Origin of the sequence: Bacillus sp. AFS029637 (assembly GCF_002584985.1) — a bacterium.
In the GTDB taxonomy this organism is placed as follows: domain Bacteria; phylum Bacillota; class Bacilli; order Bacillales; family Bacillaceae_G; genus Bacillus_A.
On sequence record NZ_NUPZ01000023.1, the window covers coordinates 286,527 to 367,577 of the forward strand.

90 protein-coding genes, 2 pseudogenes and 3 riboswitches (1 of these 95 cut by a window edge) are annotated in these 81,051 nt (G+C 35.2%); of the genes and pseudogenes, 59 read left to right on the forward strand and 33 right to left on the reverse strand.

Translation table 11 applies throughout. From position 1 onward, the window contains the following. A protein-coding gene (corA, locus tag COE49_RS12715; RefSeq protein ID WP_140417382.1) for a magnesium/cobalt transporter CorA crosses the window boundary here: on the forward strand, positions 1-725 show its 3' portion. It extends 238 nt beyond the left edge of the window; 725 of the gene's 963 nt are visible here — the last part of the coding sequence; the start codon falls outside the window, past its left edge; it ends in the stop codon at positions 723-725. Positions 726-759: 34 nt separating this feature from the next. On the opposite strand, the gene COE49_RS12720 is transcribed toward corA, so the two are convergent. Together COE49_RS12720 and COE49_RS12725 are read right to left on the reverse strand one after the other, a co-directional pair. Continuing rightward, positions 760-2,049 (reverse strand): NCS2 family permease, encoded by a 1,290-nt coding sequence (locus COE49_RS12720; RefSeq protein WP_098253391.1) that lies wholly within the window; start codon positions 2,047-2,049, stop codon positions 760-762. 134 nt (positions 2,050-2,183) lie between these two features. Then, positions 2,184-2,858 carry an SIMPL domain-containing protein gene (locus COE49_RS12725; RefSeq protein ID WP_088231067.1) on the reverse strand — a complete coding sequence of 225 codons (675 nt, stop codon included), beginning with the start codon at positions 2,856-2,858 and terminating at the stop codon, positions 2,184-2,186. Between the two features lie 158 nt (positions 2,859-3,016). Between COE49_RS12725 and COE49_RS12730 the strand changes: the two genes are divergently transcribed. Both COE49_RS12730 and COE49_RS12740 read left to right on the forward strand, forming a co-directional pair. After that, positions 3,017-3,436, forward strand: a complete 420-nt coding sequence (locus tag COE49_RS12730) for a MarR family winged helix-turn-helix transcriptional regulator (RefSeq protein ID WP_140417383.1) — start codon at positions 3,017-3,019, stop codon at positions 3,434-3,436. A gap of 102 nt (positions 3,437-3,538) precedes the next feature. Further along, positions 3,539-4,084 carry a hypothetical protein gene (locus tag COE49_RS12740; RefSeq protein WP_088231069.1) on the forward strand — a complete coding sequence of 182 codons (546 nt, stop codon included), beginning with the start codon at positions 3,539-3,541 and terminating at the stop codon, positions 4,082-4,084. Between the two features lie 24 nt (positions 4,085-4,108). Here COE49_RS12740 and COE49_RS12745 read toward each other — a convergent pair whose 3' ends face one another. The 4 genes from COE49_RS12745 to COE49_RS12760 are packed head-to-tail and all read right to left on the reverse strand — an operon-like array spanning position 4,109 to position 7,506. After that, positions 4,109-5,173, reverse strand: coding sequence for an ABC transporter permease subunit (locus COE49_RS12745; RefSeq protein WP_088231070.1), 1,065 nt, complete (start codon positions 5,171-5,173; stop codon positions 4,109-4,111). A gap of 12 nt (positions 5,174-5,185) precedes the next feature. Beyond that, complete coding sequence (locus tag COE49_RS12750) at positions 5,186-6,250, reverse strand: ABC transporter permease subunit (protein WP_088231071.1); 1,065 nt, start codon at positions 6,248-6,250, stop codon at positions 5,186-5,188. Further along, entirely contained in the window at positions 6,240-7,121 is an 882-nt protein-coding gene (locus tag COE49_RS12755; protein ID WP_088231072.1) for an ABC transporter ATP-binding protein, read from the reverse strand. The genes COE49_RS12750 and COE49_RS12755 overlap by 11 nt, the downstream gene beginning before the upstream one ends. Further along, a complete protein-coding gene (locus COE49_RS12760; protein WP_088231073.1) occupies positions 7,087-7,506 on the reverse strand; it encodes a GntR family transcriptional regulator in 420 nt (139 codons plus the stop codon). The genes COE49_RS12755 and COE49_RS12760 overlap by 35 nt, the downstream gene beginning before the upstream one ends. A gap of 165 nt (positions 7,507-7,671) precedes the next feature. Here COE49_RS12760 and dacF point away from each other — a divergent pair, with 165 nt between their 5' ends. The 14 genes from dacF (at position 7,672) to COE49_RS12835 (ending at position 18,293) form a co-directional block, all read left to right on the forward strand. Then, entirely contained in the window at positions 7,672-8,862 is a 1,191-nt protein-coding gene (gene dacF / locus COE49_RS12770) for a serine-type D-Ala-D-Ala carboxypeptidase DacF (RefSeq protein WP_088231074.1), read from the forward strand. A 169-nt stretch (positions 8,863-9,031) separates the two neighbouring features. Further along, complete coding sequence (gene spoIIAA, locus COE49_RS12775) at positions 9,032-9,382, forward strand: anti-sigma F factor antagonist (RefSeq protein ID WP_000059135.1); 351 nt, start codon at positions 9,032-9,034, stop codon at positions 9,380-9,382. After that, a complete protein-coding gene (gene spoIIAB, locus COE49_RS12780) occupies positions 9,383-9,823 on the forward strand; it encodes an anti-sigma F factor (RefSeq protein ID WP_001243400.1) in 441 nt (146 codons plus the stop codon). Between the two features lie 12 nt (positions 9,824-9,835). After that, entirely contained in the window at positions 9,836-10,594 is a 759-nt protein-coding gene (gene sigF, locus COE49_RS12785; protein WP_088231075.1) for an RNA polymerase sporulation sigma factor SigF, read from the forward strand. A 136-nt stretch (positions 10,595-10,730) separates the two neighbouring features. Then, a complete protein-coding gene (locus COE49_RS12790; RefSeq protein WP_088231076.1) occupies positions 10,731-12,257 on the forward strand; it encodes a sodium-dependent transporter in 1,527 nt (508 codons plus the stop codon). Next, positions 12,257-12,355 carry a methionine/alanine import family NSS transporter small subunit gene (locus tag COE49_RS12795; RefSeq protein ID WP_000016829.1) on the forward strand — a complete coding sequence of 33 codons (99 nt, stop codon included), beginning with the start codon at positions 12,257-12,259 and terminating at the stop codon, positions 12,353-12,355. The genes COE49_RS12790 and COE49_RS12795 overlap by 1 nt, the downstream gene beginning before the upstream one ends. Before the next feature lie 116 nt (positions 12,356-12,471). Beyond that, positions 12,472-13,092: a stage V sporulation protein AA gene (locus COE49_RS12800; RefSeq protein ID WP_098882454.1), complete on the forward strand. Its 621-nt coding sequence runs from the start codon at positions 12,472-12,474 to the stop codon at positions 13,090-13,092. Next, positions 13,085-13,501: a stage V sporulation protein SpoVAB gene (gene spoVAB, locus COE49_RS12805; RefSeq protein WP_070144741.1), complete on the forward strand. Its 417-nt coding sequence runs from the start codon at positions 13,085-13,087 to the stop codon at positions 13,499-13,501. The genes COE49_RS12800 and spoVAB overlap by 8 nt, the downstream gene beginning before the upstream one ends. 14 nt (positions 13,502-13,515) lie before the next feature. Beyond that, positions 13,516-13,974, forward strand: coding sequence for a stage V sporulation protein AC (gene spoVAC, locus COE49_RS12810; RefSeq protein ID WP_088231078.1), 459 nt, complete (start codon positions 13,516-13,518; stop codon positions 13,972-13,974). A 13-nt stretch (positions 13,975-13,987) separates the two neighbouring features. Further along, positions 13,988-15,004 (forward strand): stage V sporulation protein AD, encoded by a 1,017-nt coding sequence (gene spoVAD / locus COE49_RS12815; RefSeq protein ID WP_088231079.1) that lies wholly within the window; start codon positions 13,988-13,990, stop codon positions 15,002-15,004. A gap of 3 nt (positions 15,005-15,007) precedes the next feature. Continuing rightward, the gene (spoVAE, locus tag COE49_RS12820; RefSeq protein ID WP_088231080.1) at positions 15,008-15,358 is read left to right on the forward strand and encodes a stage V sporulation protein AE; all 351 of its coding nucleotides are present in this window, start codon (positions 15,008-15,010) and stop codon (positions 15,356-15,358) included. A 5-nt stretch (positions 15,359-15,363) separates the two neighbouring features. Then, positions 15,364-15,933, forward strand: a complete 570-nt coding sequence (gene spoVAEA, locus COE49_RS12825; protein WP_088231081.1) for a stage V sporulation protein SpoVABEA — start codon at positions 15,364-15,366, stop codon at positions 15,931-15,933. Then, entirely contained in the window at positions 15,920-17,392 is a 1,473-nt protein-coding gene (gene spoVAF / locus COE49_RS12830) for a spore germination protein SpoVAF (protein ID WP_088231082.1), read from the forward strand. The genes spoVAEA and spoVAF overlap by 14 nt, the downstream gene beginning before the upstream one ends. A 97-nt stretch (positions 17,393-17,489) precedes the next feature. Further along, positions 17,490-18,293: an HAD family hydrolase gene (locus COE49_RS12835; protein WP_140417324.1), complete on the forward strand. Its 804-nt coding sequence runs from the start codon at positions 17,490-17,492 to the stop codon at positions 18,291-18,293. Between the two features lie 30 nt (positions 18,294-18,323). Here COE49_RS12835 and COE49_RS12840 read toward each other — a convergent pair whose 3' ends face one another. Beyond that, positions 18,324-19,190, reverse strand: coding sequence for a DUF1002 domain-containing protein (locus COE49_RS12840; RefSeq protein ID WP_098945913.1), 867 nt, complete (start codon positions 19,188-19,190; stop codon positions 18,324-18,326). 187 nt (positions 19,191-19,377) lie between these two features. Here COE49_RS12840 and COE49_RS12845 point away from each other — a divergent pair, with 187 nt between their 5' ends. Continuing rightward, positions 19,378-19,815: a peptidylprolyl isomerase gene (locus tag COE49_RS12845; protein ID WP_088230290.1), complete on the forward strand. Its 438-nt coding sequence runs from the start codon at positions 19,378-19,380 to the stop codon at positions 19,813-19,815. Positions 19,816-20,212: 397 nt separating this feature from the next. Next, a complete protein-coding gene (gene ribT / locus COE49_RS12850) occupies positions 20,213-20,581 on the forward strand; it encodes a GNAT family N-acetyltransferase RibT (RefSeq protein ID WP_016718416.1) in 369 nt (122 codons plus the stop codon). A gap of 20 nt (positions 20,582-20,601) precedes the next feature. On the opposite strand, the gene COE49_RS12855 is transcribed toward ribT, so the two are convergent. Further along, positions 20,602-21,120, reverse strand: coding sequence for a DUF309 domain-containing protein (locus COE49_RS12855; protein ID WP_088230289.1), 519 nt, complete (start codon positions 21,118-21,120; stop codon positions 20,602-20,604). Positions 21,121-21,216: 96 nt separating this feature from the next. Next, entirely contained in the window at positions 21,217-21,312 is a 96-nt protein-coding gene (locus COE49_RS12860; protein WP_000510194.1) for a YjcZ family sporulation protein, read from the reverse strand. Positions 21,313-21,481: 169 nt separating this feature from the next. On the opposite strand from COE49_RS12860, the gene scpA reads away from it, so the two are divergent. The 6 genes from scpA (at position 21,482) to COE49_RS12895 (ending at position 26,743) form a co-directional block, all read left to right on the forward strand. Continuing rightward, a complete protein-coding gene (scpA, locus tag COE49_RS12865) occupies positions 21,482-22,225 on the forward strand; it encodes a segregation/condensation protein A (RefSeq protein ID WP_088230288.1) in 744 nt (247 codons plus the stop codon). A 157-nt stretch (positions 22,226-22,382) separates the two neighbouring features. Further along, positions 22,383-22,955 (forward strand): SMC-Scp complex subunit ScpB, encoded by a 573-nt coding sequence (gene scpB, locus COE49_RS12875; RefSeq protein ID WP_088230287.1) that lies wholly within the window; start codon positions 22,383-22,385, stop codon positions 22,953-22,955. A gap of 77 nt (positions 22,956-23,032) precedes the next feature. After that, positions 23,033-23,935 carry a ComEC/Rec2 family competence protein gene (locus COE49_RS12880; RefSeq protein WP_088230286.1) on the forward strand — a complete coding sequence of 301 codons (903 nt, stop codon included), beginning with the start codon at positions 23,033-23,035 and terminating at the stop codon, positions 23,933-23,935. 211 nt (positions 23,936-24,146) lie between these two features. Next, positions 24,147-25,289: an N-acetylglucosamine-6-phosphate deacetylase gene (gene nagA, locus COE49_RS12885; protein ID WP_088230302.1), complete on the forward strand. Its 1,143-nt coding sequence runs from the start codon at positions 24,147-24,149 to the stop codon at positions 25,287-25,289. Positions 25,290-25,293: 4 nt separating this feature from the next. Next, positions 25,294-26,082, forward strand: coding sequence for a glucosamine-6-phosphate deaminase (gene nagB, locus COE49_RS12890; protein WP_088230285.1), 789 nt, complete (start codon positions 25,294-25,296; stop codon positions 26,080-26,082). Beyond that, on the forward strand, positions 26,012-26,743 hold the full coding sequence (locus tag COE49_RS12895; RefSeq protein ID WP_088230284.1) for a GntR family transcriptional regulator: 732 nt from the start codon (positions 26,012-26,014) through the stop codon (positions 26,741-26,743). Before nagB ends, COE49_RS12895 begins: the two co-directional genes overlap by 71 nt. Before the next feature lie 73 nt (positions 26,744-26,816). Here COE49_RS12895 and COE49_RS12900 read toward each other — a convergent pair whose 3' ends face one another. Continuing rightward, positions 26,817-27,623: an HAD family hydrolase gene (locus COE49_RS12900; protein ID WP_098253395.1), complete on the reverse strand. Its 807-nt coding sequence runs from the start codon at positions 27,621-27,623 to the stop codon at positions 26,817-26,819. 165 nt (positions 27,624-27,788) lie between these two features. Here COE49_RS12900 and glcT point away from each other — a divergent pair, with 165 nt between their 5' ends. The 4 genes from glcT (at position 27,789) to ptsP (ending at position 33,151) form a co-directional block, all read left to right on the forward strand. Further along, on the forward strand, positions 27,789-28,637 hold the full coding sequence (gene glcT / locus COE49_RS12905; RefSeq protein WP_088230282.1) for a glucose PTS transporter transcription antiterminator GlcT: 849 nt from the start codon (positions 27,789-27,791) through the stop codon (positions 28,635-28,637). Positions 28,638-28,976: 339 nt separating this feature from the next. Continuing rightward, the gene (gene ptsG, locus COE49_RS12910) at positions 28,977-31,040 is read left to right on the forward strand and encodes a PTS glucose transporter subunit IIABC (RefSeq protein WP_088230281.1); all 2,064 of its coding nucleotides are present in this window, start codon (positions 28,977-28,979) and stop codon (positions 31,038-31,040) included. A 135-nt stretch (positions 31,041-31,175) separates the two neighbouring features. Continuing rightward, complete coding sequence (ptsH, locus tag COE49_RS12915) at positions 31,176-31,439, forward strand: phosphocarrier protein HPr (protein ID WP_000411079.1); 264 nt, start codon at positions 31,176-31,178, stop codon at positions 31,437-31,439. Further along, entirely contained in the window at positions 31,439-33,151 is a 1,713-nt protein-coding gene (ptsP, locus tag COE49_RS12920) for a phosphoenolpyruvate--protein phosphotransferase (RefSeq protein ID WP_088230280.1), read from the forward strand. Before ptsH ends, ptsP begins: the two co-directional genes overlap by 1 nt. A gap of 96 nt (positions 33,152-33,247) precedes the next feature. Here ptsP and COE49_RS12925 read toward each other — a convergent pair whose 3' ends face one another. From COE49_RS12925 to COE49_RS12935, 3 genes are all read right to left on the reverse strand, one after another. Further along, positions 33,248-33,601, reverse strand: coding sequence for a DUF3915 domain-containing protein (locus COE49_RS12925; protein WP_088230279.1), 354 nt, complete (start codon positions 33,599-33,601; stop codon positions 33,248-33,250). Positions 33,602-33,793: 192 nt separating this feature from the next. Beyond that, positions 33,794-34,012: a hypothetical protein gene (locus COE49_RS12930; protein WP_088230278.1), complete on the reverse strand. Its 219-nt coding sequence runs from the start codon at positions 34,010-34,012 to the stop codon at positions 33,794-33,796. Positions 34,013-34,400: 388 nt separating this feature from the next. Further along, positions 34,401-35,018 carry a nitroreductase family protein gene (locus COE49_RS12935; protein WP_071713123.1) on the reverse strand — a complete coding sequence of 206 codons (618 nt, stop codon included), beginning with the start codon at positions 35,016-35,018 and terminating at the stop codon, positions 34,401-34,403. Between the two features lie 302 nt (positions 35,019-35,320). Between COE49_RS12935 and COE49_RS12940 the strand changes: the two genes are divergently transcribed. The 4 genes from COE49_RS12940 to COE49_RS12955 all read left to right on the forward strand — a co-directional run bounded on the left by COE49_RS12940 (position 35,321) and on the right by COE49_RS12955 (position 39,061). Beyond that, positions 35,321-36,613 carry a GGDEF domain-containing protein gene (locus COE49_RS12940; protein WP_140417323.1) on the forward strand — a complete coding sequence of 431 codons (1,293 nt, stop codon included), beginning with the start codon at positions 35,321-35,323 and terminating at the stop codon, positions 36,611-36,613. Positions 36,614-36,703: 90 nt separating this feature from the next. Beyond that, positions 36,704-37,840, forward strand: coding sequence for a serine hydrolase (locus COE49_RS12945; protein WP_098945914.1), 1,137 nt, complete (start codon positions 36,704-36,706; stop codon positions 37,838-37,840). A gap of 4 nt (positions 37,841-37,844) precedes the next feature. Next, the gene (locus COE49_RS12950) at positions 37,845-38,723 is read left to right on the forward strand and encodes an NAD(P)-dependent oxidoreductase (protein WP_088230276.1); all 879 of its coding nucleotides are present in this window, start codon (positions 37,845-37,847) and stop codon (positions 38,721-38,723) included. A 5-nt stretch (positions 38,724-38,728) separates the two neighbouring features. Beyond that, entirely contained in the window at positions 38,729-39,061 is a 333-nt protein-coding gene (locus COE49_RS12955) for a DUF3909 family protein (RefSeq protein ID WP_088230275.1), read from the forward strand. A gap of 51 nt (positions 39,062-39,112) precedes the next feature. On the opposite strand, the gene COE49_RS12960 is transcribed toward COE49_RS12955, so the two are convergent. From COE49_RS12960 to COE49_RS12985, 6 genes are all read right to left on the reverse strand, one after another. After that, positions 39,113-39,388, reverse strand: a complete 276-nt coding sequence (locus COE49_RS12960; RefSeq protein ID WP_088230274.1) for a hypothetical protein — start codon at positions 39,386-39,388, stop codon at positions 39,113-39,115. Between the two features lie 295 nt (positions 39,389-39,683). Further along, a complete protein-coding gene (locus COE49_RS12965; protein WP_088230273.1) occupies positions 39,684-40,196 on the reverse strand; it encodes a 1,2-dihydroxy-3-keto-5-methylthiopentene dioxygenase in 513 nt (170 codons plus the stop codon). Next, positions 40,174-40,812, reverse strand: coding sequence for a methylthioribulose 1-phosphate dehydratase (locus COE49_RS12970; RefSeq protein ID WP_088230272.1), 639 nt, complete (start codon positions 40,810-40,812; stop codon positions 40,174-40,176). Before COE49_RS12970 ends, COE49_RS12965 begins: the two co-directional genes overlap by 23 nt. After that, a complete protein-coding gene (mtnX, locus tag COE49_RS12975) occupies positions 40,809-41,468 on the reverse strand; it encodes a 2-hydroxy-3-keto-5-methylthiopentenyl-1-phosphate phosphatase (RefSeq protein WP_098356850.1) in 660 nt (219 codons plus the stop codon). The genes COE49_RS12970 and mtnX overlap by 4 nt, the downstream gene beginning before the upstream one ends. Beyond that, on the reverse strand, positions 41,465-42,709 hold the full coding sequence (mtnW, locus tag COE49_RS12980) for a 2,3-diketo-5-methylthiopentyl-1-phosphate enolase (protein ID WP_098945915.1): 1,245 nt from the start codon (positions 42,707-42,709) through the stop codon (positions 41,465-41,467). The genes mtnX and mtnW overlap by 4 nt, the downstream gene beginning before the upstream one ends. A gap of 64 nt (positions 42,710-42,773) precedes the next feature. Further along, positions 42,774-42,879: riboswitch (SAM riboswitch) on the reverse strand. Positions 42,880-42,931: 52 nt separating this feature from the next. Further along, positions 42,932-44,122, reverse strand: a complete 1,191-nt coding sequence (locus tag COE49_RS12985) for a pyridoxal phosphate-dependent aminotransferase (protein WP_098841275.1) — start codon at positions 44,120-44,122, stop codon at positions 42,932-42,934. A 14-nt stretch (positions 44,123-44,136) separates the two neighbouring features. Between COE49_RS12985 and COE49_RS12990 the strand changes: the two genes are divergently transcribed. The 4 genes from COE49_RS12990 (at position 44,137) to COE49_RS13005 (ending at position 47,772) form a co-directional block, all read left to right on the forward strand. Then, positions 44,137-45,000 (forward strand): carbon-nitrogen family hydrolase, encoded by an 864-nt coding sequence (locus COE49_RS12990; RefSeq protein WP_141556629.1) that lies wholly within the window; start codon positions 44,137-44,139, stop codon positions 44,998-45,000. A 71-nt stretch (positions 45,001-45,071) separates the two neighbouring features. Then, positions 45,072-45,212: riboswitch (SAM riboswitch) on the forward strand. Between the two features lie 91 nt (positions 45,213-45,303). After that, positions 45,304-46,485: an S-methyl-5-thioribose kinase gene (gene mtnK, locus COE49_RS12995; RefSeq protein ID WP_098945916.1), complete on the forward strand. Its 1,182-nt coding sequence runs from the start codon at positions 45,304-45,306 to the stop codon at positions 46,483-46,485. After that, positions 46,482-47,543, forward strand: a complete 1,062-nt coding sequence (gene mtnA / locus COE49_RS13000; protein WP_098945917.1) for an S-methyl-5-thioribose-1-phosphate isomerase — start codon at positions 46,482-46,484, stop codon at positions 47,541-47,543. The genes mtnK and mtnA overlap by 4 nt, the downstream gene beginning before the upstream one ends. Positions 47,544-47,610: 67 nt before the next feature. Then, positions 47,611-47,772, forward strand: a complete 162-nt coding sequence (locus tag COE49_RS13005) for a YvrJ family protein (protein WP_000393325.1) — start codon at positions 47,611-47,613, stop codon at positions 47,770-47,772. Between the two features lie 68 nt (positions 47,773-47,840). Here COE49_RS13005 and COE49_RS13010 read toward each other — a convergent pair whose 3' ends face one another. Next, on the reverse strand, positions 47,841-48,617 hold the full coding sequence (locus COE49_RS13010; protein WP_088230266.1) for a 3-hydroxybutyrate dehydrogenase: 777 nt from the start codon (positions 48,615-48,617) through the stop codon (positions 47,841-47,843). 195 nt (positions 48,618-48,812) lie between these two features. Here COE49_RS13010 and COE49_RS13015 point away from each other — a divergent pair, with 195 nt between their 5' ends. The 3 genes and pseudogenes from COE49_RS13015 to COE49_RS13030 all read left to right on the forward strand — a co-directional run bounded on the left by COE49_RS13015 (position 48,813) and on the right by COE49_RS13030 (position 50,160). Continuing rightward, a complete protein-coding gene (locus COE49_RS13015; protein WP_088230265.1) occupies positions 48,813-49,145 on the forward strand; it encodes a PadR family transcriptional regulator in 333 nt (110 codons plus the stop codon). A 69-nt stretch (positions 49,146-49,214) separates the two neighbouring features. Beyond that, positions 49,215-49,385 (forward strand): annotated as a pseudogene (locus COE49_RS13025) (DUF1129 domain-containing protein); the annotation flags it as partial. Positions 49,386-49,398: 13 nt separating this feature from the next. Continuing rightward, positions 49,399-50,160 (forward strand): DUF1129 domain-containing protein, encoded by a 762-nt coding sequence (locus COE49_RS13030; protein ID WP_098945918.1) that lies wholly within the window; start codon positions 49,399-49,401, stop codon positions 50,158-50,160. 165 nt (positions 50,161-50,325) lie between these two features. Here COE49_RS13030 and COE49_RS13035 read toward each other — a convergent pair whose 3' ends face one another. Next, positions 50,326-50,943, reverse strand: coding sequence for an ImmA/IrrE family metallo-endopeptidase (locus COE49_RS13035; RefSeq protein ID WP_088230263.1), 618 nt, complete (start codon positions 50,941-50,943; stop codon positions 50,326-50,328). Positions 50,944-51,120: 177 nt separating this feature from the next. On the opposite strand from COE49_RS13035, the gene COE49_RS13040 reads away from it, so the two are divergent. The 3 genes from COE49_RS13040 to COE49_RS13050 all read left to right on the forward strand — a co-directional run bounded on the left by COE49_RS13040 (position 51,121) and on the right by COE49_RS13050 (position 53,289). Continuing rightward, entirely contained in the window at positions 51,121-51,414 is a 294-nt protein-coding gene (locus COE49_RS13040) for a DUF3928 family protein (RefSeq protein WP_000288330.1), read from the forward strand. 110 nt (positions 51,415-51,524) lie between these two features. Next, entirely contained in the window at positions 51,525-51,974 is a 450-nt protein-coding gene (locus tag COE49_RS13045) for an NUDIX hydrolase (RefSeq protein ID WP_071713138.1), read from the forward strand. A gap of 139 nt (positions 51,975-52,113) precedes the next feature. Then, positions 52,114-53,289: an acetyl-CoA C-acetyltransferase gene (locus COE49_RS13050; protein ID WP_088230260.1), complete on the forward strand. Its 1,176-nt coding sequence runs from the start codon at positions 52,114-52,116 to the stop codon at positions 53,287-53,289. A gap of 29 nt (positions 53,290-53,318) precedes the next feature. Here the strand turns inward: COE49_RS13050 and COE49_RS13055 are convergent, their stop codons facing one another. Further along, complete coding sequence (locus COE49_RS13055; RefSeq protein ID WP_000567975.1) at positions 53,319-54,071, reverse strand: AAA family ATPase; 753 nt, start codon at positions 54,069-54,071, stop codon at positions 53,319-53,321. A gap of 10 nt (positions 54,072-54,081) precedes the next feature. Beyond that, positions 54,082-54,351: a hypothetical protein gene (locus tag COE49_RS28345; RefSeq protein ID WP_088230259.1), complete on the reverse strand. Its 270-nt coding sequence runs from the start codon at positions 54,349-54,351 to the stop codon at positions 54,082-54,084. A gap of 148 nt (positions 54,352-54,499) precedes the next feature. Here COE49_RS28345 and COE49_RS13065 point away from each other — a divergent pair, with 148 nt between their 5' ends. Then, a complete protein-coding gene (locus COE49_RS13065) occupies positions 54,500-55,228 on the forward strand; it encodes a DUF4184 family protein (RefSeq protein WP_098356854.1) in 729 nt (242 codons plus the stop codon). A 36-nt stretch (positions 55,229-55,264) separates the two neighbouring features. Then, positions 55,265-56,029, forward strand: coding sequence for a hypothetical protein (locus COE49_RS13070; protein WP_088230257.1), 765 nt, complete (start codon positions 55,265-55,267; stop codon positions 56,027-56,029). Positions 56,030-56,074: 45 nt separating this feature from the next. Here the strand turns inward: COE49_RS13070 and COE49_RS13075 are convergent, their stop codons facing one another. Beyond that, the gene (locus COE49_RS13075) at positions 56,075-56,506 is read right to left on the reverse strand and encodes a DUF3997 domain-containing protein (RefSeq protein ID WP_088230256.1); all 432 of its coding nucleotides are present in this window, start codon (positions 56,504-56,506) and stop codon (positions 56,075-56,077) included. A gap of 131 nt (positions 56,507-56,637) precedes the next feature. Here COE49_RS13075 and COE49_RS13080 point away from each other — a divergent pair, with 131 nt between their 5' ends. From COE49_RS13080 to COE49_RS13090, 3 genes and pseudogenes are all read left to right on the forward strand, one after another. Further along, a complete protein-coding gene (locus COE49_RS13080) occupies positions 56,638-57,093 on the forward strand; it encodes an RDD family protein (RefSeq protein ID WP_088230255.1) in 456 nt (151 codons plus the stop codon). A 208-nt stretch (positions 57,094-57,301) separates the two neighbouring features. Next, positions 57,302-57,400, forward strand: coding sequence for a flagellar motor protein (locus tag COE49_RS13085; RefSeq protein ID WP_088230254.1), 99 nt, complete (start codon positions 57,302-57,304; stop codon positions 57,398-57,400). 2 nt (positions 57,401-57,402) lie between these two features. Beyond that, a pseudogene (locus COE49_RS13090) lies at positions 57,403-57,564 on the forward strand (SDR family NAD(P)-dependent oxidoreductase); the annotation flags it as partial. A gap of 68 nt (positions 57,565-57,632) precedes the next feature. Here COE49_RS13090 and COE49_RS13095 read toward each other — a convergent pair. Beyond that, on the reverse strand, positions 57,633-58,733 hold the full coding sequence (locus COE49_RS13095) for an ABC transporter ATP-binding protein (protein WP_088230253.1): 1,101 nt from the start codon (positions 58,731-58,733) through the stop codon (positions 57,633-57,635). A gap of 263 nt (positions 58,734-58,996) precedes the next feature. On the opposite strand from COE49_RS13095, the gene COE49_RS13100 reads away from it, so the two are divergent. Further along, positions 58,997-60,673 (forward strand): glycoside hydrolase family 13 protein, encoded by a 1,677-nt coding sequence (locus COE49_RS13100; protein ID WP_088230252.1) that lies wholly within the window; start codon positions 58,997-58,999, stop codon positions 60,671-60,673. A gap of 40 nt (positions 60,674-60,713) precedes the next feature. On the opposite strand, the gene COE49_RS13105 is transcribed toward COE49_RS13100, so the two are convergent. Next, complete coding sequence (locus COE49_RS13105) at positions 60,714-62,474, reverse strand: alpha-glycosidase (RefSeq protein WP_088230251.1); 1,761 nt, start codon at positions 62,472-62,474, stop codon at positions 60,714-60,716. A gap of 325 nt (positions 62,475-62,799) precedes the next feature. Here COE49_RS13105 and COE49_RS13110 point away from each other — a divergent pair, with 325 nt between their 5' ends. From COE49_RS13110 to malR, 4 genes are all read left to right on the forward strand, one after another. Further along, entirely contained in the window at positions 62,800-64,059 is a 1,260-nt protein-coding gene (locus COE49_RS13110; protein WP_088230250.1) for an extracellular solute-binding protein, read from the forward strand. 77 nt (positions 64,060-64,136) lie between these two features. Then, positions 64,137-65,438, forward strand: a complete 1,302-nt coding sequence (malC, locus tag COE49_RS13115) for a maltosaccharide ABC transporter permease MalC (protein WP_088230249.1) — start codon at positions 64,137-64,139, stop codon at positions 65,436-65,438. Further along, on the forward strand, positions 65,439-66,281 hold the full coding sequence (malD, locus tag COE49_RS13120; protein ID WP_088230248.1) for a maltosaccharide ABC transporter permease MalD: 843 nt from the start codon (positions 65,439-65,441) through the stop codon (positions 66,279-66,281). A 282-nt stretch (positions 66,282-66,563) separates the two neighbouring features. Then, positions 66,564-67,586, forward strand: coding sequence for a maltose operon transcriptional repressor MalR (gene malR, locus COE49_RS13125; protein WP_088230247.1), 1,023 nt, complete (start codon positions 66,564-66,566; stop codon positions 67,584-67,586). A 70-nt stretch (positions 67,587-67,656) separates the two neighbouring features. Here malR and COE49_RS13130 read toward each other — a convergent pair whose 3' ends face one another. Beyond that, positions 67,657-68,814, reverse strand: a complete 1,158-nt coding sequence (locus tag COE49_RS13130; RefSeq protein ID WP_088230246.1) for an aminotransferase A — start codon at positions 68,812-68,814, stop codon at positions 67,657-67,659. A 118-nt stretch (positions 68,815-68,932) separates the two neighbouring features. Beyond that, entirely contained in the window at positions 68,933-69,133 is a 201-nt protein-coding gene (locus COE49_RS13135) for a hypothetical protein (RefSeq protein ID WP_000929277.1), read from the reverse strand. 310 nt (positions 69,134-69,443) lie between these two features. Here COE49_RS13135 and kinB point away from each other — a divergent pair, with 310 nt between their 5' ends. Continuing rightward, complete coding sequence (gene kinB / locus COE49_RS13140; protein ID WP_088230245.1) at positions 69,444-70,718, forward strand: sporulation sensor histidine kinase KinB; 1,275 nt, start codon at positions 69,444-69,446, stop codon at positions 70,716-70,718. 43 nt (positions 70,719-70,761) lie between these two features. Here the strand turns inward: kinB and COE49_RS13145 are convergent, their stop codons facing one another. Beyond that, positions 70,762-71,511, reverse strand: coding sequence for a DUF3967 domain-containing protein (locus tag COE49_RS13145; protein WP_088230244.1), 750 nt, complete (start codon positions 71,509-71,511; stop codon positions 70,762-70,764). A 236-nt stretch (positions 71,512-71,747) separates the two neighbouring features. On the opposite strand from COE49_RS13145, the gene nucA reads away from it, so the two are divergent. Together nucA and comJ are read left to right on the forward strand one after the other, a co-directional pair. Next, entirely contained in the window at positions 71,748-72,182 is a 435-nt protein-coding gene (nucA, locus tag COE49_RS13155; RefSeq protein WP_088230242.1) for a DNA-entry nuclease, read from the forward strand. Between the two features lie 36 nt (positions 72,183-72,218). Beyond that, complete coding sequence (comJ, locus tag COE49_RS13160; RefSeq protein WP_098945919.1) at positions 72,219-72,608, forward strand: competence protein ComJ; 390 nt, start codon at positions 72,219-72,221, stop codon at positions 72,606-72,608. Positions 72,609-72,646: 38 nt separating this feature from the next. Here comJ and metE read toward each other — a convergent pair whose 3' ends face one another. From metE to COE49_RS13175, 3 genes are all read right to left on the reverse strand, one after another. Beyond that, positions 72,647-74,935 carry a 5-methyltetrahydropteroyltriglutamate--homocysteine S-methyltransferase gene (gene metE / locus COE49_RS13165; protein ID WP_088230240.1) on the reverse strand — a complete coding sequence of 763 codons (2,289 nt, stop codon included), beginning with the start codon at positions 74,933-74,935 and terminating at the stop codon, positions 72,647-72,649. Between the two features lie 128 nt (positions 74,936-75,063). Then, positions 75,064-75,251: riboswitch (cobalamin riboswitch) on the reverse strand. Positions 75,252-75,459: 208 nt separating this feature from the next. Beyond that, positions 75,460-76,011, reverse strand: a complete 552-nt coding sequence (locus COE49_RS13170) for a PadR family transcriptional regulator (protein ID WP_088230239.1) — start codon at positions 76,009-76,011, stop codon at positions 75,460-75,462. A 156-nt stretch (positions 76,012-76,167) separates the two neighbouring features. Continuing rightward, entirely contained in the window at positions 76,168-77,709 is a 1,542-nt protein-coding gene (locus COE49_RS13175) for an MDR family MFS transporter (protein ID WP_088230238.1), read from the reverse strand. A 433-nt stretch (positions 77,710-78,142) separates the two neighbouring features. Here COE49_RS13175 and COE49_RS13180 point away from each other — a divergent pair, with 433 nt between their 5' ends. Beyond that, positions 78,143-78,643 carry a hypothetical protein gene (locus tag COE49_RS13180; RefSeq protein WP_088230237.1) on the forward strand — a complete coding sequence of 167 codons (501 nt, stop codon included), beginning with the start codon at positions 78,143-78,145 and terminating at the stop codon, positions 78,641-78,643. 30 nt (positions 78,644-78,673) lie between these two features. Here the strand turns inward: COE49_RS13180 and COE49_RS13185 are convergent, their stop codons facing one another. Then, on the reverse strand, positions 78,674-78,907 hold the full coding sequence (locus tag COE49_RS13185; RefSeq protein ID WP_088230299.1) for an SPP1 phage holin family protein: 234 nt from the start codon (positions 78,905-78,907) through the stop codon (positions 78,674-78,676). Positions 78,908-79,071: 164 nt separating this feature from the next. Here COE49_RS13185 and COE49_RS13190 point away from each other — a divergent pair, with 164 nt between their 5' ends. Both COE49_RS13190 and COE49_RS13195 read left to right on the forward strand, forming a co-directional pair. Then, positions 79,072-79,725 (forward strand): diguanylate cyclase domain-containing protein, encoded by a 654-nt coding sequence (locus COE49_RS13190; RefSeq protein ID WP_088230236.1) that lies wholly within the window; start codon positions 79,072-79,074, stop codon positions 79,723-79,725. A gap of 652 nt (positions 79,726-80,377) precedes the next feature. Beyond that, a complete protein-coding gene (locus tag COE49_RS13195; protein ID WP_088230235.1) occupies positions 80,378-81,040 on the forward strand; it encodes a YkyA family protein in 663 nt (220 codons plus the stop codon). Positions 81,041-81,051 lie beyond the last annotated feature (11 nt).

The window sequence follows — 81,051 nt, forward strand, 5'->3', positions numbered from 1 at the left end:
ACTTTTTAGTTCTTCACGGATTTGGTGAGGATGGGCTTGAACCACATGAAATCGATTTATTTGTTAGTGATCGCTATATTGTTTCTTTCCATTTTTCTCATAACAATGCGATTGAAAGAGTATGGAAAACGCTTGGTGAAAAGAAACGGATTAAGAAGGGGCCTTTACATGTAGCGCATACGATTATAGACCAAATTGTAGATGACTATTTTGCACCTGTTTACTACATTGAAGATCATTTAAATGCAATTGATGATAATTTAACAGGTGAGACAGCAGGAAGTGTGCTAGAAGAGGTATTTGATATACGTGCAGATTTATCTAAACTAAGGCGTACAATTATTCCAATGCGTGATTTATTATATCGTATTTTAAATTCAACTCGATTTTACGGTATAAGTGATCATGAAATTTATTTTAAAGATATACATGATCATTTACTTAAACTGACTGAAATGATTGAAGCGAGCCGAGAGTTAACGGCAGATATTAGAGATAGCTATTTTTCATTAAACTCGCACCATATGAATAATATTATGAAAACATTAACTGTTTTCTCAACTATTTTTATGCCATTAACATTTATTGCAGGAGTATACGGAATGAATTTTTCGCATATGCCGGAGTTAGGCGGACAGTATAGTTATTTTATTTGCCTACTTATCATGGCGCTAATTGGTGGCGGAATGATGGCTTGGTTTTATAAAAAAGGATGGTTTAAGTAAAAAAACACCGAGGGAAATCCTCGGTGTTTTCTACTTAACCAATGGCATGTAATACAAACATGGCTAAAAATAAGCATGTAATGATATACATAGATGGTGCAACTTCTTTACGCTTTCCAAGAGCAACCTTTAAGATAGGATAAGCAATAAATCCGAATGCAATGCCATCAGCGATACTATATGTGAGCGGGATCATAACGATAATTAAGAAAGCTGGAAATCCTTCTGAAAAGTCGTTCAGAGGAATTTGTTGAATGCTTGTAATCATCAGACCGCCAATAATAATTAAGATAGGTGCAATGGCACTATCAGGAATTAATTTGACAAACGGAAGCGCAAACAGTGATGCGAAGAATAGCATTCCTGTAATGATAGACGTCAGACCTGTCTTACCGCCTGCAGTAATACCTGCAGCACTCTCTACAGTTGAAACAGTAGGGCTTGTGCCAAATAGACCACATGTCATTGCTGAAATTGCATTGGCTTGGTAAGCACGTGGGAATTTACGATCATCTTCTAATAAACCGTGCAATAGTCCCATGTTCTCAAAAATAAGTACCATGCTTAAGGAGAATGTTGCAATCCAAAACGGTAAGGAAGAAAGTTTCTCAAATGACATAGCTCCAAATACATCGCCGTAATTAGCGAATGAAAATGAACTATTTCCCATTTGACTCGTATCAACAAGGCCAAATGCCCATGCGATACAAGTTCCTATTGCAATCGTCCATAAAAAGTTTCCACGTACGTTACGAATAAATAATACAAGTGCAACGATAAGGGTCAGTAATGTCGCAAGAACGACAGGATTACTTAATTTCCCCATTGCAACAGCAGTATTTGGATTCGAAACGACTAAACCACCTTTTTGCAATCCGATAAATGCTAGAAACAATCCGATGCCGACAGTGATAGCTTCCTTTAATGACTTTGGAATCGATACTGAAAGCGTGCGGGCGATTGGTGTAAAAGCGGCAATTGTAAAAATAATACCAGAGATAAAGACAGCTGCTAATGCTTCCTGCCAAGTTAACCCAAGCGTATGCACAGCGGTGTACGTGAAGAATGCATTTACACCCATACCAGGAACAAGAATAACAGGTGCGTTTGCCCAAAATGCCATGAGCAGACATCCGACGAATGAACTGAAAACAGTTGCCAAAATTCCAGCTTCAAGAGGAATGCCAGCATCTGATAAGATTGACGCATTTACAATCATAATATATACAATTGTGAAAAATGACGTAACGCCAGCTAAAACTTCTTGTTTTGGTGATGTTTCGTGTAAACCTAATTTAAATGTTCTTTCAAGTATTCCTTTCATGTTAAACCTTCTTTTTCATATCCCTCTCCCACCCGTGAAATCTCTTTTGTAAGAGTTCACCGACCTTTATTATATCAGAACATCATGTTTTTACAACAACAAAAATGATAACGGTTACTTATAAGTGAATTTCCTTATAAATACGTAAAAATAGCCCGGATAGAAGATATAATTTCTAATTCTCCTGATTGAATGGGCGGAGCTGCTTGTGCATGTAAAGTAGTAGCATAAGATGTAATTTCTCTCGGTAATTGGGCGGATTCTTCAACGAATGAGAGTGGAACAGGATTAATGTTTAAATTGTATGTACTCGCAATAGCACGAGCTTTTTCTACTGCTTGTTGCAGGGCTTGAATGAGAGCTTGCTCATAATATTTATTTGGATGAGATATTCGAAAACGCAATCCTTTTGCTACATTCGCACCATTTGAAACAGCTATATCATATACTTCCCCTGCTTTTTGTACATTTAAAACGGTAATTTCATACAAATGCTCCACACGGTAGCCTTGTAGTAATGCTTTATCATTTATATATTCGTATTGAGGCGTAATCGTATAAGAAATCGTTTCTATATCTTTATCAGCAATACCGAGCTGTTTAAGTGCATCAAGCAATTGTTTTGATTGCACTGCATTTTCTTCTTGCGCTTGTTTTACATTTTTATTATCTGTTCGAATGCCGAGTGTTAATATGACAACATTTGGTTTTGCTTTTACGATTCCTTCTCCTTGTACAGTAATCGTTGCTTCTTTGCCGGTATTTGCCGTGCGCATATTATGTAAGTACGGATTCATTCCACCTTGCATTTCCATCACCATCCTTTTTTATATGTATATGTGTGAACAAAAAAGAAATTTGTATGAAAAAGTTACATAAATGAGAATGTTAAAGAAAGAAAGCATATACAACATGGGTATTTATAGATTATAATATGTATAAATATGATAAAAAAGGGACGAGGCTAGTGAACGAAAAAAGAGAAACACTGATTTTAGAGTTATCCGGATCATTTCGAAAGATGATACGTTTATTACAAAATGATATTAATACACGCTTTGCAGAACATATGCCATATAATGAATTCTCTGTATTACGCGCGTTATTTTTAAAAAGTCCACAAATGGCTTCGCAAATTGCGAGTGAAGTAAACGTAACCTCCAGTCATATTACAGCTGTTACAGATCGTCTCGTACGAAAAGGGTTTGTAGAAAGAAAACGTTCAAATTCAGATCGTCGTATCGTGTACTTAGAAATTACAGAACACGGAAGAGAAGTAACTGAAAAACTAGAAGCTGTGCGTAAAGAATATTATAAAGAGAGATTTAAAGATTGGAGCGATCAAGAAGTAGAAATGGTGTTAGAGCTATTTGGTCGCGTATTATAATAAATGAGGATAGGAAGCGAAAGCTTTCCTATCCTTTTTCTTTTGAATAAAAACATTTTGAAACTCCAATACTTTAATTAAAAAGAATCGGAGTGAAAATTTATGAAACGTATGTTTACGATTCTCATTATGATTGGAAGCATTTTCTGCTTTAATCAATTCGTGGATGCTGCAACGCCTCTTCAAGTCGTTCAAAAAGAATTACAACATATTTCAAATAAACAACCTGTTTTATATTCGAAACTATGGATTCGCTCTATGCAGAATACGATTTTATTTCATCATAGCGACAACGTTCGGCATGAAGATACGATAAGCAATGTGACAAAGTCTTCTCTTGTAAAAGTAAAACAACTTCCGCTTCAGAAAGCATCACAGTATATCCCGAGGTTATCACAGTATATTTCTAAGTTTGAAGCTGAAAATGTGCAAGTGTATTATGTGGCAGCTCGTTATGAAGTGAAAAAAGAGAACCCGTACCAATTAAATGGAATGAATTATTTTATGCAAGTATTTATTCAACAAGGGGGAGAATGGAGAATTGCTGAAAGTATAGTTGCTCCGACAGATCAAATCGTAGCAAATGGAGACGGATTTGGAACGAAGCAAGAAAAAGAGTATGGGAAAAGAAGAGAGAATGTGAAATAACCTCCTCACGAAGAGGAGGTTATTTCATTTGAAATTCCAAGAGACTTTCCATTTTAATATTTTAGCTAGGAAGAAATACGTAATGAAACTAGTTATCAAAAATCCGATGTAAAAGCTGGACAATGACTGCGCTCGACTTAGCATTAAACCTCCAGCGATCCCACCAAAGAAAATCGCACAAGCCATAACTAACTTTTGTAATCTTGGATATAATAGGTGGTTACCATTTCGTTCATTCACTGAACGAACATATAAATATATACCAAGCGGTAATAAAATGATGATATGTGCAATAGGTCCAATCAATGTTTTTGCTGGAGGGATTTTTGTAAAGTTCGGTTCGTTATGCCTCACTCCATTTCGATCGGTATAAGCGCTTTGTGGATCATAATTAAAGTGAATATAAAACTCTTCTGCTGGACCAGAAATACGTATGTTTTCCATAAGACGTTGTATATTGCCATTGTCTTTATGAAATTCAGTATTCGAGTGAACAGCAATGATTCCTGCAATAAGTGATGGGAGTAACATTGGGAATATTAATATAGCTGCCGTGAGAAATCCTTGCGATATAACATTCCCTGCAATTGTTCCTATACATAAGGCAAGTGTATAAATAGCGATTAATACAATTAACATGTATATAAAGTAACTATGAAATGGGGAAAATACTTGATATTTATTATGAAAAGTCAACTTTTTCATAATAGCAAATAGTCCCCAGTTTATACTAACAGCTACTACAATGTTACAAATACCAAATAACCATTTTGTTATATAAAGGTGTGAACGTTTAAAGGGCATAGACCATAACAAGTCACTAGAGTTATTTTGTCTTTCCAAGCCGATTAATGTGCAGGCCAGAACGATAAGTACACCACCTTGAAATATGACAGAGTCCATAAGTGATAAATCAAAGTTGTAATGATATATAGATTTCCATTTTTTATTCATATTTAGAAAGTGTTGTTGTTCAATAGAAGTCATATAGTATTTATACGACAAAGTATAGAAGCTGACGAGCCAAAATAACCATACAACATATTTACTTTGTTGATACGTTCTTAGCCATAGTGCTTTTTGAAACATAGGATCTCTCCTTTAAAAAACTTTATAATTTGTTAGGCGTGATAATACAACATAAGTAATGATTCCGGCGAGAAACAAACCGATATAGTAGTTTAATAGGAAACTAAATTGAGTTATTTTATAGCCACCTAGTAATGCAAAGTAGATGGTTGCCCCCCATATCCACATCCGTAAATGATTTTGGAAAATAAATATCTTTTGATTGTTTTCATTAGGTGATCGTGTATATAAGTATGTGCCAAGGAGTAAGTAAAATATTGTATACAAAATAGGGACTAACATTGATTTAGCTGAATAATACGTATAAGATGATGGATCTCTTAAAGTAGTTGGGGCATTTTCTTTTTTACGTAATTCAGGATCATACTCGTAATAAAGCGTGAAATTATATATTGGTGCGACCACATTTGTTTTTTGATTGATTTCATAAAGTTGTTCATATAGCTTATAATTTTTAGTATCGGTAGCCTCTAAATGATTTATCGTAAAAGTGTACACTAGTGGAATAAATGTAAGTCCCATTAGTAGCCAAGGAATACAAAAGGCAACTTGCGACACAATGCTGCCAGTAAAAGTACCGATACATAAAGCAGCTGTATAGACTGCGACATAAGAAACAATTGCATAGAGAAAGTATCGGTGAAATGGACTAAATGATTGATAATCAAAATGAATGGTTGTTCTATAAATAGAGTACATAAGAATCCAGTTTATAAGTAATGAACCTACAATACAAAATGAACCAAAAGCCCATTTAGTTAAGAAAATATCTTTTCTATTAAAAGGCATTGCCATAAGTGTGCTATTAGACTGGTTACTACGCTCCCATCCTATCAATAAGCAGGCTAAAGCAATGATAAGACCTGTTAACCAAAAACTATTACCTTCTCCTGAAGAAAAGGAATAAAAATAATAATACTGTTTCCCTTTCTCTTGTAATTCGTAATATTCAGCAAGTTCCATCTGAGCACTTCTATAGTAGCCAAAAGATAGCAAGTAAAGCGAACTAAAGAAAAACAGTAACACAGCATATTTCCCGCGTTTCCAATTCCACATCCATAACGCCTTATGAAACATACTCATCCTCCTCAAGTGTCGTAACGAAGACATCTTCAAGTGACATCGTCAATTCTTCAATGAGTATTGGTTGTTCTTTATAAAATTTCTCCAGTGTTGTAGCCACATTTCCCTCAATTAAGATCGTATATACTTTTCCTGTTTGATTTAATATTTTAATATTGTTTAAGTTTTCTAGTTTTTGAGGTAGTGAACGTTCATAAGCTACTTGGATTTTAGCAAATCGTGATTTTGCATCGTCTAGTGATGTAATAGAAGATATAGTATGGCCTTTTAATATAATGATTGTATCTGCAATTTGTTCCACTTCATCTAAATGGTGAGTGGAGATGAAAATGGTAATTTCTTTTTCTGCAACTTCTCCAACGAGAAACTGTAAAATCTGCCTTTTAACGATAGGATCAAGTCCATTTGTCGGTTCATCTAAAATAATATATTCTGCTTTTGCAGCAACAGCTAAAATGATCGCAAGTAGTGCTTTCATTCCTTTTGAGTAACTGCGAATGCGTTTGTTTGGTAAATTAAAGCGTTCTAACAGTTCGTAGAAATACTGTTCATCAAATGCCGTATAAACGGATTTATAAAACTTTACAATTTCTTTTACTGTATATCCATTCAATATGTTAGTAGAATCCGGAACATATACGATTTTTTGCTTCATTTCAGGATGCTGATGAATGTCTGTATCTTCATATGTAACAGTTCCTGCATCAGGGTCTAAAATGCCGACCATCGTTCGTAATAAAGTTGTTTTCCCCGCACCGTTTCTTCCGAGTAATCCGACGATACTACCTTTTTGTAATGTGAAAGAAATACCGTCTAAAATCGTTTGATTATCAATTGTTTTCTTCAGATTTGTTACTTTCAACATCTGTACTTCCTCCAATCTCTTTATAGTATGAATCTATCCAATCGTGAATTTTATCTTTCGTAATTCCGAGATAAGAGGCTTCTAGTAGTAATTGATGAAACTGCTTTTCAACCATAGCGATTTTCCTTTCGTCTAATGTTGGGGTAATCGATTGGGATACAAATGTTCCTTTTCCTCGTAATGTTTCAATAATCCCCTGTCGCTCTAATTCTTGATACGCTTTACTAACTGTATTTGGATTTATAACGAGTAAAGAAGCGAGCTCACGTACAGAAGGAAGCTTATCACTTGGAGCTAACATGTTTTTTAATACGAGTTCTTTTATATTTTGAACAATTTGTTCCCATATCGGAGTGTTGCTTCTTGGATCAAGTTGAATATGCAAGAGCAATGTCTCCTTCCTGATATGTATTAAGTGTACTACTGTGTGTAATACACTTAATACAATATAGGCAACAAATGTATTTGTCAATGAAAGGGATAGAAAAATATGGTATTAAAAATGTATAAATTGGAAAAAATAAGTTTGATATAGAATGGAGGGTTAGTCATGAAGCGAGTTTTTGGAATACTTGTTTGTTTCATGTTATTGCTTTCTGGTACCTCAGTGAGTTTCGCACAATCTGAGAAGACGAAGCGGGAAAAAACAGAAGAAACAACGCCGAAGTTAGCGGAACAAGCGTCGTCAGCAATCGTAATTGAACAAGATACAGGTAAAGTTTTGTTTGAAAAAAATCCGAATGAAAAGTTACCACCTGCTAGTATGACGAAGATTATGACAATGCTATTAATTATGGAACAAGTTGAAAAAGGAAAACTAAAACTGACCGATAAAGTTAGAGCGAGTGAGCATGCAGCTTCAATGGGTGGATCACAAATCTTTTTAGAGCCTGGGGAAGAGATGACTGTAAATGAAATGTTAAAGGGTATTGCAATCGCATCTGGAAATGATGCGTCTGTTGCAGTGGCGGAGCATATCGCTGGTTCAGAAGAAGGTTTTGTAAATATGATGAACAAAAAAGCGAAAGATTTAGGGCTGAAAAATACTCATTTTCAAAATCCGACAGGTCTCCCGGCGAAAGATCATTATTCCACAGCAAATGATATGGCGACAATGGCGAAAGAGTTGATGAAGTATCCACTTATTCGCAAATACACAGGTAAATACGAAGACTATTTACGTGAAAATACGGATAAGAAGTTTTGGCTCGTTAATACGAATAAGTTAGTACGTTTTTATCCTGGAGTAGATGGAGTGAAAACAGGTTTTACGACGGAAGCGAAATATTGTTTAACTGCATCAGCTGAAAAAAATGGAATGCGTGTTATTTCAGTTGTTATGGGAGCACCTACATCTAAAGAGCGAAACAATCAAGTGACGAAGCTTCTTGATTATGCATTTGGTCAATATATGACAAAGAAAATGTATACGCGTGGTGAAAAAATTAAGACTGTACAAGTAGGAAAAGGGAAAAAAGAAAAAGTAGATTTAGTTGCGTCAGATAATGTGTCTCTTCTTATGAAGAAGGGCGAAAATATGGACAAAGTAAAACAAGAAGTAATCGCTGAAAAGAAAGTAAAGGCACCAATTAAAAAAGGGGATGCGCTTGGTACACTTGTTATTAAAAAAGATAAAGAAGTTTTATTAAAACAAACAATCGTAGCAAAAGAAGATGTTGCTGCAGCAAGCTGGTGGGAGTTATTTAAGAGAAGTTTTGGGATGTTTTCAACATCAAAATAGCGGCGGGAAATTTGCCGCTTTTCTGCTTGTTTGTACAGGAATAATTGCTGAAAGGTTTCACATTATGGCGAAATAGTACTTCTTTTGTCAGTAGGAAGGATTCTTATTCTCTGTCACGAAAATCTTATGTATGCTAATGAGTAAAGTTTGAGCATAAGGAGGAAATCGTGTGAGTCTTTCCATGCAATTAGAGGTAAAACGTGACGTCTTATGTGTGAGGTTAGAGGGTGAATTAGATCATCATACTGCTGAAGAGTTGCGAACGAAAGTAACAGATATGATTGAGACGCATGGTGTTCATCATATTGTTTTGAGCCTAGAGAATTTATCATTTATGGATAGTTCTGGTTTAGGTGTTATATTAGGCCGATATAAACATGTAAAGGGATTAGGTGGAGAAATGGTTGTTTGTGCAATTTCCCCGCCTGTTAAACGTTTATTTGAAATGTCAGGTCTATTCAAAATTGTTCGTTTAGAAGAAAGTGAAGCGCATGCGCTCGCGACGTTGGGGGTGGCATAAATGAGAAATGAAATGAACCTTCAATTTTCAGCGTTAAGTCAGAATGAATCATTCGCTCGTGTTACAGTAGCTGCTTTTATTGCACAACTTGACCCGACGATGGAAGAACTAACAGAAATTAAAACGGTGGTGTCAGAAGCAGTTACAAATGCAATTATTCATGGGTACGAAGGAAATGCAGAAGGTGTTGTTTATATTTCAGTGATTTTGGAAGAAGCAATGGTGAAACTCACGATTCGAGATGAAGGGATTGGTATCTTTAACTTAGATGAAGCGAGACAACCCCTTTTTACAACTAAACCTGAATTAGAGCGTTCCGGAATGGGATTTACTATCATGGAAAATTTTATGGATGAAGTAGAAGTTATTTCAAACGAATCTTTCGGGACAACAATCCATTTGACAAAATACTTATCAAATAGTAACGCTCTATGCAATTAAGGAGAATAGCCTATGGACACAGAGGTCAAAAATGAGAAGAAGAAACCTCAGTTAAAGGACCACGAGCTAAAAGCGTTAATTCAAAAAAGTCAAGATGGAGATCAACAAGCAAGAGATACAATCGTTCAAAGTAATATGCGTCTCGTATGGTCGGTTGTGCAGCGGTTTCTGAACCGAGGATACGAACCAGACGACTTATTTCAAATTGGATGTATTGGACTCTTAAAATCGGTAGATAAATTTGATTTATCTTTCGACGTGAAATTTTCAACATATGCAGTTCCCATGATTATTGGAGAAATTCAACGATTTTTACGTGACGATGGATCAGTGAAAGTGAGTAGATCTTTAAAAGAAACAGGAAACAAAATTCGAAAGATGAGAGACGAGCTTTCGAAAGAATTCGGAAGGGCTCCAACGATTAATGAAGTAGCGGAGGCTCTGGAACTAACGCCAGAAGAAGTCGTTTTGGCACAAGAAGCAAGTCGTGCTCCTTCATCAATACATGAAACCGTGTATGAAAACGATGGGGATCCAATTACTATTTTGGATCAAATCGCAGATCAATCTGAGACGAAATGGTTTGATAAAATTGCTTTAAAAGAAGCGATTAGAGAACTGGATGAACGCGAACGTTTAATTGTGTATTTGCGCTATTATAAAGACCAAACACAATCAGAAGTAGCGGAGCGCATAGGCATTTCTCAAGTGCAAGTTTCAAGACTTGAAAAGAAAATATTAAAACAGATGAAAGATCGAATAGATGAATAGCTATCTATTCGATTTTTTCATTGTAATGAAAATAGAAGATTACACCTATTGTCGAAAAGTTTACAGAATTTATTGATAATTTAGTTAATTTAAAATATAATCCAAGTATGAACTTGTCACAAAGGGGGAAGGAAACATGGAAACGAGGCAACAATGGGGAACGAGGGCCGGATTTATTTTCGCAGCGGTCGGCTCTGCAGTTGGTTTAGGAAACATATGGCGTTTTCCTTATACAGCGTATGAAAATGGAGGAGGCGCATTCTTTTTACCGTACTTATTCGCATTATTAACGACTGGTATTTCATTGTTAGCATTCGAATTTGCTCTTGGACATCGCCATCGTGGTTCAGCACCACTTACGTTCTTCCGTATTCATCCACGTGCTGAGTTTATTGGATGGTGGCAAATGTGTGTAACATTTATCGTTTCAACATATTATGCAGTAATTATTGCTTGGTCTATTTCGTATACGTACTTTGCAATTACTGGAGCATGGGGGAAAGACACGCAATCATTCTTATTTAAAGAATATTTACATGTTGCAGATAAGCCAGGGCAGTTTGGAGGGCTCGTGCCAGAAGTATTAATCCCACTAGCGCTCGTTTGGATTATTGTGCTGGGTGTTGCATTTAAAGGCGTTAAGAAAGGAATCGAAGTTGTTAACCGCATTTTTATTCCGTTATTAGTTGTTATGTTCCTAATTATCGTTGTTCGTGCAGTGACAATGGAAGGTGCGATGCAAGGATTAGATGCATTCTTTAAACCAGATTGGAGTCGTATTTTTGATGGGAAAGTATGGCTTGCTGCTTACGGTCAAATCTTCTTTAGTTTATCTTTAGCATTCGGAATTATGATTACGTATTCTAGTTATTTACCGAAAAACTCAGATACAACAAATAATGCTTTTATTACTGGATTTGCGAATTCAGGATTTGAATTATTAGCAGGGATTGGGGTCTTTGCAGCTCTTGGATTTATGGCAAATAACATGGGGGTACCGGTTGATAAAGTAGCTAGTGCTGGTGTAGGACTTGCGTTTGTAGTATTCCCGCAAATTATTAATGAACTGCCGATGTCACCGTTGTTTGGTGTATTATTCTTCTTATCGTTAACGGTCGCTGGAATTACATCACTTATTTCACTTGCGGAAGTATGTTTTGCGGCTGTATCTGAAAAATTTAGCTTAAGTCGTCAAAAAACGATTGGAATTATGGGAACGCTTCTTGTGTTAGTTTCTCTTGTTTTTGCAACACGTGGTGGGCTTATGTTCCTAGATGTTGTTGATTATTTCGCTAACAATTTTGGATTAATTTCAATAGCGCTTGTTGAAGTAGTGACAATAGGACTTATCTTGCGTCGTTTACCAGTTTATCAAAATCATGCAAACTTTGTATCTGATATAAAGTTAGGGACATTTTGGAGAGTGAGTTTACTTGTTATTACCCCTCTTATGTTAGGGTATATGTTAATTGATGGCACAATCCAAAATATTAAAAAGAACTACGGAGACTATCCAACTGAGTTTGTTGTAACATATGGTTGGTCAATTGCAGCGGCGTTCCTAATTGTTGCAATAATCATGAGTCTGAAAAAATGGAATGCGCAAATACATTCAGATTCTGCTAAGCTTGAAAAAGAATGGAAAGATCGAGGTGTTTCATAATGAGTGGATCAGCGATTATGATGATGGTTATTGGAATGGTGGTCATTTGGGGAGGGCTTGCATTAAGTATCGCAAATTTATTTAAGAAAAAGGCATAATTTAAAAACATCTGCACCGAAACGGTGCAGATGTTTTTTTTATGAAAAAATTGTATTAGAAAAAAATTCAATAACCATACTACAACTACGAGGAAGAGTGAAGAGGTGAATGTAAATTGGAACGAACTATATATATTAAAATGCGCAACCGCTTAAAAGTGTCTCCTTCGTATGAAGTGAAATTGAGAGATATTGCTCAGCTTGCTGGAGATGCTCTTATAGTTGAAGCGTTACAAAATGAGATTGTTTACAAAATAACAGCACATGATAAAACACATGTTGTAATTGATGTTATGAAGATAATTGAGATCATTGAGAAAAAAGCGGCTCACATACAAATTAATTTACTCGGTTCTGGACAAACTCTTGTTGAAATTATTTATGAAAAAAAGAAAGTTCATCCAGTGTTCTTTGGACTTGTATGGTTATTACTTTTTATTGGAGCAGCTCTTGCAATCATTTATTTCCATGAGGATGTAAGTATGCAACAAGTGCATCAACGGTTATATTACATGATTACTGGAGAGTTTAAGGAGCAACCACTATTATTTCAAGTTCCATATTCAGTAGGTCTTGGATTAGGTATGGTTTTATTTTTTAATCATGTATTTCAAAAGCGAATTAATGAAGAGCCGAGTCCGTTAGAAGTCGAGATGTTCCAATATCAACAGTCGCTTGATCAATATGTAATTGTGAATGAAAACAAGGATAACACGAAACAGCTTGCCGATGATTGAATGTGGGTTTGTTATATTAATTGGTTTAGCTGGCGGGATTGCAGTAGGTAGCGGATATGTTGCCTTTTTAGCTGTACTTGGTATAATCCCTCGTTTAGCTCAATTAACGAGAAGTGGAAAGCATATTCAATATTTTGAGTGGGCTGTCATTGCAGGTACTTTAACAGGGGCTTGGTGTAGTTTGAAAAACATTACATTTCAAACATCACAATATTGGCTTGTAATATTAGGGTTATTTTGTGGCACATTCATTGGAATGCTCGCTGCAGCATTAACAGAAGTATTAAATGTTTTACCTATTTTAGCGAAACGAGTCGGGGTAGAGGGGAAAATTGTTATTTTACTCGTTGCTCTTGTACTTGGAAAAGTAATAGGCTCATTGTTTCACTGGATTTATTTCGTAAAGTAGGAGGCAATATATTAATGACAAGGCGAAAATTGAAAGATGATTACATAAATAAAGTGAAAGAGTATCATCCAAAACCACCTTATTTGCTAAATTGTGTGAAGGCATTTCTTGTAGGTGGGCTCGTTTGTACAATTGGAGAAGTACTGACGAAATTTTATATACATTATTTTCACTTTAGTGAACAAGAGGCAGGAAATCCGACAGTTGCAACTCTTGTTTTATTATCGGCGATTTTAACAGGGTGTGGTGTATATGATAAAATCGGTCAATTCGCTGGAGCAGGATCGGCAGTACCAGTTACGGGATTCGCGAATTCTATGGCGAGTGCTGCGCTAGAACATAAAAGTGAAGGGATTGTTCTAGGGATTGCTACCAACATGTTTAAACTTGCAGGAAGTGTTATCGTGTTTGGTGTTGTTGGAGCATATATTATCGGATTAATAAGGTATACTTTTAAAATTTTTATGTCTTAAAGGAGGGGCGAGTATGAGGTTGACCGGAAAACAAACGTGGGTATTTCAAAATGATATTTACGTGAATGCAACGGGTACTGCTGTCGGTCCAAAAGAAGCTGAAGGCCCTCTTGGAAAGGATTTTGACATTTCATATGATGATTTACATTGTGGAGAGGAAAACTGGGAACTTGCTGAACGAAGATTGATGTCCGATTCAATTCAACAAGCGGTGCAAAAAGGGAATATAAAAACATCACAAATTGATTTCTTTTTAGCGGGCGATTTATTAAATCAAACAGTGACAGCAAATTATGTTGCTAGGGAGTTTGGTATTCCATTTCTAGGAATGTTTAGTGCTTGTGCGACGTCGATGGAAACTTTAGCGGTGGGATCAGCTTTTATAGATGGTGGATTTGCCAATCGTGTCTTAGCTACAGTAAGCAGTCATAATGCAACGGCGGAAAGGCAATTTCGTTATCCGACAGAGTACGGGGGACAAAAGCCTGGAACAGCGAATTCAACTGTTACAGGTGCGGGATCCATATTAATTAGCAAAGAAAAAAGTGCAATTAAAATTACAGCAGCTACGATTGGGAAAGTGCAGGATTTAGGAATTACGAATCCTTTAGATATGGGATCGGCGATGGCGCCAGCAGCTGCTCATACAATCCAACAGCATTTTGAAGATTTGAGGAGAAGTGCAGCTGACTATGATTTGATTGTTACGGGTGATTTATCAGGTGTTGGGACACCACTCGCGAAGCAACTATTATTGGAAGAAGGTTACGAACTTGGGCATACATACACTGATTGTGGATTAATGATTTATGATTCCGGTCAAGAAGAAGTATTTGCTGGTGGTAGTGGCTGCGCTTGTTCAGCTGTTGTCACATATGGTCATTTATTACGAGAGATGCAAAAAGGGAATTTACAACGAATTTTTGTCGTTGCTACCGGTGCGTTATTAAGCCCGATGATGATGCAGCAGAAAGAAACGATTCCGACGATTGCACATGGTGTCGTATTTGAGAGAGTGAAAGGAGAGTGAAATGTGGATTTTGTATATGCATTTCTTGTAGGTGGTGCTATTTGTGTGATTGGGCAAATATTGTTAGATTTCGCAAAGTTAACCCCAGCACATTTAATGGCAACTTTTGTAGTTATCGGAGCGATTTTAGATGGATTTGGATTGTACGATAAGCTTATAAAGTTTGCAGGTGCTGGGGCAACAGTTCCTATTACAAGCTTTGGTCATTCACTATTGCACGGAGCGATGCATGCGGCAGAGAAACATGGTTATTTAGGAATTGGTATTGGTATGTTTAGTTTAACGTCTGCGGGCATTTCCGCAGCGATATTATTTTCATTTTTTGTAGCACTTATATGTAAACCGAAAGGATAAATCAAATGAGACGAAGGGTTGTTTTGGTTACAGATGGAGATGAATATGCAAAGCGAACAATTGAGCTGTTAACAAAGGAATTTGGGGGAAGGTGTATTTCAGCATCGCAAAGCAATCCAACCAAATTGACAGGGAAGAAAGTTGTTGAGCTTATTATGCAAACGCCATATGACCCTGTATTTGTCATGTTTGATGACAGTGGATTTATTGGAGAAGGCTCTGGAGAAAAGGCTTTAAAATATGTAGCAACGCATAAACAAATTGATGTACTTGGTATTTTAGCGGTTGCATCTAATACACATCACTGGGAATGGGCGCGTGTAGATGTAAGTGTAGATCGGAATGGGAATTTGACAGAATACGGTGTCGACAAATTTGGACTTCCAGATGGTGAAGTTGGCAGGATTAGTGGAGATACGATTTATTGTTTAGATGATTTGAATGTGCCTGTCATTGTTGGTGTTGGTGATATTGGAAAGATGTGTGGCAATGATGAATGTGAGAGAGGGTCACCTATTACCAAAAAAGCAATTCAATTAATTTTGGAAAGGAGTGGGTTTTATGACGAAGCCTAAAAAAGTGAATATCCCTATTTCAACTTTTATAAGTGACAACGAAAATTATTTAAAGCAAACAGTTGGATTGGGTGTCACATACGATGTTGGTATTCGTAAATTTCAAATTTTAAACAAAGAAATTGGTGTGTTATTTGTAAATGGACTTTGTGATACGAATTATATTATCCCTATTTTAGAAGAAGCAGTAGATACAAATGAAATAAGGGATGTAGAAGAAGATACAGTAAAGCTTTTAGAGAATCGTTTAATTCATCAACAAGTAAGTAAAGTGAAAACGATGGATGAGGTAATGCTCCAAGTATTATCAGGACTTATCGTTATATTTGTGGAAGGTGAAACGGAAGCGTTCGCAATTGATGTTCGTAGTTATCCAGGACGAACGCCGACAGAACCAGATACTGAAAAAGTAGTACGTGGTGCGAGAGATGGATTTGTTGAAAATATCGTTGTAAATACAGCATTAATTCGTAGAAGAATTCGCGACCCACGTCTTCGAAATGAAATGATTCGAGTAGGGGATAGATCGCAAACGGATATTTGTATTACATACGTTCAAGATGTTGCAAATCCGGATTTAGTGAAGATTATAAAACAAGAATTAAGTAGCATTGAAGTAGATGGGATTACGATGGCGGATAAAACGGTAGAAGAATTTGTAGTCAAACAAGGTTATAATCCCTTCCCGCTTATTCGGTACACAGAAAGGCCAGATGTAGCAGCAAATCATTTGTTAGAAGGACATGTGTTAGTACTTGTTGATACATCACCAAGTGCTATGATTACTCCAACAACATATTTCCACCATTTACAGCATGCAGAAGAGTTTAGACAAAATCCAGCTGTAGGTACATTTTTACGTTGGGTACGTTTTCTAGGTGTTATATTTTCTCTATTCTTACTGCCATTTTGGCTAGCTTTTGTATTTGATCCAACTCTTTTACCGGAAAACCTGGCTTTCATTGGGCCAAATAAGATGACACATTTACCGGTTTTATTACAAGTTTTGATGGCGGAAATCGGACTCGAATTTTTAAGGATGGCTGCCATTCATACACCGACATCATTGTCGTCAGCAGCAGGATTAATTTCTGCCATATTAATTGGTCAAATTGCAATTGATGTAGGTTTGTTTGTACCAGAAGTTATTTTGTATGTAGCGGTTTCTATGATTGGATCATTTGCAACGCCGAGTTATGAACTAGGGCTTGGGAATAAGGTTGGGAAATTGTTTGTCATTATTTTGACAGGTATTTTTCATGAAATGGGATTTGTAATAGGAATGACGATATTGATTCTATTTTTAACGTCTATAAAAAGCTTACAAACACCGTATTTATGGCCGTTTTTACCGTTTGATTGGGGCGCGTTAACGAAAATTTTACTCCGTCCAACTATGTCTAGTTTAAAAGTGCGTCCTAGTATTGTGCGACCTCAAAATGTAAGAAGACAAAAATAAACGGGATTATACTCCCGTTTATTTTTTTATTGAAAATTTATTATTTTTTTAACAAAAACCAAACATTTTTTGTGTACACTTAGAGTAGATATTGTGTATGGAAGGGGAAGAGGACATGATTAAATTATTTGTAAGTGATTTAGACGATACGCTCGTTTACAATGTGAATCATATGCAAAAAGAAGATGAACGGGCACTTTGCTGGTTAGCTGAAAAAGGGACAAATATTTGTTTTGCCTCTGGACGTTTTACGCACCGAATTGATGAAGTCGTAAAAAGGTTTGCATTTCCATACTACACAACGGGTTTAAATGGAGCAACAATGTTACTACCGGATGGAAACGTATTTTATGAATCGAGTTTTGAAGAACAGGTTGCCCAGGAAATATATCGATATATACATAAAAAAGGACTAGCAGATATTGTTTGTGCAAATGAGCAGCGATATACAAAAAAGAAGAATGAGCATCATCATACTTTTGAAGAGTATATGGGGGTGCATATTGCTGAGATAGAAAAGTTAGAAGAGGAATTTGGGAAAACGGTACATCCTGCGAAATTATTTGTATTTGGGGAAGAAGAAAAAATTGTAGCTTTAGATCGAGAGTTACGGGATACGTTTCATGGTGAAGCGGAAGTCTTTATATCAGGTAAACGCTATGTTGATATTATGCCAAGGGGCGTGAGTAAGGGAACTGCTCTAAAGCAACTAATGGAATATTTACAAATTGAAGCAAGAGAAGTGGCATGTATTGGAGATTCTTTTAATGACATTTCTATGTTTGAAGTAACCCCACATTCATTTACTCTTCATCATGCTCATCCTTATGTGAAGGAGAAAGCGAATCATGTTGTTCGTTCTGTTGAAGAAGCTGTTATGAAATTACCATTACTTGTATAAAAAGAAGCTCGTCAGTGACGAGCTTCTTTTTTACTGGAATAAAGATTTAACAAAATCAATGATACTAGAGAAGAAATCTTTAACTTTATCTAAGAAACCTTGACCTTCTTCAGATCCTAAAAAGGCAGAAACATGTTCTTTTGCTTTATCTAATTGACTACCAACTTGATTCCAATCGATATTAAGATTTTTCATTTTATCAAATAAAGCCACTAAGTTATCTAGCTGTTCATCTGTTAATGTAATACCGAGTTGATCAGCAATTTTTTTAATTAATGAACGTAAATCTTCTGTTGTTTGTGGCTGTTCTTTTGCAATTTCTTCTTTAATTTTTGCAACAAGTTGAACTGCTTTTTCTTCACCGATTTTATCGCCGAGCTGAGCTGTTTGCACCATTTCCTCATTGGCTACTTTTTTTACTTCTTCAGGAATTTCTTTGTTCGATGTTGTTTCATAGGCCTTCATTAACCCTGTTAAAGCAGCAGTTCCTGAAACTTTAAATGGCGCAGTAATTTGAATCTCTGCATCTTTCACACCTGCTGTAATAAGTGCATTTGTGTACATTGCATCTGTTATGGAATTAATGTTTTTTGAACGTACAATAAGACCAGATCCTGGCTTTGTGTATGTAATCATAGAAGAGGAAATTGTTCGCGTACCAATTTGTGCTTTTGGAACAATTCCGTCTAGAAATTTATGTTCTTCCGCATTAGACACAGTAATAATTGTAGCATCTTTTGGTGCTTTCATTTCTTTTAACAGATCTTGTTTTTGTTGTTCAGATAAGTTTTCTCCTAGTGTAACAATTGATTCTCCCTCAATAATGTCTGCAAATGAAGCTGTTGGCATCATAAATATCGTAACAGCTAATAGCAGAGCTAGTAATTTCGTTTTCACGAAAAATCGCTCCCTTTCTCTTTCTGAAATTTTCGGGCAACACAGTTATTATAGTATATATTTCTTATTTGTCACCTAGCTTTTGCCACATTTCAAAAAAGAACGGTGTAGATTGTCGGATTCTTTTTGTTTCTAGTCATGAATGTGGTAATATAGTGCTGAGATAGTTGAAAGGAGACATATACGTATGAAAACTTTAGGATACATATTAATGGAAAATGGTGAAAAAATCGATTTAGAATTCTTCCCGGAGGAAGCGCCAAAAACTGTAGAAAACTTTAAAAAATTAGCAGAGCAAGGATTTTATGACGGTGTAACATTCCACCGCGTTATTCCTGGTTTCGTGAGCCAGGGTGGAGACCCAACAGGTACAGGTGCAGGTGGCCCAGGCTACTCTATTCCATGTGAAACTGATGCGAACCCTCATAGACACCTTGTAGGATCACTTTCTATGGCTCATGCTGGCCGTAATACAGGTGGTAGCCAATTCTTTATCGTTCATGAGCCACAACCGCATTTAGATGGTGTACATACTGTATTCGGTAAAGCAACAAGCGGTATTGAAACAGTATTAAACATGCGTCAAGGTGATGTAATGAAAGAAGTTAAAGTTTGGGAAGAATAAGTTATGAGAAAAGAGAGCTTTTGCTCTCTTTTTTATTTTTAAATATATTGCTTATGAGAACAAACTCTTAACAAATTACATAGAATACATTAGATTGTATGTTCCAACAAATATTTTTGTTATATGAATTTTGCTAGAATTACGTTGCTCTAAGGTGAACAATAATGAAGCGATAATGAGTAGTGGATGTTGCTTTTAACTATCATAGAGCATTGTCTCTTTTTTATTTATATTAGAAAGAAATAGTGCTGAAACATATATTTGACTTTCTTCTTTTCACTTTGTATGATTATCAAGTTGTTTTAGGCTCTTCTCACTCTGTTGAAAATATTGTAAAATGAAGAGAGTGATCGAGGGGATTAATAGTTTGTAACTTTTGTAAGAAGGGATAAGGGTTATGTTAATTCGTTTTAAAAAAAGTTATGAAAAAATTGCAATGGGGCTTCTTTCATTTATGCCAACTGAAAAAGATGTGAAAACATTACAATTGACTATGAAAGACTATGAAGCAAAGGATGATTGGCAATTGTATTTGTGGAAACAAAATGAAGATTTTGTTGGGATAATGGGGATTGTAAAAAAAGAGAATCAAGTACTAGAAATTCAGCATTTGAGTGTGAACCCGTCTCACCGTCATATGGGTATTGGGACGAAGATGGTTCAAGAGTTAAAGAGTAAATTTCTTGAGTTTACAATTTGCGGAAATGAGCAAACAGCAAGTTTTTGCGAAAAGTGTAAAGGGCTTGAACAAAATATACATTCGTGAAAGCAGAGATAAGTATTTTATTATCTCTGCTTTCTTTTTTGTAATTGTTCGTTTCGTTCAGTAATGACTTCTGTTCGGTCACGTAATGTATGCTTATGAATGATATATTCACTAGGAGTAGCGTTCACATCTTTCCAAGGAAGGTTTTGTTTCTGACATAATTGCATGCATATCTTTTCCAATGATGTGTCCGATAATGGTAAGAATAGCGGTGCAAAGCTTTCTTTATTTTGTATAGATTGCATTCTGTCGTTGAGTAAGGAAAGAAGTTGTGTCTGATTGATTCCTAAACGTTGTAAAGGTTCACTGTTTTTTTCTAAAATTTTGATTGCACTTTTCATCATCTTTGTGGAACCATTCCAGTTAGAGCGTCTTTGATGATATAAGGAGACTGCAATTTGAATGAGACCAACTAAGTAATGATCGCGATTTCCTCTAGGTTTTATTTTCCAATATTCTTCCAATATTTCATGACATTCAAAATAATCATAATCTCCATGGAAATGAATTAAAAATTGTATGTATTCGGTAGGATACATTTTTTTCGCCCCTGTCTAACGGTTATAAATACAAGTGTATCATAGAAATACTCACAATAAACGGCTAGGGGATTTCCCTAGCCGTTATTGTTCATATTAGCAGAAGCAAGCTGCTCCTACAATAATTAGTAAAATAAACAATACAACAAGTAATGCGAACCCACCGCTAAAACCGCAATCAACGTGACCCATAGTTTTTTGACCTCCTACATTGTTCTTACTACACTGTTATCATATGAAGCGATGGGCATGATGACATAGGCATAGGTCTATTTTTAATTAAATTTCTTAAAAAGGTTGGATAGAACATGAGTATGCTCTATACTTATGTTGTTATAGAAAAAATGTGGTGGGATGCTTTGTGCAGTATAATTTTAAAGTGGAGGCTTTTGAAGGGCCTTTAGATTTATTGTTACATTTAATACATCGCTATGAAATTGATATATATAATATTCCTGTAGCGGAAATTACAGAGCAATATTTATCATATGTTCATACGATGAAGGAACTACAATTAGATGTTGCAAGTGAGTATTTAGTAATGGCTGCAACGTTATTACAAATTAAAAGTAAAATGTTGTTGCCAAAACATGAAGAAGATGTACTTGATAACGGTGATGACTTTATAGATGATCCTCGTCAAGAATTGATGGAGAGGTTAATTGAATATAAGAAATATAAGCAAGTTGCTACTGAATTAAAAGAAAGAGAACAAGAAAGAGCACAGCTATATACACGTCCGCCAATTGATTTTACATCGTTGCAACAAGAAGAGGAGACAAGCTTGCCTCTTGATGTTACGTTATATGATATGCTAGCGGCATTTCAAAAACTAATGCGCCGTAAAAAAGCAAAAAAACCTGTAACAACACGTATTACTCGTCAAGAAATACCAATTGAAAAGCGAATGACTGATATTTTAAAGCAGTTAGAAATACAAGGTGGTCGTCAAAGTTTTTATGATTTGTTTGCTGATGATGAACGTGAAATAATGGTTGTAACATTTTTAGCGGTTCTTGAGCTTATGAAAAATCAACAAATTATCATTGAGCAAGAACATAATTTTGATGAAATTTTCGTATCAAGCTCTAATAAATCCGTATAGAGTTGGTATAGGGACATGGGGTAGAAATATGTTATCTCATGTTACGTTTTAATGTATCGTTTGGAACAAGAGAAGAAATATTGAACCGAACGCATTGACTGTGATTCGGTTTTTTGATGTGTATTTTTATGGAAACCAGGAGAAAGGAGCTTGTGAAATGGATAGAAAAGAACAAAAATCAATTATTGAAGGGCTTTTATTTGTTTCAGGTGATGAAGGAATTTATCCAGAACAAATAGCGAAAGTTCTCGAGATTGAAATGAAAGACGTAATTGAAACTTTAGAAGAAATGCAAAAGGACTGTGAAGAGTCACATCGTGGTTTACAAATTGTACAGTATGCAAAAGTATATCGTTTTGCAACAAAGAAAGAACATGCTTCGTACTATCAAAAATTAATAGATATTCCAACAGCTGCTTCACTCTCTCAAGCTGCACTTGAAACGTTAGCGATTGTTGCATATCGCCAACCGATTACAAGGACTGAAATGGAAGAGATTAGAGGGGTAAAAACTGATAAGGCGTTACAAACGTTAGTCTCACACTTACTTATAAAAGAAACAGGAAGAGCGGAAGGTCCTGGGCGCCCTATTTTATATGGAACGACGAAAGAATTTTTGGACACATTTGGATTGAAAACATTAGATGATTTACCGTCGCTTTCTGAAGAAAACGAACAAATGAATGAAGCAGATTTATTCTTCGGTTCTTTACAAGAAATATCAAAATAAAAGCTTAGCATTTTGCTAAGCTTTTTTTGTATATCAATTATATACCGTGCCATACTAAGTGAAAAAGGAGACGGGTTATGAGAGGTATGCGAAGTATTTTAATATTAGTTTCAGTCTTGTTATGCTTTTCTTTAAATAGTGCATCGGCTAAAAGATATATGATGTCTATTCAAGCGACGTCTCCTTTACATATGCATCGGCAGCATCTTAGTAAAATGAAAGTGAGTTTTTTAAAAGTTGGGCAAGGGGATGCAACCCTTATCATTTTGCCGAATGGACAAACGATGTTAATAGATGGTGGACCTTATGAAGCCGGAGAGGTCATTATTCAAAAATTAATTGAGAAAGGGATTAACCATTTAGATGTTATTGTCAGTACGCACCCTGATATGGACCATATAGGAGGGTTGATTCCGATTGTAGAACAAATGCCGGTCTCACTCATATTAGATAGTGGAAAAACATATAGCTCTTTTACATATCATACGTACCGGAATCATATTAAAAAAAGAGGAATACCATTTGTATCAGTAAAAGAAGGGCAATACATACCACTAGATCCACATGTTTCTATACAAGTATTAAACAATGGGACATCAAAAGATGAAAATAATGAGTCTTCAATCGTGTTAAAGGTTCGATATGGAAAAGCAGATTTCTTATTAATGGGTGATGCAGATGTGCGGACGGAACATGAAATATTAAAGCAATTTGATGTACATGCGGATGTGTTAAAAGTGGGACATCATGGCTCATATACTTCAACAAGTGAAACGTTTATAAAAAAAGTAGAGCCACAGTTCGCTATTCTTTCATATGGGAGCAAAAATCCGTATGGACATCCGCACCAAAGTGTAGTAAAACGATTAAGACAGCGTGGTATAATGCTATATGGAACAAATAAACGTACAGTAGAAATGGAAACTGACGGGGAACATATTACAATAGGGTCTAGTGGATTCATGCCTTTACTTAAGTAATTAAATAGTAACGGTGCATATTGTCCTTTTTTGGAAAAAATGAATAACATATATTATAATTGTGAGAGACGAAAGAAGTTTCCTTTTTTGGTAAACAAAGAGGAAATTTCATTAGAATGTATAGACAACTACTCGTGCATATATTAAGATGGAATTAGGCGAATAAGGTAATAATAACAAGTAGGTATTTCATGGGAAAGGATCGATGAAAATGAAAACGCAAGTTGTCATCAATGCCAAAATTTATACAGGTCAAGAAGTAGTGGAAAACGGATTTATTCGTTACGCAGAAACAATTAAAGAAATTGGTTTGATGGCTCAATATGTACCACAAGAAAATGAAACTATTTTTGATGCTACAGGGAAGATTGTCATTCCAGGTATGATTGATGTTCATATTCATGGTGGATACGATATTGATGCGATGGATGCAAATAGCGATGGGTTAGTAACTCTAGGTAAAGAAATGTTAAAAGAAGGAGTTACAACTTACTTCCCAACAACAATGACACAAGCTCCAGAAGCGATTGAAGCGGCGCTAAGTGCTGCGAAGGAAGCGAAAGAAAAAGGAGCACATTTCGAATATATTCACTTAGAAGGACCGTATGTTTCAAAAAAACGTGCAGGTGCACAGCCACTTGAACATATTGTTCCTGCGAATATTGAACAATTTAAACAATGGCAGGAAGCAAGCGGGAATCTAATTAAATTAGTAACATATGCACCAGAAGAAGAGGGTGCATTAGAATTTGAACAGTATCTTGCTGAAACTGGTGTTGTTGGCACAATGGGGCATACAGATGCAATTGATGCACAACTAAAAAATAGAAAAATTACACATGCAACACATTTGTACAATCAAATGCGTGGATTGCATCACCGTGAACCAGGAGTTGTTGGTCATGTGTTATTGAATCCAGATGTAATGGTTGAAGTAATTACAGATGGTATTCATATTCACCCTGATATGGTGAAATTAGCATATAAATTAAAAGGACCGAAAAAAGTAAGTGTCATTACTGATGCAATGCGTGCAAAAGGTCTTGAAGATGGATTATATGAGCTTGGCGGACAGCCAGTACATGTAAAAGATGGTAGTGCTCGATTAGAGGATGGAACGTTAGCTGGTAGTATTCTAAAAATGGATCAAGCTTTCCGAAATGTAATTGAGTTTACAGGATGTTCAATCGAGGATGCAGTACTCATGACATCAGTTAACCAGGCAGAAGAGTTTGGATTAAATAATAAAGGTGCATTAGCGGTAGGAAAAGATGCAGACTTTGTTGTCATGACTGAAAATTTACATGTATATGATACGGTTCGTTTAGGAATTCATATGAAAGAGGGGAAGTAATTAAATGAATATTCTTGTTGTGAAAACTCCAGAAGAACTAGCAGAAGCAGGTTATAAATTAATTGAAGAAGTTGTAAAAACAAAAGAAAATCCAACATTAGGAATGGCTACAGGAAGCTCTCCATTAGGTATTTATGCAGAAATGCGAAAAAATAAACTTGATACAAGCCATACAACCACTGTAAACTTAGATGAGTACGTAAATTTACCACACGAAGATAAAAACAGCTATCACTATTTCATGCAAGAACAGTTGTTTAATCATCTTCCATTTAAACAAACTTATGTACCAAACGGGATGGCAAGTGATTTAGAGGAAGAGTGCAAACGTTACGAGAGCATTCTAGCTGCTAACCCAGTTGACCTACAGATTCTTGGAATCGGTGAAAACGGTCACATCGGATTTAACGAGCCAGGAACATCGTTTAATTCTCCAACGAATATTGTTGAATTAACAGAATCTACACGCCAAGCAAACCTTCGTTTCTTTGAAAAAGAAGAAGATGTGCCAACTCATGCGATTACGATGGGAATCGGAAGTATTATGAAAGCGAAACAAATTCTACTTGTTGCTATGGGTTCTAAAAAGGCAGAAGCTGTTAAAGAGTTATTACAAGGCGAATATAATGAAGCGTGTCCTGCTACAGTTTTACAACGTCATCCGAATGTAACCGTAATTGCTGATCAAGAAGCTCTATCTTTATGCAGTGAGGCGATTGCTGATGAACATCGACAAGTATTCACCATTTCCGATCTATTATCAGATTCAAGAGTGGGTGAAACAGCTAATTGAGAGCGGCGAATGGAAGCCGGGAGATAAAATCCCATCTGAGAATGAACTTTGCGATAAGTTCGAAGTAAGTCGTATGACAATCAGACAGGCGATTAATAATTTAGTGGAACAAGGCTATTTATATCGGAAACGTGGAATTGGAACATTTGTCCAACTTCCGAAAGTGGAGCAAAAATTGCAAGGAATGACGGGATTCACAGAAGATATGATTTCTCGCGGAATGAACCCAAGTAGTCAATTACTTAGTTTCCGCCTAGTTCCAGCCACTGCAAAAATAGCAGACCGGTTAAGAATACAGGAGGGAGAGTCGGTTTATGAAGTAAGGCGTATTCGCTTAGCTGATGATGAACCGATTGCTTTTGAGACGACATATTTGTCGCCAACTCTTGTAAAGGATATTAACGAAGAAATATTGCAACAATCTTTATATGAACATTTAGAGAAAAAACTGGGCTTTAAGCTTGTTAGCGCTACTCAATCAATTGAAGCTTCGATTGCAACGGATAGTGAAGCTGAACATCTGCATATTCCTAAAAAGGCGCCTGTACTTGTAATGCGTCAATGGTCATATTCAGAAGGTGAGATGCCGTTAGAGTATGTGAAATGTATTTATCGTGGGGATCGTTATAAATTTATTACGAACATCGCACGTAACAAATAATATATTTCAGTTTGTGAAGTACAGTAAATTTAAAATTGTTCAATATGTAAAGAAATAAAAATACGACTCATCCTTATAAGGAATGAGTCGTATTTTTATTATGAGCAATCACTTGGTTAACGGCATCTTTAACCGTATCTACTACATAGTGAGCGTGTTTTTTTACTGCGTCATCTGCTTGGGACATAGCAAAACTGTGAGGAGTTAAAGAAAACATTGGAATATCATTGTAAGAATCCCCTATGCAAGCAACTTCCTCTGGTTGTAATTGAAATTCTTTTAATAAAACAGAAATAGCAGAGCCTTTACTAATATTTGGTGGCATTACATCTAAACATTGTTCTGCGGAAATGAACGTACTAACTTTTCCGTGGAATGTTTCATCAATCTTTTTCTGAAGGAGTTGTAAGCTTTCTTTTGTTCCGCCAACAGAAATTTTATTTGGAAAAATTGTATCATCTATTTTCTGTAATAAATTAGGTTCTTCAACAGAAGTCATAGTTACTTGTTGTTCAAGTTCATGAATAAACGGTGTTTTCTCTTCAATGTAATAATTATGCTCATCACTTACATAACGGAAATAAGGATCTTCATTTGTCATTGCTAACAAATCGGGTAGAATACTCGAATCGAATGTTGCAGATAATAGTTGCTTATTTTCGTGCGTATATACGAAAACACCATTTACACTAATGCGGTGGAAATTTGTATTTACAGCTTGCATTAAATTTGCAATTTCATTATCAAGTCGGCCAGAAGCGAAACAAAGAATCACATTTTGCTCAGCCAGACTACGAAGTGCGACGATATCCTGTTCGTCAATTAGACCTCCGTGTTGCATCATTGTACCATCGATATCACTCACAAACATTTTTATCATATTGCGGTCTCCTTTCTATGTACAGTTGCCCTTACATTATACGCATCATATACAAACATGTCTAAAAAATGAATTTTTACTAAATGGTAGATGTTTTACATTGACGACAAATAAGGATGTTCTGTAACATAAAAGTAGGCTATTTAAGTACGAGGGTGGTGTTATATGAGTAATTATCTAGAAATTAAAAAAGTTTTAAATAATAATGTCATCATTGCTAGCCATCCGGAACACGAGGAAGTAGTAGTGATTGGTAAAGGAATTGGCTTTGGAAAAAAAGCGAGAGATGTATTGGAGCAAGAACAAATTGAAAAAATGTTTGTTTTAAAAAATGAACGTGATCGTGAGCAATACAAATTGTTAGTACCGCATGTGAGTGAAAAATTAATTGAACTAATGAACGACATTATGTTTTACATTCAAGAAAAGGCAAAATCACCATTAAATGAACATATTCACATCGCTTTAACAGATCATATTTCTTTTGCGATTAAGCGGTTAAAACAAGGGCTAACAATTGATAATCCTTTTTTAGTTGAAACGAAAATGCTATATCCAGAGGAATATGAAATTGCTGAAGGTGTTGTAGAACTTTTAAATTCGCGTTTGCAAATTACATTGCCAGAAGGAGAAATAGGTTTTATTGCACTCCATATTTACAGCTCACTTACAAATTCAGATTTATCTTCAGTTAATCAAAACTCCCGTCTCATTGCACAGCTTGTATCTTTAATTGAGACAAACTTACAAATTACATTAGATCAAGAAAGTATTCATTATTTACGCCTTATTCGTCATTTGCAATATGCTATTGAACGAGTGAAAGAAGGAGAAAAAGTAGAGGAGTCACAAAGCTTTGCGGATTTATTAAAGACAGAATATCCAGTCTGTTATAATTTAGCTTGGAAGCTAGTTAAGGTCATGCAAAAAGAATTGCAACTTCCTGTATATGAGGCGGAGAGTATATACTTAACGATGCACTTGCAACGACTAGTGAAAGCGGAGCATGTGTAAAAAGACATATATTATTGTCTAAAATGAAAACGTTAGAAAAAATCATTGAATCGCTTACAATAGTTATGTATAATAACTATTGCAAAGTTATACAATTTTCGACAAACACATTAGGGTGATTAACGAAAACGTTTGCCTTAATTATAGTGAACTTATACGTAAACTTATTTTTGACACGTGTTACTGATTCGATCAGGCATGAGTGGAGAAAAGCAAGGAATGTAAGCTACAGAAAGGGATATACTACCCTTTGTATAGCTATCGTTCTATCTTTTTTTCCTCATGCCTTTTTGGCGTTTGTCGAAAAGTATCAATATAGATAAGAGAGGAAGGGTTTCCATGTTTAAGAAGATCTTTGGTGTTCTTCAAAAAGTCGGAAAAGCGCTAATGCTTCCAGTAGCGATTTTACCGGCAGCAGGTATTTTACTTGGATTTGGTAATGCGTTTCAAAATCCACAGTTAACAAATGTTATTCCTGCTTTAAAAGCAGATTGGTTCGTAATGGTTGCTAAAATTATGGAACAATCTGGTGATATTATTTTCGCTAACCTTGCATTATTATTCGCAGTTGGGGTAGCAATCGGTTTAGCTGGTGGAGACGGAGTAGCTGGTTTAGCAGCGTTCGTCGGTTACTTAATTATGAACAAAACGATGAGTGTGTTCTTAGAAGTAGATAAGCTAGTGAAAGTAACAAGTTCTGGAGCAGATCCAGTGAAAATTGGATTTGCAGATCCTGCATATGCCAATGTATTAGGAATTCCAACACTACAAACGGGAGTATTTGGTGGTATTATCATCGGTATAGTAGCGGCGTACTGCTATAATAAATATTTCAATATTGAATTACCATCATACTTAGGTTTCTTTGCAGGTAAGCGTTTCGTACCGATCGCAACTGCAACATTCTCATTAGTAGTCGGTATTATCATGTGTTTCGTTTGGCCATACATTCAAGGTGGCTTAAATACGTTCTCACATCAAATGATTGATGCAAATAGAACGTTAGCAGCATTTATTTTCGGTTTAATTGAACGTTCATTAATTCCATTCGGACTACACCACATTTTCTATTCACCATTCTGGTTCGAATTCGGTCAGTATACAAATGCAGCTGGCGAATTAATCCGTGGTGACCAAAAAATCTTTATGGCTCAATTAAAAGACGGTGTAGAATTAACAGCAGGTACATTTACAACTGGTAAGTATCCGTTCATGATGTTCGGTCTTCCAGCGGCAGCATTAGCGATGTACCATGAAGCACGTCCAGAAAATAAAAAATTAGCAGCTGGTATTTTAGGATCTGCTGCATTAACATCTTTCTTAACAGGTATTACAGAACCACTTGAATTTTCATTCTTATTCGTAGCGCCAGTATTATTCGGAATTCACGCTGTATTTGCTGGTCTATCATTTATGACAATGCAAATTTTAGGTGTTAAAATTGGTATGACATTCTCTGGTGGTTTAATTGACTTTATGTTATTCGGTGTATTACCAGGCCGTACAGCATGGTGGTGGGTAATTATTGTTGGTCTTGTACTAGCAGTGATTTACTACTTCGGATTCCGTTTTGCAATCCGTAAATGGGATTTAAAAACACCTGGTCGTGAAGTTGCAAGTGCGAATGACGGCGGGGGAAAAGCAGAAGCAGGTGAACTTCCTCGTGAAGTATTAGTAGCACTTGGTGGTAAAGAAAACATTGCATCATTAGATGCTTGTATTACTCGTTTACGTGTTCAAGTTAACGAACAAAAAAATGTAAACAAAGATCGTTTAAAAGAACTTGGTGCAGCTGGTGTACTTGAAGTTGGAAATAACATTCAAGCAATCTTCGGACCGAAATCTGACACATTAAAATCACAAATTCATGATATTATGTCAGGACGTACGCCTCACGTAGAAAAAGAAGCGCCTGTAAAGGTAGAAGAAACTCCTCAAAAAGTTGATGAAAATGAAACAATCGTTTCACCAATTGAAGGAAAAATCTTACCAATTACAGAAGTACCTGACCAAGTATTCTCAGGAAAAATGATGGGAGACGGATTTGCAATTGAGCCAACTGAAGGAACAGTAGTTTCTCCAGTTAACGGTGAGATTGTCAATGTATTCCCTACAAAGCATGCGATTGGCATTCAATCTGAAGGCGGAAAAGAAATTTTAATCCACTTCGGTATTGATACTGTAAAATTAAATGGTGAAGGATTTGATGCACTTGTAGCACAAGGCGACAAGGTGAAACAAGGACAACCATTATTAAAAGTAGATCTTGCATTTGTAAAAGAAAATGCACCATCTATCATTACACCAATTGTATTTACAAACTTACAACAAGGACAACAAGTCGAATTGAAAAAAGATGGAAATGTTAAGAAGGGCGAAAACGCTATTATTGACATTCAGTAGGAATTTGACGCAAAATGTTTATAATTATAATAGGCGATGTGGTTGACCGAACATCGCCTATTATATACAATAGATGGTGTAGTACTAACGTCTATACAACTAAAAAATACTGTAATTTAAAGGAGATAAATTATCATGGAAAAAATCTTTAAAGTAACTAGCGACTCAGGAATTCATGCTCGTCCAGCAACTCTACTTGTAAACACTGCAAGCAAATTTGGTTCTGACATTAACTTAGAGTATAACGGAAAAAACGTTAACTTAAAATCAATCATGGGCGTTATGTCTTTAGGTATTCAACAAGGCGCAGAAATTAAAATCACTGCAAATGGTGATGATGCAGCTCAAGCACTAGCAGCTATCGAAGAAACTATGAAAAACGAAGGATTAGGAGAATAATGACTCTTAACATTCAAGGGATCGCTGCATCAAGTGGGATTGCGATTGCAAAGGCTTTCAGACTTGAGAATCCTGAATTTAACATTGAAAAAAAATCAATTACAAACGAAGCGGCAGAAATTGCACGCTTAGACGCTGCGCTTGAGAAAGCAAAAACTGAATTAGAAGCTATTAAAGACCACGCTTTTGCTGAGCTAGGTGCTGATAAAGCTGCGATCTTTGAAGCACATTTATTAGTGTTAAATGATCCAGAACTAGTAAACCCAGTGAAAGATAAAGTAAATAGTGAAAAAGTAAATGCTGAATTTGCAATGGATGAAGTTGCATCAATGTTTATTTCTATGTTTGAAAACATGGATAATGAATATATGAAAGAACGTGCTGCGGATATTCGTGACGTAACGAAACGCGTTCTTGCACATTTACTAGGAATTAACTTCTCAAATCCTGGTACAATTTCTGAAGAAGTAATCATCATTGCTGAAGATTTAACACCATCTGATACAGCTCAGTTAAACCGTAAGTATGCAAAAGGTTTCACTACTGATATCGGCGGACGTACATCTCACTCTGCAATTATGGCTCGTTCTATGGAAATTCCAGCTGTTGTTGGTACGAAAGTTGTTATGGAAAAAATCCAAAACGGTGATATCGTTATCATTGATGGTTTAGATGGAGAAGTAATTGTAAACCCATCTGAAGAAACTCTTCGTTCTTTTGAAGAAAAGAAAGCGAAATTTGAAGAGCAAAAAGCTGAATGGGCAAAATTAAAAGACCAAGCTACTGTAACAAGTGACGGACATCACGTTGAGCTTGTTGCTAACATCGGAACACCAAATGATGTACAAGGTATTATCGATAATGGCGGAGAAGGCGTTGGTTTATACCGTACAGAATTCTTATACATGGGCCGTGACAATCTTCCAACAGAAGAAGAGCAGTTCGAAGCGTATAAAGCAGTTCTTGAAGGTGTAAAAGAAGGTCAACCAGTCGTTGTTCGTACACTTGACATCGGTGGAGATAAAGAGCTTCCATACTTACATTTACCAAAAGAAATGAACCCATTCTTAGGATACCGTGCAATTCGCCTATGTCTTGATGAGCAAGATGTGTTCCGTACACAACTTCGTGCATTACTTCGTGCCAGCGTATACGGTAACTTAAAAATTATGTTCCCAATGATTGCAACTCTTGATGAGTTCCGTCAAGCAAAAGCAATCTTATTAGAAGAGAAAGCAAAACTTGTAGAAGCGGGTACTACTGTTTCTGATTCTATAGAAGTTGGTATGATGGTTGAAATCCCAGCTTCAGCAGTATTAGCAGATCAATTCGCAAAAGAAGTTGATTTCTTCTCTATCGGAACGAATGACTTAATCCAATACACAATGGCTGCAGACCGTATGAACGAACAAGTATCTTACTTATACCAACCATATAACCCATCTATTTTACGTCTTGTAAAAATGGTTATCGATGCTGCTCATAATGAGGGCAAATGGGCTGGTATGTGTGGAGAGATGGCGGGAGATTCACTTGCTATCCCATTATTATTAGGATTAGGTTTAGATGAGTTCAGTATGAGTGCAACATCTATCCTTCCTGCAAGAACACAACTAAGCAAGTTGTCAAAAGCAGAAATGGAAACATTAGCAGAAAAAGCATTAACAATGTCAACTGCTGAAGAAGTTGTTGAACTAGTTAAAAGTATATAATCATAAAAAAACCTGAGTCGATTTGAAATCGGTCTCAGGTTTTTTCTATGAGAAAAGTAAATCTTATTTTCTTACTATAGAGGATAAGGAACAGAATTAGATAGCGATAGCAACGATATCAGTTGGGCATACACGTAAAATACCAGTAAAAGTATTTTGGTTTTGATTGTTCTTATCGTCTTTATTGTTATCTTTGTTATTGTTATTACGAGCTAAAGCAGAGAAAAGAGCAACACCGTTAGCGAAACCTTCAAAAATAACATTATTGAAAGTACCGTTACCTCTAATGCTTAAAAGAGAAAGCTCTGTTCCAACTGAAATGCTAGCAAGTACGTTACATACAGCTGGTTGTTGTGGTTTAACCTCTTTTTCTTTCTCACGATGGTCGCGCTCTCTTTCATGATGATGACATTCTCTAAAGTTATCACAGCATCCAAATGATCCAAACATAATCCTCATCACCCCCTTCACACTTATAATCTATGTAAGTTCGGTAGTTAGTGACTGGACAGCGAGTGGAATTTTTTCTGGGGTATTTTCTCATTTTAAAAGACTAGCTGGGTATTTAGTACGGAATGATGTTTAAAATAGGGGAAATATCACAAAAAAGTGTAAAGACCACCGAAATGAATGAATTAGTCTTTACACTTTTTTGCTTTTATATAAAACGATGATATATACAGGAAGAGCTAACAGTAGTGGTGCAATGGATCGTACAGTATGTTTTTCTGCTTCGAATTGGAATGCTTGTTCTTTTGGGAATTGTAACACTGATATGTTTGCAGCATCGCCAATGAAATAAAGAAGTAGTACAGTCACTATGTAACTTAAAAGTGCGATAAAGCTTCCGTATGAACTCAATGAAAATCCCTCTCTTGTTATCTATTTGTTATCATTGTATCACAATTGTAACAAAAACACACGGTTATATTTCGATGATTTAACAAATTTCGACACGAAACGTCATGTTTGTTTATGAGGATAGTGTAAACTTTACTATTTTACGATGTATAGATGTCGAATAATACATTGTAATATTACGGATGTGTAACAGAATATAAAAAACGAAGGTAATTTCATTACCTTCGTTTTTTATTCCGCTATTTGCCGGGCAGTAAGATCCCAACTTTAAAATTCGGTGAATGTAAAGGAGTTAGGTGGGGGATAAATGCCCGTAAAATCTCGATTGGTGAAGTCTAATAATCAGTGGGGATGGACAAACCTCTCCACTGATTAAAGTTTTATTTTATTATTTCGCCCATTCACTCACTTGTTCTACGCTCATTCGTGGTGCAGGATGGCCTTTTAAAGTGGATTCACCAATTGTAATAAGCATAATTGGTACGTATCGAGATGAAACATTGAATTCTTCTGTAAGTGCTTGAGGATTGAAACCACCAATAGCACAAGTATCCCAGCCAGTTGCTTTAGCTGCAAGCATAAGTTGCATTGCTGCTAAAGATGCGTTTGAAAAGGCAGCATCTCTTGGGAATTGTTCACGAGCATATGCAGATTCAATATTATTAGCTAAACGTTCTTTTGCTTCTTCTTTCATAAATCCTTGTTCTACAATTGGACCATATACTGGTTCAACATTTTTATAAGCTTCTAAATCACCTAAAATGGCAACTACTGCAGAAGCATCAAGAATTTGTTGTTGGTTATAAGCAACTGGGTGCAATCGTTTTTGTACATCTTCGCCTTGGAAAACGAGGAATTTCCAGTGTTGTAAATTCCAAGCAGAAGGTGCTTGGGCAGCTGCTTTTAAAATTTCGTGTAACTCTGAAGATGAAATTTCTTTTTCAGGGTTGAATGCACGTGTAGATGTGCGTTCATATAGAACGTTAAAAAAGTTGTCGTTTGTCATTATATATCCTCCGAATTATATATCAAATATATTCTACTTACATTTTGTAAGTTATCGAACTTAAGAATATAATATCTGTATTTTAATTGTCAAGTTTTAAAGAGTAAGCTAGGGCATTCATACAAACGATACAATTCCAATAATCATACACTAAAAAAGGAATTTGTAGAGCCAAAAAAGAAAAGAGAACATTCTCAATTAGCTTGTTAACGTGTATCCCTCATTAATTAATATTTTGGTATTATAAAATGTTTGTGAGGAATGCAGTAGAACAAGATATATGAAGTGAGTGAAGACTAGTGATGAACATACTACATTTTTTATTAGAGAATACGGTTTTCCAAAATGTATTACAAGATCTTCAGTTAAATGTCCTTTATATAGAAAATGGGTGCACACATCAACAAACGATAGAAAATATCCATCCAAAATGTATGTTTATAGCAAATAGTTTTGAAGAAGGAGAACAATTGTTTCATAAGACTAAGCCGCATATTGTAATTATGTATGTAACAGATTTTTCTCAAATAAAATATATAAAGAATATGTATAATCCACATAGTACATTCATTGTCATTTGGGATCAACAGATAACAAGTGAGTTTGCAGAGGTTCTTACGTTAGGAATACGTAACATTGTGATAGCTCCCGTAACTCCACAAGGGGTGCTAGAGGAAGTAAATAAGAGTTTGTATCAACTTTCTTTAGTACGGCAAGTAAGTTTGCAACAAGAACTACTTCAAACGATGTTTGATTTTCAAAATGACCTATTATTTATAGTAGAAGATGATGAGATTGTTGATTGTAATACGAATTTTTTAGCGTTTTTCGGATATGAAAATTTGTTTGCTTATCGTGAGCAACATTTAGTATTTGCTGAACATTTTATTAGAGAAAATGGATACTATTCGACGACTCATGATATAACATGGTTAGATGATACATTATCATATGATAGAAGAATTAAGATGTCCAATTATGAAGGAAGTGTATCAACTTTTTTATTGCGTGCGACACCATTGCCAGAAGATTTATCGAGATTTATTGTAAAGTGTACAGAGATTACAGAATTAGATGAAATCTATCAAGAGCAAGAGAGGCTTGCTATGATAGATTCATTGACAGAGATTTATAATCGTTTGAAGTTCCAACAAATACTAGAGGTAGAGTGGGACAATGTAATACGAAACGATGAAAAAATAGCACTTATTTTATTTGATATAGATAATTTTAAAAAAGTAAATGACACGTATGGCCATGATTTTGGTGACTTAGCGCTAGTGCAACTCGCCGAGCTTATGAAATCTAAAGTGGAACAGCAACATGTATTTGCAAGGTGGGGTGGCGAAGAATTTATTATATTAGTGACAAATACAGTAGAGAAAGAAGCATTTCAAGTTGCGGAGTCACTACGATTTTTTATTGAAACAAAGCAATTCTCTGGAATTTCGAAATTAACAGCGAGTTTTGGAGTTGCGTTATATGAAAAAGGGATTACAAAAGAAGAGTTAATGCAAAGAGCAGATATTGCATTATATGAAGCGAAAAAAAATGGGAAAAATCAAGTATGCGTGTATAGAAAAGAAAAAATGTAATTTTTCGCAACAAATTGTTGCGATTTTTTTTTATTCTTTGATAATAGAATATGGGGGGCACTTTGAACGAAGGAATTATGGAGGAACAATATGATAAAAAAAATAATAATAATGGCTGCACTGTTTGCTGTAGTATGCGGTGGAGTATACTATTTTCTCTATAATCCTAATATAAAGGAAAGAACTGTATTAACAACTAAGGCGAATCCTACTATTGAATCAGAAGTACAAGAGAATATAGAAGAAAAAAAAGAGCAACAAATTGATTATGCTAGTATATCTCAAAAATTAGATCAATATTTAATAGGAAAGCAATTTAATGGAACAGTTTTAGTAACTGATAAAGAGCATGTTATATTGAATAAAGGATATGGATATGCTGATGTTCAAAATAAAATAGAGAATACGCCTCAAACAAAATATCGTATCGGTTCTATTACGAAAACAGTTGTTGCTACATCTATTTTACAGTTGCAGGAACAAGGGAAGTTAAATATTCAAGATAATGTAAACAAATATATTCCTTCTTTTCCAGCAGATAAAAATATCACTTTATATCATTTGTTAACGCACACATCAGGTTTACCAGAAAAAGGGGAAGGAAAAGTGAATGTTGCTTCTCGTATAAACTTAGTAAATTGGATTGGAAGTCAAAAATTAGAGTTTCAACCAGGGGCAGGTTGGAGATATACAGATTATAATTATATGGTGCTTGCCTATATTATAGAAAGCGTATCAAAAAAAACTTTAGGGGATTACGTAAAAGAAAATATATTTACGAAAGCAGAAATGCACGAATCTGGTATGGGAAATATGACCCCAGGAGATCAGCATTTTACTAAAGGTTACGTAAAGAAAGATAATGTACTTGAATCTGCACAAAAATTATCAATGGATTGGTTATATGGTTGCGGTGAGATGTATACGACAGTTGGAGATATGAAGAAGTTAGATGAAGCAATTATAAATGGGAAACTTCTTTCTGAACAAAGTATACAAGCGATGTTTTCACCTCCAGCAGAACGGAAATATGCATTTAGCTTTTATATATATCCGGATTATTTTCATAATCATGGTGTACTATCTGGCTGGAATACTTTCAATAATTTTAATAAAGACAAAGGGATTTTTGTTATTTTATTTTCAAATGTGAAAAATAGTATGGATGATGATTTTAATAAAGAGTTCCGAAAGATGGTAAGTGATTTATTAGAACAAAGGGGATAAGAATATGGAAAACAAAATTTTATCAATTGGTTTCATCGGTATTGGTGTAATGGGAAAAAGTATGGTTCATCATTTAATGCAAGAGGGTCATAAAGTATATGTATATAATAGGACGAAAGCGAAGGCAGATTCTTTAGTGCAAGATGGTGCTAATTGGTGTGATACACCGAAAGAATTAGTGAAGCAAGTTGATGTTGTAATGACTATGGTTGGATATCCGCATGATGTAGAAGAAGTATACTTTGGAATAGATGGAATTTTAGAGAATGCAAATGAAGGCACAATAGCAATTGATTTTACAACATCTACTCCAACATTGGCAAAACGTATTAATGAAGTTGGTAAAAGAAAGAATGTATATACACTGGATGCACCTGTATCTGGGGGAGATGTTGGTGCGAAAGAAGCTAGACTCGCAATTATGGTCGGTGGAGAGAAAGAAATATATGATAGATGTTTACCGTTATTTGAAAAACTAGGAACAAATATTCAGTTGCAAGGGCCAGCTGGTAGTGGACAACATACAAAAATGTGTAATCAAATTGCGATTGCTTCCAATATGATAGGAGTATGTGAAGCTGTTGCTTATGCGAAAAAGGCTGGACTGAATCCAGATAAAGTATTAGAGAGTATTTCAACGGGGGCAGCAGGTAGTTGGTCATTAAGTAATTTAGCTCCTCGCATGTTAAAGGGAGATTTTGAACCAGGATTTTATGTGAAACATTTTATGAAAGATATGAAGATTGCTTTAGATGAGGCTGAAAAATTACAATTACCGGTACCAGGTTTAAGATTGGCGAAGGAATTGTATGATGAGTTAATGGAAGATGGAGAAGAGGATAGTGGAACACAAGTGTTATACAAAAAATACATAAGGGGGTAAATGAGATGGATCTTCAAAAGTTTGATGAGATTATTGATGCCGTACAGCGAACAACTTGTGTACAGATTAATGATAAGCAAAAAGAAGCCTTTAAACAAAAATATGATTTTGAACCAAGTTTCGAATATGGAAGAGATGAGAAGGGGCATTATGTGATTCGAACTTCGAAAAAGATGTTAGAGGAAATGGAGTTTTATTTGGCACTGAAATATGATCGGGATGGAATTGCCCTTTATATGCATGCTGAGATTGAAGGGACATGTCATGTATCCGTTAGCTATAGTGAAGATGTACTTCATTTGCAAGAATTATTTCAATTTCTAGAAGAAAATAAATAAAAGTCCTCATTTGAGGACTTTTATTTATTTAGATATATTTAATTTTTATACTTATAAGTTAGAAGCCCGGCGGCATCGCTCAATCGGGAATGGAATAACTTGTGCGAGGTGATTAGGACCAAATTGTTTTTTGCGAGCATGGCGTAATATATAAAATGCACACAGAATTGAAACAGGAATAGCGCCGAATAAACCAAATAATAAAGCGCTTACACAAGATGCAACAAAGCCTAAGACGCCAACTTCTAATTCTTCCATAATAGCTCCTAAAATAACAGGAATAGCTCCGCATGAAACCCCTAGTATAAGTGCGATAAGTAAACTCATCATTATCCCCCTCTGTTTGCGATATTATTTTCGTTATTAGTAATTGTAGTATATCATACGTAAAACAGAATTTTCAGAAAAAGTTCAAAAAAAGTTCAATAAATGTTCGAAAAGTGTTAAAAAAACGAAGAGGGTAATTCCACCTTGAAAAGGAAGAGAAGAAGTTTTTGAGTAAATAAAAAATCAGACTTATTTCAGAAAATGAAATAAGTCTGTTCCATAGGAGGATGTATATATGTAGAGTGAATAAAAGGTTGGAAAAGGGGGTCCAAGTCCTTTTATTCAACTAACTACCTTAATAGATTGGAACCCAGCCTTCAGTTGTAACAAAAATACGAATAGCTACAACTTGACGATCATCTTGCAAGGTAAAATAATGTCTTGCATTTTCAGGAACAGAGATTAAATCGCCTGGCTCAAGTTCAACGTCAAAGAATGTTCCATTTTTGCCTTCAATAGCAAAGATGCCATGACCACTAACGATAAAGCGAACTTCATCATCAGTATGATGGTGTTCTTTTTGGAAATTAATTAATAATTCGTCAAGGTTAGGTGTGCTACTTGAAAGTGAAATGACATCATGTGCTTTATAACCTCGGCGCACTGAAACATCAGCAATTTCTTTTGAAAACACTGCTAATATTTCAGCTTTGTTTTCATCTGTTAACGAATAATTTTCATTTAAATGAGTAGGAAGTTTAGAAATATTCCATTTCTCATATAAAACGCCTTCCTCTTGTAGAAATTTAGATACTTCCACCTCATTTTCAATGCGAGTATTTACTTCATGAATACGAATTTGCGCCATTAGAAACGCCTCCTTGAATTGATAATAGTTTTATATGAAATTGGAATAAAAACTCATAAGCTTCTAATCTTTTCTTTGCATCAAAGCTATCTCGGCCCCATACGGTAATACCATGATTACGGATTAATACTGCTCCCGAATCTCCTTGTATATGCTTTCGGAAATTTTCTCCGAGCGTTGGGATATGGGCATGGTTTTCGATAATAGGAATGTGAATTGTTGCACCTTCTTCCCAAATATCAAGGGCTTTAATAATTTCTTGATTTTGAAGTGTGACTGCATCACCATATAAATTTGTGATGACATTGTTATCAGTTGTATGAACATGAAGTACGCACCCGGCATTCGTATTGTTATAAATATGGGTATGCAATATTGTTTCTGCTGAAGGGCGTAATTCGGTATCTAATACGGGAACCCCTAGATGATCTACTAACAGAAAATCATCTGGAGTAGTTTTTGTTTTATCTTTACCGCTTGCGGTAATAAGAAAAGTAAGTGGCTCATGACTAACTTTTATAGAAATATTCCCACTTGTTGCTGGAAACCAATTTCGTGTTGTTAACTCTTTTTTAATCTCGCTTAAGTCATACCATTGACGAAAAAGTTGTTTCATAATTTCACCTCCAACAAATGTTTTAATTCAGCTAGAATATCGTGAAATGTTCCAAAGGGTGTATAAGCAATATGATTTTCTTCACACTTTGTAATAAGGAAGTCGCGGGCAAATACTTTATCCGCTTGTTTCGCAGCTTGTAAATCAGTAATTGAATCTCCAATTACAATATGGAAGTCATTTGTATCACTTAATTTACGGATTAAAGATGATTTACATAATCCGCAATGATTTTGACAGTGATGATCACAAGGATGAGGCCAAGTAACTGCAATATATTCGTTTGAAAAGTCTGTTTTATTACAGTAAATTTGCTCTTTTGGAATAATTCCTTGTAAGAGTGGATAGACGAAGAAATCCATTCCGCCTGATATTACGTAAAAAGAAATATTATTTTCATTTACAAATTGTATAAATTCATGAAAACCACTACGGATTTCAGCAGTCTCTATTAAAAATTGAATAATATCATCGTGCAGATTAGTAGGTATTAATTGAAATAATTGAGAAACACCTTCTTGAATAGATAGCTCTTGTGATAAAATTCTATTCTTTACTTCTTCGGCTTCTGGTGGTGCGAATTTTTCCATAATGGACATGATATTATCGTTATTTGTAATCGTACCATCGAAATCACAAAACACTTGAATACTCATAATTTCACCTCATGTGAGGGATTTCCCCATATTTGTAGTGCACTACGCAAATTTATGTCATCTACTTCATGGAGTGGTTTACTTTGCAAAGTTGCTTCAATTGCAGTACGGAATGCTTTACCACCGCCCTGTGCCCCGTTCGGATGTCCATGAATACCGCCACCTGCATTAATAACAACATCTTTACCGAAATCTCGCAAGATAAAGGGAACGAAACCAGGGTGAATACCAGCAGACGGAACGGAAAAACTCTTCTTGAAAAATGCATCGTCTTCAGTTAAATGTTTTGAGATAGTAAGAGCTTCCTCTTTTTCTAGTGCAACACTACCGTATGGAGATGGGAATAATGAAAAGTCAGCCCCAGCATAACGTAGTAGCTTTCCGAGTAATAATGGAGATGAAACTCCATATAACTTGGATGCTGAATAAGCACCACTTACAGCAGGGTGTGCCATAATAGGAACTGGGATTTCATCATCTTCTGCTAGTGATTGTAGTACATCTAGTCCGTAAGCAAACGCGTTAAATAATAGAATATCAGCCCCAGCTTGCACGGCACGTCTCGCATTTTCTTTTAAATCGAAAGTTCGCCCTGTTAAATTTACGGCATATAATGTTTTGTGTCCGTATGTTTCGTATACGGATTGTAAAACTTCTTTTCCAGATACAATGCGCTTCGTAAGTGGCGTTAAAGCATTCTCAAATAAAATCTCATCATCTTTTACAATATCTACACCACCAATCGCTTGATCGCGTAGCTGAGTTTTTAAATACCCAATATTTCGTCCAATCATTCCTTTAAAAATGCTCATTAAAAGGGGACGATCATATACTTGTAAAAGGTTTCGAATGCCATCTACACCAAACTGTGGACCAGGAAAATGTTTTTTTAACTCTTCTGAAAAAGTCAAATCAATTAATTTCACTTCACCATCAAGTGATAGCTTTCCGAATGTAGTTGTTAAAATCGCTGGTAAGTCTGGACTGAAATTTAATAACGGGTATTCGATTTTAATAACCCCGCGTTTTACTGTTTTACCTAGATACGAATTGATATGTTCTTGCGCATCTAATTCCTCAATATGAATAACATTGCCTTTATGTTGTTTTAATTGTTCTTGCAATATGTGTGGCAAATGAGTCCAAGAGCCAATTGTTAAACCGAGTGCAATTTGCTCAGCTTTTTTTTCTAAGTTATGTGAATCGTCATGGATTAAATACGTCGCTATAATTCCGATCATTGTTAAAACCTCCTAGTTAAATAAAAAAACCTCTCAGCTAAGGAGAGGTTTTTTTAAAACCAGCTCCTTATCTGTCAGCGTAATGCTGCGAGAATTAGCACCGTGTCTACGATTGTAGATCGGTTGCCGGGTTTCGTCGGGCTCGTCCCTCCACCTGCTCTTGATAAGAAGTATTTAGAAATGTTTAAATTTTTAAGATAACTGAATTTTGTCAGATATTTTTCATGTTGTCAACGACTTTTTGAAAAAATTCAATTTATCAATTCGATTAATGGCTTCTCGTAATCGTTCTTCTGTATGCAAGAGACCAACACGGACGTAACCTTCGCCGTGTTCACCAAATCCGATACCAGGTGCAACTGCAACGTGTGCTTTTTCTAGTAAAATATCAGCAAATTGCTCGGATGTATATCCTTCTGGTACAGGAAGCCATGCAAAGAATGATCCTGTTGGAATGTCTACATTCCAACCAATTGAGTGACAAGCTGAAATAAGAGCATTTCTCCGAGATTCATAACTATTAACAAGCTCTACGACACAAGACTGCGAGCTTAATAGTGCTTCACGAGCAGCATCTTGAACTGCACCAAAAATACTAACATACATATGATCTTGTAATAAGTTAATTGTTTCGATAACACTTTCATTTCCTACTGCAAAAGCAATACGCCATCCAGCCATGTTGAAAGTTTTCGATAAAGTGTAAATTTCAATTCCTGTATCTTTGGCACCGTCTGCTTGTAAGAAACTAACGGGTTTTTGACCATCAAATCCAATAGCACCGTAAGCAAAATCATGAACAACTAATATATTATGCTTATTAGCAAAATGAATGGTTTCATCAAAAAAATCTTTTGATGCAGTAGCACCAGTAGGATTGTTTGGATAGTTTAAAAACATTAGCTTGGCTTGCTTGGCAATAGAGTCATCAATTTTCGTATAATCTGGTAAAAATTTATTTTCTGCAATAAGCGGCATTGTTTCAAATTGCGCTTTTGCTAAAGCAACTCCTGATAAATAATCTGGATAGCCTGGATCTGGAACGAGAATAGTATCACCAGGGTTTGTAAAACACATTGGTAATTCTACTAATCCAGCCTTTCCACCAAACAAAATAGCAACTTCAGTTTTTGGGTTTACTACTACATCATATTCCCGTTGATAGAATGTTGCCACGGCTTCTTTTAAGCTTTCGTGTCCGCGAAATGGCGGATATTTATGATGGATGGTCTTTTCGGCAGCATCTTGCAAAGCTTTTACGATATGCTGTGGGGTTGGTTGATCTGGATTACCTTGACCTAGATTAATAACATCGTGACCAGCTGCAACGACCTTGTTAACTTTTGCAACAAGTGAAGCGAAAAATTGTGTTGGCAGTGATGTTACTATCTCAGAAGGTTGAAATAATTTCATACTTTCCACCTCTTTTGAAAGTTGTTACAATTCTAGTGACAAATGATATAATCTTTCCAGTATTTTGTAAAGAAAAAATTAAGAATGGGGCTGACAAAATGAAAGTCGCATGTATTCAAATGGATATCGTCTTTGGAGATGTAGAAAAAAATATTGAGAACGCTAAAAATAAAATTAGTGAAGCGATGAAGGAAAGACCAGATGTTATCGTCTTACCAGAACTATGGACAACAGGATATGATTTAACGAGACTTTCTGAAATCGCAGATAGTGATGGATTGAAAACGAAAGAAAAGTTGAAAGAATGGTCGAAGCAATATGGTGTACATATTGTCGGTGGCTCTATAGCGAAGCAAACAGAGCAAGGTGTTACAAATACAATGTATGTGGTAACTAATAAAGGAGAACTAGTCAATGAATATAGTAAAGTGCATTTATTTCAGCTTATGGATGAACATAAATATTTAATCGCTGGAAATAGTACAGGTGAATTTAAGATAGATGATGTAGAGTGCGCTGGTATAATTTGTTATGACATTCGTTTTCCGGAGTGGATGCGCGTTCACACTGCTAAAGGTGCAAAAGTTTTATTTGTTGTAGCAGAATGGCCATTAGTCCGTTTAGCGCATTGGCGTTTGCTTCTGCAAGCAAGAGCGGTTGAAAATCAGTGTTATGTTGTGGCATGTAATAGGGCAGGAAAGGATCCGAATAATGAGTTTGCCGGTCATTCTTTAATTGTCGATCCTTGGGGAGAAGTTGTTGTAGAAGCAAATGAAGAGGAATCCATTTTATTTGGAAAGCTTACATTCGAGAAAATTAAAGAAGTACGCAAAGGAATTCCAGTTTTTGCAGATCGTCGTCCAGAATTATACAAATAAAATGTTGACAAGTGATTTTTATTCTTGGTATAGTCTTCAACATAAAGTTAAAAATTCGAAAAATTATACAACTCTTATCAAGAGCAGGTGGAGGGATTTGGCCCGATGAAGCCCAGCAACCGACCGTAAAACCATTGTGAAATGGGGCGTTTATTACGCCAAAAGGCACGGTGCTAATTCCAGCAGAAAGTAAACTTTCTGGCAGATAAGAGGGGAGAAGATAAACTTCAAACCTCTTTCTTAGTGGAAAGAGGTTTTTCTTATGCTAGAAAAACCTCTGAATTAAAAAAGGGGGAATAGACGATGGGATATTATTCATTAACAGAAGTAACAGCTGTACAATATGCGAAAGAACACGGCTATTTTGAAAAAAAAGCAAATGTAGTTTGTCATGAAATTGGAGATGGAAACTTAAATTACGTGTTCAAATTAGAGGATGGGGAGAAGTCGATTATAATAAAGCAAGCTCTTCCATATGCGAAAGTAGTTGGTGAGAGCTGGCCATTGTCTATAAAAAGAGCAACAATTGAAAGTAAGGCATTACAAATTTTTGCGAAGTATGTACCGGATTATGTTCCGGTAGTGTACAGTCATGATGAAGATTTAGCAGTTACAGTAATAGAAGACTTATCAAGGCTAACAATTACAAGAAGGGGATTGATAGATGGAGAAGGGTATCCACTTTTATCCCAACATATTGGCCGTTTTCTAGCACATGTTTTGTTTTATACTTCAGATTTCGGGTTAGAGTCAGAAGAGAAAAGAGTACTAGAAGGTGCATTTGTAAATCCAGACCTGTGTAAAATAACAGAAGATTTAGTGTTTACAGATCCGTTTGGACATTACGATACGAATAATTATGAGCCAGATTTACAGCTAGTGGTTGATGAACTTTGGAGTGATAAAACTTTAAAGCTAAAAGTAGCACAATATAAATATAAATTTTTAACGAGAAAAGAAGCGCTTATTCATGGTGATTTACATACGGGTAGCATTTTTTCATCACCTTCTGAGACGAAAGTGATTGATCCAGAATTTGCAACGTACGGCCCATTTGGGTTTGATCTTGGGCAATTTATTGCAAATTTATTATTAAATGCTTTATCGAGGGAAGAAGAAAAGAGAAGCATACTATTTTTCCATATAGAAAAGACATGGAGTTATTTTGTAGAAGCTTTTACGAAGTTATGGATTGGAGAAGGAGTAGAAGCATATACGAAAGAGAAACAATGGTTACCGATTATTTTGCAAAATATTTTTACTGATGCTGTCGGATTTGCAGGATGTGAGCTTATCCGAAGAACAATTGGCTTAGCTCATGTAGCTGATTTAGATGAAATAGCAAATAAAGAAAAGAGAATTCAAGCTAAGAAACAAGCGCTATGCTTAGGTAAAGAACTAATTAAATATGAATCTAAGAGCGCTGATATTCAACTGTTCCGAACATTATTTCAGCAGACAGTTTCTGGAGGGGTAAAAGCATGAGTACGATTGTTACTATTCCGAGATCTGTCAGTTGGAAAGGTGATGCAATTGCGGTATTAAATCAAACAAAGTTGCCACATAGTACGGAATACAAAACGTTAACGACTATTGAAGAGGTATGGAAAAGTATAGTACTGCTAGAAGTACGTGGAGCACCTGCAATTGGAATTGTAGCAGCATTTGGTTTGGCGCTTGCGGCAAAACAATATAATACTTTACATATTGAAGAATTTCAAAAGAAGTTTAATAGAGATTGTAACTATCTAGGAACTTCACGACCGACGGCAGTGAATTTGTTTTGGGCAATCGATCGCATGAGAGAATCTATTCGAGAGATTACTACAATAAAAGAAGCACAAAAAATATTAGAAGAAGAAGCACTTCACATTCAGCAGGAAGATGAAGAGGTGTGCCGGAGTATTGGGGAATATGCGTTAACATGTTTTACAGACGGTGATAACATTTTAACAATTTGTAACGCTGGAAGTATTGCAACTGCAAGATATGGTACTGCATTAGCACCGTTTTATATTGGGAAAGAGAAGGGCGTTCGTTTACACGCGTATGCATGTGAAACGAGACCCGTTTTACAAGGTGGGCGTTTAACGACTTGGGAGTTGAAGCAAGCAAATATTGATGTAACACTTATTACAGATAATACGGCAGCTCATGCGATTCGTACGAAAGAAATTGATGCGATTATCGTAGGCGCAGATCGAATTGTCGCAAATGGAGATACCGCAAATAAAATTGGAACAATGAATTTAGCTATATTAGCAAATTATTTCGATATCCCATTTTATGTTGCAGCTCCGTTATCTACTTTTGATATTACGAAAGAAACTGGAGCTGAAATTGTTATTGAAGAGAGAGATGAAACAGAAGTTACGAAAATTTTTGGGAAACAAGTAGCACCAATTGGAACGGATGTTTATAATCCAGCATTTGACGTAACACCGAATGAATTAATTACAGGTATTATTACTGAGAAAGGGATTTTACGAGGAGATTATAAAAAAGAAATTCTGACATTATTTGAAAGACAAGCTGAAATTTAATAGCTTGTTTTTTTATGCCTAAATTGTCCATTTTTTCTTATTTATATAGTGAAAGGAGGAGAGAAAGATGGAAGAGTGGATCAAGATGATAGGTAATGTAGGGTTTCCGATTGTTGTAACATTATATTTACTCCATCGGATTGAAAGTAAATTAGATGGGATAACTGTTGCAATAGAGAAACTACCGCAACAATTACTAAAGTACGATGATCCTCGTGATAAAAAATAAAGTTTNNAAACTTTATTTTTTATCACGCATTACCTGCCCGTAAAAGCCCCACTGATTAAAGTTTCACTTTATTGAGCAGTATAGCCACCATCGATAACAACGGCTTGTCCGGTTATACCTTTTGCTTTTTCACTCGCTAAAAACATAGCATAATCAGCAATTTCTTGTACTTGTAATAAGCGCTTTTGTGGTACAAGTGGATAAATAACATCTTCTAAAACATTTTCAAGTGGTACATTTCGTGTAGTCGCTAAGTCTTGCAGTTGATTACGTACAAGAGGGGTATCGACATAACCAGGACAAAGGGCATTTACAGTAATACCATGGATAGCACCTTCTAAAGCTGCCACTTTTGTTAATCCAATTACGCCATGTTTGGCACTATTATAGGCGGATTTTCCTGCAAATCCAACGAGACCATTAATGGAAGCAACATTAATAATTCGGCCATACTTTTGTTTTTTCATAATCGGAAAGGCATGTTTAATGGCAATAAACGGAGCAATTTGCATAATCTTAATGAGTAGCTCGAACTTTTCAGTGGGAAAATCTTCAATCGGTGAGACGTGTTGCATTCCTGCATTGTTAATTAATACATCCAATGAACCGAAATGACTAACTGTTTGAGAAATTGCAGCTGCAATTTCTTCTTCAGATGTAACATCACATTTTAAACCAATCGCTTGAAATCCCTCCTTTTGTAATTGTTCAGCAGCTTCTTTCGCACGATCTTCAAGCCGATCACTAATAACAACTTTAGCCCCTTCTTTTGCAAAAGCATTCCCCATTTCATAACCAATACCACTCGCGGCACCTGTTAAAAAGACAACTCGATTTGTAACCATGACGAAAAACATCCCTTCATAATAAAGTTTTCATATTGCTCTATTTAGAGAGGGTATAATAAAATTCCTGCAAACATTTGGAAAAACATTGTTCGCTATCTTGTTTTGCAAAATAGTCTCTGTTATACTATTTTGTAAAGCAAGATACTTACGCTTATCTATCTTGTAAAACAAGATAGTGGGAGGATTTGAATTATGTCGACAAGTCAAATGCTGAAAGGGATTTTAGAAGGATGCTTACTTGCTATTATCTCTGAAGGTGAAATATATGGTTATGAAATGAGTGAAAAGCTAGCGAAGTATGGCTTTACAATGGCGAGTGAGGGAAGTATTTATCCGTTATTAATACGAATGCAAAAGGAAGGATTAATAACAAGTGTAATGAAGGAATCTCCATCTGGCCCAAAGCGAAAATATTATACATTAACAGAAAAAGGCGAGGAAGCACTTAATGAATTTATGGATCGCTGGGAAACGATGCAAAGTAGTGTAGAACGTCTACTTGAAGGAAAGGGGAGAAGGAAATAATGCTATCAAATGAAGCGCGTAAGTTTTTATTAGATATGAGATTATTTTTGACGGCAAAGAGTGTGAAAGAAAGCGATATATTTAATCATTCCACTTTCTATAATGTTAATATTTAAAACATTTACCTCGGAAGATCTCGTGCCAATGCTATTTCAAATTATATGTTTATACGGAAGTTTATTTATTTTAATTTTCGTTGAAATTATGATGAAGACGAATAGAAGAGAAACAGTTAAATAAGGGAGGGGTTATAATGAAGGTTTCTAAAGAAGGCGAAAAGTTTTTAATCGATACGAAAGTGTATTTAATAACAAAAGGGATTAAAGAAGAAGATGTTGATGCCTTTTTAGAAGATGCAGAACTTCATTTAATAGAAGGTGAGCAAGAGGGAAAGACGGTAAAGGATATATTTGGGGATTCGCCAAAAGAGTATGCGGAAGAGTTGGCGAAAGAGATGGAGAAGGATAAAAGCGGTAGTATAAAAAGTATTTTGGGAATGATTATTGGTGTTGGTGGATATTGGTTACTTACAAACATTTTATTTGGAAGTCCAAATCAGCAATTTACGTTAACAAATGTACAGTTAATTGGTTATCCAATCGTTTTATTCATTACGATAATTGGAGCGATTGTTGCGTTTAGAATGTCTTCTTTTAAAAGTAAATTGGTAGGGTTTGGAATTGTTTATATAATAGTGATGATACCTATTTTATTATTGGTGTTATTGATGTTTATGAATAAATGGTACGGAACACCTGTATTGCAATTAACTACTATACAAAGTTATATGTTAGCTGGAATTGTCTTATTAGTACTGTTGATTGGTGAAGCATATATACTTGGATGGATTGGAATATTAGCTGTTATCATACCGCTATTAATTATGTTTGCATTTAAAGAATTAGGAAAGCAAAACCCATATTTAATAATACTAGAGCCTTTACTTCTGTACGGAAGTTTATATGTATTAATGCGATGGTCTTTAAAAAATGAAGAGCGAAAAACTGTAAACTAGGAGTTCTATAGAAAAAAGGCTGCTCTAGATATACAATAAATTATTTCCAAAGAAATACTATATTTTGATTTTTAGAGAGATTATGTTTCGGTGTATATTGTATTCTTTGCAGCCAGTATTTAGTTTGTTAATTAGTATATATTGTTTTGAGCAGTAACAAGGGCGTTACTGTTTTTTTCTTTGTAATAAAGAGCTTTGTAAAGAGAGTGCTTTTTGTTCGTTTGTTAATAGGGACTGAATATGGACATTTTCAGGGCGGGGGACTATCGGATACATAAGATTGAATGGAGAAGGATGGTGCTCCGAGCCAGTTGGAGAATGAGGATCTGCGTGAGTAAGTTTTCCGTGAACACGTCTTGTAAATAAAATATGCCCGATTTCGTGAGCGAGTGTATATATATTTTTCATGGGAGCAGCCGAATTTGTTAAAACGATGTAACCAGTAAGTTGCTGTTGTTTTGCTAAAGAGTAAGCACAGGCAATTACTGCGGTTTCTTTGAAATAATCACTGCCAATATAACAAATATAAAGATCGCATTCAGGAGCTTCATTTACACACGTTTGGAAAAAGGATGCTAATTTTTCCTGACTTTGAATGGAATTTTTATAACTGATTTCACGGTCAGAAAAACGGAAAAGCTCATTTAATACAATTACATCTTGAATTTGAAATGTAATGGGATGCCAAATTGATTCTGCAACAGCTAAATCTTTTGCAATGCGGTCATTAGAAATATCGGCGCCTGGAGTAATGCAAATACATATATTGACGTATAGATCCATAAGGAACACCTCAAATGAAAAAATTCTTCCTATAATATATGTGTAAAAAAGATGCTATGTATGGATAAATGCCTTCTTTGTTACATGAATATATAGATGACAAGTCAAAAAAAATTCATAGTTCTATAACATGGTGTGGCCGCCTTTTTGATATAGTAAAGGAAAGGGGGAGAATATATGTATACATTAAAAATCGTTTCAGACAGAGAAGCACTTTATCAATTTGCAAGTTATGTAAGAGTTGTACAAGGGGTTGAAGATGTATATGTAGAGGTGGGAGAACCTTTATATGAACATCCTTTAATGAAGTTTTATGTACATATTAAGCTTAAAGAAACATATGAGCAGCATAAAGCATTACAGGAAATAGCAAGATTAGTAGAATTGGGTCGTTTTACATATGTCCATTATCGTAATGATGAAATTGAGGAAGCTTTTGAAGCTGTAAAATATGAAAGTTTTAAAAAATAAAAGATGAAAAAAGGAGGCGAAAGCTTCCTTTTTTTTCTTTAAAATTACATCAACAAAAGGAGAAAAATTTTGTTATGATAAGGGAGGATGAGGAAAGGAGAGTTTACATATTGGGGTATATTGAAGATTTACGCAAAGTCGTCGGTACAAGGCCACTTATTCTAGTAGGGTCAGCAATTATTATATTAAATGATAATCAAGAAGTATTGCTTCAATATCGTTCGGATACATATGATTGGGGTGTGCCTGGCGGAGCAATGGAGCTTGGGGAAACGACAGAAGAAACTGCTCGTAGAGAATTATTCGAGGAGACGGGACTAACTGCAAAAATAATGCAATTTCTTGGTGTCTTATCAGGAAAGGAAGTATATTTCCGTTATCCGAATGGAGATGAAATTTTTAATGTCATTCATCTGTATCAGGGGCATCATGTGAGTGGTGAATTAAAGCTCGATCATGAAGGATTACAACTTCAATATTTTCCAGTAGATAAGTTACCAAAATTGAATGAAACGACAGAGAAAATTTTACAAAAGTTTTTATATGCGTTAACAGAATAGAAGGTTAATTCCTTCTATTTTTATTATATTAAATATTTTGATTTTTTAGTATGTTTATAGTATGATAGTTGTAGACATACATCTTATGGAATTTCACCTAAAAACTGACTAGGGTACATAAGAGAGGGGCAAGTACAAAATGCATAATGTTGTTATTACAGCTGCAGTTCGTTCGCCAATTGGAACTTTTGGGGGAGCGCTAAAAAATGTAACGCCAGTAGAATTAGCTGTTCCTGTACTTCAGGAAGCTGTAAAACGAGGCGGGGTAGAACCACATGAAGTTGATGAAGTAATTTTAGGTCATTGTATTCAAAGAACTGATGAAGCAAATACGGCGAGAACGGCTGCATTAGCGGCAGGATTTCCTGACACAGTTACGGGTTATACAATCCAACGCCAATGTTCTTCAGGTATGCAAGCAATTATGTCAGCTGCAATGCAAATTCAATTAGGTGTAAGTGATATTGTTGTTGCAGGTGGAGTAGAAGCGATGAGTTCGAGCCCTTATGCATTGAAACAGCACCGCTGGGGACAACGTCTACAACATGGAGAAATCCGTGATACAGTGTGGGAAATATTAGAGGATCCACTGCATCATATTATGATGGGTGAAACAGCGGAAAATTTAGTTGAACAATATGAAATTACAAGAGAGGAACAAGATGAGGTTGCGCTTCGTAGTCACACACTAGCACTACAAGCAATCGAGTCTGGATACTTTGACGATCAAATTGTTCCTATTACAATAAAAGAGCGTAGAAAAGAAGTTGTATTCTCGAAGGATGAACATCCACGTGCAGATATTACAGCGGAAAAATTAGCAGGATTAAAACCAGCATTCCGTAAAGATGGATCTGTAACTGCAGGGAATGCATCTGGTTTGAATGACGGAAGCGCGGTTCTAGTATTAATGAGTGAAGAAAAAGCGAAAGAAAAAGGCTTACAACCGCTAGCTAGAATTGTTGGATATTCAGTAGCTGGGGTAGACCCGAAAATTATGGGTATTGGACCAGCACCAGCAATCCGAAAAGGCTTAGAAAAAGTAGATTGGTCATTAGAAGATGCAGATTTACTTGAAATTAATGAAGCTTTCGCAGCACAATATTTGGCTGTAGAAAAAGAATTAGGTTTAAATCGTGAGAAAGTGAATGTAAACGGTAGTGGTGTAGGACTTGGACATCCAATCGGTTGTACAGGAGCTCGTATTACGGTAAGTTTAATTCACGAATTAAAGCGACGCGGCTTAGAAAAAGGAATTGCTTCTCTATGCGTCGGCGGCGGTATTGGAGTAGCATTATTTATAGAAGCATTATAAAAAAGAAGCAGCAATTGCTGCTTCTTTTTTTACGACTCAAATAGATGATGGAATAACCGATCACGATTTTCAAAGAAAAGTTTCGTCGTTTGATAATGCTCGGTTTCTTCTAATGTGGATTCGTGAATCCCCTCTTGTGTTAAAGAGTATATAGTAGATTCAGGGTAAGCCATTAAAATAGGAGAATGCGTCGCAATAACAAATTGTGAACCTTGTTCCGCTAGCTCATGCATTCGAATGAGCATGGAAAGTTGTCTCATTGGTGATAGAGCGGCTTCAGGCTCATCTAAAATGTATAAACCTTGTCCTGAAAAACGATTCATAAATAATGAGAAGAACGATTCACCGTGTGATTGTTTGTGTAATGAGATACCACCATAGGAATCAATAACCGGATTTCCACGTGCTTCCAAATCAGCGTCTATTTCATCAATATAAGAAGCGACGTTATAAAATGATTCAGCGCGAAGAAAGAAACCGTCGTTTGGTGTATTGAAACTTTTGGAAATTCGAAGGTATTCATGTAAAGATGAGTGTGAATCGTTTGTGCTAAAGCGGAAGTTTTTTGTTCCACCTTCTGCATTAAAACCTAAAGCGATTGCAATTGCTTCGAGTAATGTTGATTTACCCGTTCCGTTTTCTCCAATAATGAATGTTACATTTGGATGGAAAGCTAGTGATTGTAATGTTCGGATAGCGGGTAAGCAGTAAGGATATGCGGAAAAACTAGGGATATTTTCTTTTTTTAATGTGACATTTTTTAAAAAGGGTACGTCAATCAATATATAAACCTCAATTCATAACGGATTTTGATTGTAACAAAGCAGCAAATACAAAGGTGAGACAACTTGCTATTAGTATTGTATATTGAAGTGCGCCAAAACCGAGACTTTCCAAGGCGAAAGAAATCCTCTTCCGTATAAAAATGAAAAGAACGCTCATAAAGCCAACGAGAGCGGGCGTATATTTTATAACCTTTAAATGCTTCCATAGAAAAAATCCAATGTATGTACTTAAAAACAAGATAAACAGAACAAGAAAAAAGACAAGTGTTAATAACACGGGACCTTCTCCTTACTTTCTGAATATTTTATGTGGATTATAACATGTAAACTATCATATTCCAATGTGAAAATAAATATTGCATGAAGATCAATTCTCTCGTTATGATAGATGGTATTCTATTGAAAATATGAAAAGGAGTAAACATATGCCGTTTACATTCGCACATCCAGCAGCGGTGCTTCCTTTTACGAAAAAGCATTCTACATATATTTCAGTAACGGCTCTTACATTAGGTAGTATGGCGCCTGACTTTGAATATTTTTTACACTTTAGACCGTATGGTGTTATTGGGCATACATGGATGGGGTTTTTATATTTAAATTTACCGCTCGTCTTTTTGTTAGCATACATATATCATCACATTTTAAAAAAGCCTTTTATAACACATTTACCTAAGCCACTTGCTGGCTACTATATATGTGCAGTAGATGATAGATGGGGGCTTCATACGTGGAAAGACCTTTTTGTATTTTGCTATTCTGCATTATTTGGTATGTTTACGCATGTCGTTTGGGATGCGTTTACCCATAAAACAGGCTATTTTGTTATGAAAATACCATTGTTGCAACGAGAATGGCATAGCATCCCAGTTTATAAATATATGCAGCATGGGAGTACATGTATTGGTTTTCTATTACTATTATACGTATTATGGAAGTATAGAAATGAAATGGGTAAAGATCTTATTGTGGCTTCGGAAAAAAGAAAGTATTGGATTTCAGTAATTGTTGCGGCAGCTATTATATTTATCGTGCACGCGTTCGTAGATCCCTATTTTCATATTTTCCAAATTGGAGGTATAATAGTATCTGGACTGACAAGTTCATTTTGTGGACTTCTCATTGTTTCTATAGTTTACAAAGCAAGGGACTAATTTATATTCATGAATGATAGCGTTAGGAGAAATTAAATGATGAAAGCATGGAAAAGTATTTTTGTTTTATGTAGTTTTCTTCTTATGTTAAGTGGTTGCTTCCATCAAGAAGAAAAGAAAGCTGAACCGAAGAAGAAAGAATCTATTCCTGAAACGAAAGAATATGGTGGACGTGAGCTAAACAAAGTAGGACAAAAGGTGAAAGAAACAGGTTGGGGTACTTTCAAATTAGAGCAGATGCATTCTGTTAATCAAACATTTGAAGTAGCGCCAATGAAAATTCATGTGCAAGATGTGAAAGTAATCTCTTTATCACAGATGAGTGAAGATGCAAAAAATACATTGAAAGCATATACGGCATTAACTCCTGAAGAAGTAAAGCGTAGATTAGGCGATAAAGTAAGTCAAGAAGATGCTGAATTATATGCATCGCTAAGTGGAACAGAGATTAGTGATACGATTCGTTACGTTGAGATTACATATAAAGTGGAGAATAGCGGAAATAAAAATATGCAATTTTTCTCTATGAATGATGTTACGATTAATGATAAACAACATTTTAAAGTAGCGACACAAAACTTTTTATATGATGAAGATACGCTCGTTGGTACAAAAAATGTATCTAGAGAAGACTATAAGCCTGGTGAAACAAGAGATGGAATTATCGGTTTAATACTTGATGATGGAAAAGAAAAGGTAAAGGATATTAAGTTTACAACCGATGATTTAATTGCAGGAGATACAGAGACACAGGATGTTGTTAAAGAAGCACAAACTTTTAATATCTCACTTTCTGAGTAAGGTGTTTAAAAAAAAGGTAAGTAAAAACAGTCAGCGTTCAAAACATTATGCTGACTGTTTTTTTATTTCTTTTATGTATGAATCTACATTTTGAAAAGGTACCTTAATTTTAAATGCATCTTTTTGTTCGTTAAATTGCTTTTCATTATAGGGACCAAAACGCTTATTGTGCTTGACGTCAATAATCCAATAATGCTCACTTTTTTTATTTGCAATTGCCCCATCAGGATTATTTGGATCGGACTTTTCCTCAGTCTGTTTTGCAATAATGTATTTATCATCCCAACCAATGTCTGTAATTTTGGCAGGGATGTATTGTGTGGCATATACAGCATCTTGCGAGGGGAAAAGTTCAAATGCATTTCCAGAAGTACGTATGAGTTCGTATTCATCATTAATCGTATAAGTTAAGTGGCTTGTATTCCCAGCGCAACCAGCTAATAGGAAGGCGAGGAATAGGATTATCCATTTTTTCAATATGGGAACCTCCTTTACAATGCTGTTGTAACACATTGTACAAGAAAAGTAAGAGAAACGCTAGTTTACAATGCTTTTTAGAAGTGGTACGATGAAACGGGTAAAAAAGGATATGAAGGAGTCGACATAAAATGAAGTTAAAGGTGCATCGTCCAGCGCTTGTAATGAATCGCATAGGTGCTTCCCTAATTGATATGTTTTTAATCTCGCTTATGTATGGTGCAGTAGTAGCTGTGATAACTGGAAACTATAGTGCTATTTTTAATCGTTTTAATATAAGTTTTGGAGACTATAGATATGATCTCACAGTAGTGTTCATATTAATGGCCCTTTATTTTATATTGTTACCTTTTATTTGGAACGGTGTAACACTTGGTAAAAAAATAACGAGAACAAAATTAATTTCATTGACGAGTGAAAAACTAACGTTACAAACATTAATAATACGGTTTTTTGCATTGTTATTACCGAACATATTGCTACTTGGAATTCCATTATTATGTAACATATACATGATGTTGTTCCGCAAAGATAATTGTGGTTTTCACGATTTAATTGCAAAGACAAAAGTGATCAGTCTTGTATAATACACAGTGACCTTTTTATTCTTAAATAAAAAGGTCTTTTTTTATCCCGTTATTTGTGGGCGGTAAGACTTTCACCTTGAAATTCAATGAATGCGAGGAAGTTAGGAGGAAGGTAAAGGTTCATTTTCTTAATTTAAATAGATTGAAAATTAAGAAAATGTTATAATAATTAAAAATAATATCTTTATATAATAAGGGGGAAATTGAAATGACAGGAGGTAGCATAATCTTTTGGGGGATTTTAATTTTCATTGGTCTAGTTTTCGATCAGCTTAATAGTAAGAAAAAAGAGGGAGTAAAAAAGTAATCGATTCCAATGTGCTTTATATTAACGACGTTTGGATAGAGATAAAACAATTAACGTCATCTTTTATGAAACAGCAAGAAGAAGTAGTGTTAAGTGATTTACCGATTTTCGGTATTATTAGCACGAAAGGACAATCATTTCATACAGTTGAAGCCCTAGTATAATAATGAAAACCGTCCTCGGTATAAATGAGGACGGTTTTTTTGTATGTTATATAGAAGAAAACTATTTTTCAACGAATACGTTGTTCGGTTTGACTATCAAAGAAATGCGCTTTATTCATATCAAATGCGAGTTTAATTTGATCACCAGGTGAAAATGTATGTCTTGCATCAACACGTGCTGCAAAATCTTGAGTTCCCAGTTTCATATATAAAAGAGATTCAGCGCCTAATAACTCAGCGACTTCAATTTTTGTTGTGAAGGTAGTAGATTGTGAAGCTTCTAAAAATAATAGTTCATCATGAATGTCTTCAGGACGAATACCTAAAACAATCTCCTTATTTACATAGCCTTGTTCACGTAACAGCTTCATTTTTCCTTCAGATACTTTGACTTGTATTGCGTTGTCTATAACGAAATCGGTTTCAGTTAATTTACCACGGAAGAAATTCATTGCTGGAGATCCGATAAATCCACCAACGAAAACATTTTCAGGTGTTTCATATACTTCTTTTGGAGTTCCAATTTGTTGAATCTTTCCGTCTTTCATAACAACAAGACGGGAAGCCATTGTCATTGCTTCTGTTTGATCATGTGTGACATAAATTGTTGTTGTTCCAAGACGGTGGTGTAACTTAGAAATTTCTGAGCGCATTGCAACACGGAGTTTTGCGTCTAAGTTTGATAAAGGTTCATCCATTAAGAAAACTTTCGCATCTCGAACGATCGCTCTACCTAATGCAACACGTTGACGTTGGCCACCTGATAATGCTTTCGGTTTTCTATCTAAATATTGTTCAAGCCCTAAAATTCGTGCTGCATCTTTCACACGACGATCGATTTCATCTTTTGGTATTTTTCGAAGTTTTAATCCAAATGCCATATTATCATACACACTCATATGTGGATAAAGAGCATAGTTTTGGAAGACCATTGCGATATCACGATCTTTTGGAGGAACATCATTCATTAGCTTACCATCAATTGAAAATTCTCCTTTTGAAATATCTTCAAGTCCAGCTACCATTCGTAAAGTAGTAGATTTTCCGCATCCAGAAGGACCAACAAATACGATAAACTCTTTATCTTGAATGTGTAAATTAAAATTTGTTACAGCTGTTACGTTATTATCATATATTTTATAAATGTTTTCTAATTTCAGTTCTGCCATGGTATTTCCCCCTAGAAATAATTATGCAAACGTTTTCTTTGAGTTCATTATAAACTAATAGATTCAAAAAATAAATAAAAAAATAAAACGTTTGCATACATTTGAGTAATGGTAGTGATTTTCTCATGCTTTCTTAGAAAAAGAAGAATAAAAATTGTAAGCGCTATTTTAAATTAAGATAGAATCTGTTATTATTCATTAATGAAAACGTTTGCGCCTTGAGGGAAATAAAAATTATAGTGTAGATGAAATGGGGTAGCATAATGGAAAAACAATGGTGGAAAGAAAGTGTAGTATATCAAATTTATCCTCGTAGCTTTATGGATAGTAACGGTGATGGTATAGGTGATCTTCGTGGTATTATTTCAAAGCTAGATTACTTAAAAGAATTAGGGATTAATGTAATTTGGTTATCACCGGTTTATGAATCTCCAAATGATGATAACGGTTATGATATAAGTGATTATTGTAAAATAATGAATGAGTTCGGAACAATGGAAGATTGGGACGAGCTATTACATGAAATGCATGAACGTAATATGAAACTTATGATGGACTTAGTTGTTAATCACACTTCCGATGAACATAATTGGTTTATTGAATCACGTAAATCTATTGATAATAAATATAGAGATTACTATATATGGCGTCCTGGAAAAGATGGGAAAGAGCCGAATAACTGGGGAGCAGCTTTTAGTGGATCTGCATGGCAGTATGATGAAATAACAGATGAATATTATTTGCATCTGTTTTCTAAAAAACAGCCAGATTTAAATTGGGATAATGAAGAAGTAAGACAAGATGTTTATGAAATGATGAAGTTTTGGTTGGAAAAAGGAATTGATGGATTCCGTATGGATGTTATTAACTTTATTTCTAAAGAAGAAGGTTTACCAACTGTTGAAACGGATGAAGAGGGGTATGTTTCAGGACATAAACATTTTATGAACGGCCCAAATATTCATAAATATTTGCATGAAATGAATGAAGAAGTATTGTCTCATTATGATATTATGACAGTTGGTGAGATGCCAGGTGTAACGACAGAAGAGGCTAAATTGTATACTGGAGAAGCTAGAAAAGAATTACAAATGGTATTCCAATTTGAACATATGGATTTAGATTCAGGAGAGGGCGGAAAATGGGATGTAAAACCATGTTCACTTCTTACTTTAAAAGAGAATTTAACAAAGTGGCAAAAAGCATTAGAGCATACAGGGTGGAATAGCCTTTATTGGAATAACCATGATCAGCCACGTGTTGTATCTCGTTTTGGTAATGATGGAATATACCGTACTGAATCGGCAAAAATGTTAGCGACGGTGCTTCATATGATGAAGGGAACGCCATATATTTATCAAGGCGAAGAAATTGGAATGACGAACGTTCGATTCCAATCAATTGATGAATATCGAGATATTGAAACGTTAAATATGTACAATGAAAAAGTGGTAGACCGTGGTGAAGATAAAGAAAAAGTAATGGAATCTATTTATATAAAAGGCAGAGATAACGCTAGAACTCCAATGCAGTGGGATGATAAGAAACATGCTGGATTTACAACAGGTGAACCATGGATTGCGGTAAACCCTAATTACGAAGAAATTAATGTGGAGCATGCAATTCAAGATGAAAACTCAATTTTTTATTACTATAAAAAATTAATTGAGTTACGTAAAAATAATGAGATTATTGTGTATGGATCATATGATTTAATACTAGAAAATAATCCATCTATTTTTGCTTATGTAAGAACATATGGAGCCGAAAAACTTCTTGTTATTGCAAACTTTACTGCAGATGAAAGTGTATTTAAATTGCCTGAGGATATTAGTTATAGTGAAGTAGAGTTATTAATACACAATTATGATGTGAGAAGCGGATCAATAGATAATATTATATTACGTCCGTATGAAGCAATGGTATTTAAATTGAAATAAGAAAAATCCTTATGTCAAATTGGCATAAGGATTTTTTTGATTACCACTTTAGTATTGAGAATCCATATGGAGGAAGTGTGACTTGTAATACGCTTGCTTCCGCTGAAAATTCTTCTTTTGTATATATATTGACTATTTTCTTCCCTGTAATATGGATAGGGAGTGAAGCAGTAATTTCATCGTTAGTAGGATTTAAAACAAAGAAGATAGTTTCATCTTCATGTGTTTTCGTGTAAGAAATATAATTATGTTCATCATTTGCGTCTATGAATTGGAAAGTACCATGTCCTCCAAATGCTTTATATTGTTTTCGTAATGAAATTAATGTTTGTACATGTGTAAATAATAGATGATCTTGTTTTGTTGTATCCCAAATCATACATTTACGGCAACCAGGGTCCATTCCACCATCCATACCGATTTCATCTCCGTAATAAATGCAAGGAGAACCGATGAAAGAAAGATGGAATATATATAGTAACTTTAACTTATTTTTATCCCCGTTACATGTTGTCAAAATTCTTGGTGTATCATGGCTGTCTAATAAATGAAATGCAGCTTCATTTATATTCATAGAATAGGAATGTAGAGATTCTGTAATTTGTTTCATGAATTCAGTTGCTGTAATGGAATTGTTAGCAAAGTAAGAAAGTAAAGCGTTTGTAACGGGATAGCTCATGACAGCATCAAATTGATCTCCTTGTAGCCAAGGGAGTGCATCGTGCCAAATTTCACCTAAAATATATACTTCAGGATTTAATGACTTTATCTCACTTCGGAATTCTCTCCAAAAGCTGTGATCGACTTCATTTGCTACATCAAGGCGCCAACCGTCTATATTGAATTCTCTTACCCAATAACGCCCAACTTCAAGTAAATATTCTTTTACATCTGGGTGTGCTGTATTTAATTTAGGCATATATGGTGTAAATGCGAAAGTATCATAATTAGGAAGTGGCTCGGTTATAATCGGGAATTCGTGAATGTGGAACCACTCTTTGTATACAGACTTCTCGCCATTTTTAAGTACGTCTTGGAATTTATCGAAAAAGTATCCGCTATGATTAAATACGGCATCGAGCATTACTTTTATCCCACGTTTATGACATTCTTCAATGAGTTCTTTAAACGTTTCTTTCGTTCCGAATTGTGGGTCAATTTCCATGTAGTCAATTGTGTCATATTTATGGTTTGAATGAGCTTTGAAAATAGGTGTGAAATATATTCCGGAAATTCCAAGCTTAACAAGGTAATCAAGGTTTTGAATAATACCAGTAAAATCCCCTCCAAAAAAATTAGTTGGAGTTGGCTCAGCACTTCCCCAAGGAAGGGTGTTTTCTGGATTTAGTCCGCGATCCCCATTAGCAAATCGTTCTGGGAAAATTTGATACCAAACAGTATCTTTAATCCAGGAAGGTGCTTTGAATACATTATTTGCATGAAGAAACGGAAAACAGAAAAAGTTACCAACATCATCATTTGGAATAGTAGAGAAGAATCCTCGCTCTGCATAAATAAGAGTTTCTAAATCTGTTTTTAATTCGAATCCATAACGTAAGCGCTTAAATTTTGGTTCGATTGAAATGGACCAATAATCAAATAGTGCAGTAGAACCCGTTTTTTTCATCGGTGCACTTGATGAAATCCATTTCCCGTCTTTCCATTCGTAAGGATCCCCGTAAATAAGAGAGGTACTGTGAACATCGTCTTTCTTAGTACGCATGCGGATGTGAACTGTTTTTTCATCGTAAGCGTATGCGTAATTATCTTTTGGCCTATGATAAATGGCTTCTTTAATCATATAGAAAATCCCCCTTTAATATCTCTATACATAGTATTCCCTTAAGTGTAATAATAAAGCCTATTTTGCAAACGATTTCCTTTCTCGTAGCTTTAATATTGCTTATAAGAGTAGTATTCATTTCATATAAAGTCAATGTATAAAGAGCAGTAATGATATTATTTTTAAAATTAATATTTGCAAAATGAATAAAAGAATGTATAATGATAGACAAATAGCGCAAACGTTTTCATAGATTAAGATAATGTTTGCGCTTCTATTTTAATATTAAATGCAAACGTTTTCAATTACTAAGGTACATAGACAATTTAGGGAGGTTTTTGGGATGAAGAAAGCATTATCATTATTAACGGTTTCAGCACTATCAATTGGTATGTTATCTGCATGTGGACCGAAAGATTCAGGGAAAAAAGAGGAAAGTAAATCGAAGAAAGACTACGATCTTCTTGTTTGGGAAGATGAGAAAAAAGGCGTTGGTTTAGAGCCGGCAGTGAAAAGCTTTGAAAAGAAATATAATGTGAAAGTAAAAGTTGAAGAGGTTCAGATGACGAAACAAATAGAAAAACTTCGTCTCGACGGTCCAGCGGGTACAGGGCCAGATGTTGTAACATTGCCACATGATCATATTGGTAATGCGGTAACAGAAGGGCTACTTTCAGAGGTGAAAGTGGATGATACAGTAAAAAGTAAATTTACAGATTTATCAATAGAAGCACAAACATATAACGGAAAATTATATGGTTTACCAAAAGCAGTTGAAACACCAATCTTTATTTATAATAAAAAATTAATGCCAAAAGCACCAGAAACGATGGACGAGTTGTTTAATTTCTCAAAAGAATTTACGAAAGATGACAAGTACGGATTTTTAGCGCTTGGAGATAATTTCTACTTCGCTAATGCATTTATGGCAGGTATGGGTGGCTATGTATTTGGTGAGAAAGACGGAAAGCCAAATGCAAATGATATTGGATTAAATAATAGCGGTGCAGTACAAGGTGCTGAATATATTCAAAAATGGTACAAAGAAAAGTTATTCCCGAAAGGTATTATCGGTGAATCTGGTGGATCAGCTGCAGATGGATTATTTAATGAAGGAAAAGCAGCATCTATTATGAATGGTCCATGGGCATTCCAAGCGATGGAAAAGGCTGGAATTGATTACGGTGTTGCTCCGATGCCAAAATTACCAAATGGTCAACCGATGAAAACGTTCGTTGGTGTAAAAGGATGGCATGTAACAAGCTTCTCTAAACAAAATGATTTAGCTACAAAATTCACTGAGTGGGTTACAAATGAAGAAAATGCGAAAATTCGATTTGAGAAAACGAAAGAAATTCCTCCAGTAAAATCAGTAATGGAAGATCCAATGATTAAAGAAAATGAGGCTGCAAAAGCGGTTGCGGCTCAATCGGAAAATGGAATTCCAATGCCGAATATTCCAGAAATGCAGGAAGTTTGGAAACCAGCTGGGGATGCGCTTCAATTAGTTGTCTCAAATAAAGAAGAACCAAAAGCAGCACTTGATAATGCAGTGAAACAAATTAAAGGTAATATTGAAGCAAATCATAGTGAGAAAAAATAAGGTGAAATTCGTGCCTCTAAACATGAGAGGCACGAATTCTCTCCCTTCCAAGTAGGAAGGAAAAAGGGGGAAGGAACATGCAAACATCTATGGAACCAACGAAAGAGTTAAACGGTTCAAAGCATAGGAAAATGGCGACCATGTTATCGATCATTCCAGGTATCGGTCAGCTATATAATAAACAATATGTAAAAGGTCTTATTTTTTTAGTATTAACAGGTTCATTTATTGTAGCATTTGCTGATTTGTTAAATATAGGATTATGGGGAATTGTAACGCTTGGTACAGAAGTTCCGCGTGACCATTCGGTCTTTCTATTAGTAGAAGGGATTTTGGCACTTATCGTCATCGTATTCGGACTAGGAATATATGCATTTAACTTATATGATGCATACCAAAATGGGAAGAAACGTGATATAGGAACACCATTAAACTCTGTAAAAGAGCAATATCGAAACTTATTAGATCAAGGTTTCCCATATTTAATGGTTTCACCAGGCTTTCTATTACTTATTTTTGTTGTTGTATTTCCAATCATTTTTGTTATCTTAATTGGATTTACGAATTATGATTTATACCACTCTCCTCCAGCTAAATTAGTAGATTGGGTTGGCTTTAAAAACTTTATTGATATTTTCACATTACCAATGTGGAGAGATACATTTATAAGTGTATTTTCTTGGACTGTCATTTGGACGTTCGTTGCAACAACGTTACAAGTTTCCCTTGGTATTTTCTTAGCGATTATCGTAAATCAGCCCGGTATCAAAGGTAAAGCAATTATTCGAACAATCTTTATTCTACCGTGGGCTGTTCCGGCATTCGTATCTATTCTTGTATTTGCTGGTATGTTTAATGAAACTTTTGGAGCGATTAACAATCAAGTATTAGCTTTATTCGGAATTGAAAAAATTGCTTGGATGACAGATCCGTTTTGGGCGAAGGTTGCTTTAATTATGATCCAAACGTGGCTTGGATTCCCGTTCGTCTTTGCAATGACGACAGGTATATTGCAATCGATTCCAGGAGAATTATATGAAGCGGCTACAGTAGATGGAGCAACTGCTTGGCAACAGTTCCGCAAAATTACATTGCCACTTGTTTTATATGCAACAGCGCCAATATTAATTACGCAATATACGTTTAACTTTAATAATTTTAGTATTATTTATCTATTTAATGCTGGGGGACCTGCCGTATCTGGACAAAATGCAGGTGGAACAGATATTTTAATTTCATGGATTTATAAGTTAACGATGACTTCGGCTCAGTACGGAAAAGCAGCAGCGCTTACAATGATTTTATCGTTAATCGTTATTACAGTCGCGTTATGGCAATTTAAGAGAACAAAATCATTCCAAGAAGAGGATATGATGTAAATGAATATTAAACGACAAAAGATGTTACGTCTATCATTAAGTTATTTAGTTATCTTCATAATGTGTGCGATTATTTTCTATCCATTATTATGGATCATTGGCTCATCGTTTAATCCAGGAGATAGTTTGTCTGGTTCTAGTATTATTCCGAAAAATGCCACATTAGATCATTATCGCAAGCTACTTGATTCCGATTCAAGTAATTACTTACTTTGGTATAAAAATACTTTAAAAGTTAGCGTAATGACAATGATTTTTTCTGTGTTAGCCATTAGCTTTACTGCTTATGCATTTTCGAGATATCGTTTTGTTGGAAGGAAGAATGGTTTATTAACATTTTTAATTCTCCAAATGATCCCGAATTTTGCAGCGTTAATCGCGCTATATATATTAGCGCAGTTAACTGGATTAATTGATACACATCTTGCATTAATTTTAATTTATGTGGGTGGAGCAATTCCGATGAATACATGGCTTATGAAAGGGTATTTTGATACGATTCCGAAAGAGTTGGATGAATCAGCTCGAATGGATGGAGCGGGGCATTTTCGTATATTTTGGCAAATTATTATGCCGCTTGCAAAACCAATTGTAGCGGTTGTAGCGTTATTCACTTTCATTGGTCCATTTACAGATTTTATTTTAGCAAGTGTTATTTTACGCACACCAGAAAATTATACTTTAGCAGTTGGATTATATGAAATGGTAGCGAAAAAGTTTGGTAACGAATTTACAACATTTGCAGCTGGATCAGTATTAATTGCAATTCCGATTTCTATTTTATTCTTATCCCTGCAAAAATATTTTGTTTCTGGTTTAACAGCTGGAGGTACGAAAGGATGAAAATGGGGCATTACGTCCCATTTCTCTTTTCATCTCCCTATAAAAAGTTGTAGGGAGATGAAAAGAGATTTGACATCCCATGTGAAAAGAAGTGCAATAAATAGTATATTATAGTATAGGAAAAAAGAGCTATATCCCTTACAATACATGAAGAGGGAGAATATGATAAGTTTTGAAAGATAGAATAAATAAATGAAAGTATATGACTTCTCCTATTACTTGCAACAAGTGCAAGATAAAAATATATGAAATATGACAGAGAAGTGAAAGGAGGGGATTTTTATGACAGTTACAATTAAAGATGTGGCGAAGAAGGCGAACGTAGCACCATCGACGGTTTCCCGTGTAATTGCTGATAATCCAAGTATAAGTGAAAAAACAAAGCGCCGTGTTCGGAAAGTGATGAGTGAACTAGGGTATCATCCCAATTTAAATGCAAGAAATCTTGCGAACCAAACGACGAAAACGCTTGGTCTTGTTATGCCGAGTTCGGCAAGTAAAGCTTTTCAAAATCCATTTTTCCCGGAAGTTATAAGAGGGATAAGTTCATTTGCACATATGGAAGGGTATGCGCTTTATATGTCGACAGGTGAAACGGAAGAAGAAATTTTTAACGGTGTTGTAAAGATGGTACAAGGGCGCCAAATTGGTGGTATTGTTCTTCTATATTCAAGAGAGAACGACCGGATTATTCAATATTTGCATAACCAAAACTTCCCGTTTGTTTTAATTGGAAAACCATATGATCGAAAAGATGAAATTACATATGTAGATAATGACAATTATACAGCTGCAAGAGAAGTGGCAGAATATTTAATTTCATTAGGGCATAAGCAAATCGCGTTCATTGGTGGTGGCTCAGACTTACTTGTAACGAGAGAGCGTTTAGCGGGTATGAGCGATGCTTTAAAGTTGGCAGACATTGTATTACCGAAAGAGTATATTTTACACTTTGATTTCTCGAGGGAAAGTGGTCAACAAGCAGTCGAGGAATTAATGGGACTGAAACAACCGCCGACGGCAATTATGGCGACAGACGATTTAATTGGATTAGGTGTGTTAAGTGCTCTTTCTAAAAAAGGATTTGTTGTACCGAAAGACGTTTCGATTGTAAGCTTTAATAATGCTTTATTATCAGAAATTGCGAGTCCGCCACTTTCGACAGTTGATGTGAATATATATCAGCTAGGATATGAAGCTGCAAAAGCTTTAGTGGATAAAGTAGAGAATGCTGAGTCAACTGCAAAATGTATTATTATTCCGCATAAATTACTGAAGCGTCAAACTTGCGATCATTATGCATAAAGTGAAACTTTAATCAGTGGGAGATTTACTGCCCGCAAATAGCGAGATAAAAAAGCTAAGAGGTAAACTCTTAGCTTTTTTGTTTTAGAAAGGCTTCTAATCGATCGCAGCCTTCTTTTAAAGTTTCGATACTATATGCATAGGACAAACGAAGGTAGCCTTCGCCATATTCAGAAAATGCTGTTCCAGGAACGACGGCTAGTCCAGCTTCTTTTACAAGATCAAGTGCAAAATCAAATGATGAAGATGTTAGATGGCCAACATAGGGGAATAAGTAAAATGCACCTGTTGGCTTTTCGACCTTTAATCCCATTTGAATGAGTCTATTATAAACGTAATCACGGCGTTTTTTGTATTGATGGCGCATCATCTTTGGCGCGTCTTTAGCAGCTGTTAATGCTTCAATTGCTGCATATTGTGCGATTGAAGTAGCGCACGTTACATTGTATTGATGAACTTTCAAAATGTGCCCAGCTAAATAACTTGGCGCGAATAAAAGGCCGATGCGCCAGCCGGTCATAGAATGGGATTTTGATAAACCGTTAATAACAATAGCTTTCTCACGCATTTCTGGGAAATGGGCAATTGATGTATGCTTTTGCCCATATACAAGCTCGCTATAAATTTCATCAGAAAGGACGAAAATATTTTTATCTTTTAAAACATCTACAATATCTTGTAGTTCTTCTTTTGATAAAGTTACACCAGTCGGGTTAGAAGGATATGGCAAAACAACACATCTTGTTTTTTCTGTAATCGCATTTTCTAGCGCTTCGGCTGTTAAACGGAATCCAGTTTCACGAACATCTATAAAAATAGGCGTTGCACCGCATAATCGAATAATCGGCTCGTATCCTGGATAAATAGGGGCAGGTAAAATGACTTCCGTCCCTGGTTCTAAAATTGTTCGGAATGCAACATCAATTGCTTCACTAGCACCGATTGTAACGATGGTTTCGTTTTCAGGTGAATAATGTAAATCATAGTTATCTTTTATGAAGTTACAAGCCGCCTTGCGTAATTCTAGTAACCCAGCGTTATGTGTATAGCTTGTATAATTTTCTGTAATCGCCCGTTTTGCCGCTTCCTTTACGAGGGAAGGTGTCGGAAAATCAGGTTGTCCAATTGTTAAAGAGATAAGATTATCATAGTTTTGAATCAGATTAGAGAATTGACGGATCCCAGAAATTTGGATGTCCTTTACTCTAGGATTAATGAATTGTTCCATTGTATCTCCCTTTCTTCCGTTTGAAAATTAAGTTCATTTTAACATATTTTCTAGGATTCCGCTTCGTATATGTTATTTAGAAAGAGAGAGCAGAAAAAAAGCCGCTGTAAGCGACTTTTTAATATCCGTATTCCCAATCTATTTCATCTTCATTCCAAAGTACAGAGGATACTTTGCCAAGGTGAACAACGGATTCGTTCACAGCACATGTGCAATTTTCATCTCCTGCTTTATGCTGTAACTCTTCATATACTGATTTTTCAACATTTTCTAGAACAACCAAATTTTCTTCTTTTAAAACAAGTGTAGTACCCGCCATATTTATCTTCCTCCTACTAAAGTAATGATCACTTATTTGTAAACATAGATAGTATGGATTATATGCTGTATTTTGCTATAGTTGTCCGTATCGTGAAGTGTTTTTATATTTTCTTTGTAATCCGTATTCATTGTATACTGCCCGAAGGAAATTTGGTACAGGGTTTACAATCATTTCGAAAATCTGTAACAATTATTATGGGGTGTTAACAAAGAATTAACAAATATGTTAAGAAAAATCAAAATTTTAAAACAAATACACTTATAAAATGATATAATCATATCAAAATACATATAGGGGATGAGAGGCTATGGAGCTTATCCGTGATTTAATGATCCAAATTGCCATCATTATATTACCGCTATTTTTATATGAAGCCATTCGTTTAAATCGTTATCAAGAAATGCCTCCGAAGCCGAACCGCTACTTTATTATGTTTTTATCTAGCGTTACACTCGTTCTTTCCATGACATACTCTATTTGTTTTGGCAACGTTTGCGGGTATAACTTTCACCCAATTCCAATTGTTAGTGGTTTTTTATATGGTGGGATTGTTGGTTTAATTCCAGCCATTATTTTTGTTGCGTATGAATGGGTGCTAAAGGGAATGAATATTCTTCCAGTCGTAGAAGTCATGTTTCTATTGATAGTGCCATTATTCTTATCCAAGAAATGGTCTCTTTTTTCAAGAGATAAGAAGCTGATTTTAGCATTTATGATTTCATCATTTTACGTACTTGTATCTTTAATGTTTGGTATGGTGAATGTACTATTAGAAACAGGATTTACACCTTATGTTTCTCAACTATATAACGGGTTTATATTTGCTTCGCTTATTATGGTTATGACTATGGTATTTCAAGTGTACTTAACGGAATATTTAAATGAAAACGCATTATTACGTACGGAAATGCAAAAATCGGAAAAACTTAATATTGTCAGTGAGCTAGCAGCAAGTGTTGCACATGAAGTTCGAAATCCCCTTACTGTTGTTCGTGGGTTTATCCAATTGCTAGAAGGTACGGAGGATGTGAAGAATAAAGATTATATGCGTCTCGTATTAGCTGAATTGGACCGGGCAGAGCAAATTATTTCAGATTATTTGAATTTAGCAAGGCCGCAAATTGAGAAAAAAGAACACATTTGTTTATCGGCACAATTAATAGAAATGACCACTCTTATGTCATCATTTGCAGCGATGCAAGGTGTATATTTGCAAGTTGAGATTTCTGAGAGTCTTTATACGATCGGTGATAAGACAAAATTGAAACAAGCTATTATGAATGTTGTTAAAAATGGTATTGAAGCAATTCAAGGAAATAAGGGATATTTAAAGGTAACGGCTATTCAAAAAGATGAAACAATTGTCATAAGAGTTAAAGATAGTGGTGTTGGAATGACAAAAGAACAGTTAGCAAGACTTGGGCAACCATATTATTCTTTAAAAGAAAAAGGGACAGGGTTAGGACTTATGGTAACATTTAGTATTTTACAAGCGCATAATGGTACACTGGAATATAAAAGCGAAAGTGGAAAAGGGACTGAAGCGCTTATTATATTGCCAGCTGTAAGAAATAAGGAATAAAAGTTACCGATGGAAGGTAACTTTTTATTTTATATAGGAAATTTTATTCGTTTGTTTTTTCTTGTTTTGTTCGGCCAAATAAACTTCTAAATGATTGAAAGAAACTTTGTTCTTTTGATGCGGCGACTAATCTTTTTGTTTCTTGAATTTCACGAATAACTTGCATAAGTTGTGCATCACGACTGCTGTCTTTATTATAAATTTGATTTACTAGTTTGTTCATTTTTTCTTCTTGTTTGGATTCTCGTTTATACATATGATTCATTAATAAGTCCATCTTTTCTTTTTGGAGTTCATCTGTTTGAGCGGCATGATCAACTAATTCTTGTAACATTTTTTCTTGAGAACCTTCTTTTACATAAACTTGTTGCATTAATTCATCTAACTTTTCATCTTTCAAACGATTTTGTGTAATAAGGGTAGAATTTTGATGAATAATTGCTTCATTTAATTGAGCGAGCATTTCTAGTTTTAACATGAATTCTTCAAAGTTACGCCCATCCTCTTTTTCTTTTGGTTGCACTTCTTGTTTCTCTTGAATAACAGGCACAGGTGGAGCATCTTTTTCTTTTAAAATAATAGGTATTGTTTCTGAAATATCTTCTTGTAATGTAGCAGCTCTTTCATGTATAGATTTCAATAGTTTTAAATCATCCAATTTATAAATACGAGCATCAGCAGTTTTTGAAATGATATAACCGTGTTCCTCTAATAGTTGGCTATATTTTCGAACTATATGTTTTGGGATGCCTGTTTTATTTGTAACATCTTTCGTTTTATAGGTAGCTTCCATGATATTTCCTCCCCAAAAAGTATCGTATATATCATTTCAATCTTTTATGAGGACTTCCTTTGAAAAAGAATGTCGGAAGGTTATTAGTTTTCTACAGCATTAGTGAAAAGATGAAGAAAAATGAGAGTTTTTGGCGGAATGGCGAAGAAGAGCGAAAATAATGTCTGAAAACATATACAGGAGAAGTTTGTTATAATAACTGAGGAAAAGAAACTGGTAGGAACATGGAGGTATACATGAAGCAATTAAAAGGTATTATCATTTCAATTATTGCAATTTTATCTATTTTAGTAGCGATTTATGAAGTACTTGTGCCAGAGGAAACAAGTGTAAAAAAAACGAATACGTATGATCAAGTGCTAGAATTTCCGAAAGAACGTTATCCCGAAACGGGGAAACATATTACGAATGCTATAAAAGAAGGACATTCAGAAGTTTGTACAATCGACCGCGGTGGTGCTGCGGATAGAAGAAAACTGTCGTTAGCTCCATATCCATCAAAAAAAGGGTATGATCGCGATGAATGGCCAATGGCGATGTGTAAAGAGGGAGGAAAAGGAGCACATATTGAATATATAAGTCCAGCAGATAACCGCGGAGCAGGTTCTTGGGTAGGGAATAAGTTAGATAAATATCCAGATGGTACGCGTGTGAAGTTTGACGTAAAGTAGTAGTTGTATATTTCATAATGAATCAGGAGGGGAACGATGGAGTTAACAATTTCTTATTCGCAATTAATGTTGATGAACTATGACGGTGATCAGCCTTACGTTGACTGGACGGGTGAAGATTTTGAAAGAGGTTATGCGAAGGCGGATGGAACTGTTATTTTTGAAGCACTCTCTGACTATACTTGTGAAGTAAAAGTGACCCCAGGGAAACATATTGAGAAAGAAGAAGTGATTAGAACGATTGCAGTTCCTTTTACAGTTGAAAATGAATGTGTTGTTGTAACGAGTATTCTTTCAAATAAATTTCAAATTCCTATTCCAAATGGCGAGTATACAGTCGTATTACAGGCAATTCCTCTTGAAGAGCCAACGGATGATGAATTATATAAAATACAATACGAATTCTTTTTTGAAAGTGAAGAATAAAAAAATGGGCTATCCTGAGAAAAGGATAACCCATTTTTTTATGCGTTTGTTTTTAACAAGGAACGAGCATCTTTTGCTGCCTGTACCATGTGTTCTAAAGCTGGAATAACTTCTTCTGTTCTTCTCGTTTTTAAACCACAATCAGGATTAATCCAGAAATATTTAGGATCGCATACTTGTAAAGATTGTTCTACGATTTTAAACATTTCTTCTTTGCTCGGTACACGTGGGCTATGAATATCATATACACCTAGACCGATACCTTTTTCATATGTTGTATGTTTTAGTGTATCAATAAATTCTCCGTGACTTCTTGATGTTTCAATAGAAATCACATCTGCATCTAAAGCACGAATCGCATCCACAATATCTTCGAAGTTACTGTAACACATATGCGTATGAATTTGTGTTTCATTTGCTACAGAAGAAGTTGCTAAAAGGAAGGATTGTACTGCCCATGTAATATAAGCGTCCCAATCTTTTTCTTTTAGTGGCATGCCTTCACGAAGTGCCGGCTCATCGACTTGAATCACTCGAATTCCGGAAGATTCAAGTAGTTCAATTTCATGACGAAGAGCTAATGCAATTTGATACGAAACTTCTTTTCTTGGAATGTCATTTCGAACGAAGGACCAATTTAAAATCGTAACAGGCCCAGTTAGCATTCCTTTTACAACTTTCTCTGTTAAGCTTTGTGCATAAACAGTTTCCTTAATAGTCATTCCATTAATAAAGGCTACATCACCATAAATAACAGGTGGTTTCACGCAACGAGAACCGTAGGATTGTACCCAACCATTTGTAGTGAAAGAGAAGCCGGCAAGGCGCTCGCCGAAATATTCAACCATGTCAGTTCTTTCAAATTCACCATGTACAAGGACATCCAGACCGATTTCTTCTTGATAGCGAATCCATCTCTCGGTTTCTTTTTCAATAAATTGCTCGTATTGTTCATTTGAAAGAATGCCGTTACGCCATTCTTTTCGTGTTTGACGAACCTCAGTTGTTTGCGGGAAGCTACCAATAGTTGTTGTTGGTAATAAAGGTAGCTGCAGGGCAACTTGTTGTAATTCGTATCGTTTTTCAAATGGAAGAGGACGTGAAAAATCTTCTTCTTTTAGTGCTGTTCGTGCTGCTTTGACGTCTTCTCGGTTACGTGCAGCAGATGAACGAATTGTATGATGTACGTTTCGATATGTTTCCAGCTCATTACTAATGCTTTCTGTACCTTGAGTGAGAGCGGAATGAATAAGAACTAACTCTTCTAATTTTTGATTTGCAAATGCTAGCGCATCAAATAGCTCAGGCGATAAGTGGGCTTCTTCTGTTTTATCGATTGGTGAATGCAATAAGCTACAAGAAGGCTGAACGATCAAATCTTTCGTTTGGACTTGTTTTTGTAGCGTTGTAAATAACGTAAGAACTTCATCAAGATCAGCTCTCCAAATGTTACGGCCATCTATACAACCGACAGCTAAAGTTTTATCAGCTGGGAATCCATATTTTGAAATAGCATGTAGATTACCTTCTTTACCATGAACGAAATCTAATCCAATACCTGATACAGGGAATGTGATGATTTCTTCATAGTTTTCTTCTATACTATCAAAATATGTTTGTAAAAGAAGAGTCGCATTTGGAACTTCTTTACGAATAGCTTCATAAACTTCTTTCGCCTGTTGAATCTCTTCTTTTGTTAAAGAAGCAAAAATCGGTTCATCAACTTGAATGACTTGCGCGCCAGCTGCATGTAGTTCTGAAAGCAGTTGTATGTAAGGTGCAATTAATTGTTTTAAAATCGTAGTAAATTGCTCTTGTGTATAGCCTTTAGCTAATTTTAAGAAAGTATATGGTCCTAAAATAACAGGCTTTCCATCTACTCCTAATTCTTGTTTTGCCTCTTCGTATAAGCGAAGTGGGCGATTATCTTTTAAAGAGATTTGTAATCCCTCTTCATATTCAGGAACGATATAATGATAGTTTGTGTTGAACCATTTTGTCATTTCAGAAGCTACGTGATCTTTAGAGCCACGCGCCATTGCAAAATATACATCAAGATAAGATGTAAACTCAGAAAAACGTGATGGGATAAATCCTAGCATATAAGCAGTATCCAAAACGTGATCATAATATGTAAAGTCGCCAATTGGAATTAATTCAATCCCTTTTTCTTGCTGTACTTTTACGTGCTGTAGGCGAATTTCTTTCATTGTTGTTAAAAATTGCTCTTCATCGATTTTATTAGACCAAAAAGCTTCCAATGTTTTTTTCCACTCTCGTTGTAGTCCGATACGTGGATAACCTAAATTACTTGTTTGAATTGCCATTTTAAATTCCTCCCTAATTGAAAGTAAGCATTTCCGTTTACTAGGAAATACCTATAACAAAAAGTACAAAGGCATAGAAAATAAGCCTTCCTTTTTGTTTTAACACCTCATCATCATCCGTGAATCTATCAGTGTTGTTAAAACAGGCAGGTCTCCTGACTTATGCTTCATATAATTTCTTTCACCTTCCCGTTTTCACAGTGGCACCAAAAAGAAATCTCAGCATTTACAGTGGCGGGACCGTGTTGGAGTTTCACCAAGCTTCCCTTTTAAACACGAAACGAAATGTTCGTGTACCCATTTTCCTTTTGAAAGGAATTTAACAAGCGATATGATATTGAAACAAATTCTAACATAATTTTTGGAATTTTGTCTACTGTTTTAAAATAAGAAAATTCTAAAGTTTTCATTTATTATTTTTAGATTATTCTGAAATTAAAAAGGTAAATGGAGGGTAGAAAAATTGAAACAAAGTTTAGATTAAGCCTATAAAGAAGAAGATATCCTTCTTTATAGGCTTAACTTTAATTGATATCAATGTCTGAAAGGCGTCCTGAAATCGCATCTGTAAGGAGGGTATTTAACCATTGCAACTCAACGGTAATATGTTCAATAACACTTTGTAAAATATATAGTTGTGCACGTGGGATTTGGCCTTTGCTACAATCATATATAGCTTGCATGTTATGTAAATATTGAACTGTATCATTTTTCTTTTTTTCTAAAATAGGAACTAACTCTTGATCATCACCAAAATGAGCGAAAGAGAGTGCTGAATAGATTGGTTTATATATTTGATTTTTGGCTTCGAACTGTTTTAATAGTAACGTATGAAATAACTGTTTACCTGTTTCTGTTATATGAAAGATTGTTTTATCTGGTCTATTCGTATCTCGAACAATAGTTGTAATACGAATTGCATCTTGCTTTTCTAATTGCTCGAAGGCGTAGTAGAGTGATCCTTTTGCATATTTAATATAACAATCCATTTGTCTTTCTTTCATTATGTGCTGCACTTCATATGGGTGTTTATCCCCTTCGAGCAGCAAGCCGAGAATGACTAATTTCATACTCATGCTGTCTCAACTCCTATATAGAAACTTTCTTACTTTTTGTAAAGGCTAATAATTAGTGGGCGTGGACAAAAGAATGCTGATTAAAGTTTCACTTTTATACATATTATAAACGGCATATCCTTTTACATAAAGGATATGCCGTTACTTTTTTCTATACTAACTCACTTGCTTTTGTTTTTGTTTCGTTTTTGGTCCTGTAAAGAGGCGTTCATTTCCCATAAGTAAAATACAGATAATACTTAGTACAGCTGGGATAAGTGCCCAGAAGAATGTACTTGCAATAGATGTAGCAAGAGCTTCTTTGATGCCAGTTAATATTTCAGCTGGTATTTTATCAGTAGCACCTGGCGATAATAAGAAACTTGTGTCGCCGCCCTTTGGGGCTAATTTTGCTAGTTCAGGAGGGAACACAGTGCTTAGTTTATCCGTAAAAATATGATTTTGAATTGTACCAAAAATTGTTACACCAAGAGTCATACCGAGTGAACGGAAGAATGAATTTGTTGATGTAGCAGAACCACGGTCTCTCATTTCTAATTTGTGGATAGAAGACATACTTAAAACTGAAAACGAGAAACCAACACCAATTCCAGCGAGAACCATAAATAGCGTTACGAGTACACGTGGTGTGTCCATTGTTAAAGTACTTAATAAATAAATCCCAAGAACAAAGAAAACTCCAGATACCATCATAATGTTGCGGTAACTTGTTCGAGAAGCTAACTGTCCGCCAGTTTGACTTCCGATTACAGAGCCAATCATCATAGGCGTTAAAATTAATCCAGCATTTGAGGCTGAACCACCGAGAACACCTTGAACGAAGATAGGAATATACACGGTACAGATGATAAAAGCAGCACCGTAGAAAAAGGCAACGCCTTGGCTAGCTGCAAATAAAGGTTTTTTAAATAGATGGAAAGAAATGATAGGCTCAGTTGCTTTTCGTTCTACGAAGAAGAAAATAATAAGCATAACGACAACAGTAGTAAATAAACCGATAATTACAGTGGAATCCCATGCATATTCTTTACCACCAAGTTCTAATGCAAACATTAAACAAACGATACTAATGACAAGTGTAATAGCACCGGCCCAGTCGATTTTTTGTTTTCTAAATTCTAGAGATTCGCTGTAGTATTTAGTAATGAAGAAGAAGGAGATAAGCCCTAATGGAATATTAATATAGAAGACCCAGTGCCAACTTATATAGTCTGTAATATAAGCACCTAATAAAGGGCCGAATACACTAGATGTCCCGAAAACGGCACCGAATAATCCTGTCATTTTCCCACGTTTTTCAGGTGGGAATATGTCATACATAATTGTAAAGGCGATAGGCATAAGAGCACCGCCACCAATACCTTGAATTGCTCTATAAATACTTAGTTGCTCAATACTTGAAGCTGTCCCACAAAGTGCGGAACCGAATAAGAAAAGAATAAGTCCACCAATATAAAAGCGTTTCCGTCCGTACATGTCAGAAAGTTTCCCGAAAATCGGCATCCCTGCCATTGTTGCCACCATGTATGCTGATGTAACCCAAACGAACTTATCAAATCCACCTAGGTCCCCAACAATCGTTGCCATTGCCGTCGCAACGATCGTATTATCCATTGCGGCCATTAAAATACCAAGTAGTAAACCAGCAACAACAAATTTTGTATTGTTGGACTCTTTTTTTGATAGTTGTGTTTCCAAATATAACCCTCCTTTAATAATAAGTAAACTACATTAAGTTTTGAATGTAGCACATGAAAATCTAAAGTATAGTTTCTCCTGAATCTTCATACATAAGTCCACTGATATGCATAAAGATTATTATAGTCAAATTTGACTAAAAGGCAAACTTTTTCTTCCGCCAAAATATTTTTTGTATGGACAGAAAAAGAGTGAGCAATACTTAATATTGTTGTAAAGTCAATGAAGGAAATTGTAAAAAAATATTTTAGTAAGAGGACCCTCTGTTAACAGAGGAAAAATGGTTTTTTCTTTATATTGTCGAATAGGATAAAAGGAGGAGAAGTATTAAACATCCTTTGTAATAAGTTTTAATAATTTTGGTAGTTTATTGTGTGGAGAGGCGGAATAAGGTTGTATGGATGATACATCTGAAATGAGGTGAATATATATTATGAAAATATGGAAACGAATTTCGGATCAAGAAAGGTGTTTGATACCGCTACAACCAGTATTGTGGATTGATGGTTCAAAAAAGGAAAACGGATTTCCTAATGTAGCAGTAACATTACAAATCCGTAGTATGTATAAAGAAAAATTTTCATATGAACTGACCTATGATGTAAATGACATACTTATTATTCAAATTGTAGTTGAAAATAAAGGACTTGAAATGATTTCGAGAGTTGTTGTAAGTCATATGATTCGAGATTATTTTGTATATATTCCAAATTCCTTAAAGGTTGATAAGGGGATGAGTGAGTTTCTATTCCAGCTCGTAAGGTGGCGAATTGATAATTTATTACCGAATGAGAAGGTGGAATTAATTTGTAAAATAAAAGCAAACAAAGACACAGCTCTCAAAAATGCATTCTTTCAGGCTACATATACATTTCAATATGAAGGAGTATCATATGGCCCACTGCAAACGAATGAAGTTGTTGTGCGCCAATGACGAAAAGGAACCTGTGCGAAAGGTTCCTTTTTAATGAAGGTTGTGTTTTTTGAGTATTTTCTTTTGCTCCATTCCTTTTTTTCCTACATAGTTATTTTTATAGCCAAAGTATAGAATAAATAAAAATGAAACAACATTGACAATAGCGTCGATTTGATCGTTTGTAATAAAATTTATTCCGAAAGAGGTAAATAGTAATTTTAATGATAATAGAAAACCAGCTAATAAACGCATAGTATCTAATAGGTTTTCCTTTTGTAGTATATAGATCACTCCTTTCTAGAAACGATATATAGTATATATATGAAATAGAATAGAGTAGGTATACAAGCTTAAGCGGAAATGTACACCCAATATGTACATTTTTTATTTTGTAGAAAAACATTATTGTTATAGAAACATATATTGGTATAGAAGGGAGGAGAAGTATGAAACATAAAGGGAAAATTAGTGGATTATTACTTGGGAATACAGTGGCAGTTACAGAATGGGTTGCACTTCAGGATGTAATTACAAAACTGGATTCGCGATCATTTTATACCGTCTTTATTATTTATATATTGCAAATGATACTAAGCTGTTATTTTGGATATTGGTATGATAAAAGATCGAGTGGGCGCTTGAATACGGAAGTAGGAGGCATGGCAAGCAACGATTTTGTTGTTGATTTTTTTGGGAAAGTAGCTGCTTTATCTGAACGAGATTCTCGTAATATTACAGTGTATATTCTTTCCATCAAAGGATGGGATGGATTAAAAGACACTGTACAAGAAAAAAAGTTGGAAGTATTAGTACAAAAATTAGAGTGTACAATTGTAAAGACCATCCGGAAAGGCGATGTCGTTACGAAGTGGGATGAAAATAAGTATGTGATTGTTGCGATTGATAATGGCCACGAAAAATCAACAATAACAAACCGATTAATGAAAAATATTGAAAATGAAATAGAAAATGACTTACTCAGTGTATCGCTATTATTTGGAGCTGCTAGTTATCCAGTAGAAGGAAAAACTTTTGAAGAATTGTTAAGAAAGGCGCAAAATCAATTGTATCATTATAGAAATTTACAAGAAAATGAGTGAAACTTTGATTTAAAGAAGTATGATGTGAAGAAGTTTTGAATGTAACATTTTTTTGACTTTTATTACAAAAATAACTTCCCTTGTAATAAAAGTCTTTAAAAATATATGAAAAAAGCATATAATTATAATGGATGTGTCAATGCATTTTGCACAATGTGTTTCATTTTAAAAGTGTAGAGGAAAGCATGCTCTACACTTTTCCTTTTAAGGAAATAAAAAGAATGTTTGTAAGTTGTTGCGAGGTGGCATTTGTAATGTGTAAAATGGACAGAAGGATTATTTGATAGAAAACGGGAAAGGGAATGATAGAATGATAGACGTGAAAGACCAACGATCATCTTTTATCAGGTGAATTATTACTGTTGTTCTTCAAATTATTATAAGTATGGTGAATTCCGTTGTATTTACATGTAATACATAGTGTGATTAGTTTTTAAAAGTACAAATTAATCTTTTACTTAAAAATGGATATGAAACTGCTAGATATTTCGAAGAGAATGACGTGAAACATAATTTCAAGTAATACATTTGTATAAACATTATAAACAATACCAATGATCTTCGTAAAAAAGATGCGAGTGTGAAGTGTATAAAAGAGTACATAAATTTCATAGTTTTTTACACGATGATTGTTTATTAGTAGGAGGAAAAGATGTTGAAATATAGTAAATTAGCAATTGTAACTGCATTATCAATGACTTTACTAGCGGGTTGTTTCGGACCGAAACCAGAAGAGGAATTATATGTTGCATTTGAAAATGCTGCAAAGCAAGAAAAAACAATGTTTGAAGATGCTAAAAAACTTGAAACTTTAGAAAAAGAAGGACAAGAGCTATATAACCAGATTGTTCAAGAAGGAAAAGATAATAATCAGGCAGTTAAGGAAAAACTGAATCAAGCAGTGAAAAATACAGGTGAACGAGAAAAAGTGCTTACAAAAGAAAAAGAGGTTTTAAATAAAGCACAAGAAGAAGTGAAATCTGCTGATAAGTATGTGAAGAAGATTGAAGATAAGAAATTGAAAGATCAAGCGGATAAAGTAAAAACCACGTATGAGAAACGACATGATTCATTTAACAAGATGTATGACAGCTATAATAAATCTTTAAAACAAGAAAAAGAATTATATACAATGTTACAAGATAAGGATGCAAAATTAAAAGATATTAGTGAGAAAGTAAAGACTGTAAATCAATCCTATAAAGATATTGAATTAGAAAAAGATAAGTTTAATGAATTTACGAAATCTTATAATACAGAAAAAGTAGCTTTTTATAAACAAGCAAACATTAAAATTAAAGAAGAGAAAAAATAAAACAGTTTGGC

Excerpts from the sequence above, each read along its gene's own strand:
- mtnX (WP_098356850.1), bottom strand. The coding sequence starts at position 41,468 with ATGAGTATTCAAGTGTTTTGTGATTTCGATGGTACGATTACAAATAAC.
- COE49_RS12970 (WP_088230272.1), bottom strand. The coding sequence starts at position 40,812 with ATGAAACAACTTTTTCGTCAATGGTATGACTTAAGCGAGATTAAAAAA.
- COE49_RS12955 (WP_088230275.1), top strand. The coding sequence starts at position 38,729 with ATGGATCTTCAAAAGTTTGATGAGATTATTGATGCCGTACAGCGAACA.
- COE49_RS12745 (WP_088231070.1), bottom strand. The coding sequence starts at position 5,173 with ATGTTTCAAAAAGCACTATGGCTAAGAACGTATCAACAAAGTAAATAT.
- malD (WP_088230248.1), top strand. The coding sequence starts at position 65,439 with ATGAATATTAAACGACAAAAGATGTTACGTCTATCATTAAGTTATTTA.
- nucA (WP_088230242.1), top strand. The coding sequence starts at position 71,748 with ATGAAGCAATTAAAAGGTATTATCATTTCAATTATTGCAATTTTATCT.
- COE49_RS12790 (WP_088231076.1), top strand. The coding sequence starts at position 10,731 with ATGGAAACGAGGCAACAATGGGGAACGAGGGCCGGATTTATTTTCGCA.
- COE49_RS13105 (WP_088230251.1), bottom strand. The coding sequence starts at position 62,474 with ATGATTAAAGAAGCCATTTATCATAGGCCAAAAGATAATTACGCATAC.
- nagB (WP_088230285.1), top strand. The coding sequence starts at position 25,294 with ATGAATATTCTTGTTGTGAAAACTCCAGAAGAACTAGCAGAAGCAGGT.
- COE49_RS13035 (WP_088230263.1), bottom strand. The coding sequence starts at position 50,943 with ATGGATCTATACGTCAATATATGTATTTGCATTACTCCAGGCGCCGAT.
- COE49_RS13010 (WP_088230266.1), bottom strand. The coding sequence starts at position 48,617 with ATGGTTACAAATCGAGTTGTCTTTTTAACAGGTGCCGCGAGTGGTATT.
- spoVAD (WP_088231079.1), top strand. The coding sequence starts at position 13,988 with ATGAGGTTGACCGGAAAACAAACGTGGGTATTTCAAAATGATATTTAC.
- spoVAC (WP_088231078.1), top strand. The coding sequence starts at position 13,516 with ATGACAAGGCGAAAATTGAAAGATGATTACATAAATAAAGTGAAAGAG.
- COE49_RS13195 (WP_088230235.1), top strand. The coding sequence starts at position 80,378 with ATGTTGAAATATAGTAAATTAGCAATTGTAACTGCATTATCAATGACT.
- COE49_RS13170 (WP_088230239.1), bottom strand. The coding sequence starts at position 76,011 with ATGAGTATGAAATTAGTCATTCTCGGCTTGCTGCTCGAAGGGGATAAA.
- kinB (WP_088230245.1), top strand. The coding sequence starts at position 69,444 with ATGGAGCTTATCCGTGATTTAATGATCCAAATTGCCATCATTATATTA.
- nagA (WP_088230302.1), top strand. The coding sequence starts at position 24,147 with ATGAAAACGCAAGTTGTCATCAATGCCAAAATTTATACAGGTCAAGAA.
- COE49_RS12965 (WP_088230273.1), bottom strand. The coding sequence starts at position 40,196 with ATGGCGCAAATTCGTATTCATGAAGTAAATACTCGCATTGAAAATGAG.
- malC (WP_088230249.1), top strand. The coding sequence starts at position 64,137 with ATGCAAACATCTATGGAACCAACGAAAGAGTTAAACGGTTCAAAGCAT.
- COE49_RS12935 (WP_071713123.1), bottom strand. The coding sequence starts at position 35,018 with ATGACAAACGACAACTTTTTTAACGTTCTATATGAACGCACATCTACA.
- sigF (WP_088231075.1), top strand. The coding sequence starts at position 9,836 with ATGGACACAGAGGTCAAAAATGAGAAGAAGAAACCTCAGTTAAAGGAC.
- COE49_RS13065 (WP_098356854.1), top strand. The coding sequence starts at position 54,500 with ATGCCGTTTACATTCGCACATCCAGCAGCGGTGCTTCCTTTTACGAAA.
- dacF (WP_088231074.1), top strand. The coding sequence starts at position 7,672 with ATGAAGCGAGTTTTTGGAATACTTGTTTGTTTCATGTTATTGCTTTCT.
- ptsP (WP_088230280.1), top strand. The coding sequence starts at position 31,439 with ATGACTCTTAACATTCAAGGGATCGCTGCATCAAGTGGGATTGCGATT.
- COE49_RS13070 (WP_088230257.1), top strand. The coding sequence starts at position 55,265 with ATGATGAAAGCATGGAAAAGTATTTTTGTTTTATGTAGTTTTCTTCTT.
- COE49_RS12740 (WP_088231069.1), top strand. The coding sequence starts at position 3,539 with ATGAAACGTATGTTTACGATTCTCATTATGATTGGAAGCATTTTCTGC.
- COE49_RS13110 (WP_088230250.1), top strand. The coding sequence starts at position 62,800 with ATGAAGAAAGCATTATCATTATTAACGGTTTCAGCACTATCAATTGGT.
- COE49_RS13030 (WP_098945918.1), top strand. The coding sequence starts at position 49,399 with ATGAAGGTTTCTAAAGAAGGCGAAAAGTTTTTAATCGATACGAAAGTG.
- COE49_RS13135 (WP_000929277.1), bottom strand. The coding sequence starts at position 69,133 with ATGGCGGGTACTACACTTGTTTTAAAAGAAGAAAATTTGGTTGTTCTA.
- COE49_RS12750 (WP_088231071.1), bottom strand. The coding sequence starts at position 6,250 with ATGTTTCATAAGGCGTTATGGATGTGGAATTGGAAACGCGGGAAATAT.
- COE49_RS13050 (WP_088230260.1), top strand. The coding sequence starts at position 52,114 with ATGCATAATGTTGTTATTACAGCTGCAGTTCGTTCGCCAATTGGAACT.
- COE49_RS12845 (WP_088230290.1), top strand. The coding sequence starts at position 19,378 with ATGAAAACTTTAGGATACATATTAATGGAAAATGGTGAAAAAATCGAT.
- COE49_RS12895 (WP_088230284.1), top strand. The coding sequence starts at position 26,012 with ATGAACATCGACAAGTATTCACCATTTCCGATCTATTATCAGATTCAA.
- COE49_RS12795 (WP_000016829.1), top strand. The coding sequence starts at position 12,257 with ATGAGTGGATCAGCGATTATGATGATGGTTATTGGAATGGTGGTCATT.
- malR (WP_088230247.1), top strand. The coding sequence starts at position 66,564 with ATGACAGTTACAATTAAAGATGTGGCGAAGAAGGCGAACGTAGCACCA.
- COE49_RS13040 (WP_000288330.1), top strand. The coding sequence starts at position 51,121 with ATGTATACATTAAAAATCGTTTCAGACAGAGAAGCACTTTATCAATTT.
- mtnK (WP_098945916.1), top strand. The coding sequence starts at position 45,304 with ATGGGATATTATTCATTAACAGAAGTAACAGCTGTACAATATGCGAAA.
- comJ (WP_098945919.1), top strand. The coding sequence starts at position 72,219 with ATGGAGTTAACAATTTCTTATTCGCAATTAATGTTGATGAACTATGAC.
- spoVAB (WP_070144741.1), top strand. The coding sequence starts at position 13,085 with ATGATTGAATGTGGGTTTGTTATATTAATTGGTTTAGCTGGCGGGATT.
- COE49_RS12900 (WP_098253395.1), bottom strand. The coding sequence starts at position 27,623 with ATGATAAAAATGTTTGTGAGTGATATCGATGGTACAATGATGCAACAC.
- COE49_RS12960 (WP_088230274.1), bottom strand. The coding sequence starts at position 39,388 with ATGAGTTTACTTATCGCACTTATACTAGGGGTTTCATGCGGAGCTATT.
- ptsH (WP_000411079.1), top strand. The coding sequence starts at position 31,176 with ATGGAAAAAATCTTTAAAGTAACTAGCGACTCAGGAATTCATGCTCGT.
- spoVAEA (WP_088231081.1), top strand. The coding sequence starts at position 15,364 with ATGAGACGAAGGGTTGTTTTGGTTACAGATGGAGATGAATATGCAAAG.
- COE49_RS12940 (WP_140417323.1), top strand. The coding sequence starts at position 35,321 with ATGAACATACTACATTTTTTATTAGAGAATACGGTTTTCCAAAATGTA.
- COE49_RS12725 (WP_088231067.1), bottom strand. The coding sequence starts at position 2,858 with ATGCAAGGTGGAATGAATCCGTACTTACATAATATGCGCACGGCAAAT.
- COE49_RS12950 (WP_088230276.1), top strand. The coding sequence starts at position 37,845 with ATGGAAAACAAAATTTTATCAATTGGTTTCATCGGTATTGGTGTAATG.
- ribT (WP_016718416.1), top strand. The coding sequence starts at position 20,213 with ATGTTAATTCGTTTTAAAAAAAGTTATGAAAAAATTGCAATGGGGCTT.
- COE49_RS13145 (WP_088230244.1), bottom strand. The coding sequence starts at position 71,511 with ATGGAAGCTACCTATAAAACGAAAGATGTTACAAATAAAACAGGCATC.
- spoIIAB (WP_001243400.1), top strand. The coding sequence starts at position 9,383 with ATGAGAAATGAAATGAACCTTCAATTTTCAGCGTTAAGTCAGAATGAA.
- COE49_RS13190 (WP_088230236.1), top strand. The coding sequence starts at position 79,072 with ATGAAACATAAAGGGAAAATTAGTGGATTATTACTTGGGAATACAGTG.
- spoVAF (WP_088231082.1), top strand. The coding sequence starts at position 15,920 with ATGACGAAGCCTAAAAAAGTGAATATCCCTATTTCAACTTTTATAAGT.
- COE49_RS12835 (WP_140417324.1), top strand. The coding sequence starts at position 17,490 with ATGGAAGGGGAAGAGGACATGATTAAATTATTTGTAAGTGATTTAGAC.
- COE49_RS12755 (WP_088231072.1), bottom strand. The coding sequence starts at position 7,121 with ATGTTGAAAGTAACAAATCTGAAGAAAACAATTGATAATCAAACGATT.
- COE49_RS12855 (WP_088230289.1), bottom strand. The coding sequence starts at position 21,120 with ATGTATCCTACCGAATACATACAATTTTTAATTCATTTCCATGGAGAT.
- COE49_RS12945 (WP_098945914.1), top strand. The coding sequence starts at position 36,704 with ATGATAAAAAAAATAATAATAATGGCTGCACTGTTTGCTGTAGTATGC.
- COE49_RS13130 (WP_088230246.1), bottom strand. The coding sequence starts at position 68,814 with ATGGAACAATTCATTAATCCTAGAGTAAAGGACATCCAAATTTCTGGG.
- metE (WP_088230240.1), bottom strand. The coding sequence starts at position 74,935 with ATGGCAATTCAAACAAGTAATTTAGGTTATCCACGTATCGGACTACAA.
- COE49_RS13015 (WP_088230265.1), top strand. The coding sequence starts at position 48,813 with ATGTCGACAAGTCAAATGCTGAAAGGGATTTTAGAAGGATGCTTACTT.
- glcT (WP_088230282.1), top strand. The coding sequence starts at position 27,789 with ATGAGTAATTATCTAGAAATTAAAAAAGTTTTAAATAATAATGTCATC.
- scpB (WP_088230287.1), top strand. The coding sequence starts at position 22,383 with ATGGATAGAAAAGAACAAAAATCAATTATTGAAGGGCTTTTATTTGTT.
- COE49_RS12985 (WP_098841275.1), bottom strand. The coding sequence starts at position 44,122 with ATGAAATTATTTCAACCTTCTGAGATAGTAACATCACTGCCAACACAA.
- COE49_RS12720 (WP_098253391.1), bottom strand. The coding sequence starts at position 2,049 with ATGAAAGGAATACTTGAAAGAACATTTAAATTAGGTTTACACGAAACA.
- ptsG (WP_088230281.1), top strand. The coding sequence starts at position 28,977 with ATGTTTAAGAAGATCTTTGGTGTTCTTCAAAAAGTCGGAAAAGCGCTA.
- COE49_RS12860 (WP_000510194.1), bottom strand. The coding sequence starts at position 21,312 with ATGGGTCACGTTGATTGCGGTTTTAGCGGTGGGTTCGCATTACTTGTT.
- COE49_RS13180 (WP_088230237.1), top strand. The coding sequence starts at position 78,143 with ATGAAAATATGGAAACGAATTTCGGATCAAGAAAGGTGTTTGATACCG.
- COE49_RS13080 (WP_088230255.1), top strand. The coding sequence starts at position 56,638 with ATGAAGTTAAAGGTGCATCGTCCAGCGCTTGTAATGAATCGCATAGGT.
- COE49_RS12925 (WP_088230279.1), bottom strand. The coding sequence starts at position 33,601 with ATGTTTGGATCATTTGGATGCTGTGATAACTTTAGAGAATGTCATCAT.
- COE49_RS12880 (WP_088230286.1), top strand. The coding sequence starts at position 23,033 with ATGAGAGGTATGCGAAGTATTTTAATATTAGTTTCAGTCTTGTTATGC.
- COE49_RS13100 (WP_088230252.1), top strand. The coding sequence starts at position 58,997 with ATGGAAAAACAATGGTGGAAAGAAAGTGTAGTATATCAAATTTATCCT.
- mtnA (WP_098945917.1), top strand. The coding sequence starts at position 46,482 with ATGAGTACGATTGTTACTATTCCGAGATCTGTCAGTTGGAAAGGTGAT.
- mtnW (WP_098945915.1), bottom strand. The coding sequence starts at position 42,709 with ATGATCGGAATTATAGCGACGTATTTAATCCATGACGATTCACATAAC.
- COE49_RS13005 (WP_000393325.1), top strand. The coding sequence starts at position 47,611 with ATGGAAGAGTGGATCAAGATGATAGGTAATGTAGGGTTTCCGATTGTT.
- COE49_RS13085 (WP_088230254.1), top strand. The coding sequence starts at position 57,302 with ATGACAGGAGGTAGCATAATCTTTTGGGGGATTTTAATTTTCATTGGT.
- COE49_RS13095 (WP_088230253.1), bottom strand. The coding sequence starts at position 58,733 with ATGGCAGAACTGAAATTAGAAAACATTTATAAAATATATGATAATAAC.